118 protein-coding genes (1 of these 118 running past the window's edge) are annotated in these 115343 nt (G+C 41.0%); 23 read left to right on the forward strand and 95 right to left on the reverse strand.

Features of this window, described 5'->3' with window-relative positions; genetic code table 11:
• Nucleotides 1–495: 495 nt before the first annotated feature.
• The gene (locus tag J2Y03_RS18065) at nt 496–900 is read right to left on the reverse strand and encodes a carboxymuconolactone decarboxylase family protein (RefSeq protein WP_310196400.1); all 405 of its coding nucleotides are present in this window, start codon (nt 898–900) and stop codon (nt 496–498) included.
• Nucleotides 901–1002: 102 nt separating this feature from the next.
• On the reverse strand, nt 1003–1893 hold the full coding sequence (locus tag J2Y03_RS18070) for a LysR family transcriptional regulator (RefSeq protein WP_310196403.1): 891 nt from the start codon (nt 1891–1893) through the stop codon (nt 1003–1005).
• Between the two features lie 365 nt (nt 1894–2258).
• On the opposite strand from J2Y03_RS18070, the gene J2Y03_RS18075 reads away from it, so the two are divergent.
• Complete coding sequence (locus J2Y03_RS18075; RefSeq protein WP_310196406.1) at nt 2259–3578, forward strand: GntP family permease; 1320 nt, start codon at nt 2259–2261, stop codon at nt 3576–3578.
• Between the two features lie 127 nt (nt 3579–3705).
• Nucleotides 3706–4554, forward strand: a complete 849-nt coding sequence (locus tag J2Y03_RS18080) for an NAD(P)-dependent oxidoreductase (RefSeq protein ID WP_310196409.1) — start codon at nt 3706–3708, stop codon at nt 4552–4554.
• A 279-nt stretch (nt 4555–4833) separates the two neighbouring features.
• Here the strand turns inward: J2Y03_RS18080 and J2Y03_RS18085 are convergent, their stop codons facing one another.
• The 31 genes from J2Y03_RS18085 to J2Y03_RS18235 form a co-directional block, all read right to left on the reverse strand.
• Nucleotides 4834–5247 (reverse strand): F0F1 ATP synthase subunit epsilon, encoded by a 414-nt coding sequence (locus J2Y03_RS18085; RefSeq protein WP_310196411.1) that lies wholly within the window; start codon nt 5245–5247, stop codon nt 4834–4836.
• Between the two features lie 21 nt (nt 5248–5268).
• The gene (atpD, locus tag J2Y03_RS18090; protein ID WP_310196414.1) at nt 5269–6690 is read right to left on the reverse strand and encodes a F0F1 ATP synthase subunit beta; all 1422 of its coding nucleotides are present in this window, start codon (nt 6688–6690) and stop codon (nt 5269–5271) included.
• 170 nt (nt 6691–6860) lie between these two features.
• Entirely contained in the window at nt 6861–7718 is an 858-nt protein-coding gene (atpG, locus tag J2Y03_RS18095) for an ATP synthase F1 subunit gamma (protein WP_310196417.1), read from the reverse strand.
• 157 nt (nt 7719–7875) lie between these two features.
• Complete coding sequence (gene atpA, locus J2Y03_RS18100; protein ID WP_310196420.1) at nt 7876–9384, reverse strand: F0F1 ATP synthase subunit alpha; 1509 nt, start codon at nt 9382–9384, stop codon at nt 7876–7878.
• A gap of 26 nt (nt 9385–9410) precedes the next feature.
• The gene (locus J2Y03_RS18105) at nt 9411–9947 is read right to left on the reverse strand and encodes a F0F1 ATP synthase subunit delta (protein ID WP_310196422.1); all 537 of its coding nucleotides are present in this window, start codon (nt 9945–9947) and stop codon (nt 9411–9413) included.
• Nucleotides 9944–10471 (reverse strand): F0F1 ATP synthase subunit B, encoded by a 528-nt coding sequence (locus tag J2Y03_RS18110; RefSeq protein ID WP_310196424.1) that lies wholly within the window; start codon nt 10469–10471, stop codon nt 9944–9946. Before J2Y03_RS18110 ends, J2Y03_RS18105 begins: the two co-directional genes overlap by 4 nt.
• Nucleotides 10472–10637: 166 nt before the next feature.
• The gene (gene atpE, locus J2Y03_RS18115) at nt 10638–10850 is read right to left on the reverse strand and encodes a F0F1 ATP synthase subunit C (RefSeq protein WP_059171849.1); all 213 of its coding nucleotides are present in this window, start codon (nt 10848–10850) and stop codon (nt 10638–10640) included.
• Nucleotides 10851–10923: 73 nt separating this feature from the next.
• On the reverse strand, nt 10924–11634 hold the full coding sequence (atpB, locus tag J2Y03_RS18120; RefSeq protein ID WP_310196429.1) for a F0F1 ATP synthase subunit A: 711 nt from the start codon (nt 11632–11634) through the stop codon (nt 10924–10926).
• A gap of 23 nt (nt 11635–11657) precedes the next feature.
• On the reverse strand, nt 11658–12032 hold the full coding sequence (locus J2Y03_RS18125; protein ID WP_132087770.1) for an ATP synthase subunit I: 375 nt from the start codon (nt 12030–12032) through the stop codon (nt 11658–11660).
• A gap of 7 nt (nt 12033–12039) precedes the next feature.
• Nucleotides 12040–12261, reverse strand: coding sequence for an AtpZ/AtpI family protein (locus tag J2Y03_RS18130; RefSeq protein ID WP_310196432.1), 222 nt, complete (start codon nt 12259–12261; stop codon nt 12040–12042).
• A 332-nt stretch (nt 12262–12593) separates the two neighbouring features.
• Nucleotides 12594–14780, reverse strand: coding sequence for a S8 family serine peptidase (locus J2Y03_RS18135; RefSeq protein WP_310196435.1), 2187 nt, complete (start codon nt 14778–14780; stop codon nt 12594–12596).
• A 398-nt stretch (nt 14781–15178) separates the two neighbouring features.
• A complete protein-coding gene (gene upp / locus J2Y03_RS18140; protein WP_310196437.1) occupies nt 15179–15808 on the reverse strand; it encodes a uracil phosphoribosyltransferase in 630 nt (209 codons plus the stop codon).
• Nucleotides 15809–15923: 115 nt separating this feature from the next.
• On the reverse strand, nt 15924–17165 hold the full coding sequence (locus J2Y03_RS18145) for a serine hydroxymethyltransferase (RefSeq protein WP_310196439.1): 1242 nt from the start codon (nt 17163–17165) through the stop codon (nt 15924–15926).
• A 196-nt stretch (nt 17166–17361) separates the two neighbouring features.
• On the reverse strand, nt 17362–17937 hold the full coding sequence (locus J2Y03_RS18150; protein ID WP_310196874.1) for a TIGR01440 family protein: 576 nt from the start codon (nt 17935–17937) through the stop codon (nt 17362–17364).
• A gap of 1 nt (nt 17938) precedes the next feature.
• Nucleotides 17939–18379, reverse strand: a complete 441-nt coding sequence (gene rpiB, locus J2Y03_RS18155; protein WP_132087752.1) for a ribose 5-phosphate isomerase B — start codon at nt 18377–18379, stop codon at nt 17939–17941.
• Between the two features lie 64 nt (nt 18380–18443).
• Nucleotides 18444–18893 (reverse strand): low molecular weight protein arginine phosphatase, encoded by a 450-nt coding sequence (locus J2Y03_RS18160; protein WP_310196443.1) that lies wholly within the window; start codon nt 18891–18893, stop codon nt 18444–18446.
• 83 nt (nt 18894–18976) lie between these two features.
• Nucleotides 18977–19525: a manganese efflux pump MntP family protein gene (locus J2Y03_RS18165; protein ID WP_396954225.1), complete on the reverse strand. Its 549-nt coding sequence runs from the start codon at nt 19523–19525 to the stop codon at nt 18977–18979.
• Between the two features lie 112 nt (nt 19526–19637).
• Complete coding sequence (locus J2Y03_RS18170; RefSeq protein ID WP_310196446.1) at nt 19638–20681, reverse strand: L-threonylcarbamoyladenylate synthase; 1044 nt, start codon at nt 20679–20681, stop codon at nt 19638–19640.
• A 174-nt stretch (nt 20682–20855) separates the two neighbouring features.
• Nucleotides 20856–21302, reverse strand: coding sequence for a GNAT family N-acetyltransferase (locus tag J2Y03_RS18175; protein ID WP_310196448.1), 447 nt, complete (start codon nt 21300–21302; stop codon nt 20856–20858).
• A 226-nt stretch (nt 21303–21528) separates the two neighbouring features.
• Nucleotides 21529–22476 (reverse strand): stage II sporulation protein R, encoded by a 948-nt coding sequence (gene spoIIR, locus J2Y03_RS18180; protein WP_310196450.1) that lies wholly within the window; start codon nt 22474–22476, stop codon nt 21529–21531.
• 109 nt (nt 22477–22585) lie between these two features.
• Entirely contained in the window at nt 22586–22795 is a 210-nt protein-coding gene (locus tag J2Y03_RS18185) for a hypothetical protein (RefSeq protein ID WP_132087734.1), read from the reverse strand.
• 96 nt (nt 22796–22891) lie between these two features.
• Nucleotides 22892–23734 (reverse strand): peptide chain release factor N(5)-glutamine methyltransferase, encoded by an 843-nt coding sequence (gene prmC, locus J2Y03_RS18190; protein WP_310196453.1) that lies wholly within the window; start codon nt 23732–23734, stop codon nt 22892–22894.
• A complete protein-coding gene (prfA, locus tag J2Y03_RS18195; protein ID WP_132087728.1) occupies nt 23727–24800 on the reverse strand; it encodes a peptide chain release factor 1 in 1074 nt (357 codons plus the stop codon). Before prfA ends, prmC begins: the two co-directional genes overlap by 8 nt.
• Nucleotides 24801–24991: 191 nt before the next feature.
• On the reverse strand, nt 24992–25435 hold the full coding sequence (locus J2Y03_RS18200) for a hypothetical protein (RefSeq protein ID WP_310196456.1): 444 nt from the start codon (nt 25433–25435) through the stop codon (nt 24992–24994).
• Between the two features lie 151 nt (nt 25436–25586).
• Nucleotides 25587–26198, reverse strand: coding sequence for a thymidine kinase (locus tag J2Y03_RS18205; RefSeq protein ID WP_132087722.1), 612 nt, complete (start codon nt 26196–26198; stop codon nt 25587–25589).
• Between the two features lie 116 nt (nt 26199–26314).
• A complete protein-coding gene (gene rpmE / locus J2Y03_RS18210) occupies nt 26315–26533 on the reverse strand; it encodes a 50S ribosomal protein L31 (protein ID WP_132087719.1) in 219 nt (72 codons plus the stop codon).
• A gap of 147 nt (nt 26534–26680) precedes the next feature.
• Nucleotides 26681–27946: a transcription termination factor Rho gene (rho, locus tag J2Y03_RS18215; protein WP_132087717.1), complete on the reverse strand. Its 1266-nt coding sequence runs from the start codon at nt 27944–27946 to the stop codon at nt 26681–26683.
• Nucleotides 27947–28216: 270 nt separating this feature from the next.
• Complete coding sequence (glpX, locus tag J2Y03_RS18220) at nt 28217–29179, reverse strand: class II fructose-bisphosphatase (protein ID WP_132087714.1); 963 nt, start codon at nt 29177–29179, stop codon at nt 28217–28219.
• A 79-nt stretch (nt 29180–29258) separates the two neighbouring features.
• Complete coding sequence (locus J2Y03_RS18225; protein ID WP_132087712.1) at nt 29259–30548, reverse strand: UDP-N-acetylglucosamine 1-carboxyvinyltransferase; 1290 nt, start codon at nt 30546–30548, stop codon at nt 29259–29261.
• Between the two features lie 391 nt (nt 30549–30939).
• On the reverse strand, nt 30940–31797 hold the full coding sequence (locus tag J2Y03_RS18230; protein WP_310196464.1) for a class II fructose-bisphosphate aldolase: 858 nt from the start codon (nt 31795–31797) through the stop codon (nt 30940–30942).
• Between the two features lie 223 nt (nt 31798–32020).
• Nucleotides 32021–32392, reverse strand: a complete 372-nt coding sequence (locus J2Y03_RS18235) for a response regulator (protein ID WP_132087706.1) — start codon at nt 32390–32392, stop codon at nt 32021–32023.
• Between the two features lie 165 nt (nt 32393–32557).
• Here J2Y03_RS18235 and J2Y03_RS18240 point away from each other — a divergent pair, with 165 nt between their 5' ends.
• A complete protein-coding gene (locus tag J2Y03_RS18240) occupies nt 32558–33061 on the forward strand; it encodes a DUF2529 domain-containing protein (protein ID WP_310196468.1) in 504 nt (167 codons plus the stop codon).
• Nucleotides 33062–33213: 152 nt separating this feature from the next.
• Here J2Y03_RS18240 and J2Y03_RS18245 read toward each other — a convergent pair whose 3' ends face one another.
• The 10 genes from J2Y03_RS18245 to J2Y03_RS18290 all read right to left on the reverse strand — a co-directional run bounded on the left by J2Y03_RS18245 (nt 33214) and on the right by J2Y03_RS18290 (nt 47351).
• The gene (locus J2Y03_RS18245) at nt 33214–34809 is read right to left on the reverse strand and encodes a CTP synthase (RefSeq protein WP_132087700.1); all 1596 of its coding nucleotides are present in this window, start codon (nt 34807–34809) and stop codon (nt 33214–33216) included.
• Nucleotides 34810–35055: 246 nt separating this feature from the next.
• Nucleotides 35056–35637, reverse strand: coding sequence for a DNA-directed RNA polymerase subunit delta (rpoE, locus tag J2Y03_RS18250; RefSeq protein ID WP_310196472.1), 582 nt, complete (start codon nt 35635–35637; stop codon nt 35056–35058).
• A 129-nt stretch (nt 35638–35766) separates the two neighbouring features.
• Entirely contained in the window at nt 35767–35976 is a 210-nt protein-coding gene (locus J2Y03_RS18255; protein ID WP_310196475.1) for a hypothetical protein, read from the reverse strand.
• Nucleotides 35977–36125: 149 nt separating this feature from the next.
• Nucleotides 36126–39389, reverse strand: a complete 3264-nt coding sequence (gene icmF / locus J2Y03_RS18260) for a fused isobutyryl-CoA mutase/GTPase IcmF (RefSeq protein WP_310196477.1) — start codon at nt 39387–39389, stop codon at nt 36126–36128.
• 200 nt (nt 39390–39589) lie between these two features.
• Nucleotides 39590–40246 (reverse strand): TetR/AcrR family transcriptional regulator, encoded by a 657-nt coding sequence (locus J2Y03_RS18265; RefSeq protein ID WP_132087688.1) that lies wholly within the window; start codon nt 40244–40246, stop codon nt 39590–39592.
• Nucleotides 40247–40280: 34 nt separating this feature from the next.
• Complete coding sequence (locus J2Y03_RS18270) at nt 40281–41420, reverse strand: acyl-CoA dehydrogenase (protein WP_310196481.1); 1140 nt, start codon at nt 41418–41420, stop codon at nt 40281–40283.
• Between the two features lie 262 nt (nt 41421–41682).
• On the reverse strand, nt 41683–42813 hold the full coding sequence (locus J2Y03_RS18275) for an acyl-CoA dehydrogenase (RefSeq protein ID WP_310196484.1): 1131 nt from the start codon (nt 42811–42813) through the stop codon (nt 41683–41685).
• A gap of 15 nt (nt 42814–42828) precedes the next feature.
• The gene (locus J2Y03_RS18280) at nt 42829–43680 is read right to left on the reverse strand and encodes a 3-hydroxybutyryl-CoA dehydrogenase (RefSeq protein WP_310196486.1); all 852 of its coding nucleotides are present in this window, start codon (nt 43678–43680) and stop codon (nt 42829–42831) included.
• 194 nt (nt 43681–43874) lie between these two features.
• A complete protein-coding gene (locus J2Y03_RS18285; RefSeq protein ID WP_310196488.1) occupies nt 43875–45062 on the reverse strand; it encodes an acetyl-CoA C-acetyltransferase in 1188 nt (395 codons plus the stop codon).
• A 189-nt stretch (nt 45063–45251) separates the two neighbouring features.
• Nucleotides 45252–47351: a (Fe-S)-binding protein gene (locus J2Y03_RS18290; protein WP_310196491.1), complete on the reverse strand. Its 2100-nt coding sequence runs from the start codon at nt 47349–47351 to the stop codon at nt 45252–45254.
• 217 nt (nt 47352–47568) lie between these two features.
• On the opposite strand from J2Y03_RS18290, the gene cls reads away from it, so the two are divergent.
• The 3 genes from cls (at nt 47569) to J2Y03_RS18305 (ending at nt 49999) form a co-directional block, all read left to right on the forward strand.
• Nucleotides 47569–48771 (forward strand): cardiolipin synthase, encoded by a 1203-nt coding sequence (cls, locus tag J2Y03_RS18295; RefSeq protein WP_310196496.1) that lies wholly within the window; start codon nt 47569–47571, stop codon nt 48769–48771.
• A gap of 77 nt (nt 48772–48848) precedes the next feature.
• Entirely contained in the window at nt 48849–49805 is a 957-nt protein-coding gene (uvsE, locus tag J2Y03_RS18300; protein WP_310196499.1) for a UV DNA damage repair endonuclease UvsE, read from the forward strand.
• Nucleotides 49806–49870: 65 nt separating this feature from the next.
• Nucleotides 49871–49999 (forward strand): DUF4023 family protein, encoded by a 129-nt coding sequence (locus J2Y03_RS18305; RefSeq protein ID WP_310196502.1) that lies wholly within the window; start codon nt 49871–49873, stop codon nt 49997–49999.
• A gap of 30 nt (nt 50000–50029) precedes the next feature.
• Here the strand turns inward: J2Y03_RS18305 and J2Y03_RS18310 are convergent, their stop codons facing one another.
• The 5 genes from J2Y03_RS18310 to speE form a co-directional block, all read right to left on the reverse strand.
• Nucleotides 50030–50209, reverse strand: a complete 180-nt coding sequence (locus J2Y03_RS18310) for an H-type small acid-soluble spore protein (protein WP_132087660.1) — start codon at nt 50207–50209, stop codon at nt 50030–50032.
• Nucleotides 50210–50381: 172 nt separating this feature from the next.
• Nucleotides 50382–52052, reverse strand: a complete 1671-nt coding sequence (gene argS, locus J2Y03_RS18315; protein WP_310196506.1) for an arginine--tRNA ligase — start codon at nt 52050–52052, stop codon at nt 50382–50384.
• On the reverse strand, nt 52049–52468 hold the full coding sequence (locus tag J2Y03_RS18320; protein WP_310196509.1) for a YwiB family protein: 420 nt from the start codon (nt 52466–52468) through the stop codon (nt 52049–52051). Before J2Y03_RS18320 ends, argS begins: the two co-directional genes overlap by 4 nt.
• A 152-nt stretch (nt 52469–52620) precedes the next feature.
• Nucleotides 52621–53499: an agmatinase gene (gene speB / locus J2Y03_RS18325; RefSeq protein WP_310196511.1), complete on the reverse strand. Its 879-nt coding sequence runs from the start codon at nt 53497–53499 to the stop codon at nt 52621–52623.
• A gap of 395 nt (nt 53500–53894) precedes the next feature.
• A complete protein-coding gene (gene speE / locus J2Y03_RS18330; protein WP_310196513.1) occupies nt 53895–54722 on the reverse strand; it encodes a spermidine synthase in 828 nt (275 codons plus the stop codon).
• Nucleotides 54723–54965: 243 nt separating this feature from the next.
• Between speE and J2Y03_RS18335 the strand changes: the two genes are divergently transcribed.
• Nucleotides 54966–57032, forward strand: a complete 2067-nt coding sequence (locus J2Y03_RS18335) for a transglycosylase domain-containing protein (protein WP_310196516.1) — start codon at nt 54966–54968, stop codon at nt 57030–57032.
• Between the two features lie 129 nt (nt 57033–57161).
• Here the strand turns inward: J2Y03_RS18335 and J2Y03_RS18340 are convergent, their stop codons facing one another.
• Both J2Y03_RS18340 and J2Y03_RS18345 read right to left on the reverse strand, forming a co-directional pair.
• On the reverse strand, nt 57162–57671 hold the full coding sequence (locus tag J2Y03_RS18340) for a YwhD family protein (RefSeq protein WP_310196518.1): 510 nt from the start codon (nt 57669–57671) through the stop codon (nt 57162–57164).
• A gap of 21 nt (nt 57672–57692) precedes the next feature.
• Entirely contained in the window at nt 57693–58289 is a 597-nt protein-coding gene (locus J2Y03_RS18345; protein WP_310196877.1) for a site-2 protease family protein, read from the reverse strand.
• A 173-nt stretch (nt 58290–58462) separates the two neighbouring features.
• Between J2Y03_RS18345 and J2Y03_RS18350 the strand changes: the two genes are divergently transcribed.
• Nucleotides 58463–58648 carry a 2-hydroxymuconate tautomerase gene (locus J2Y03_RS18350; RefSeq protein ID WP_132087642.1) on the forward strand — a complete coding sequence of 62 codons (186 nt, stop codon included), beginning with the start codon at nt 58463–58465 and terminating at the stop codon, nt 58646–58648.
• 19 nt (nt 58649–58667) lie between these two features.
• Here the strand turns inward: J2Y03_RS18350 and J2Y03_RS18355 are convergent, their stop codons facing one another.
• The 3 genes from J2Y03_RS18355 to J2Y03_RS18365 all read right to left on the reverse strand — a co-directional run bounded on the left by J2Y03_RS18355 (nt 58668) and on the right by J2Y03_RS18365 (nt 60836).
• Nucleotides 58668–59177, reverse strand: coding sequence for a YwgA family protein (locus tag J2Y03_RS18355; RefSeq protein WP_310196523.1), 510 nt, complete (start codon nt 59175–59177; stop codon nt 58668–58670).
• A 23-nt stretch (nt 59178–59200) separates the two neighbouring features.
• Entirely contained in the window at nt 59201–60499 is a 1299-nt protein-coding gene (locus J2Y03_RS18360) for an HD domain-containing protein (RefSeq protein ID WP_310196526.1), read from the reverse strand.
• Between the two features lie 115 nt (nt 60500–60614).
• On the reverse strand, nt 60615–60836 hold the full coding sequence (locus J2Y03_RS18365; protein WP_132087633.1) for a YuzB family protein: 222 nt from the start codon (nt 60834–60836) through the stop codon (nt 60615–60617).
• Between the two features lie 262 nt (nt 60837–61098).
• On the opposite strand from J2Y03_RS18365, the gene J2Y03_RS18370 reads away from it, so the two are divergent.
• Entirely contained in the window at nt 61099–61839 is a 741-nt protein-coding gene (locus J2Y03_RS18370) for an RsfA family transcriptional regulator (RefSeq protein ID WP_132087630.1), read from the forward strand.
• A gap of 66 nt (nt 61840–61905) precedes the next feature.
• Here J2Y03_RS18370 and lipL read toward each other — a convergent pair whose 3' ends face one another.
• Both lipL and pta read right to left on the reverse strand, forming a co-directional pair.
• Nucleotides 61906–62736, reverse strand: a complete 831-nt coding sequence (lipL, locus tag J2Y03_RS18375; RefSeq protein WP_310196531.1) for an octanoyl-[GcvH]:protein N-octanoyltransferase — start codon at nt 62734–62736, stop codon at nt 61906–61908.
• Between the two features lie 230 nt (nt 62737–62966).
• The gene (gene pta / locus J2Y03_RS18380; RefSeq protein ID WP_310196533.1) at nt 62967–63938 is read right to left on the reverse strand and encodes a phosphate acetyltransferase; all 972 of its coding nucleotides are present in this window, start codon (nt 63936–63938) and stop codon (nt 62967–62969) included.
• Nucleotides 63939–64173: 235 nt separating this feature from the next.
• Here pta and hemQ point away from each other — a divergent pair, with 235 nt between their 5' ends.
• Both hemQ and gerQ read left to right on the forward strand, forming a co-directional pair.
• The gene (gene hemQ, locus J2Y03_RS18385; protein ID WP_132087621.1) at nt 64174–64917 is read left to right on the forward strand and encodes a hydrogen peroxide-dependent heme synthase; all 744 of its coding nucleotides are present in this window, start codon (nt 64174–64176) and stop codon (nt 64915–64917) included.
• 213 nt (nt 64918–65130) lie between these two features.
• On the forward strand, nt 65131–65592 hold the full coding sequence (gene gerQ, locus J2Y03_RS18390) for a spore coat protein GerQ (protein ID WP_310196537.1): 462 nt from the start codon (nt 65131–65133) through the stop codon (nt 65590–65592).
• 41 nt (nt 65593–65633) lie between these two features.
• Here the strand turns inward: gerQ and J2Y03_RS18395 are convergent, their stop codons facing one another.
• The 14 genes from J2Y03_RS18395 to fdhD all read right to left on the reverse strand — a co-directional run bounded on the left by J2Y03_RS18395 (nt 65634) and on the right by fdhD (nt 78728).
• On the reverse strand, nt 65634–66005 hold the full coding sequence (locus J2Y03_RS18395; RefSeq protein WP_132087615.1) for a DUF423 domain-containing protein: 372 nt from the start codon (nt 66003–66005) through the stop codon (nt 65634–65636).
• A gap of 11 nt (nt 66006–66016) precedes the next feature.
• Nucleotides 66017–66307 carry a YwdI family protein gene (locus J2Y03_RS18400; RefSeq protein ID WP_310196541.1) on the reverse strand — a complete coding sequence of 97 codons (291 nt, stop codon included), beginning with the start codon at nt 66305–66307 and terminating at the stop codon, nt 66017–66019.
• Nucleotides 66308–66553: 246 nt separating this feature from the next.
• Complete coding sequence (locus J2Y03_RS18405) at nt 66554–67573, reverse strand: MoeB/ThiF family adenylyltransferase (protein ID WP_310196544.1); 1020 nt, start codon at nt 67571–67573, stop codon at nt 66554–66556.
• 28 nt (nt 67574–67601) lie between these two features.
• Nucleotides 67602–67835, reverse strand: a complete 234-nt coding sequence (gene moaD / locus J2Y03_RS18410) for a molybdopterin converting factor subunit 1 (protein WP_132087606.1) — start codon at nt 67833–67835, stop codon at nt 67602–67604.
• The gene (locus J2Y03_RS18415) at nt 67828–68292 is read right to left on the reverse strand and encodes a molybdenum cofactor biosynthesis protein MoaE (protein ID WP_132087603.1); all 465 of its coding nucleotides are present in this window, start codon (nt 68290–68292) and stop codon (nt 67828–67830) included. Before J2Y03_RS18415 ends, moaD begins: the two co-directional genes overlap by 8 nt.
• 12 nt (nt 68293–68304) lie before the next feature.
• A complete protein-coding gene (locus J2Y03_RS18420; protein ID WP_310196548.1) occupies nt 68305–70227 on the reverse strand; it encodes a molybdopterin biosynthesis protein in 1923 nt (640 codons plus the stop codon).
• Between the two features lie 13 nt (nt 70228–70240).
• Nucleotides 70241–71473 carry a molybdopterin molybdotransferase MoeA gene (locus J2Y03_RS18425; protein WP_310196551.1) on the reverse strand — a complete coding sequence of 411 codons (1233 nt, stop codon included), beginning with the start codon at nt 71471–71473 and terminating at the stop codon, nt 70241–70243.
• Between the two features lie 25 nt (nt 71474–71498).
• Complete coding sequence (mobA, locus tag J2Y03_RS18430; protein ID WP_310196553.1) at nt 71499–72092, reverse strand: molybdenum cofactor guanylyltransferase; 594 nt, start codon at nt 72090–72092, stop codon at nt 71499–71501.
• A 14-nt stretch (nt 72093–72106) separates the two neighbouring features.
• Entirely contained in the window at nt 72107–72916 is an 810-nt protein-coding gene (locus J2Y03_RS18435) for a formate dehydrogenase accessory protein FdhE (protein WP_463675880.1), read from the reverse strand.
• 136 nt (nt 72917–73052) lie between these two features.
• Nucleotides 73053–73178, reverse strand: coding sequence for a hypothetical protein (locus tag J2Y03_RS18440; protein ID WP_310196556.1), 126 nt, complete (start codon nt 73176–73178; stop codon nt 73053–73055).
• Nucleotides 73179–73345: 167 nt separating this feature from the next.
• On the reverse strand, nt 73346–74083 hold the full coding sequence (locus J2Y03_RS18445; protein WP_310196559.1) for a formate dehydrogenase subunit gamma: 738 nt from the start codon (nt 74081–74083) through the stop codon (nt 73346–73348).
• Nucleotides 74076–74906: a 4Fe-4S dicluster domain-containing protein gene (locus J2Y03_RS18450; RefSeq protein ID WP_310196561.1), complete on the reverse strand. Its 831-nt coding sequence runs from the start codon at nt 74904–74906 to the stop codon at nt 74076–74078. The genes J2Y03_RS18445 and J2Y03_RS18450 overlap by 8 nt, the downstream gene beginning before the upstream one ends.
• A complete protein-coding gene (gene fdnG, locus J2Y03_RS18455) occupies nt 74906–77881 on the reverse strand; it encodes a formate dehydrogenase-N subunit alpha (RefSeq protein ID WP_310196882.1) in 2976 nt (991 codons plus the stop codon). Before fdnG ends, J2Y03_RS18450 begins: the two co-directional genes overlap by 1 nt.
• An 85-nt stretch (nt 77882–77966) precedes the next feature.
• Nucleotides 77967–78728 (reverse strand): formate dehydrogenase accessory sulfurtransferase FdhD, encoded by a 762-nt coding sequence (gene fdhD, locus J2Y03_RS18460; RefSeq protein ID WP_310196564.1) that lies wholly within the window; start codon nt 78726–78728, stop codon nt 77967–77969.
• Between the two features lie 466 nt (nt 78729–79194).
• Here fdhD and pdxK point away from each other — a divergent pair, with 466 nt between their 5' ends.
• From pdxK to bshB2, 3 genes are all read left to right on the forward strand, one after another.
• Nucleotides 79195–80022 carry a pyridoxine/pyridoxal/pyridoxamine kinase gene (gene pdxK, locus J2Y03_RS18465; RefSeq protein WP_310196566.1) on the forward strand — a complete coding sequence of 276 codons (828 nt, stop codon included), beginning with the start codon at nt 79195–79197 and terminating at the stop codon, nt 80020–80022.
• Between the two features lie 153 nt (nt 80023–80175).
• A complete protein-coding gene (locus J2Y03_RS18470) occupies nt 80176–80526 on the forward strand; it encodes a YojF family protein (protein WP_132087571.1) in 351 nt (116 codons plus the stop codon).
• A gap of 19 nt (nt 80527–80545) precedes the next feature.
• Nucleotides 80546–81214 carry a bacillithiol biosynthesis deacetylase BshB2 gene (gene bshB2 / locus J2Y03_RS18475; RefSeq protein WP_310196571.1) on the forward strand — a complete coding sequence of 223 codons (669 nt, stop codon included), beginning with the start codon at nt 80546–80548 and terminating at the stop codon, nt 81212–81214.
• 228 nt (nt 81215–81442) lie between these two features.
• On the opposite strand, the gene J2Y03_RS18480 is transcribed toward bshB2, so the two are convergent.
• Nucleotides 81443–82186, reverse strand: a complete 744-nt coding sequence (locus J2Y03_RS18480; protein WP_132087565.1) for a Crp/Fnr family transcriptional regulator — start codon at nt 82184–82186, stop codon at nt 81443–81445.
• A 246-nt stretch (nt 82187–82432) separates the two neighbouring features.
• Here J2Y03_RS18480 and J2Y03_RS18485 point away from each other — a divergent pair, with 246 nt between their 5' ends.
• The 7 genes from J2Y03_RS18485 (at nt 82433) to J2Y03_RS18515 (ending at nt 89066) form a co-directional block, all read left to right on the forward strand.
• Entirely contained in the window at nt 82433–82876 is a 444-nt protein-coding gene (locus J2Y03_RS18485; protein WP_310196573.1) for a cytochrome C, read from the forward strand.
• Between the two features lie 16 nt (nt 82877–82892).
• Nucleotides 82893–84761, forward strand: coding sequence for a Sec-dependent nitrous-oxide reductase (gene nosZ / locus J2Y03_RS18490; RefSeq protein WP_310196576.1), 1869 nt, complete (start codon nt 82893–82895; stop codon nt 84759–84761).
• Between the two features lie 67 nt (nt 84762–84828).
• Complete coding sequence (locus J2Y03_RS18495; RefSeq protein WP_132087556.1) at nt 84829–85395, forward strand: hypothetical protein; 567 nt, start codon at nt 84829–84831, stop codon at nt 85393–85395.
• Nucleotides 85374–86732: a nitrous oxide reductase family maturation protein NosD gene (gene nosD, locus J2Y03_RS18500; protein ID WP_310196580.1), complete on the forward strand. Its 1359-nt coding sequence runs from the start codon at nt 85374–85376 to the stop codon at nt 86730–86732. The genes J2Y03_RS18495 and nosD overlap by 22 nt, the downstream gene beginning before the upstream one ends.
• Complete coding sequence (locus J2Y03_RS18505) at nt 86696–87493, forward strand: ABC transporter permease (RefSeq protein WP_310196584.1); 798 nt, start codon at nt 86696–86698, stop codon at nt 87491–87493. The genes nosD and J2Y03_RS18505 overlap by 37 nt, the downstream gene beginning before the upstream one ends.
• Complete coding sequence (locus tag J2Y03_RS18510) at nt 87490–88167, forward strand: ABC transporter ATP-binding protein (protein WP_310196587.1); 678 nt, start codon at nt 87490–87492, stop codon at nt 88165–88167. Before J2Y03_RS18505 ends, J2Y03_RS18510 begins: the two co-directional genes overlap by 4 nt.
• Entirely contained in the window at nt 88164–89066 is a 903-nt protein-coding gene (locus tag J2Y03_RS18515) for a FixH family protein (RefSeq protein ID WP_310196590.1), read from the forward strand. The genes J2Y03_RS18510 and J2Y03_RS18515 overlap by 4 nt, the downstream gene beginning before the upstream one ends.
• 91 nt (nt 89067–89157) lie before the next feature.
• On the opposite strand, the gene J2Y03_RS18520 is transcribed toward J2Y03_RS18515, so the two are convergent.
• The 13 genes from J2Y03_RS18520 to J2Y03_RS18580 all read right to left on the reverse strand — a co-directional run bounded on the left by J2Y03_RS18520 (nt 89158) and on the right by J2Y03_RS18580 (nt 101776).
• A complete protein-coding gene (locus J2Y03_RS18520) occupies nt 89158–90288 on the reverse strand; it encodes a Gfo/Idh/MocA family protein (RefSeq protein WP_310196592.1) in 1131 nt (376 codons plus the stop codon).
• 22 nt (nt 90289–90310) lie between these two features.
• Entirely contained in the window at nt 90311–91096 is a 786-nt protein-coding gene (locus J2Y03_RS18525) for a VOC family protein (protein ID WP_310196595.1), read from the reverse strand.
• 208 nt (nt 91097–91304) lie between these two features.
• Nucleotides 91305–91931, reverse strand: a complete 627-nt coding sequence (locus J2Y03_RS18530; protein ID WP_310196598.1) for a YesL family protein — start codon at nt 91929–91931, stop codon at nt 91305–91307.
• Nucleotides 91932–91935: 4 nt separating this feature from the next.
• Entirely contained in the window at nt 91936–92475 is a 540-nt protein-coding gene (locus tag J2Y03_RS18535; protein WP_310196601.1) for a hypothetical protein, read from the reverse strand.
• Between the two features lie 112 nt (nt 92476–92587).
• Nucleotides 92588–93889, reverse strand: coding sequence for an ABC transporter substrate-binding protein (locus tag J2Y03_RS18540; RefSeq protein WP_310196604.1), 1302 nt, complete (start codon nt 93887–93889; stop codon nt 92588–92590).
• A gap of 114 nt (nt 93890–94003) precedes the next feature.
• Nucleotides 94004–94852, reverse strand: a complete 849-nt coding sequence (locus tag J2Y03_RS18545; protein ID WP_310196606.1) for a response regulator transcription factor — start codon at nt 94850–94852, stop codon at nt 94004–94006.
• The gene (locus J2Y03_RS18550; protein ID WP_310196609.1) at nt 94853–96397 is read right to left on the reverse strand and encodes a sensor histidine kinase; all 1545 of its coding nucleotides are present in this window, start codon (nt 96395–96397) and stop codon (nt 94853–94855) included.
• Nucleotides 96398–96708: 311 nt separating this feature from the next.
• Nucleotides 96709–97545 (reverse strand): carbohydrate ABC transporter permease, encoded by an 837-nt coding sequence (locus J2Y03_RS18555; protein WP_396954222.1) that lies wholly within the window; start codon nt 97543–97545, stop codon nt 96709–96711.
• Between the two features lie 2 nt (nt 97546–97547).
• Complete coding sequence (locus tag J2Y03_RS18560; protein ID WP_310196614.1) at nt 97548–98510, reverse strand: carbohydrate ABC transporter permease; 963 nt, start codon at nt 98508–98510, stop codon at nt 97548–97550.
• A gap of 322 nt (nt 98511–98832) precedes the next feature.
• The gene (locus J2Y03_RS18565; protein WP_132087542.1) at nt 98833–99066 is read right to left on the reverse strand and encodes a hypothetical protein; all 234 of its coding nucleotides are present in this window, start codon (nt 99064–99066) and stop codon (nt 98833–98835) included.
• A 22-nt stretch (nt 99067–99088) separates the two neighbouring features.
• Nucleotides 99089–100168, reverse strand: a complete 1080-nt coding sequence (locus tag J2Y03_RS18570; protein ID WP_310196618.1) for a PQQ-dependent sugar dehydrogenase — start codon at nt 100166–100168, stop codon at nt 99089–99091.
• A 15-nt stretch (nt 100169–100183) separates the two neighbouring features.
• Nucleotides 100184–101038, reverse strand: a complete 855-nt coding sequence (locus J2Y03_RS18575) for an HAD family hydrolase (protein ID WP_310196621.1) — start codon at nt 101036–101038, stop codon at nt 100184–100186.
• Nucleotides 101039–101110: 72 nt separating this feature from the next.
• Nucleotides 101111–101776, reverse strand: a complete 666-nt coding sequence (locus J2Y03_RS18580) for a DNA alkylation repair protein (protein WP_310196624.1) — start codon at nt 101774–101776, stop codon at nt 101111–101113.
• A 144-nt stretch (nt 101777–101920) separates the two neighbouring features.
• Between J2Y03_RS18580 and J2Y03_RS18585 the strand changes: the two genes are divergently transcribed.
• Nucleotides 101921–102073: a hypothetical protein gene (locus J2Y03_RS18585; RefSeq protein ID WP_310196629.1), complete on the forward strand. Its 153-nt coding sequence runs from the start codon at nt 101921–101923 to the stop codon at nt 102071–102073.
• Nucleotides 102074–102120: 47 nt separating this feature from the next.
• Here J2Y03_RS18585 and J2Y03_RS18590 read toward each other — a convergent pair whose 3' ends face one another.
• From J2Y03_RS18590 to J2Y03_RS18605, 4 genes are all read right to left on the reverse strand, one after another.
• The gene (locus J2Y03_RS18590) at nt 102121–102324 is read right to left on the reverse strand and encodes a hypothetical protein (protein ID WP_310196632.1); all 204 of its coding nucleotides are present in this window, start codon (nt 102322–102324) and stop codon (nt 102121–102123) included.
• A gap of 131 nt (nt 102325–102455) precedes the next feature.
• On the reverse strand, nt 102456–103568 hold the full coding sequence (locus tag J2Y03_RS18595; RefSeq protein ID WP_310196634.1) for a PRK06851 family protein: 1113 nt from the start codon (nt 103566–103568) through the stop codon (nt 102456–102458).
• An 87-nt stretch (nt 103569–103655) separates the two neighbouring features.
• Nucleotides 103656–104132 (reverse strand): Cys-tRNA(Pro) deacylase, encoded by a 477-nt coding sequence (gene ybaK / locus J2Y03_RS18600; protein ID WP_310196636.1) that lies wholly within the window; start codon nt 104130–104132, stop codon nt 103656–103658.
• A gap of 103 nt (nt 104133–104235) precedes the next feature.
• Nucleotides 104236–104646 (reverse strand): transporter, encoded by a 411-nt coding sequence (locus J2Y03_RS18605; protein ID WP_310196638.1) that lies wholly within the window; start codon nt 104644–104646, stop codon nt 104236–104238.
• Nucleotides 104647–104938: 292 nt separating this feature from the next.
• Here J2Y03_RS18605 and J2Y03_RS18610 point away from each other — a divergent pair, with 292 nt between their 5' ends.
• Nucleotides 104939–106747, forward strand: coding sequence for a TIGR04190 family B12-binding domain/radical SAM domain protein (locus tag J2Y03_RS18610; RefSeq protein WP_310196641.1), 1809 nt, complete (start codon nt 104939–104941; stop codon nt 106745–106747).
• A 43-nt stretch (nt 106748–106790) separates the two neighbouring features.
• Here the strand turns inward: J2Y03_RS18610 and J2Y03_RS18615 are convergent, their stop codons facing one another.
• The 8 genes from J2Y03_RS18615 to J2Y03_RS18650 form a co-directional block, all read right to left on the reverse strand.
• A complete protein-coding gene (locus tag J2Y03_RS18615) occupies nt 106791–107498 on the reverse strand; it encodes an ABC transporter ATP-binding protein (RefSeq protein ID WP_310196643.1) in 708 nt (235 codons plus the stop codon).
• Nucleotides 107499–108278 carry an ABC transporter ATP-binding protein gene (locus J2Y03_RS18620; RefSeq protein ID WP_310196646.1) on the reverse strand — a complete coding sequence of 260 codons (780 nt, stop codon included), beginning with the start codon at nt 108276–108278 and terminating at the stop codon, nt 107499–107501.
• The gene (locus J2Y03_RS18625; protein WP_310196648.1) at nt 108275–109228 is read right to left on the reverse strand and encodes a branched-chain amino acid ABC transporter permease; all 954 of its coding nucleotides are present in this window, start codon (nt 109226–109228) and stop codon (nt 108275–108277) included. The genes J2Y03_RS18620 and J2Y03_RS18625 overlap by 4 nt, the downstream gene beginning before the upstream one ends.
• 13 nt (nt 109229–109241) lie before the next feature.
• Complete coding sequence (locus tag J2Y03_RS18630; protein ID WP_132087509.1) at nt 109242–110120, reverse strand: branched-chain amino acid ABC transporter permease; 879 nt, start codon at nt 110118–110120, stop codon at nt 109242–109244.
• 87 nt (nt 110121–110207) lie between these two features.
• Nucleotides 110208–111383 carry an ABC transporter substrate-binding protein gene (locus tag J2Y03_RS18635; RefSeq protein ID WP_310196650.1) on the reverse strand — a complete coding sequence of 392 codons (1176 nt, stop codon included), beginning with the start codon at nt 111381–111383 and terminating at the stop codon, nt 110208–110210.
• Nucleotides 111384–111653: 270 nt separating this feature from the next.
• Nucleotides 111654–112853: an MFS transporter gene (locus tag J2Y03_RS18640; RefSeq protein WP_310196652.1), complete on the reverse strand. Its 1200-nt coding sequence runs from the start codon at nt 112851–112853 to the stop codon at nt 111654–111656.
• A gap of 46 nt (nt 112854–112899) precedes the next feature.
• Nucleotides 112900–114765 carry an ABC transporter ATP-binding protein gene (locus J2Y03_RS18645; RefSeq protein ID WP_310196654.1) on the reverse strand — a complete coding sequence of 622 codons (1866 nt, stop codon included), beginning with the start codon at nt 114763–114765 and terminating at the stop codon, nt 112900–112902.
• Nucleotides 114765–115343, reverse strand: partial view of an ABC transporter ATP-binding protein gene (locus tag J2Y03_RS18650; protein ID WP_310196657.1) — the end only. It continues 1158 nt past the right edge of the window; 579 of the gene's 1737 nt are visible here — the last part of the coding sequence; its start codon lies off the right edge, out of view — the gene reads right to left on this strand; it ends in the stop codon at nt 114765–114767. The genes J2Y03_RS18645 and J2Y03_RS18650 overlap by 1 nt, the downstream gene beginning before the upstream one ends.

The following is a 115343-nucleotide window of genomic DNA, read 5'->3' on the forward strand; positions in this document are numbered from 1 at the left end:
TTCAGAAAAATCATCTTACCTGCCGATTTCTCCTCTCTACCTGCCAAAATAATTTGTTTACCTGCCTAATTAGCTAGTTTACCTGCTTAAACTCACCCTTCACCTGCCTACAAGTTCCAACGCTCTGTCAGCATAACTGAAAAAGCCAGTCGCAAGACTGGCTCTGGTAATTAAATGGTTATAAATGTTCGTAACGAAGGATAAATCCTTGGACGCAGACAGTTTTTAAAGTACCTTCTTTCAGAAAAATCATCTTACCTGCCGATTTCTCCTCTCTACCTGCCAAAATAATTTGTTTACCTGCCTAATTAGCTAGTTTACCTGCTTAAACTCATCCTTCACCTGCCACAAGTTCCAACGCTCTGTCAGCATCACTGAAAAAGCCAGTCGCAAGACTGGCTCTGGTAATTAAATGGCTATATACGTTCAAAATGAAGAACTTGGGCAGGTGGTCGTTTAAGCCGTGGTAACGGTTTAATTATGCGACTACATTTCTTATTCGTTAACCTTTACATCTCTTTGAGCAAAAACTTTTTTAACAATTTTAAGTGCATTCAAGACACGAGGGAAGCCTGTATAGGGAATCAAGTGCACGATCGTTCCAACAATTTCTTTTGGAGTTAATCCAATTGTAAGTCCCGTGTTGATATGTAATTCCAATTGCGGCTCCGTACCTAGAGTTACAAGAGAAGAGATTGTGACCATCGTTTGTTGTTGTTTAGTCAAGCCTTCTCGTGAATAAATATCTCCAAAAGCAAATTCAACAATATAACTTTCTAAATCAGGTGCTAGATCTTTAAATGTTGCTACAATATCCATGTGTGTTCCAATTTCTTCGTTATCTGTTAACGTATACTCCTTTATAATATCTACACCTTGTTGGTAACGTGTTTTTTCCATGTTATCTCCTCCAAAAATTCATTTGTATTTGACAGGAATAACTTTAACGCAGTATTTATTATTCGTAAAATACATATAAATCATTCAACACATTCCTTTTTTTCATGATTGAAATGGTATTTCAGCTGAAATATACTGGATAAATTCACGAACTGCAGGTGAAGCGTATTTCTTCTTTTTTGAAATAAATCCTAAATTCCAGGGAACGCTTGGATTAACGATGGGAATCGCCTTGATTAAATCTTGATCAACTTTTTCTCCAATGGGTTTTGGGAAAATCGATATCCCTAAGTTTTCGCCAATCATTCCACTAATAAAATCCCACTCAGAACTTTCGTAAGCAATTTCCGGACGAAAACCAGCTCGGAGGCATTCTTGAATAATGATGTCATGAATAGCAAACTCTTGCTTAAATAGAATAAAGGTTTCATTTTGTAACTCTTTCATTTCAACCTTTTCCCTCTGCACTAATGGATGGGACTTATGGACGAAGAGCGACAGTTCATCATAAACAAAGGGAACAACATCAAATTCTTTTTCATCCACCGGCAGCATAACCACACCAAGATCTAATATTCCGTCTCTGACTTCCTGTTTAACCTTTTTTGAATCATCTTCAAAGAGTTTTATTTTAATATCGGGGTACAGATTATTGAATCCTTTAATGATTTTTGGGAAAAATAAAAAACCAATTATTGGCGGTATGCCGATTTTTATTTTTCCTTTTTTTAAGTTCATTAAATCATATAGGTGGATAGATAAATCATTTAGCGATTCCATAATCACTTCCCCTTCCGCCAAAACGATTTCGCCTGCTTCCGTTAAATTAATTTTCTTTGCGGAACGATCAATCAGTTCTACATTTAATTCCTCTTCCAAACTTTTGACTACTTTACTTAGGGTAGACTGTGACAAGTGAAGGGATTTGGAAGCTTTGGTAAAACTTTTGTATTTGGCTACTTCTATAAAGTAAGTAAGGTGACGTATGTCCATGAATGTAATCTCCAATCTATGAAAAATATGCATGGTTTCTATTCCTATTGTTCATTTTACTCATATAAATTTAAGATGTATACTAAGTGTGTCAAATTTGTGAACAAAAATTTAATAAGCTAGGAGTGAAAAAGATAGATCATTTGAAAACAAAGGATACTGTAATGACTGGCGCATCTATGTTTGTTATAGCAGTTAAAACAGACAGGAATTGAAATAATTATTATTATTTATTTCGATTTCGAGATATTTTAATTAAAAACTTTTTAATTAAATATATATTTCCTATTTCTATAACTATTAAATTACAAAATGCTGCAGAAATTACTCTTAAGAACTAGAGAATAAAGGGGAAAAAAGTAGAAATGGATCTATTAGGTTTGCTGGGAATATTGTTAGGTATACTAACAATCATTCTCTTTATTATTAAAAAGTTCAGTATCATCATTGCTGCACCTATAGCGACGATTGTCGTGTTGCTGTTTAACGATGTACCTATACTAGAAACCGTATTCGGTAAAGAAAACTCTTATATGACGGCACTAGCTAGGTTTGTTGCATCAAATTTCGCTATATTCTTATTAGGTTCGATATTAGCGAAATACATGGATAAAAGTGGGGCAACGATTTCAATTGCAAATAAAGTATTGTCGGTGGTTGGAACCAAGAACCCGTACAACGCATTAGTGGCATTATTTATTATTTCTGCCATTCTTACTTACGGTGGTATAAATGTATTCGTTATCATTTTCGCATTAATTCCCATGGCGAAACCGATCTTCAGACAACTTAATATTTCGTGGAAATTAGTGACCATTCCTGTGTTTGGTGGGACTTCAACGTTCACGATGACGATGTTGCCTGGGGCACCTTCCTTACACAATATTGTGCCTTCAACGGCGTTGGGAACCACATTAACGGCTGCGCCGCTTATCGGAATCGTCACATCCGTCGCAGCAATTGTCTTCCTACTCGTATTTATGAAATTCTCGTTGTCCAAAAGCTTGCGTAATAACGAGACATTTAATGCTGATGAGAAGGTTGAAAGTAGTAATGCGGAAACTGCGCGTGAGCTTCCATCATTTATTATCAGTTTACTGCCAATCATCGTGTTATTAGGCATCATATTACTATTTAGTTCTGTAAGTAACATCATAATTGTCGCTTTAATTGTTGCGATATTATTGAGTGCTATATTATTCCGTAAACAATTGCTTTCGCAAAAAGAGGTATTAAATCAAGGTGCTACTGAATCGGTATCATCAACGATCACAACTGCTAGTACGATTGCATTTGGTAGTATTGCAACAAGTGTTCCTGCGTTCAAGGGTGTATTCCAATTGATTCAATCCATTCCTGGACCACCTGTACTCTCATTAATGATTGGTACAGGTCTGATAGGCGGTATTACTGCTTCAGCTGTTGGAGCAATTGGCATTTCTGTTGCGAATTTTGCTCCTATCTATTTAGAAATGGGACTAGATCCGGAAACGGTTCACCGTGCCATCGCAATCGGATCTGGAGCTCTATCCATAGTTCCTTACTCTGGATTCTTGATTATCTTTAACAATTTAACGGGATTAACGATGAAGGACACCTTTAAAAATGGATTTATCAGTATCAGTGTTACCCACTGGATCGCAATGGCCGTTATCGTGATCATGGCCCTCTTAGGTTTAGCTTAACTATCAAACTGTAGGCAAGTTTTCATACTTGTTATGAATGATTCAACTATAACGAAACATTAGGAACTTTATACTAAAGTTTTTTATGTGATAGATTTAATTACTTGAAAAAAAATATAAAACAAAAATGGAGGAATTTATCATGAGTAAAAAAATTGGATTTATCGGATTAGGAACAATGGGCTTCCCAATGGCAGTTAACTTAAAAAAAGCTGGTTTTGAAGTAATCGGTTATGATGCATATAAAGGTGTTTACGAAAAAGCAGCTGCTGCTGGTATTACAATGGTAGAAACGTTAAAAGAAGTGGCTGAACAAGCCGACGAAGCAATTATCTCAATGGTTCGTGACTATGCACAAACAGTAGACGTTATTTTTGGTGAAGGTGGTTTTTTAACTGCCGGGCCTAAAAATAAAACAGTTATTGTTATGAGTACACTTGACCCAGATACAATGAATCAGTTAGGCAAAGAAGTCGAAGAAAAAAGTGATTTAAAATTAATTAGTGCTGCAGTAAGCGGTGGTGCTTCAGGTGCTCAAGCTGGAACATTATCGATTATGACATCAGGTGCCGAGACAATCGTGAAATCTTTTGAGGCCTACTTTGATGCGATTGGATCTAATACATTCTACTATGGTGCAGAACCAGGCAACAGCCAAGTAGCAAAATTAGTTAATAATATGATTCTAGGTGTTAACATGAATACTGTCGCTGAAGGTTTAAAATTAGGTAAACACTATAACTTACCTGAAGAAGAAATATTAAACTTATTAAAAGTGAGTACAGGTGATAGCTGGGTAGTTAGAAACTGGCGTGACGTTTCAGAATGGACAGCAGCAACTGCATTATCTGTTCTATTAAAAGACTTAATCGCAACTTACAACCAAGGGATTAAACATAATGTATCTATGCCATTCAATGCCTTATCATCTACACAATTATTTGACTCTATGGGAAAAGAGAAACCAAAAGCCTAATATTTGAAAAAAGTTACCGCTTAATTGGTTGATAATACAATCTCTCTACTAGGAAAGTGTTCTGTGTTTAACAGAATGCTTTCCTTATTTGCCTATGATAACAAAAATGTCTATTCAAAACAGAATGAGATGATTCACTTGCAAAAATCTCTTCAAATGAATAATAGAGAAATGTAAACATTGTTTAGAAGATACCAGAGATTCTAAGATTTACGTACCTAACACCGCCCGAGCCCCCATACAACAAAAACCCCCACTAAGTGGGGGTTTTTCATATCATTACATTTTACCCTGCGTTACAGCAAGGCGGTTGACGGCACGTTGCAGAGCAAGCTCGGCACGACGAAAGTCGATGTCTTCCACTTTTTGCTCTTTCATACGCTGCTCGGCACGTTCTTTTGCTCGTAGAGCACGTTCCACGTCGATATCTTCTGCTTTTTCAGCGGATTGCGCAAGGATTGTTACTTGGTCAGGACGGACTTCTAGAAAGCCGCCGCTCACAGCAACAAAATCCTGTTCTTTGCTGCCAGGCTTCTTGAGGCGTACAACCCCAATCGCAAGAGGAGCAACCAATGGAATATGTCCAGGTAAAATACCTAATTCACCACTTTGAGCCTTCGTACTAACCATTTCCACTTCTGACTCATACACCGGGCCATTCGGAGTAACAACACTGACTTTTATCGTCTTCATTTTTTACCCTCCTGACAGGCTTTAGGCCTCTACACCCATGCGTTTTGCATTTTCCACTACATCTTCAATACGTCCAACTAAGCGGAATGCGTCTTCTGGAAGGTGATCATACTTACCTTCAAGGAGTTCTTTGAAACCACGAACCGTTTCCTTAACAGGAACATAAGATCCTGGCTGTCCAGTAAACTGTTCAGCAACGTGGAAGTTCTGTGATAAGAAGTTTTGGATACGACGTGCACGAAGTACCGTTAACTTATCATCATCAGAAAGCTCATCCATACCAAGGATTGCAATGATATCCTGTAACTCACGGTAACGTTGTAATGTAGATTGAACCTGGCGCGCTATATTGTAATGCTCTTCGCCAACGATCGCAGGTGACAATGCACGAGAAGTCGAAGCAAGTGGATCCACCGCAGGATAGATACCCATTTCAGATAGCTTACGCTCAAGGTTTGTTGTTGCATCTAAGTGAGCGAATGTCGTAGCCGGAGCCGGATCCGTATAGTCATCGGCTGGTACGTAAATCGCTTGAATTGAAGTAACAGAACCTGTTTTAGTAGAGGTAATCCGTTCTTCTAATTTACCCATTTCAGTAGCAAGAGTTGGCTGGTAACCTACCGCAGAAGGCATACGGCCTAATAGCGCAGATACTTCCGAACCTGCTTGCGTGAAACGGAAAATGTTATCGATAAATAATAATACGTCTTGTCCTTGCTCATCACGGAAATATTCAGCCATCGTCAAACCAGTCAAGGCAACACGCATACGTGCTCCTGGCGGCTCATTCATTTGTCCGAATACCATCGCCGTTTGCTTGATAACGCCTGAATCCGTCATTTCATGATAAAGGTCATTACCTTCACGTGTACGCTCACCAACACCAGCGAATACAGAAATACCGCTGTGCTCTTGTGCGATGTTATTGATCAATTCCTGGATTAAAACCGTTTTACCTACACCAGCACCACCAAACAGTCCAATCTTACCTCCCTTAATATAAGGAGCAAGCAAGTCTACTACTTTAATACCCGTTTCAAGAATTTCTACTTCAGTAGAAAGGTTCTCAAACGTTGGTGCTTCACGGTGAATAGAATCACGGCGTGCAGATGCCGGAATTTCCTCTTTAAGGTCAATTACTTCACCTAATACGTTAAATACACGGCCAAGTGTTTCATTACCCACCGGTACAGAAATAGCTGCTCCTGTATCCACAACATCCATTCCACGTGTAACACCATCAGTGGAAGCCATTGCAATTGTACGAACTGTATCATCGCCTAAATGAAGGGCTACTTCAAGAGTTAAGTTGATATCAACTTCAGATTGGCTTTGCGCTTTATATTCAATTCTTAAAGCATTATAAAACGCAGGAAGTTGGCCGTTTTCAAACTTAACGTCAATAACCGGACCCAAAATCTGAAGAACGCGTCCTTTATTCATCATTTTCCCTCCTTACTTACTTTTTCACAAAGATCCTTTTTTAAAAAGGAACCTAGTGAAGTACACTTTACTAGTCATAGTCCTCAAATAGAGTTGGGAACGACGAACTCATTCCCAAACTCAAACTTTTATCAAGGTCCCTAAATAGGGTTCATTTTTAAAAAATATTATTATTCTAACGCTGATGCACCGCCGACGATTTCGGTTAGTTCTTGTGTAATCGCTGCTTGACGAGCACGGTTGTAGAATAGAGAGTAAGATTTGATTAATTCCTTTGCATTATCAGTTGCATTTCTCATTGCCGTCATTCGAGCAGCATGCTCACTCGCTTTGCTGTCTAATAGAGCGCCATAAATTAAGCTCTCAGCATATTGAGGCAGGAGAACTTCTAAAATTTCTTCTGCAGATGGCTCGAATTCATACGATGTAAGCTTAGCTGAAGTGGAAATGTCCGTTAACGGTAGAAGCTTCTTCTCGGTCACTTCTTGTGCTATCGCACTCTTATAATGCGTGTAATATAAATATAGTTCATCGAAAGTGCCGTCCGAGAACATTCCTACGGTAGCGCTAGTCATGGCTTTAATGCTGTCAAAGCTTGGCTGATCTGAAACTCCGATGATTTCGAAAGCTACATTCATACCGCGCTTGGCAAAAAAGTCACGTGCTACACGACCGATGGCAATAATCGCGAACTCATCATTCGATTTATGACGATCTTGAATTGTCTGAAATACTTTACGAAGGACGTTACTGTTAAACGCACCAGCAAGTCCACGGTCAGATGTCATGACAATATAACCGGTTTTCTTAATAGGACGAGATTGAAGCATTGGGTGAGGTACGCCTTTACTGCCGATGGCAATCGCAGCCGTGACTTCCTGGATTTTTTCCATATAAGGAACAAATGCTTTTGCATTCATTACTCCACGGTTCCATTTAGCGGCGGACGTCATTTCCATTGCTTTCGTAATCTGACTCATCTTTTTCGTTGAATTAATACGAGATTTTATATCGCGTAATGAAGCCATAGGTTCTCACCACCCTCTTACAAAGAATGTTTGATTAGGTTAGTTAGGTTAAGGGGTTAGCAGTAAAGGGTGACAGGCACGCTTTTGTAGTGCCTGTTTCCCTTTACTGCCCTTAACCATCCCTTTTCCTAACCCTTTACAAATTGTCAGACCCTACTTATTCGGAAACTGCGAACGTCTTTTTGAAGGCGTTAATTGCAGCAGCCATATCGTCATCAGAAGGAAGATCTTTCGTCTTCACAATATGGTCTAACAAGTCTTTGCGATTGTGGTCTAACCAATTAAGGTATTCTGATTCAAAACGATTGATATCCTCTAATGGAATATCATCAAGGAAACCGCGTGTTAATGCGTAAAGGATTGCAACTTGCTTCTCAACAGAAAGTGGCTTATGAATATCCTGTTTAAGAACCTCAACTGTACGAGCTCCACGGTTAAGCTTTGCAAGTGTTGCTTTATCAAGGTCAGAACCAAACTGAGCAAATGCTTCTAATTCACGGTATGAAGCAAGGTCAAGACGTAATGTACCTGCTACCTTCTTCATCGCCTTGATTTGCGCGGATCCACCTACACGAGAAACGGAAAGACCTGCGTTGATCGCTGGACGTACACCGGAGAAGAAAAGGTCTGATTGTAAGAAAATTTGTCCATCTGTGATGGAGATAACGTTTGTTGGGATATAAGCAGAAACGTCCCCTGCTTGTGTTTCAATAAATGGCAATGCAGTGATTGAACCAGCACCTAGTGTGTCGTTCAATTTCGCTGCACGCTCAAGAAGTCGTGAGTGCAGATAGAATACATCCCCTGGATATGCTTCACGACCTGGAGGACGACGAAGTAACAGGGAAAGCTCACGGTATGCAGCCGCTTGTTTAGATAAATCATCATATACGATTAATACGTGTTTACCGTTGTACATAAATTCTTCAGCCATTGAAACGCCCGCATAAGGAGCTAAGAATAGCAATGGAGCTGGTTGTGAAGCAGATGCCGTTACAACAATTGTATAGTCTAACGCGCCATACTTACGAAGAGTTTCTACTGCACCACGTACAGTGGATTCCTTTTGACCGATTGCAACATAGATACAAATCATGTTTTGACCTTTTTGGTTGATGATTGTATCGATGGCAACAGATGTTTTACCTGTTTGACGGTCTCCGATAATTAACTCACGCTGACCGCGTCCGATTGGAACAAGCGCGTCAATCGCTTTAATACCTGTTTGCAATGGCTCATGAACGGATTTACGAGCCATAACGCCTGAAGCTACTGCTTCAACAGGGCGCGTTTTTGTTGTATTGATTGGACCCATACCATCAACTGGTTGTCCTAAAGAGTTAACAACACGACCAATTAGTTCCTCACCTACTGGAACCTCCATGATGCGTCCTGTACGACGAACCTCGTCACCTTCTTTAATTCCAGTGAAAGGTCCAAGAATGATGATACCAACGTTATTAGCTTCAAGGTTTTGAGCCATACCCATAACGCCGTTTGAAAATTCAACAAGTTCTCCAGCCATGACATTGTCGAGGCCATGAACACGTGCGATACCGTCACCAACGGAGATAACTGTACCGACATCACTCACTTGAATTTCAGCCTGATAGTTTTCAATTTGCTTTTTTATCAGGGCACTAATTTCTTCAGCTTTGATGCTCATGAGTTTCACCCCTATTCTTACGAATCTTAGCTTAATAGTTTACGTTCTAAACGGTCTAGCTTTCCGCGCAAAGAGCCGTCGTATATACGGTTTCCGATTCTCAAGCTTACGCCGCCGAGCAATTCGGAATCCACGATATTTTCAATTCTAAGTGTCTTCTTACCAACTTTTGCTGCAAATGTCGCAGAGATTGCTTCACGTTCTGCTTCTGAAAGCTCACGCGTGCTGATTACTTGCGCTTCAGCAATTCCAGATTCTTCATTTGCTAATTCAAAGAATTGGTTCGCTACTTCAATGATCTCGTCTTCGCGGTGGCGGTCGATCAAGATCAATAGTGTATTCAGTACATATGAATTAACAGATGTAAAAGCGGCTGATAAAATCTCTTTTTTCTTATCAATGGTAAGCTTAGTAGACTTTAAAACTGCTTTTAAATCGGTATTGTAAACAAAAACTTCCTTCACTACACGAAGTTCTTCTTCTATTACTCCAAGAAGCTGCTGTTCTTTTGCGATTTGAAAAAGAGCCAACGCGTAGCGTTTAGCTACCATGGAGTTGCTCATCGCTGATCTCCTGCCTCTTGAATATAATCGTTAATGAGTTTATCTTGGTCTGCTGCATTCAATTCTTTTTCAATAACTTTAGAAGCAATTAATACAGACAAGGAAGCAACTTGTTCACGAATAGCGGCAACTGCTTTTTCTTTTTGCTGCTCGATTTCAAGCTTGGCAGATTCTTTCATGCGATCAGCTTCAGTACGAGCCACAGCAATGATTTCATCACGCTGAATATCGCCTTGCTTTTTCGCACTTTCAATTAAAACCTGTGCTTCGGAACGAGCTTCTTTTAATAGAGAGCGCTGCTCTTCTAATATTTTCTTTGCTTCAACGCGACTTTGCTCTGCAGCTGAAATTTCACCCGCAACATGCTCTTCACGCTCTTTCATGATGCCCATTAATGGACCCCATGCGAATTTTTTCAGCAATGCCATCAAGACGATAAAGATGAAAAGTTGGAAAATGATATCTCCCCAGTTTACACCAGAATGGGCTGCTGCTGCTCCTAATACAAAACTATTTGTTAACACCCGCGATTCACTCCTTTCAAGGTCTTTACCTTAAAACAACCTTTATATCAGTCGAAATAATTGTCGAAATCAATCGTTTATGACCATAAATGAACATAAACGAATGGCGAAGGTTCTCACGAATGATCTTCGCCATTTACATAAACGCTGCTAGAAGAGCGTTCGATTATTGACCTTGAACCATGAACGCGATAACAACCGCGATGATAGGAATCGCCTCAACTAACGCAACCCCGATGAACATTGTAGTTTGAAGCATACCACGAGCTTCTGGCTGACGAGCGATACCTTCTACTGTTTTTGATACGATAAGACCGTTACCGATACCAGCACCTAGTGCTGCTAAACCAATTGCGATTGCTGCTGCTATAAGACCCATTTGAAAATTTCCTCCTTTAGTGTATGAAAAAATAAATTCTTGTTTTTTGTCCTTTTATAAAGAACGGTTTATCTTAATGGTCGCTGCTCACTTTGTGAGCTAAGTACACCATTGTTAACATACAGAAAATAAATGCTTGGATAGCGCCGACAAAGACTGAGAAGCCTTGCCATGCTAACATTGGAATTACAGCGGCGAGTGTTCCGCCAACGCCGGTTGCTAACCCGGCAGCGAGTAAGCCTAATAATATTTCCCCTGCGTAAATGTTACCGTAAAGTCGGAGACCTAACGTCAGAGTATTCGCAAACTCTTCAATGATTTTAATTGGGAACATAAACCAGAACGGTTGGAAGAATTCCTTTCCGTAGGCTTTCATTCCTCTCATTCTTACGCCATAGAAATGGGATAGTCCCACAACCAAGATGGCCAAAGTCAATGTGACAGCTGGATCGGCAGTTGGTGATTTCCACCAAAGTACTCCGTCCACTACAATTGAGAAAGGAAGTCCCAGCATATTTGCTACAAAGATGTACATGATGATGGTGATTCCGAGTATATGGAACCGTCCGCCATCTTTCCAATCCATCGTACTGTTAATGATGTTCTTAACGAAATCCATAACCCATTCCATGAAATTTTGAATTCCAGTTGGTTTCATGGCCAGTTTACGAGTAGATAGGACGGCAATCAAAAAGACAATCGCACTAGCAACCGTAATCATCAAGATGTTTGCCAGATTAAATTGGAGTCCTAGAAACGTAACTATTGGAGCTTCGTGATGCAACAGTATTCACCTCGCTTCCCCCGCTATTTATGTGAATAGAAATTGTGCGTAAAAAAATCTATCATAATGACAATGTAGGATGTCATTAATCCTATAACCACACTAATGAGATGGAATTGCTCAGGGTATCTCATTGTGATGACAATCGCCAGTGCAGCGGTTGCCATTCGTGAAAAAGAACCAAGTGAACGAACTTGTCTTCCTTCAGTCGCAGCCTGTCCCAATTTGTCGACTTTCCTTGCCATTAACCACAAATTAAAGAGGCTCAAACTTGTCCCAAGAATCAATCCAAGAAAGATTGATTGCTGCGCAGTGAACCCCCAACCAAGCACATAAAAAGACAATAAAAAAAACATCCACTTTCGCTGTCTGACAAACATTGTTTGAAAATCTGGCATGGTTGGTTTAATCTCCTGAATAGAACTTGCGAATTGTAACGAGCATCGTGTAAATACCTGCTGCTAAACCGATAAACAATCCAATTATTAAGAAAATTGGCTCTGTACCCCACTGTTTATCCAGCCATCTGCCTGAAAATATACCGATAAGAATAGATCCAACTAGGGACGCCAGAATGGTGGACATTAGGGCATAAGCTTTAAATGGATTGCGGTTTTCATTACGCATAACTATCGCATCCTCGCCATAAGAGAATACAAAAATCGAGGTATATGTACTAAAGAAAGATATGTAGAAATTCTGAGGATTCTGTCGAAAATATATGAAACCCCTCTCATTTTACATCCTTTGTTAGCATACAATAGCGATTCTGCAATGTCAATGGATTTACGTGAAATAATCCACATACTATTCTGCGTAATTTCTTCCAGTTGGAAGTTTAAGTTAACACTTTTATTGTAGTGTAAACTAGGGTAATTTTCTCACTGTAATTGTGACCATTTTGTGAACAAATCGACATTAGATGGTGCATTTATCAATTATTTATGCACCACCTATTTTTAACGAACGGCTTCCCCAATCACGAGCATTGTTTCAATAAAGTCTTCCTTCCCTGCCTTTTTTGCGAAGACTTTGGCAAGGTAGACTCCATCAGGAGGAAGATTGTCTACTGGTATCACCCTTTTGATTAATCCCTTTTTAACATTGTGATTTGTGTCTAGAAAGCCGACAAAACGGAAATCATCCGGATTAAAAAGGGCAATCCCAAACTCTTCTGCTCCACCTGGCAGGTAGACCTCATACCGATACGTTCCCACTTCGTCGCCATCCTTAAAGTCAAATCCCATTACTCTTGGGTAGTTCGGCTCTTCAAGTACATAGATGTAGGGAATCTGAATCGGATTGGAACCGGCATGAATGGTAAGATAACCATCATGAATTTTTCCCTTCAATTGTGCTGGATCCACTTCCAATTCAATTTTAACATCTTGCGCTTCGCCTGAGTCAAGCGTAAATGCCAGCGGAAAGCGCCATTTTAGTCCATCCGTATTCTTCGGTATCTCAAAGGTATAGCGCACAGGTTTATCACTTAAATTCTCCACATGCAAAAAGGTTTTGTGAACATCGCCTCCGGTTTCATATTTGCCAAATCTCAGGGAACTTGGGGTGACCAGTGAAGTTGCTTTCACCGCTTCTGTGACCTGAATCCTCCCTGCACCCTGCTCATATGTCCGATAGGGTTTCCCATTTTTAACAAGGGGTTTAGCGGTGTTCATCAATGCAGCCTTAATTTGATCCGGCGTCCACTCTGGATGTGCCTGTTTAATGAGGGCGCAGGCTCCTGCCACATGCGGTGCTGCCATACTTGTTCCCTGCATGGATAGATATCCGCCCGGAATCGTCGAGTTGATGGCCACACCAGGTGCAACAATATCAGGCTTTACCTCCCACGTGTCTGTCACCGGTCCCCTCGAACTAAAGTCAGCAAGCAAATCCTTTTCCTGATTGATAGAGACATTTACTAAACGATTGGTTTCTCTTTTTAAAAGCTCTCCCTCTTTCTTTGTGATTGACCCCACCGGGATGTCCATGGGTACTTCAAGATTCCCCATAAAACCGCCGCTCAAATTATTGTAAATGATGACACCCTTGGCTCCAGCCTCACGGGCGTTTTGTGCTTTTTCAGAAAACGTTAATTTACCTCTTTTAATAAGAACGATTTTACCCATCGCATCCTTTAAAGCTTCTTTTGTTCCGAGTCCACCATCTACGATTGAAAGGGAACGGTCAAGGTTCCAATTGCCCGAGCCTTCCAGTGGTTGAATCCGGATTTTATCCCGCATTCCTTCTATTAATAGATACGGGATATCAATTGTCGGTGTTGAAGCCCCAACGGAGATGGCCTTTGAGGCTGTCCCTGGGGAACCAACGGTCCATACATTCGGGCCAGAATTTCCAGAAGCGGCAATCGCGACAATTCCTTTTTCAACCGCTCTGTTTAGGGCAAGGCTGATTGGCAGGTCAGGACCGTTAATATCATTACCAAGGGAAAGGTTCATGATATCCACTTTATCCTTTATTGCCTGCTCAATCGCTGCCAGCACATTCTCGGTTGTTCCACCACCGCCAGGTCCTAGCGCTCGGTAAGCCCGAATCTTTGCCTCCGGTGCAACTCCCTTTAACTTACCATTTGCGGCAATAATACCAGCTACATGGGTCCCATGGACAGTTGTCCTGCCTAATGTTTTCGTTTCCATCGGATCAGCATCATTATCGACAAGGTCACGGCCACCGGCAAAATTTCTTTTTAAATCTGGGTGCGTGTAATCCACACCGGTATCGATGACTCCGACGGTAACCCCTTTACCCGTCAATCGGCGATTTTTTTTATCAAAATAGCCCCGGATTTCGTCGCCGCCAATAATCTTGACACTCTCCTCGGTTTGTACCTTGTATTCATTCACAGGTGAAACGCTGATGATTTCTTTGCTGTTCTGTGCAAGTCTCTCCATCGATTCTGGATTCCCTTCCACTGAAAAGCCATAAATTGCTTCCTGAAAAACATGCCTTAGATGAATGTCCTTATAAGGTTTGATGATTTGTTGAATATCCTGTGGGGATTGCGGATTATCAAGCACCACAATCGCAATCCGTTGTTTTGGAATTGGAGGTGCCTCAAGCGACCTCGCGGATGTTGTTGTTTGGAGGGAGAAAATCAATACGAATAGAAGCGTCCATTTTTTCATGTGAAAAATTCCCCTTTTTTCATATCGTTTTCTTCATGAGGGGAAAGTATGCAGTTTTTTGGAAGAAAGTATTTGGTACCGGGCTTGTGCCGGTGGAGGGAATCTTGTCTTTTGTCCTCAAGGCCCCTTATTGAAGACAAATCTCTCTTCCTCTTCCTGGAGTTTTGTCCTCAAGACCCCCTATTGAGGACAAATCTCTCTTCCTCTTCCTGGAGTTTTGTCCTCAAAACCCCCTATTGAGGACAAATCTCTCTTCCTCTTCCTGGAGTTCTGTCCTCAAGACCCCCTATTGAAGACAAATCTCTCTTCCTCCTTCTGGAGTTTTGTCCTCAAGACCCCCTATAATTTATAAACAAAAAAACTGAGCAGACAAATTGTCTACTCAGCCTATCACAACCTTATTTCGTCCCAAACAACCGATCCCCAGCGTCACCTAACCCTGGCACAATATAACCATGTTCATTCAGCTTTTCATCCAAAGCAGCAATATAAATATCAACGTCTGGGTGTGCAGCCTTAACCGCCTCCACGCCTTCTGGTGCCGCGATTAAACACATAAATTTAATATTTTTCGCGCCGCGCTTTTTCAAGCTATCAATCGCTACATTGGCTGAACCGCCGGTTGCAAGCATTGGATCAACGACGATGAATTCACGCTCTTCCACGTCACTTGGAAGCTTGATATAGTATTCCACTGGCAGTAATGTTTCTGGGTCACGGTATAAACCAATATGTCCAACCTTGGCAGCTGGGATTAATTTCAAGACCCCATCAACCATGCCGATTCCCGCACGCAAGATTGGCACGATCCCGATTTTTTTCCCTGAAAGAACTTTCGACTTTGTCGGGCAGACAGGCGTTTCAATCTCGATATCTTCAAGAGACATATCCCTTGTGATTTCAAATGCCATAAGTGTTGCCACTTCGTCTACCAATTCACGGAATTCTTTCGTTCCTGTATTTTTATCTCGTATGTATGTAAGCTTGTGCTGAATAAGTGGATGGTCGAAAACGTATACTTTTGCCACACTAATCGCCCCTTTTATAAAATTTAACTCCGTCTCATTCTACAGAAAAACGGTATAGAGAGCAAGCCACATCAAAAAGAAATCGACCCACAAAGCGAGTCGATTTCACAAATGCTTAATATTCAGGATAAAGCGTGAATTTACCAGTTAACGCCTCAACACGAGCAGCAGCTTCCTTAAGCTTCGCTTCGTCTTCATGATTTTTCAAGGTAAACGCAATAATTGACGCAATTTCATCCATTTCTTCTAAACCAAAACCACGGCTTGTAACCGCTGCAGTACCGATACGAATACCGCTTGTTACAAAAGGACTTTGTGGATCAAATGGGATGGTATTTTTGTTCACTGTAATCCCCACTTCATCAAGAACCTTTTCCGCAACCTTACCCGTTAAGCCTAGAGTCTGCATATCTAAAAGCAGCAAGTGATTGTCTGTACCACCAGAAACCAACTTAACGCCTTCCTTAGTTAAACCTTTTGCTAAACGCTGTGCATTCGCAATGATCTGACCTGCATATTCCTTAAAGCTATCCTGCAGCACCTCTCCAAAAGCAACAGCTTTTGCAGCGATTACGTGCATAAGTGGTCCGCCTTGAATACCAGGGAAAATGGATTTATCGATTTTCTTGCCAAATTCCTCTTTACATAAAATCATTCCGCCACGAGGTCCACGAAGAGTTTTATGAGTAGTAGTTGTAACAAAATCAGCGTAAGGAACTGGATTCTGGTGAAGTCCAGCTGCCACAAGTCCTGCAATATGAGCCATATCGACCATTAAATAAGCGCCGACTTCATCCGCGATTTCACGGAATTTCGCAAAATCAATTTCACGAGGATACGCACTTGCGCCTGCAACAATCATCTTTGGCTTGTGTTCGCGTGCTTTTGCCAAGACATCATCATAGTTGATACGATGAGTGGTTTCATCAACACCATACTCAACAAAATTATATTGAACACCACTAAAGTTTACTGGACTTCCGTGTGTTAAGTGACCGCCATGTGAAAGGTTCATACCAAGTACTGTGTCGCCTTGTTCAAGGACCGTAAAGTAAACAGCCATGTTTGCCTGTGCCCCTGAGTGTGGCTGTACGTTTACGTACTCCGCACCAAAAATCTCTTTCGCACGATTGCGAGCAAGATCTTCAACAATATCAACATATTCACAACCGCCATAATAGCGGCGACCTGGATAGCCTTCTGCATATTTATTTGTTAACACAGATCCCTGTGCTTCCATTACCGCTTCACTAACAAAGTTTTCTGAGGCTATTAATTCAATTTTGCCGCGCTGGCGTCCTAATTCCTGTTGAATCGCTTCAAATACCCGCTTGTCCTGATTTGACAAATGCTTCATGGTAATCCCCCCTGTATGTAAGAACCTTTATTAACATTTTGAAAATTCCCTCTACATAATAGCACGTTTCTCTCTAAAAGAGAAATGGGATTTTGCAAAATCCGTATTTTTTTAATTTTTTCCAGGTGCAAGGACGAATAAATCCCGCTGTTTCCGAACATTTATATAAAAATATGGATAATAATTCGCCTTTAAATCAACTACAGCTTGAATTCCCCTGTGTTCTCTCATAGACAGCTCTCGCACCGCCAATTAATTTTGGTCGTGTTTTCGCTAACGTTACATGTGCATGTCCAACTTTTTTCTGGGACACTCTGATTGGTACCGCCACATGTTTCAAGTGCATACCAATGAAAGTTTGGCCAATATCAATGCCTGCATCCGCCGTCAAAAATTCAACAACAACCGCGTCCTCTAAATTCTCAAACGCATACGTTGCCATTGCTCCGCCTGCCTTACGAACCGGAACTACAGATACCTCTTCCAACGCCTTAGCATCAGCAACTGCTTTTTCAACGACAAGCGCCCGGTTCAAATGCTCGCAGCATTGAAATGCCAAACTGACACCCGTTTCTTGTGCAAAAATGCTTAACTGACGAAAAATCATTTCCGCCACCTCAGCCGTCCCTGATGTGCCGATTTTCTCACCGACTACCTCACTCGTGCTGCAGCCAACAACCATCAGCTGCCTCGGCTTTAATGAGGCTTGCATTTGAAATTCTGCTAAAATCATTTCAAGCTCTTTTTCCCATTTTTGAATCATTGTCCTCATCCTACTTGTTTTCGTATTCGCTGATTTTCCCAACACGAGTGGCATGACGGCCGCCTTCAAACTCTTCTGTCAGCCAAATTTGCGCAATATCACGTGCAAGTCCTGGACCGATGACACGCTCACCCATTGTGAGAATATTGGTATCATTGTGTGCACGTGTTGCCTTTGCACTAAACGTATCATGAACAAGGGCACAGCGGATTCCCTTAACCTTATTGGCTGCAATACTCATGCCAATTCCTGTTCCACAAATCAAAATCCCTCTATCAAATTCACCGCTTGCCACCTTTTGGGCAACCGGCAGGGCATAATCCGGATAATCTACAGACCCATCACACTCACAACCGAAATCCTGATACTCAATTCCTAAGATGTCCATTAAATTGGCGATTTCCTTACGAATATTGACACCGCCATGATCAGACGCTAACGCTACTTTCATACTAATAACCTCCTGTATTAATCCTCCCTTAATATTGACATACCGATAAAAAAATATAAAGCCCTCAACACTGAGAGCTTTGGATTTTTTCAATTGCTTTAGTAATTAATTTATCCAGCTCATGAAAGGTTTCCTGATAGATATCCAAGCTGCCGCCATAAGGGTCGACGACATCCACATCATAGTGCTCACCTGTAAATTCCTTTAACGTGAACACCTTACTTGATGTTTCAGGATATTGCTGAAGAATGGCATGTTTATGGGAGCCGGTCATCGTTAAAATTAAATCCGCCCATTGAACAGATTCCCGGTCTAGCAAACTAGAGGAATGCTGATGTTCGATATGATTGTCTTCGAGTACCTTTTTGGCGTGAGCAGATGCCTCACTCCCCATTGCCGCATAAATTCCCGCCGACTTCACATCAACGCCGTCTATCTTTTTACTTTTTAAAATCGCTTCTGCCATCGGACTTCTACAAGTATTACCTGTACAAACAAACAAAATGCGCTGCAAGCTGCCAGCCTCCTTTCATTATGTACTATCTTATCATTTCTCCATCCTACTTGAAAAAACCTTCCGTTTTCCGTGAAAGGTTTCTATAATAAAGGATATAGTAATTTTATTCCAAATGCTAACAGGATACTGCCCCCAAGCGCAGTGCTATACGAACCAACCCACCCCTGTGCCTTTTTCCCAATTAGTAATCCAGCCCATGTTAATATCGTTGCCACAACACCAAAGCAAATAATCACCACTATCGTTTTTGCCCCATATATTCCTAACGTAAGCCCGAGTGAAAAACTATCAAGACTGACACTTGTAGCAAAGATAATTAATCCGAATCCAGCCGGTGTCATCACTGACTCCTCGCTTTTTCGCAAGCTTGACCAAATCATTTGCCCCCCGAGCGCAATCAGCAGCAATCCTCCGACAATTGACGCGAACAATCCAAATTTATCAGATAGGAACTTGCCTGCGAGCATACCAACAAGCGGCATCCACACATGAAACAACCCAATCATTATCCCTATTTTAAAAATTTGCCGAAGCCTCAACTTGAACATACCCATTCCGAGGCCAACAGAAAAGGCATCCATCCCTAAAGCAAACGCCATTAATAACAGCGTCACCATTTCCCCAATCATCCCATACACGGTATCTCGACCCCCTCGGACTTGCCCTGCTAAAAACATATGCACGTCCAAAAGGAAATAGAATTCAAAAAAACAGGCCTCCTTATAAAAGAGAACCCGCTGCTTATTCAATAATGATTTTATTACCCGCTGCTTTTTGTAATCGATTCATGATCGCATGACCCACACCGGTAGTCGGGAACATTTCGCTAAAAATAATATCAACCTTTTCTTGGTTAAAGTTTCGTAACGTTTCATAAAGCGCTGTGGCAACAGTTTCAAGCTCAGCCCTTTTTCCACATGCAATCACAACATCCGATTTATAGTACTGCACAGTTTCTTCGGTTGTCAGCACACCCACTCGAAGCCCTTCATTTTGCTTTTCTCCTATTAAACGTTGCAGAAAAGACTTACTTCCATCCACTAAATAGAGCGGTGCGTTTGGAGCATAATGCTGATATTTCATCCCCGGAGCTTTCGGCTTAGAAGCTTCATCGCTCAACGCGGCATCAAGCTGAACCTCACCGACCACAGCCTCAAGCTGCTCCTTTGTAACTCCACCTGGTCGTAAAATAACCGGAATCTCCTCCGTACAATCTACTACTGTTGATTCTACCCCAACACCCGTCGAGCCACCGTCCAGCACACCAGCAATTTTTCCATTTAAATCATCCATCACATGCTGTGCATTCGTCGGGCTTGGCTTCCCGGAGCTGTTTGCACTTGGGGCAGCAATCGGCAGCTGGCATTTTTTCAACAACGCCAATGCCACCGGATGGTCCGGTATCCTAACTGCAACCGAATCTAAGCCCGCCGTCGCTTTATCCGACAGAACTCCATTTTTCTTTTTAAAAATAATCGTCAAGGGTCCCGGCCAGAACCGTTCCATTAGGATCTCAGCTTTTTCAGGAATCTCCTTAACAAATGCGTTAATTTGCTTTTTATCCGCAATGTGGATAATCAGTGGATTATCCATCGGCCTGCCTTTAGCAGCGAAGATTTTTTCCACAGCCACATCACTTTTCGCATTTCCACCCAGTCCATAAACTGTTTCCGTCGGCAGTGCCACCACTTCATCTTCTTGTAAAAAATGAGCGGCATCCACAACCTGTGGATTATTTTCGAGGTTATCCACATATTTATCCACTTTCCAGACTTTTGTATTCATAATTATCCACCTTTATTAGAAGCGCAAATGTTATCGAAATTTGCCGAATTTAGGCTCTTTGTCTCATATTACTTTTGAAAGTATAAAAGAAGGTGGGCATAAACACAACCCTTTATCCACAAATTGTGCATAACTATCTCGAAAAAGTGGATAACTTTTTGAATTAATCCACAATTATAGGGAAAACCTTAAAAATAACGAGTTATCCACACTAAATACCTGCCGAATGTGTTCAAGTGAATAAAGTTCAGCAGGCAATTGGTCCCGACCTACCATCACAAAACCTAGCAATTCAAAAAACGGCAAAGCCACACCTTTATTGGTTGCCAAAAACAAACTTCTCATTCCTTTTTCCTTCGCTAATTGCATCATCTGCGTAATCAGCAGAACAATATCCTTTTCTGCTTGTCCCGGCGAAACGACTAAGGATCGTAATAATCCACATTCCGCCAACGCCTCGATTCCCAGTGTACCCTTTATCGTCCCATCCTCATCCTCTAGCAATAAAAAGTATTCTACCGTTTCCTCAGTGAGGCCCTCTGTCCCAAGGCTCGCTCTCGTTAGGAACTCTCTTAAACTGCCCAAATCCTCTTTATTCGCGCAACGAATAAGTGCTTGCATCCCTACCACCTCTTTTAATTTATACTCTATCTCTATGAAAAAATTAGAGTACTAGAACAAAATCTAGTAAATTTATCGAAAAAACAAATAACCAGCCCCATTTCGGGTCTGGCTGCTTCACTTTTTAGTAGATATCTGCGATAAATCAATTATATCCGCGTTAATTGGAATATATCAGCGATAATCCCAACATATCCGCGTTAATTCAATTAAATCAGCGATGCCCTTATCTAAAAATACTATCAAACATCTCGACGACAAAGAACTTTACTTTAACCGGTTTTTCATCTTCTGAAGTGTAAACCGGGGCTTCTTTTTCCTTCTTTGATACCTTTTTCATTTCAGTTTGCTTTGTATCTTCTGTTTTCTTTTCTGTAACCTTTTCTACTACTTCTTGCTTTTCCTTTTCAACTACTTCTTGCTTATCCTCTTCTACTACTTCTTGCTTTTCCTCTTCTACTTCAACTTGCTCTTCCTCAGTAGCTGCTTCTACATTCTTTTTCCCACTTGAATCTTCTTCTATAATCTTCTTACCTGAAGTAATAACTTCTTCATCTATAACCTTCTTCTTCGTCACATTGCTAACTTTCTCTTCTACTTCCACTTCTCGCTCTTCCTCAATCTCTGCTGCAAGTGCCGTATTACTATCCTCAAAACCATCACTTTGTACCGCTACTCCATTTGAAAAATCTAGGAAGCATAATGGCGGATACAGCACGCACCACCAGTTGGCACCTGTCCCTTCACCCAGTGTAATCAAAATCGCCTGATACTCACCAGCTGGATATAAAAACTCACCATACAATTTAGTAGGAAACTGAACTTTACCAAATTCCACATTTACACTCTGCTTAGACCCCTGCTCAGCCACGACTTTTTCAGCAATGGCTTGAACCTCTGGAAGCTTCGAAGTTAATACCGCTTTTGCTTTTTCCATCGACGTTAACTCCTGAACCCATAACGTGATCTGCTCATTCACTGCGTCACGGACCATCCGTTTAATCTCTTGATCCTGTGCACTATCACTATTTGCTAGAATTCGGAGCCGAATCGCCTCAGCAGGAATCACAATCGAATCCTTCGCTACCGCTTCCGTTTTAGGTATATATAAATTCAATATCGTTCCCAACGATAAAATGATTAAATAAGACCAAACCAATACTTTACTATTCATTCTTCGCACCGTCCCTTCACTATCCTCATTGTGGACAAATGCAAAGAATCTTAAACTATTAAATTTTAAAATAATCTAGTTTATGAATAAAAAAATATGTACCAGATGATTACGGTACATACTTCAATATTCCATGTAAGTAAACGGAGTATTCTCGCCTAACACATTCCCTTAACTTGATTTTCCCTTCACTTTCCAATTCCCCAGCCCATTCTTCAATCGCTTTTTCATCTTCTTTTGTTGCCTTTGGAATCTCGGCTTCAAACAGATTACCGCGACTAGATATGCGCAGCTTTTTAAACAATTCCTCTTTATCCAATTGGGTCATCCCCTTTATCTATATATTCTACATAAAGATGGAATTTTCCTTTGATGCATTTAAAAAAAACCGTCCTAACACGTAGACGGCTTTTCGTTATTCAGTAATTTCTGCAAACACCATCCGGTCCTTGCCATTAATATCATTAATAATTTCTACCTTTACATTCTCAAAAGATTTTTTAAAAAGGTCGGCTACCGCCTCCCCCTGACCGGCCCCAATTTCAAAGCCAACCAGCGCGCTTGGTGCTATCACTTCCGGCAGCTCGTCCATAAAACGGCGGTAAAAATCCAGTCCATCCTCGCCCGCAAACAAAGCCCGGTGCGGTTCATGCTCTGTAACCACTACTGACATGGTTTCGATGTCACTCACAGGAATATATGGCGGGTTAGAGATGACTACATCAAACTTCTGCCCACGAAACGGGTTCAGCAAGTCCCCTTGCACAAATTGGATGTCCGCGTCTAGTTGCTTGGCATTTTCTCTCGCTACTTTCAAAGATTCCTCGGCAATATCAGAGGCATAGAGTGATAACGAAGGCTGCTCAAGCTTTAAGCTAATCGCAATCGCCCCACTGCCCGTGCCGATATCAACAACCTTTAACTCCCGCTTATCGATACGCTTCAATGTTTCGTAAACAAGTTCTTCCGTTTCCGGCCGTGGAATCAGGACCTCTTCATTCACCATAAATGTCCGGCCATAAAACTCCTCAGAACCGATTATGTATTGAACCGGCGTTCCTTTCACATGCTCGTGAACCGCCGCTTCAAATCGACATAATTCTGGCGGTGACAGGCACTCCCTCATATTACCAAACAACTGCGCACGTGACATTCCAGTAATATGCCGAAGCAGGAGTTCACCAGCATGTTCCTCACGATTGGCTTTTTTTAAAAAAGAAGAAGCCCATTGCAGAGCTTCATACATTTTCTTACTCATCTGAACCACTTTCAAGCTTGCTTGTTTGGTCTTCTAACGTTAACGCATCGATGATTTCGTCAAGCTTGCCTTCGATGATTTGATCAAGCTTCTGAAGGGTTAGCCCGATACGGTGATCGGTCACACGATTTTGCGGGAAGTTATAGGTACGGATCCGTTCAGAACGGTCCCCGGTACCAATCGCTGATTTACGGACTGAATCATACTCCGCCTGTGCTTCCTGCTGGAACTTGTCATAAACACGCGCACGTAAAACCTTCATCGCTTTGTCCTTATTCTTGTGCTGCGATTTTTCATCCTGGATGGAAACAACGATTCCAGTTGGAATATGTGTCAAACGCACCGCTGACATCGTCGTGTTAACGGACTGCCCGCCGGCGCCGCTTGAAGCAAACGCGTCAAAACGGATATCTTTATCATGGATTTCGACTTCTAGTTCTTCCGCTTCTGGTAAGCAAACAACAGTAGCAGTTGAAGTGTGAATTCGTCCGCCAGATTCTGTTTCCGGTACACGCTGCACACGGTGAGCACCATTTTCAAATTTCAACTTGGAATAGGCACCTTGACCATTGATCATAAAGCTGATTTCTTTGTAGCCGCCGAGACCAGTTGCGTTGGCATCAATCAGTTCCGTTTTCCAGCCCTGTGCTTCTGCATAGCGGCTGTACATACGGTAAAGTGTACCGGCAAAAAGTGCAGCTTCATCGCCGCCAGCAGCCCCACGGATTTCAAAGATAACGTTTTTGTCATCATTGGGATCCTTCGGAATCATCAGAAACTTCATTCTTTCTTCTAATTCCTCAATTTGCTTTTCTAGCTCATTGACTTCTTCCTTGACCATATCACGCATTTCATTGTCAAGCTTTTCTTCAAGCATTGCCTTGGCATCGTTGAACTGTTCGCGGACATCTTTATATTCACGATACGTTTGTACGGTCTCTTGTATATCAGATTGTTCTTTTGAATATTCACGAAGTTTTTTTGTATCATTAATGATTTGTGGATCGCTCAAAAGCTCATTTAATCTTTCGTAACGATCTTCAACAGATTGAAGACGATCAAACACAGTTACCACCTCTAGTTTTTGTCCATAACATTCTAATTATAGTATAGGTGAAAACCCCCGTCAAAAACAAATTCAGGGGGAAGAATTTTTTTGGTGATTTTTGGGTGTGGTCGTCGTTTGGGGTTAGGCACATAAGCAAACCTACTGACCCTAAACAAAACTAAAAAAACATGCCCTGAAGTCAGAGCATGTTATCGTTCTCTTATATCAATCGTGTATCGTGGCAGAGCACTCTGAAGCTTTTTGTGAAGGCGGTCAATGGCTTTGTCACGTTGAGCTCCATTTAATTGACTTCTTCTATCCACTTTTACCGTCATCTGATCTCCTGCGTTATTGATCCAGATTGAATCCGATCTAAAATCATCCGTTCCATTGACAATATCTCTGGCGATGTCAATATCCCTGCCCGTATTGTTTCTATTTGAGGCATCGTTCTGGCTGGTTCCCCTTAGATTAAGGAAATTTGGATTTTGGTCAGACATCGGACCCATGTGCCGGTTCACTCTGTTGGACATAAAATTTGGGTTTACATTGTCTTTACGTATATCGTAGGCAGTATTGGTAGTGTCATTTCCCTTCATACATCCCGTTAACATAAGAACAGCAAATAACGAACCAAATAACCACTTTTTCATAACTGGCACCTCCTACAACTATCATTCCCGCACTTCAACTGAATCCTTCAAGTCAAATCCTGCCAACAACCAAAACAGCAAAAAACCTGAGAAGTTCGACCTCCCAGGCTGTTCTTGTATAAATAATTGTATAAATACTTGTATAAAGGCTCTATTCTGTATAAACGGTGACAGGCACCCGAGATGCTGTTTTAGGTACTTCATGATGGTGACGGCATCTTGGCTCGTATGCTTCTGAAGCGCCGACTAAGATGACTGGATCGTGATACGATGCCGGTCTTCCGTCAATTAAGCGCTGCGTCCGGCTTGATGGCGATCCGCACACACTGCAAACTGCCTGAAGTTTTGTTACGGTTTCAGCTATGGCCATCAATGCCGGCATTTGTCCGAAAGGCTCGCCGCGGAAATCCATATCTAGTCCTGCCACAACCACACGATGACCGCTGTCAGCCAGCTGTTGGACAACTCTAACAATTCCTTCATCAAAAAATTGAACCTCATCGATGGCGATGATATCGATATCCGCCTCTACATGGTGTAAAATCTCAATCGAATGGGAAATGGGCTTCGCATGAAAAGAGGTGCCATTATGGGAAACGACAGATTGTTCGCTATAGCGATTGTCTATTTTCGGTTTGAAAACAACTATTTTTTGTTTAGCAAATTGTGCCCGTCTAACACGACGAATCAATTCCTCTGATTTTCCTGAAAACATACTCCCGCAGATAACCTCAACCCATCCGAGTTGCTTCATTAAATACATAAATCGGCGTCTCCTTCCTATGTACGAACCCTATTACATCTATATTTTTAAAATTCAACTTGTTTTATTCAATTAAAAAACAGGCAAGTAAGTTTCTGCTTGCCTGTTTTGAAAAATTATTCTCTAGCGTTTAGGTCTTTAAGACCGTATTTTTTGTTGAAACGGTCTACACGTCCGCCTGCTTCAGCGAATTTTTGACGACCAGTATAGAATGGATGACATTCAGAACATGTTTCAACGCGAATTTCATTTTTAACTGAACCAGTTTCAAAAGTATTTCCGCATGCACAAGTCACCTGTACCATTTTATAATTTGGATGAATTCCTGCTTTCATTCTTTTCATCTCCTTCCGCCCTGAATCCTTCGAAACAGAGTTATATAAATGCCAGTCTTAAGGACAAGCACCAAATACTAAAAATACACTGTTCACATTATAACAAGGTGAACCTATTTTGGCAAGTTGGGATTTTATGGTTTTATACTAAGATCTTCTACCCTTTAATTCTTCCCCAATCTGTGCGAAAAACTCTTCGTTGGATTTGGTTTGTTTTAATTTTTTCAAGAAGCGCTCGGCAAAGTCTGGTGAATCGGACATGGATTTTCTGATTGCCCATAGCTTGTCCAGATGATCCTTTGGAAGCAGCAGCTCTTCTTTCCGTGTACCAGAGCGGCGAATATCAAGCGCAGGGAAAATACGGCGTTCTGCAAGCTGACGATCCAAATGCAGTTCCATATTACCTGTCCCTTTAAATTCCTCATAAATGACATCATCCATCCGTGAACCTGTATCGACTAATGCCGTAGCGAGGATGGTTAAGCTTCCGCCTTCTTCAATGTTTCGGGCTGCCCCAAAGAAACGCTTCGGACGGTGGAATGCCGCTGGGTCAATACCACCAGAAAGAGTTCTGCCGCTTGGCGGGATAACAAGGTTATACGCACGCGCCAAACGTGTGATACTGTCCATCAAAATGACGACATCACGTTTATGCTCCACTAAACGCATCGCACGATCAAGCACAAGCTCAGCGACTTTAATATGGTTCTCAGGTACCTCATCAAACGTCGAGCTGACAACATCACCGGCTACAGAGCGCTCAATGTCGGTTACTTCTTCCGGTCGCTCATCGATTAAGAGCACGATTAATTCCACATCAGGGTGATTGGTGGTAATGCTGTTGGCAATTTCCTTTAACAGCATCGTTTTCCCTGCCTTTGGAGGCGCGACAATTAAGCCCCTTTGTCCAAATCCAACTGGAGCAACTACATCCATAATTCGTGTTGAAATATGTTTTGGAGTGGTTTCGAGTTTCATATGTCTATCTGGATAGAGAGGAGTTAATGCTGGGAAGTGAACGCGTTCTTTTGCTGATTCTGGGTCTTCACCGTTAACTGCTTCTACATGTAAAAGTCCGTAATAACGTTCATTTTCTTTTGGAGGTCGAACCTTACCGGAAACTTTATCCCCATTTCTTAAATCGAAACGACGGATTTGCGATGCAGAAATATAAATATCTTCCGAACTTGGTGAGTAGTTGATTGGTCGTAAAAATCCGAATCCTTCAGATTGAATGATTTCAAGTACGCCTTCCATAAAAAAATAACCTTGCTGCTCAGCACGTGATTTTAATATGGCAAAAATAAGTTCTTTTTTCGATAATTTGCTGTAGTAGGTTACCTTAAATTCACGCGCAAGCTCATAAAGCTCCTTAAGCTTCATGTTTTCTAAACTAGATATTGTTAAGTCCATAGTACACCACACTTTAAAATTTTTACTCTACTTCCGTCACATGAGTTACATTCGTATAATAGAGGATTTCTGAATTTCAATAAAGAGGAAATAGTAGAATTGAATAGAATAGCAGAATATAGTATATGTTAAAACACTATCTATTTTACCCATAGTCATAAATATTAATCAACTGGAAATTTTCTATTTGTGGGAGATGATAGATTTTTCATGGAGATAAGAGACTAGAATCGATACCCTAGTCTCTTACTAAGTGTTTACTATAAAAATTTATCTAATCACTAAATTTGGTTTCTTTTTCAAACTGTGACGGCCTTCAACAAATCGAACCGTTCCAGATTTGGCACGCATAACGATGGAGTGAGTTGATCCATAAGAACCTTTAAATTGAACACCGCGGAGCAGTTCGCCGTCGGTTACGCCGGTTGCTGCGAAAATCGCGTCGTCTCCTTTAACAAGGTCTTCCATGCGAAGCACCTTATTAACATCTAATCCCATTTTCACACAGCGCTCTAATTCTGCATCGCTTTGTGGTAACAACTTGCCGATGATTTCACCGCCAAGACATTTTAAGGCAACAGCTGAGATTACGCCTTCCGGTGCACCGCCAGAGCCAAATAGAATATCTACGCCGGTATCATCAAATGCGGTATTGATAGCACCCGCCACATCACCATCATTAATCAATTTAATCCGTGCGCCTGCTTCCCTGAGCTGAGCAATGATATGCTCATGGCGTGAACGGTTTAAAACAGTAGCCACTACATCCCCGATATCCTTATTTTTCGCCTTCGCGACTGCTTTTAGGTTATCGAGAACAGAAGCATTGATATCGATAAGCCCTACTGCTTCAGGACCTACAGCGATTTTTTCCATGTACATATCTGGAGCATGCAGCAAATTACCATTATCCGCAATGGCAAGAACTGCTAAAGCGTTCCAGCCGCCGGCTGCTAAAATATTGGTTCCTTCAAGCGGATCTACGGCCACATCTACTCGTGGTCCGAAGCCTGTCCCAAGTTTTTCGCCAATATACAGCATAGGTGCCTCATCCATCTCGCCTTCACCAATCACAACGGTTCCCTTCATCGGAATCGTGTCAAACACATCACGCATTGCTGATGTGGCAGCTCCGTCTGCTTCATCTTTTTTCCCGCGTCCCATCCAGCGTGCAGAAGCAAGTGCAGCAGCCTCTGTTACGCGAACAAGCTCCATTGATAGACTTCTCTCCATATTCTAACTCCCCCAATTTTCATTTATACCTTTAATAATATTATTAGTATAACAGATTCAAGGAATTAGTATAGCTTATTTACGTATTTTTTAACTGTTCGACTTCTTCTTTTGATAATGCTTCACGCCAAACCGTTGCACCTAAGCCATTTAGTTTTTCAACAAGCTGGCTATAACCCCGATCAATATGCTCGAGACCTGTCACTTCGGTAATTCCCTCTGCCATAAGCCCGGCAATGAAGAGCGCGGCTCCAGCTCTTAGGTCACTTGCCTTCACCTTTGCACCTTGAAGATTTAGAGGTCCACTAATAATGGCTGAGCGGCCTTCAACTTTAATATTAGCATTCATTCTTCTTAATTCATCAATATGTTTAAAACGGGCACCATATATTGTATCAGTTACAACACTAGATCCCGCTGCTTTTGTTAACAACGTAGTAAACGGCTGCTGCAGGTCGGTTGGGAAGCCCGGATAAACAAGTGTTTTAATATCAACGGACTTCAGTTTTTCTGAACTGCTGACAAACACCTGGTCATCGCTGGTTTCGATTTTAACACCCATTTCGCGGAGCTTGGCAATCAGCGATTCTAAGTGCTGTGGAATGACATTATCGATTAAAACACCATCGCCCACTGCTGCACCTAAAATCATATAAGTACCGGCTTCAATTCGATCAGGAATAATCGTATGACGACAGCCATGAAGACTATCGACTCCATCAATCCGAATAACATCTGTTCCTGCACCTTTAATTTTTGCACCCATGTTCGTTAGCAGGGTAGCTACATCGATGATTTCCGGTTCTTTTGCGGCATTTTCAATAACCGTCCTACCCTTTGCCCGCACTGCTGCTAACATGATATTAATCGTTGCCCCAACGCTTACAACATCAAGGTAAATTCGCGCACCACGCAGCTCGTCCGCACGCAAATAAATGGCTCCCTGCTCATTGGTTATCTGGGCACCAAGTGCTTCAAATCCCTTAATATGCTGATCAATTGGCCGTGGCCCAAGATGACATCCACCCGGTAAACCGATGACGGCCTTTTTAAATCGACCAAGCATCGCCCCCATGAGATAGTAAGATGCGCGAAGCATCTTCACTTTTCCATTTGGCAATGGCATCGAAATCATCGACGATGGGTCAACCGTCATATCAAAATCATCCGAAAGCTCAACTTTACCGCCAATTTCTTCGAGCAGGTCCTTTAATATCTCTACATCTGAAATATCCGGCAGCCCTTCTATTGTTACCGGTGAATCTGCTAAAATGGTTGCTGGTATCAACGCAACTGCACTGTTTTTTGCGCCACTTATTCTAACGGTTCCCTTAAGCGGATATCCGCCCGCAATTTTAAGTTTTTCCATGTTCGACTCCCTTCTACGCCATTGGGATGGATTGTTACCTTTTCATTTATTCTAGTATAAACCATTTACTTCCAATAGCAAATTACATAATCCGACAAATTGTCTATCATCTAGTTTACACCAATATATTATTTTCATGTATCATTATCAAAAAAAGTTTGAAAAAATGGGAAATTTAGACGATACGGCCTTCCCAATTCTTTAAGAAAGCTTTAATACCTTTGTCTATTAATGGGTGGCGGAACAATCTGATTGATATTTCGCAACTTTCAAAATTCTTCCTACAATTTTTAACCGCCCACTCTGAAAAGGGGCGGTTAAAAAATTTCTATCAATGCACTAAACATTGGATAGTTTTTATAAAAGTTAAAAATATAGTTCTAGCCGCAGATTACGCTCTGCCTGATGAACCGAATTCGCGCATTTTACCGATTACAGTTGCTTTGATAGCGTCGCGAGCTGGTCCTAGGTATTTACGTGGATCGTATTCATCTGGTTTCGCAGCCAATGTTTCACGAACCGCTTTTGCAGATGCAATTTGGTTTTCAGTGTTAACGTTAATTTTCGCTGTTCCAAGTGAAACTGATTGTTGGATATCCTTTAATGGAATTCCAGTTCCGCCGTGAAGTACAAGCGGCAGACCAGTAATCTTGCCGATTTCTTCCATCTCTTTGAAACCAAGGTTTGGTTCACCTTTGTAAGGACCATGAACAGATCCTAATGCTGGAGCAAGACAGTCAATACCTGTACGCTTAACAAGCTCTTCACACTCTTTTGGATCCGCGTAAATAACGCCTTCAGCAACAACGTCATCTTCTTGTCCGCCAACTGTTCCTAATTCAGCTTCAACCGAAACACCTTTAGAATGAGCGTATTCTACTACTTTTAAAGTAGTTTCAATGTTTTCTTCAAATGGATGATGAGAAGCGTCAATCATAACTGATGTAAAGCCAGCATCAATTGCTTCTTTACATTTTTCAAAGCTTGAACCGTGGTCCAAGTGGATCGCAACAGGTACAGTGATTTTGTAATCTTCTAATAAACCTTCTACCATTTTCACAATTGTTTTGAAGCCACCCATATAACGAGCTGCTCCTTCAGAAACACCAAGAATAACTGGTGATTTTTCAGCTTCAGCTGCTTGTAAAATAGCTTGGGTAAATTCTAGGTTATTAATGTTAAATTGCCCAACAGCGTAGCCTTCCGCTTTCGCTTTAATTAGCATTTCTTTCATTGAAACTAAAGGCATTTTATTTCCTCCTTGGTATAGGTCTTTATCTCCTCGTATAAGAGCTTTCCTCTTTAAGGATTTCCTACCATTTTACTGATTATGTATTCCCCGAGAAAGATAATTGTTAGAAAAAGTTCATATGTATCATATCAAACAAGTTCATAAAATACCATCATTCAGACACTAGTTTTTGAAACTGTCACAATGAAAGCGGAACCACTGTACTATTGCTAAAAAGTGATTAATTCGCTTTTTCTGGAATGTGTTTCCTAACTGCCGCACGTATATCATCAATATCAAATGGCTTTGCAAAATGAGTAATCGCACCAAGATTCTTGGCTTCTTGTATCATATCCAGCTCCCCATAAGCCGTCATAATAATAACGCGAATATCAGGATCAATGACTTTCATTCTTTTTAAAATTTCAATACCATCCATACCAGGTATTTTCATATCTAATAGGACGAGATCTGGGTCATGCTTCGTAACAATATCAAGTGCCTGTATTCCATTTGCTGCCTGAAAGGTTTGATACCCTTCTTTTGAGAATACCTCATTTAATAAAATCCGAATCCCAAATTGATCGTCAACAATTAAAATTTTCTCCTTCATAACTCCACCTCTTCCATCCTATTTAATTATCTAAAGATTCCTATTTCTTCCACGTAGATATCTTCGACATTTTTCTTAAAAACCCTCTTATTATTTAAAGGTAATTAATGGTAATTGTCTTTTATTTTCAAAACGCTATAATAACCTTGTGAAGGAGGGGTTGGATTGTTAAAAATGTTTACCACCCAAGTGACCGGACTATTCAAAAGAATCGCAGATAAAGAAGAGTTTTCCTTTGAGGACGGTGCCCGCCTGCTAGCTCAAGGGCAGAATATTTATCTTTATGGCTTACGAGAAATGAAGGCTGTTGAGTTCGAGGCTTTAGAAGGTGCCGAACCATTAAAAGGGGCAAAAGTGTTAACCAATGCTGAAGAATTGACCAGTGCTGACAGGGTACTGTTGTTCACACGGACTTCCGCTGATCAAGAGGCGATTAAATGGGCATTGAAACTTCAGGAAAAAGACATCCCATTTGTCGCTGTATCGACAGAGGTTCCAGATGGAAGGCTAGCGGAACTGGCGGAAGTTCATCTTAATTTACAGCTGACCAAGGGTTTGTTGCCAGATGATTTCGGAAATCGGTACGGATATCCGTCTTCGATGGCAGCTTTGTACGTATATTATGGATTGAAATTTACGATTGATGAGATTTTTGCAGAATATGCGTGATGTTTTGCGGCCTAGATTTGGCCGTTTTTTTGTTTTGGACTTTTTTCTTAGGGTTTTGGACTTTTTTACAACCGATTTGGACATTTAGACATTATCTGGAAATCAAACACATAAAAAAGCCAGCCCTCATCAAAGAGAACTGGCCTAGTATCTTATTTTTGTAATGTAGCTTTAATAAAGTCACGGAAAAGCGGCTGCGGACGGTTTGGTCTTGAAACAAATTCCGGATGGAATTGTGACGCAACAAACCATGGGTGGTCTGTAAGCTCAATGATTTCCACTAGACGGCCATCTGGGCTTGTCCCGGAGAACACAAATCCGGCATCTTCCATTTCTTGACGGTAGTGATTGTTAAACTCGTAACGGTGACGGTGACGCTCATACACCACTTCATCCTCATAGGCAGCGTACGCTTTTGTTCCCTCAACCACCCGGCATGGATATAAACCAAGTCTTAACGTTCCACCTAAGTCCTCTACATCCTTTTGCTCAGGAAGTAAATCAATAATTGGGTGCTTGGTTTCAGGCGCAAACTCTGCAGAATGCGCATCCTGATAACCGAGAACATGGCGTGCATATTCAATCGTTGCCAGCTGCATGCCTAAGCAAATGCCAAGGAAAGGCTTTTTCGCTTCACGCGCATAACGGGTTGCTTGGATTTTCCCTTCAATCCCACGGTCACCAAAGCCGCCAGGAACAAGGATTCCATCCACATCATGCAAAAGCTCCCCAACATTCTCAAGCGTAACATGTTCGGCATTAATCCACTTAATTTCGACATCTGCATCAAACGCATAGCCTGCATGCTTCATGGCCTCAACAACAGAAATATAGGCATCCTGAAGCTCAACATACTTCCCAACAAGCCCGATCCGTGTTTTACCAGAAAGATTTTGAACCTTCTCAACAAGTGCAATCCATTCTGTCATTTCTGGCTCTGGTACCGTTAACTTCAAGTGATTACACACGATTTCGTCCATGTGCTGTTCTTGAAGGGCTAACGGAATCGAATAAAGGGTATCGGCGTCGCGACATTCAATCACTGCTTTCGCGTCGATATCACAGAACAAAGCAATTTTATCCTTCATATCCTGTGAAACCGGTAGTTCGGTACGAACGACGATGATATTTGGCTGAATACCAAGACTGCGAAGCTCTTTAACACTATGCTGTGTTGGCTTAGTCTTCATTTCACCGGCTGCTTTAATGTAAGGGATTAACGTACAGTGGATATACATGACATTCGAGCCGCCAATATCACTCTTAATTTGACGGATTGCTTCAAGGAATGGAAGTGACTCGATATCCCCTACAGTTCCGCCGATTTCAGTTATAACCACATCAGCATTTGTTTCATTGCCCGCGCGGAAAACACGTTCTTTAATTTCATTGGTAATGTGCGGGATTACCTGAACCGTTCCGCCTAAATAATCGCCTCGGCGTTCCTTGCGCAAAACAGTGGAATAGATTTTCCCAGTCGTCACGTTACTGTATTTATTTAAGTTAATATCGATAAAGCGTTCGTAGTGTCCTAAGTCCAAATCCGTTTCGGCACCATCACCGGTCACGAACACTTCACCATGCTGGTATGGACTCATGGTTCCAGGGTCCACGTTAATGTATGGATCAAATTTTTGAATCGTGACATTCAATCCACGGTTTTTTAACAAACGGCCTAAAGAGGCTGCGGTAATACCTTTTCCTAACGATGAAACCACACCGCCAGTTACAAAAATATACTTCGTCATAAAATAATCCTCCTCTAATTCAGTTTGTGCAATCTTCGTGCTGTTTAAGGCTTCTTTTATAAAAAATTTTATATGTAAAGAAGTCTCGGCTGAAGCGCCGAAAGAGCTTGTATCATGGACTGACAAAATAAAAAAGCACCCCACATACGTAAATCGTAAGGGAGCGCTTTATAAGCTAATGATGATCCGTTCCTTTTTTAAGGAGCCCAAAAAAGATTTTACAAGTGCAGGATTAAAAAGTCAAGCCTATATTAGCTCGTCGTCTTCGTCCTCTACTTCATCAAGATCTTCGTCTTCTTCCTCGAGGTCTTCGTCTAGGTCTTCTTCAGCATCAAGTTCTAATTCATCATCATCAATGACATCATCGTCATCGTCTAACTCATCAACATCGTCGAGGTCATCAAGAAGATCATCATCATCCTCATCGAGAAGGTCATCTTCATCGACAAAGTCATCCAACTCATCTTCAAAGTCTTCATCAATTTCATCGACATCATCAAAGTCATCATCGACTTTCTTTTTCGCCTTTTTCTTCTTAGGTTTAATAACAGTGACGACTTCTTCTTCCTGTGTATCAATTGGATACCAAACGCGAAGTCCCCAACGGTTATCCCCTAAGGATAGAAAACGACCATCAATATTTATGTCTGTATAGAATTGTGCAATTCTGGAATTAATTTGTTTCTCTGTGATTTCTGTAGCTGCAGCAATTTCTTTAATTAAATCGTGGAAGGAAATTGGCTGTTTGCTGCCTTTTAGAAATTCATACGCCATCTCAATGAGGGATAACTCTTTTAATTGCTCTTTTGAGTAACCTTGTAAACTCAATATCGGCACTTCCTTTCTCTATTTAACACTCTATGTAATGAGTGATAACGGGCAAAAACTTTAGCACCTGCGTACTAGGATTTTGACATATTCTTCATTATAAACAATATTCTCCCGTTTATGCTAGTTCTATCTATTGTTTTGCTTGATTTTTTCCCGATTAGGCTGGGTATCATCCGCTTTTTTCTCTTTTTTTAGCATTTTCAGCTCTCTCATTGCCAGCACTAAGAAAAAAATAGCCAGCACGAGAAAGGAAATTGCCCCTAATTGGTGTTGATAGAGATAGTATAACGGCCAGGCTAAAATAATTAAAATCAAAAACATAGAATTCTTCTTCATCCGTCAACACCCGCCCCGGGATCCAATGATGTTCGCCCATCTATTATATAAGAAAAATAGGTAAGATTAGTACTTAGTCAAAAAAATAATTTTCACAACAAAAACAATGGCTTAAAAGCAGCTGCTTTTTAAGCCATTGAACCAGATTTCTACATATTCCTGCGGTATTGCCCGCCTACTTCATATAATGCCCTGGTAATTTGACCCAGGCTGGCTACTTTTACGGTTTCCATTAATGCTGCAAAAATGTTTTCGTTGTTAACCGCTGCCGCCTTTAATCGTTCTAATGCTTTGCTAGTCTGTGCTGCATGTGCCTGTTGAAAAGCACGTAAATTAGTAATTTGCAATTCCTTTTCTTCGTATGAAGCCCTTGCCAGCTCCATGCTGTCGATGTCTTCTGCAGAAGGAGGATTCGGATTTAAATACGTATTCACCCCGATGATTGGCAGCTCACCAGTATGCTTCTTCATTTCATAGTACATTGATTCGTCTTGAATTTTCCCGCGTTGATACTGAGTTTCCATCGAACCAAGCACACCGCCGCGGTCATTTAATCGTTCAAATTCCTGCAGAACCGCTACCTCTACAAGGTCGGTCAGTTCTTCCGCAATAAATGAACCTTGGAGTGGGTTTTCATTTTTCGTTAATCCATGCTCTTTTGTAATAATCATTTGAATCGCCATCGCGCGGCGAACCGATTCTTCTGTCGGCGTCGTAATCGCCTCATCATACGCATTGGTATGAAGCGAATTACAGTTATCCTGCAAAGCCATCAATGCCTGCAGCGTGGTCCGAATATCATTAAAGTCGATTTCCTGAGCGTGCAGAGAACGACCTGAAGTTTGAACATGGTACTTCAGCTTTTGACTGCGCTCACTCGCACCATATTTATCACGCATCACCGTTGCCCAAATCCGACGGGCCACCCGGCCAATAACGGTATATTCCGGATCCAAACCATTCGAGAAGAAGAACGACAGGTTTGGCGCAAAATCATCAATCTTCATTCCGCGGCTTAAATAATACTCAACATAGGTAAAGCCGTTTGAAAGCGTAAAAGCCAGCTGTGAAATCGGGTTCGCCCCTGCTTCAGCAATATGGTAGCCAGAAATCGAAACGGAATAATAGTTACGCACCTGCTGGTCGATAAAATATTGCTGGATATCGCCCATCATCCTTAGTGCAAATTCTGTTGAAAAAATACATGTGTTTTGGCCTTGGTCTTCTTTTAAAATATCCGCCTGCACGGTACCGCGCACGGTTTTTAACGTAAAAGCCTTCACTTGAGCAAATTCCTCTACGGTTAACACGCGGCCAAGCTCAGCTTCTTTTTTCTTCACCTGCTGATCAATCGCCGTATTCATGAACATCGCTAAAATAATCGGGGCCGGACCATTAATCGTCATGGAAACTGATGTCGATGGATGACAAAGATCAAAGCCGTCATAAAGCTTTTTCATATCATCAAGCGTACAAATATTGACACCGCTTTCGCCGACCTTCCCAAAAATGTCAGGACGATGATCCGGGTCCTCTCCATACAATGTCACCGAGTCAAATGCGGTACTTAGCCGTTTTGCATCATCATCCTTGGATAAATAGTGGAAGCGGCGGTTTGTTCGTTCCGGCGTTCCTTCCCCAGCAAACTGGCGCTTCGGATCCTCCCCTTCGCGCTTGAACGGGAATACCCCAGCAGTGTATGGGAAAGACCCCGGTACATTCTCACGATAAACCCAGCGCAGGATTTCACCATAATCCTTGTATTCAGGCAATGACACCTTGGGAATATCAAGCCCTGAAAGGCTCTTTGTTTTTAAAACGGTAATAATTTCTTTGTCGCGGATTCTCGTAACAAATTTGTCTGCCTTATAAGCAGCCTTTGTTTTTTCCCAGCCATCGAGAATTTTCTTCGACTCTGGTGTTAATTTCTCTTCTGTTGCTTTTTTAATCGCTTCTAAAGAAACAACTACTTCCTCGTTTGCTTCTGTCTCTTTAACTGCCGCAATTGCTCCTTCAAGCTGGAACAATTTCCGGGAAATATTCGCCTGCTCCTCAGCCTTTGCATGATAGCGGCGTACGGTTTCCGATATTTCCCGAAGGTAATAACGGCGGTCAGTTGGGATGATAACATTTTGTTTTTCCACTAACGCTGATTTAGAAAAAGAAGTCACCCAATCTGTACTCATTTTTTCATTAATTTTTTCAATTAACGCCGCAAATAAAGCATTGGTACCAGGATCATGAAACTGGCTCGCAATGGTACCGTAAACAGGCATGTCACTTGTGTCTTTTTCAAACAGCATATGACTGCGCTGATATTGCTTTTGCACCTGTCTTCGTGCATCCTCAGAGCCCTTACGCTCAAATTTATTAATAACAATTAGGTCAGCAAAGTCAATCATATCAATTTTTTCAAGCTGTGAAGGTGCCCCGAACTCACTTGTCATCACGTAAAGGGAAACATCACATATCTCTGTAATCTCTGCATCCCCCTGACCAATTCCACTCGTTTCCACGATTACAAGGTCAAATCCCGCTGCTTTTACCACCTGTACAGCATCCTTTATTGCCAGCGATAGCTCCGATTTGGAAGATCTCGTTGCCAGGCTTCGCATATACACATTGTGATGGAAAATCGCATTCATTCGAATTCGGTCACCTAAAAGTGCACCGCCCGTTTTTTGCTTCGTCGGGTCCACCGATAAAATCGCCACTTTTTTATCAGGCAGCTCATTAATAAACCTACGGATCAATTCGTCTGTCAGCGAGCTTTTTCCAGCACCGCCTGTTCCAGTGATTCCGACAACTGGAATCTCCTTTGTTAACGTTTTTACTTTTTCCAGCAGGCTTTCAGCTGCGGCAGCTGCTTCACGGTTGCTATCAACATGAAGCTCAGCAAGGGTAATCAGTTTTGAAATCGCATTGACATCCCCTGCTGGCAGCTTTTCAATGTACGCTGCATGATCAGCAGAAACCGTTGGAAAGTCGCACTCCTCGAGCATTCGATTAATCATGCCTTGAAGCCCCAACGCTCGCCCATCCTCAGGTGAAAAAATCCACGCGATTCCATAATCATGCAGTTCTTTAATCTCACGCGGGATAATAACACCGCCGCCGCCGCCATAGATGCGAATGTTTGGCGCACCCTTTTCCTTCAGCAAATCATACATATATTTAAAATATTCCACATGGCCGCCTTGATACGAAGAAATCGCAATCCCCTGCGCGTCCTCCTGGATCGCTGCATTGACAACCTCTTCGACCGAACGGTTATGTCCAAGGTGAATGACCTCTGCTCCGCTTCCTTGAAGAATTCTTCTCATAATATTAATTGAAGCATCATGACCATCAAACAAACTCGACGCTGTCACAAAACGAATATGGTGCTTCGGCTGATAAACCTCTGTACTCATATGTCTCCCCCTTTTTTTAAGGCTCTTTTCTTTAACTTTGTTGCTTATTGGAACAAAATTTAATAAGAAAAGAGCCTGCAAACTAAATTCAAAAGCGCAAAAAAACTATTTTCACGTTAAAATCGGCTTTAAGATTTTAACAACAATTTTTTTAAAAAACAGCCTTTTTAAAAAATGAACCTAGAATCCATTCCCAACATTTATTTCATTATGGAACCTTTCTCCTGCACCTGACTTATTCCATTAATCCCTGAAAACAATAGCTCAGTCTGCAATTCAATATATTCATCCAATGTATACAGCTTTTGCAATGACCAACGGCGGAAGCTCCACATTTGCCCCTCAACAATAATCGTATGAGAAAGGATTTTGATTTGTTTTTTAGTTACGTTCAATTCACCATTTTCCACACAAAGTGTAATCAGTTTTTCGAACATTGCCGCCATTTCATTTTCCTTATTTAACACATATGGGAGGGCATCCTTGGTAAGCGATTTGGCCTCTTGATACATAACCAAGATTTCCTCCTGCAATTCATCAATAACCCGAAAATAATTAGCAATCCCCAGCTTCAGGCTTCCGAGCGTGCCTTGTTTATGCTCAAGATCCTGCTGCAGCCGTTCGCTCACATGTTCATAAATGCTATCACAAACCAAGTAGAGAACATCTTCCTTCGTCCGAATGTACTCGTATAAGGTCCCAATGCTGAAGCCCGCAGCCTTGGCAATTTCCCTTGTGGTTGTCCGGTGAAACCCCTTTTCTTTAAAAAGTGATACCGCCCCTTTGATCATCTGATCTCGTCTTCTTTGTACAAGGCGCTCATCTTTAACCGAAGCCTGCACTTCACGCTTTTTCATCCCTTTTTACCGCCCTTTGTTCAAAGTCAAACGATTATTTTGTAATCATTCGAGAGATTACGAGACGTTGAATCTCCTGTGTTCCCTCATAGATTTGGGTAATTTTTGCGTCGCGCATAAATCTCTCCACTGGATAATCCTTTGTATAGCCGTAGCCGCCAAATACCTGTACTGCTTCAGTTGTCACCTTCATGGCAGTGTCGCCAGCAAATAATTTTGACATCGCTGATTCTTTGCCGTACGGCAGACCTTGTGACTCCAGCCATGCCGCTTGATAGGTTAATAATCTTGCTGCTTCAATATTTGTCGCCATATCCGCAAGCTTAAAGCCAATACCCTGGTTCGCTGCAATCGGCTTACCAAACTGTTGACGTTCCTTCGCATAGTCGACCGCAGCGTCAAGCGCACCCTGGGCAATTCCAACTGCCTGCGCCGCGATACCATTGCGTCCGCCATCCAGCGTCATCATGGCAATTTTAAAGCCATCGCCTTCTTCGCCAAGTCTATTGGTGACAGGCACCTTACAGTCTTCAAAAATAATTTCCGTTGTTGGCGATGAACGAATGCCGAGCTTCTTTTCTTTTTTTCCAACGGAGAAGCCTGGGAAGTCACTTTCAACGATGAATGCCGTCGTTCCTTTTTGCTTGCTGGAAGGATCTGTTAACGCAAACACGACATAAATATCAGCTACCCCGCCGTTCGTAATGAAAATTTTTGAACCATTGAGGATGTAATGATCACCGTCACGTCTTGCTGTTGTTCTCATAGCGCCAGCATCTGAGCCGCTTCCTGGTTCAGTTAAGCCGTATCCTCCGATTTTACTGCCTTCTGCCATTGGACGAAGATATTGTTGTTTTTGCTCTTCGGAACCAAACTTGTAAATCGGCCATCCGGCTAAGGAAGTATGTGCAGAAAGGGTTACACCTGTTGACGCGCAAACGCGGGACAGCTCTTCAATAGCAATACAATACGCTAAGTAATCGCTGCCAATTCCGCCGTACTCCTCCGGCCACGGAATTCCTGTTAATCCAAGCTCCGCCATTTTGTCAAAAATCTCACGGTCAAAACGCTCCTCTTCGTCACGCTCAGCCGCCGTCGGTGCTACCTCATTTCTAGCAAAATCACGAACCATTTTCCGTATCATTTCATGCTCTTCAGATAAGCGAAAGTTCATTTTATTCGTCCTCCTTAAGGTCAATTCTCTTTTATAACGGTCCCGTTTTTTCGAAAACTGTACAGGTTCTTCGCAAAACCGTACAGCTTTTACAAAAAACCATACAGCTTTTACAAAAAACCGTACAGCTTTTACAAAAAACCATACAGGTTCTACAATTAGTCCAGATATCTACATAAATCAGTCCGATATCTACACAAAACTTGCTTATATCTATACAATTCCGAGTTATATTTACTCAATTCCCCAGGATATCCACAAATCAAAGATATTTACTAATCACAATCCGCTGAATCTCGCTGGTTCCCTCATAAATCTCAGTCACTTTTGCGTCACGGAAGTAGCGTTCGACTGGGTAATCTTCTGTATAGCCATAACCGCCAAACACCTGAATTGCTTCTGTCGCGGTTTCAACCGCTGTTCTCGATGCAAATAATTTTGCAATTGAAGCTTCCAACCCGCACTTCATTCCCTGTGCGCGTAAATCTGCAGCCCGATAGAGTAGTAGTCTAGCAGCTTCCACATTCGTAGCCATATCCGCAAGCTTAAAGCCAATTCCTTGCTGGGCTGCAATGGGCTTACCGAACTGCGCACGCCCTTTCGCATATTCAACCGCCGCACTTAATGCTGCTTCCGCTATCCCTAGCGCTTGTGCAGCAATTCCGATTCGCCCAACATCCAGGTTGGCCATCGCAATTTTAAAGCCTTCGCCCTCTTGACCCAACAGATTTTCCACAGGTACACGCATATCTTCAAAGGAAAGCTGTACGGTTCTTGAGCCATGGAGTCCCATTTTATGCTCATCCTTGCCAATCACGAGGCCTGGCGAATTTTTTTCCACAATAAACGCCGAGATTCCTTTACTGCCTAATTCAGGGTTGGTTGATGCAAATACGATGTAAACATCGGCTTCTCCGCCATTAGTAATAAACATCTTCGAGCCATTGATGACATAATGGTCATCCTTTCTTACTGCGCGGGATTTCATGCTTTTTGCATCTGATCCTGAGCCCGCCTCCGTTAAGCAAAACGCCGCCAAATACTCACCTGACGCCAGTTTCGGCAAAAATCGCTGCTTCTGTTCTTCCGAACCAAAATACATGATTGGATTAGTCCCAACCGAGGTATGGACAGAAAGGATAACGCCGACGGTTGCACTTACCCTAGAAAGCTCATTAATCGCGATGATGTAAGAGACAAAATCCATCTCGGCACCGCCGTATTCTTGCGGAACAGGAATCCCCATCAAACCAAGCTCACCCATTTTCCGAAGAATCTCCCGAGGAAATTCCCCCTGCTCCATACGCTCTACAAATGGGGCAATCTCACTGTTCGCAAAATCGCGAACCATCTTTCGCATCATTTCTTGCTCTTCTGAAAATCTAAGATTCATTGTTTCATCTCCCAACTATTCGTAGGAATAGAAGCCTCGACCTGATTTCTTGCCAAGCCAGCCAGCTTTAACGTACTTGCGCAGCAGCGGACATGGACGGTACTTGGTATCACCAAAGCCTTCATGCAGGGTTTCCATAATATATAGGCATGTATCGAGACCGATAAAATCAGCCAGCGTCAGAGGTCCCATCGGGTGGTTCATCCCCAGCTTCATGACTTCATCGATTGCTTCCTTCGTTGCCACTCCCTCATACAAGGTATAAATCGCTTCATTGATCATCGGCATCAAAATTCGATTCGCAACAAATCCAGGGAAGTCATTGACTTCAACTGGAACCTTGCTTAATGTTTTTGTCATATCTTCAATCACCTGATAAACCTCATCAGCAGTTGCCAATCCGCGAATGATTTCGACGAGCTTCATGACAGGTACCGGGTTCATAAAGTGCATCCCGATTACCTTTTCCGGGCGTTTGGTGGCTGCCGCGATTTCCGTAATTGGCAGCGAACTAGTATTGCTGGCTAAAATCACATGATCCGGCGTGATTTCATCCAACTGCGCAAAGATTTTCGTTTTAATATCCATATTTTCAACGGCCGCTTCAATGACGAGGTCGACCGCACGGGCATCATGTAAGTCGGAGGAAGCAGTAATCTGGTTTAGGACTTCCTGCTTTTGCTCTTCCGTCATTCGGCCTTTATCCACATGACGAGATAAATTTTTGCCGATAACACTCAAACCGCGTTCCACAAATTCCGGTTTTAAATCGTTAAGATACACCGTGTAGCCAGCCTGGGCACAAACCTGTGCAATCCCAGAACCCATTTGACCGGCTCCAATAACCATTATCTTTTCAACCTTCATGTTTCCCCTCCAATTGAGACTTGAAATGCATTCAAGCCCCCTTTTTTAGTTAGTTATTTTGATATATTTGAGTTTTGGACTTTTTTCAGCGTGTTTTGGACAATTCTTATGCCCTTTTGGACTTTTTTCTTGTGGTTATGGACTTTTTTCAAACCCTTTTGATGATTAGACAATATCTGGAAACCAGAAACCCCTTAACCCCTAGGCACCTCAATCATAACCGCATCACCTTGGCCGCCGCCGCTGCAAATCGCAGCAATCCCAATTCCGCCGCCACGACGCTTCAATTCATGCATTAACGTGATAATAATCCGAGCACCACTTGCTCCAATTGGGTGACCCAATGCAACCGCACCGCCGTTGACATTGAGCTTTTCTAGATCAAGTCCGGCAATTTGACTGCTCGCCAATGCTACTGCCGCAAAGGCTTCATTAATTTCAAATAAGTCAATTTCATCGACCGTCTTTCCGGTCTTTTTCAATAAACTGTTGATGACGAGTCCTGGTGTTTGTGGAAAATCCTTTGCAGGAACGGCTACGGCTGCATGACCCAAGATTACAGCTTCCGGCTTCCGGCCCTCGCGTAAGGCTCTTTCTTCACTCATAATAACGAGTGCCGCTGCACCGTCATTGACCCCTGGCGCATTTCCTGCTGTAATCGTTCCGTCAAAGTTAAAAACGGGTGCTAATTTTGAAAGTCTTTCAATGGAGGTGTCTTTTCGTGGTGCTTCATCATGCCGTGCCACTACCGGTGCCCCTTTACGCTGCGGTACGGTGACAGGCACGATTTCTTCTGCAAAAATTCCTTTTTCAATGGCAGCAACTGCCCGTTGATGACTTCTTAACGCCCACTCATCCTGAGCTTCGCGGCTGATTTCCATTTCTTTTGCTGTAGAGTTTCCGTATGTTCCCATATGAGCGCCTGTGAAACTGCAGCTTAAGCCGTCATGAATCATTAAATCCTTCACGGACGAATCGCCCATTTTCAGGCCCCAGCGAGCTTTCGGCAGAATATATGGGGCATTACTCATTGATTCCATGCCGCCTGCAACAATCAACTCTTCATCGCCTGCACGGATAATTTGATCGCCTAGCGTAACACTCCGCATTCCAGACGCACAAACTTTATTGACCGTTTCTGTCTTCACTTCCCAAGGAAGTTCTGCCTCTCTTGCTGCTTGGCGTGATGGAATTTGTCCCTGGCCGCCTTGTAAAACTGTCCCTAGAATTACTTCCTGCACATCTTCCGGATTTACTCCCGCTCGAAGAATCGCTTCTTTAACCGCAATACCACCAAGTTGTGCAGCAGTTAAGCTGCTAAGTGTCCCGCCAAACTTTCCAAACGGTGTTCGAACCCCGCTTAAAATAACTGTTCTTCCCATTTAAAACACTCTCCCCATAACTATTGACTGAACGCTCGCTCGAAAAAGAACTAAAAAAATTTAACTAAATGAAAACGTTTTCCAACCCACTATCTATTTTACATAAAAAAAGGCAAAAGTTGAATTGTTTTACACAAAATTCCTAAAATTTTATGAATTCAGTTAACATTCAACTTCTGCCTCAAACTTCTAAGCTACATTTCCGCAAACTGCTTTTTCCAAAAGCTCAGCAACATCATAAGTAGAAATCTTTTCTTCTACTTCTTTTGCCTTTGTACCATCTGATAACATCGTTAAGCAGTATGGACATCCGGAACTGATGACCGAAGGATTAACGGCAAGGGCCTGCTCGGTTCTGGATACGTTAATGCGGTGTCCGGTTTCTTCCTCCATCCACATCAAGCCGCCGCCTGCGCCACAGCACATTCCGGTCTCTCTGTTTCTTTCCATTTCCACGAGCTGTACTCCTGGAATGGATTTCAAAATCTCCCTTGGCGGATCATACACGTCGTTATACCGTCCAAGGTAGCACGAATCATGGAAGGTAATTTTTTCATTGACTGCATGCTTCGCTACGAGTTTCCCGTCACGAACAAGCTCATATAGAACTTCTGTATGATGATAAACTTCTGCCTCTAATCCAAAGTCAGGGTATTCATTTTTGAAAATATTGTAAGCATGCGGGTCAATCGTGACAATTTTCTTAACTTCAGCCTTTTCAAACTCCTCGATATTCTTCGCAGCTAGCTCTTGGAACAAGAACTCATTGCCGAGACGGCGCGGTGTGTCCCCTGAGTTTTTTTCTTTATTGCCAAGAATCGCAAACTTCACGCCAGCTTCATTTAGAAGCTTTGCAAAGGATAGAGCGATCTTCTGGCTGCGGTTATCATAGGATCCCATCGAACCAACCCAGAATAAGTATTCGAACTCTTCACCTTTTTTGTTCATTTCTTTTACAGTTGGGATTTCAACATCCTCGCGAACTTCACGCCAGCTTTCACGTTCTTTTCTATTTAATCCCCATGGATTACCTTGACGTTCGATGTTGGTCATCGCGCGCTGTGCGTCTGCGTCTAGCTTTCCTTCTGTTAAAACAAGATAACGACGAAGGTCGATGATTTTATCCACATGTTCGTTCATAACTGGACATTGGTCTTCACAGTTTCGGCAGGTTGTACAAGCCCAGATTTCTTCTTCGGTAATGACCTCACCAATTAAACTTGGATTATAAGCAAGCGTAGCTGCCGTTTCTTGGGCACCTTGGCCACTCGCAGCAAGTGCGATTTGGTTGCCAGTTGTGTTTCCAAACGCGAAGGTCGGCACCCACGGCTGTTTCGAGGTAACGGCCGCACCATGATTCGTTAGATGGTCACGCATTTTTACAATTAAGTCCATCGGTGACAGCATTTTGCCTGTACCAGTTGCCGGACACATATTCGTACAGCGTCCACATTCCACACAAGCATAAAAATCAATCATCTGGTGCTGCGTAAAATCTTCAATTTTTCCAACCCCGAAGGATTCCTGTGACTCGTCCTCAAAATCGACCTTCTTCAATTTCCCTGGTTTTTCTAAACGGTTAAAATATACGTTTGCCGGTCCGGCAAGTAAGTGCGCGTGTTTTGATTGCGGCACATACACTAAGAAGGTTAATAAGAATAATAAGTGCACCCACCAAGCAACATAAAAAATTACAATTGAAGCGGTTTCACCAATTCCTGAAAAAATAAGTGCAATTAACGACGCAATTGGCTCTGTCCAAGTGGCTTCGTGACCGTGCCAGATGATGCCCATACCGTTTCCTACTAGAACTGACAGCATTAACCCGCCAATAAAAATCAACACAAGCCCTGATTTAAAATTGCGTTTTAAACGGACAAGTTTTTCAACATAGCGTCGGTAAAATGCCCAAATGACAGCAACTAAGATCATCAGTGTGACAATTTCTTGGAAAAAGGTAAACCCTGCATAAAGTGGTCCCAAAGGCAAATGAGAGCCCGGTACTAGTCCCTTCCAAATAAAATCAATCGCCCCAAATTGAACAAGGATAAAGCCATAAAAGAACATCACGTGCATGATTCCACTTTTTTTGTCCTTTAATAACTTCTTCTGGCCAAACACATTGACCCAGATTTTTTGCATTCGTTCTTTGACATTGTTGTCAAACTCAACCTTTTTCCCCAGCTTAATGAATTCAATCCTCGTTTTTACTACGTAAACGAACAGACTGATACCGTAAGCGGTTACAGCCAGGAATGCAATGAGGTTTACCCATAATAGCCCATTCATCCTTTAACGCCCCCTTTGTTTTGTACATGTCCCAATTGATTGTTTTACGCAGAAAATTTCAAAACAATAAAATTTTCTGAATACTATTACCATCATTATATAATGAATGAGCATTCAGTCAAATGGTTTTCTCAAAATTTATTTGAACTTTATTCAAATTCATACTATAGACTCTGTTTGGTAAACCTAACAGAAATGATTGGAGGAACGATTTTTAATGAATTTCCCATACATAGTAATCGCTCTTATACTTCTTATCATTGTCTGGTTTTATCTCGATTTTACCTTAGGCAGAAAAAAGCACCGAGCGCTTTTTCAAAAACGAGAAACCCCTATTCTTTATGGAAACTTTGAGTTATTCCCACATGGAAAAGAACTGTTTGCTGATTACCTTCATGAGTTAAAAATGGCACGGCACCATATTCACATTCTTTTTTATATCGTGAGAGACGACCAATTTAGCCAACAGTTTTTCAATATTTTAAAAACAAAAGCACAAGAGGGAGTCGAAGTTAGACTGCTTGTCGACCGGATTGGCAGTTATAAGGTGAAAAAGCCTGCAATAAACGAATTGCGTGAGACGGGCGTTCAATTTGCCTTTAGCAACCGGATTAAGTTTCCCTTTCTCTTCTATTCCTCCCAGGTGCGAAACCACCGCAAGATTTCGATTATTGATGGGAAAATTGGTTATCTAGGCGGATTTAATGTTGGCAAAGAATATATTGATCAAGACCCAAAGCTCAGTCCATGGCGTGATTATCATTTAAAAATCACCGGAGAGAGTGTGCCGTTTTTACAACGTGAGTTTTTAATTGATTGGAATGAATACGCATCTGCAAATGTGGAAGTAGATTCTGTATATGTTCCCGTGCAGCTAAAAGGAAGTGTTCCTCATCAATTTGTGCCGACTGAGGCTGGCTTTCTCGAAGAAAAGTATCTCCATTTTATTCAAAACGCAAAAAAGTCAATCATCATTGGCACGCCGTATTTTATTCCAAGTAAAAAACTCATCAATGAACTTATTCTCTCAGCAAAGCGCGGCATTAAGATTACCATCGTCGTTCCCTATATTACAGATCATATGCTTGTACAAGAGGCCTCTTATCGCTATTTACGTTTGATGTTGAAAGAAGGCGCACAGGTTTTTCAGTATAGGAATGGTTTTTATCATGCAAAATCAATCATCATTGACGATCAGTTATGTGATATCGGAACAGCTAATTTTGATAAACGAAGCATATTTTTAAATAAAGAAATTAACTGCTATTTTTATGACCTAGATTTTGTTCAGCGTTTTAAAGATATTTTAAGAAAAGACATTCTTGATTCAAAACCGTTGACGTTGGCAGACCTCAATAAGCCTAATTTTTTCGGATCGGTAAAGGAAGGCATTGCCGGTGCTCTGTCATTCTTTTTATAAGGCTGTTTTCTTATTATATTTTGTCCAAAAGGCGACAAAGGTTAAGAAAAGAGCCCTTATAGCAAGGAGTTATCCTAATGAAAATTCGTTTCGGCTATGTTTCGACGGCCATTACATTGTGGGACGCCTCTCCGTCGAAGACACTTACGTTTACACGATACCAGCAGTTAACAGATAAAGAGCGTAAAACTAAATTACTTGAACTTACAAAACTCAATCTTTCCCATACGCTTCGAATGTTTTATTTCAATCTTGCCCACGAGATTGAATTGTACCGATTATCTAGTTCCATCGTACCCTTGGCCACCCATCCAGAGGTGTTTTGGGATTTTGTCACACCTTTTAAGAAACAGTGGAAAGAGATTGGCACGTTAATAAAAAAGCACAATTTGCGGGTAAGCTTTCATCCGAATCAATACACATTATTTACTTCTCCACAAGAAAAAATTACCAATAATGCCGTCATCGATATGGAATACCATTATCGGATGTTTGAAGCCATGGGTGTAGAGGATAGAGGCATGATGAATATCCATATTGGTGGTGCCTATGGGGATAAGAGTGAAACGATTGTCCGGTTCCATGAAAATTTAAAGAGGCTTCCAAGCCATATTAAAAAGGCGATGACCTTGGAGAATGATGACAAAACCTATAATGCTGAGGAGACATTGATTGCTTGTGAAAAAGAGACCATTCCCTTTGTGTTTGATTATCATCATCACATGGCAAACCTTTGCGAACCACCATTGGAGGAGTTGCTGCCAAGGATTTTTCAAACCTGGGATCATGTAAACCTTTTACCCAAAATCCACATATCCTCTCCAAAGGCTGAAAAGGAATTCCGTTCACATGCTGATTATGTTGACCTAGAATTTATCATGCCGATGCTGAAAATGCTGAAAGAAATCGGACAGAATGTTGATTTCATGATTGAGGCCAAGGCAAAAGACCAGGCAACCTTGAGATTAGTCGAGGAAATTAGCAAGGTGCGCGGTTTTAAACGAATTAGCGGCGCTGCCATTGAGGTGAAATAACCCGTGCATTTTTTCAAGTGGGAATGGTTAAAGTAACAACAGATTCACACAAGGAGGGATTGTCGATGGAAAGCACTAGCCAATTCGTACAAAAATTAGCCGAAAACCAAAAGAAGCAGGAAAAAAATAGAAAGCCTGGCAACAACGATCCGGAGAACAAATTACCAAATAAGCAGCACTCTCAAGGTGTTTAAAGAAAAGAGTCTCCCTTTACAGGAGACTCTTTACTCTTCAATTAGATTTAACACCGGTACTTCCCGTTCATTTTCCGGATCTGACTTCGCATAAATCCTTGCCATCTTCGTGTTATCATCCACATGCTGAATAATCACAGGATTTCCTTCATATGTAACATTAATCGGTTCCATAGACTCTGCAATTTCCTTCGCTCTACCCACATTCATACTGACCACTCCTCGTCATAAAAAGTACCTACATAATATTTGCCAAAAAACGGATAAATATTCAGTGATGTATATTCGGTGCCTGTCACCAAGGTGACACCTAAAAGGTGTTCACCAACCGCGGACACTGAAACACTAAAAATGGCCCCCATTAAGGGAGCCATAAACTAATTTACATTTTTTCAGGAGCGGAAACACCAATCAACGCGAGGGCGTTGCGGAGTGTGATTTGAACGGTTTTGATTAACGCAAGGCGCGCCTTAGTGCGCTCTGGCTGCTCGCTGTCGAGCACTTTTTCCGCATTGTAAAAGCTGTGAAATGTTGACGCCAGTTCCATGATATAGTTCGTAACGCGGTGCGGGACACGCTTCAACGCCGCCTCGCCAACCGCTTGCGGGAATTCCCCAAGCTTTTTCAATAACTCAATCTCTTTTTCCGCTCTAATCAATGAAAAGTCAGCATTCTGGTCAGCTGTTAATCCCTGCTCCTCACCTGTGCGCAGGATACTGCAAATCCTTGCGTGTGCATATTGAGCATAATACACAGGGTTTTCATTCGATTCCGATACCGCTAAATCCAAGTCAAAGTCCATATGTGTATCTGAACTTCTCATTGCAAAGAAGTAACGAGTGGCGTCGAGGCCAACCTCATCGACCAAATCACGCATGGTCACGGCTTTACCGGTACGCTTACTCATCTTCATCTTCTCACCGTCTTTGTACAGATGTACAAGCTGAATGATTTCCACCTCGAGGGCGTCACGACCATACCCTAATGACTGAATCGCCGCCTTCATCCGCGGGATATAACCGTGATGGTCCGCACCCCAAATATTGATCAGCTTTTCAAAGCCGCGGTCCAGCTTGTCTTTATGATACGCGATATCTGGTGTCAAATACGTATATGACCCATCCTGCTTAATGAGCACGCGGTTCTTATCATCACCAAAATCGGTTGAACGAAGCCAGGTTGCGCCTTCTTCCTCATAAATATAGCCGCTGTCACGAAGCACTTTTAACGCCTCATCGATTTTGCCATTTTTATAAAGGGATGTTTCAGAGTACCAAACATCAAAGCTAACACGGAAATCTTCCAGGTCCTTTTGCAATTTCGCCATTTCAACTTTCAAGCCATAGTCACGGAAAAACTCAAACCGCTCCTGCTCAGCCACATTCACATATTTATCGCCAAACTCTTCAGCCAACGTCTTCCCAATCCCGATGATATCTGCACCATGGTAGCCATCCTCAGGCATAGGCTTATCCTGACCTAACGCCTGAAAATAGCGTGCCTCAACGGACTTGGCAAGATTATTAATTTGATTTCCGGCATCATTAATATAATATTCACGGGAAACATCATAGCCCGCCTTTGCTAAAATATTGCAAAGCGAATCGCCGACTGCAGCACCACGTGCATGACCAAGGTGCAGGTCACCCGTTGGATTGGCTGAAACAAACTCTACTTGAACCTTTTGCTTGCCGCCAACATTTGTTTCCCCATACTTTTCCCCTGCATCCAGTACCGTCGGAATCAAATCCGTCAAGTAAGCATTATTCATATAAAAATTGATAAACCCTGGGCCCGCCAATTCAATTTTTTCAATCGAGGCTTTGGAACGATCAAAATTCTCAATAAGTGCCTCTGCAATCATTCGCGGAGCCTTCTTCGCTACACGCGCTAGCTGCATCGCCATGTTAGTTGAATAATCGCCGTGCGCCTTTTCCTTTGGTATTTCTAAAATCACATCAGGAATCTGCTCTTCTGTGGCAAGATTTGCCTTCACAACCGCCGCCCGAATTTCCTCTTTTAATCTACTTTGAACCTGCTCAACTATGTTCATTCCTTTTCCTCCTGAAACGCTATTTCTAACTCATATGTATTCGTAGGAGCACCCTCCATTGAAAAATCATAAAGAACACTGAAATGCCCTTTACCATTTTCATAGGAATAGTCGATCCTTTTTGCCATTGTCTCTGTTGCAAACTGACCAAACGGCATTTCATAACTGCCATTCAACTTTCGATTTACTTCAAACGGCAAGCGCATTTTCACGGCACCACCACGTAAAATCAGGGCTTCATCTGCGGCCATTTTCACAATCGTCCGGACACTTCCCTCTTCCATCGCTTCTTCATAGCGAAGATAAGCCGCATTACCTTTTTCAAAGTATGTACCAAATACCATCAATTCAAAAGTCTCATCTTGATCAATTGTCGTTTTCACGTTGATTTTTACCGGTAATTCAGGGATTGACAAACGAAACGCACACCCTTTTTTTAAAATGAACCTAATGCAGGTCCTTGGAATTTTTCTAGTTTGCCGATTAAGGCACGCTTTCTATTATACCTATAGTATGTCTACAATTCAAAAAATGCCTGCCCCAAAATAAGGACAGGCAACAAAAAAATTTATTTATTCACCCAGCCTAGCAGCATTTCACGAATCAACTTGCTGGCCGTGTTAGCCGTTTGTTCCGATGGATCATAAATAGGCGCCACTTCAACAAGGTCACAGCCCACAACGTTCACGCCAGATTGGGCAATTTCATGAATAGAGGCAAGCAGCTCTCTTGAAGTAATTCCACCTGCATCAACCGTACCAGTACCTGGTGCATGTGCAGGGTCCAAAACATCAATATCAATTGTGACATAAACAGGACGTCCGTCAAGCTCAGGAAGCACCTCTTTTAACGGCTGGTGGACTTCAAACTTGGAAATATGCATGCCATTCTCTTTCGCCCATTGAAATTCTTCCTTCATTCCAGAGCGGATACCAAATGAATACACGTTTTTCGGCCCGATATGTTCAGCAATTTTGCGAATCGGAGTGGAGTGCGATAATGGTTCGCCTTCATAGTTCTCTCTAAGATCCGTATGGGCATCCATATGAATGATCGCTAAATCAGGATATTTCTTATAAACCGCCTTCATTACCGGCCAAGATACTAAATGTTCTCCGCCCATACCAAATGGAAACTTTCCAGCAGCAAGGATATGGTCGACAAACTCCTCAATCAAATCAAGACTTCTTTGTGCATTTCCGAATGGAAGCGGTATATCACCGGCATCGAAGTATTTTACATCCACATCCAGCTCCCGGTCAAGATAGGCACTATATTCCTCTAAACCTACTGAAACCTCACGAATCCGAGACGGTCCAAAACGCGAACCCGGGCGAAAACTAACTGTCCAGTCCATTGGCATCCCGTAAAGAACAACCTGACTCTCTTCAAAATTCGGGTGACTCTTTATAAACACATTACCAGAATAACTCTCATCAAAACGCATCAAACTTTCCCTCACTTCTATGTATTAACTCAAATTAACTGCTTTTGAGTGACCGTAAAGTCGTTTTGTCTTCTGCTTCGGTCACTCCAGGTACCCTGCATTGACCGTAAACTCTTTTTCAAACCCACTTCGGTCACTCCAGGTACCCTGCATTGACCGTAAACTCTTTTTCAAACCCATTTCGGTCACTCCAGGCACCCTGCATTGACCGTAAACCCTTTTTCAAACCCATTTCGGTCACTCCAGATATCCTGCATTGACCGTAAACTCTTTTTCAAACCCATTTCGGTCACTCCAGATACCCTGCATTGACCGTAAACCCTTTTTCAAACCCATTTCGGTCACTAACTGTCCACCTGAGGTGGACAGTGTCCACGGGCGGTGACAGGCACCGCCTATTTGACTAAATCCCCAACAAACTTCGGCAGTACGAAGGCTGCTTTGTGCAGTTCTTTTGTGTAGTATTTGGTGTCGATCTCGTGGAAGCGGTCTTCGCTTACTTCTAGTGGGTCGTATTTTTTGGATCCGATGGTGAATGCCCAAAGGCCGCTTGGGTATGTAGGAATGTTCGCCACATATAGACGGGTAATTGGGAAGATTTCTCTAACATCACGCTGCACATGACGGATTAAATCTGCCTTAAACCATGGATTATCAGACTGCGCTACAAAGATACCATCTTCCTTTAACGCCTTTGAAATCCCTGCGTAGAATCCTTTTGTAAATAAGTTTACTGCCGGACCGACTGGCTCTGTGGAATCAACCATAATGACGTCATACAGATTTTCACTTTTGGCAATATGCATGAACCCGTCGTCTACCTGAACGTCGACACGTGGGTCATCAAGCTTGCCAGCAATTTCAGGTAAAAACTTTTTAGAGTACTCAATTACTTTTCCATCAATATCTACAAGCGTTGCTTTTTTTACGCTTGGGTGCTTCAAGACTTCACGAATGACACCGCCATCGCCGCCACCGACAACTAAAACGTTTTCTGGGTTTGGATGGGTGAACAATGGAACGTGTGCCACCATTTCGTGGTAAACAAATTCGTCCTTAACAGATGTCATCACCATGTCATCTAAAAGAAGCATATTGCCCCATTCTTCTGTTTCCACCATATCAAGCTTTTGAAATTCCGTTTGTTCCGTATGTAAAGTTTTATTTATTTTCATGGTGATTCCAAAGTTTTCGGTTTGTTTCTCTGTGAACCAAATAGACATCTTCATCTTCCTCCCGGATTCTTTTTTAAAAAAAGCCCTGTTAACCATGAATTCATTCCATTTTTATAGTACCCAAACTATTGAATTACAAACATAAAGAAAAGTCTAGCAAAATCTATCAAAACCCTAGAAAAATTTTCTATTGATAGTTTAAAAATCGATTTTTGTTTCAATACTGTTACTATGGGATTTTTCCGCAAAAAATCTGAGTGGAATTTATTTTTGGTGAAGGAGGGTATTGCTGTGGAATTGATGACTAATCATGGGTTTCGAAAAACAATAAAATACTTGCGTGCGTTTATTATCATTAGTTTGATAGGCTTAGGCTGTATGCTGATTGTTTTTCTTGGAATTCTTGGTTATGCCAAAATTCTTGGAGCACCGCCGCTCGCTGTTCCACAATCCACTTTATTCTTTGCAGGTGACGGAACACTGATTGGTGAGAGCAATAGCGGTCAAAAGCGATATTGGGTTCCCCTAGAAGAAATCTCACCAGATTTAATCAATGCAACCATCTCAATTGAAGATAAAAATTTTTATGAACATAATGGCTTTGACTATAAACGAATTGCTGGTGCCATCCTTGCTGATGTTAAAGCAATGGCGAAAGTCCAGGGCGCTAGTACGATTACCCAGCAATACGCCCGGAATCTTTTCTTGGAGCACGATAAAACATGGGCACGGAAATTGCATGAGGCTTTGTATGCAATCCGTATCGAGATGAATTATTCGAAAGAGGAAATTCTTGAAGGCTATTTAAACACGATTTACTATGGTAATGGTGCTTATGGTGTTCAGGCAGCCAGCCAATTTTATTATGGGAAAAATGCTTCTGAATTATCACTTGCTGAAAGCTCAATGTTAGCGGGTGTTCCAAAAGGACCTGGGATTTACTCACCGCTGGCGTCATTGGAAAATGCCACAAAGCGTCAAGTGATTATTTTAAATTCAATGGTTGAAAACGACTATATTAAAAAAGAGATCGCCCAAAAGGCTAAGGGAACTGAGCTTACTTTTATTGGCAAGCATCCACATAAGCGTGTCGAGGCAGCTCCTTACTTTCAGGATGCTGTTAAAAATGCATTAAAAAATCAACTCAAATTAGATGAGCGAACCATCGCACTTGGTGGTCTACGAGTTTATACAACACTCGACCTAAAGCAGCAGCAAGCCGCTGAAAAACAAATCCAAGAAACCATTGCAAGTGATTCAGATATTCAGGTCGGTCTGATCGCCATGGATCCGAAAAATGGTCATGTCAAAGCCATGGTTGGCGGCCGTGATTATGAAACAAGTCCGTTTAACCGGGCCGTTCAAGCCGTCAGGCAGCCTGGCTCAACAATCAAACCGCTCCTATACTATGCAGCGCTAAGTCAAGGATTCACACCATCCTCCACGATGAGAAGTGAAAAAACAACCTTCAAATTTGACGATGGCGGGGAATATTCACCACATAACTTTAATAATAAGTATGCAGACGGTGAAATTACCCTTGCCCAGGCGCTTGCTGTGTCTGATAATATTTACGCTGTCAAAACGCACCTTTTTATGGGTGCAGAAACGTTAATTAATACGGTGAAAAAGTTTGGGATATCAACGAAAATGGATCAGGTTCCGTCACTGGCCCTAGGCACCTCAGGGGTCCGAGTCATCGAAATGGCGAATGCCTACAGCCAATTTGCCAATGGTGGGAAAAAGGTTACTCCAACACTGATTACAAAAGTAGAAGACTATAATGGAAATGTTATTTTTGAAGGTACGCACGAGGAAGAGAGGGTGTTAGACCCAGCGAAAGCCTTTGTCATGACGCAAATGATGACCGGAATGTTTGATTCTAAGCTGAATGGCTATGCAAAAGTAACCGGTAACTCCCTCCTCGATGATATCACTCGTCCTTATGCAGGAAAATCCGGTTCAACGGAAACGGACAGTTGGATGATTGGCTTTACTCCACAGCTCGTTACTGCGGTTTGGGCAGGTCATGATGTTGGTAAGCCGATTACCCTCACGGCTGAAAAAAGCTATGCAAAAAATATCTGGGCAAAGTTTATGGAGGAATCCTTAAAGGGTAAGCCCGTAAAGGGATTTACCCCTCCGAAAGAGGGAGTCAAAGGCGTTTACGTCAATCCTGAAAACGGCAGGCTTGCTTCAAAGGATTGCCCTGTGCGCCGGTTTACTTATTTTGTAACCGGCACCGAGCCGACTGAATACTGTACCGATCATTTAGAACACAAAGATAACAAGCCTGCGAAAAAGAAACAGGAGACAAAGGACCCTTGGTATAAGAAGATATTTAATTGGGGAGCGTAGCTGAAATCATTAGAAAAGCTCCGGAGAATGTTCTCCGGAGCTTTTCTGTGTCCTAGTCTTACAGTGTTTACACACTGCATATAATTTTACACCTTATTTTTTAAAAATGCTATTGAAAAAAATTTAATTTTATTCAACAGCTAAGCCTTTTTTCAGCTCTTCAGCTGAATTATTCCACATGTCTTGATTGTGATTTTGGAGAAAGTCAGACAAGATTTTTTTCGATTTATCGTCCATATCGTCGACGATGATATGCCGCTTTAACGATTTATCCATTCTGTTGACATGCACAGGAAGTGATTTGTAGCCGCGGCGGATTTCCCGGTCTACTGTCATTTCACAGGCAGTCACACCCGCATAATAGGGACCCTCTTGTTTCCGATCGACCGTTACCCACACGAGCCAATAAGGTTTCGCGTTTGGAACCTCTTCCTTCGTCTTAAGAAATTTAATTCCCTTCTCAATCACACTGCGGGCATGCATAGCTCCGACATCAATGACCGCGTCGCCGGCGTCAACATCAATAATAACAGGAGAAACATTATCAAGACTCAAGGCACCTTTGCCAAAGCCCTTATGCCCATCAGTTGGGTCAGGTTTTATAATATTAAAGCCAAGTTTTTTCTTATTTTCTTCCATAAAAACTCGTAACCTCCTACTTTAAAAAAACAATTGATAAAAGAAATTATCGATTCCTTGCCACAGTCCAGGGAGAATGAATTGGAAAATCGGATCGATGGTGTACTGGTCAAGAGGAGTAATAACAATAATTATAAAAATTAAAACTCCATATTGTTCATATTGTGTCATTTTTGCACGAATATCGTTTGGTGCCAAATCCTCTAAAATCCGATAGCCGTCTAATGGGGGGAACGGCAATAAATTAAATACAAACAGCACCAGATTGAGCCAGTTAAAGATGTCGAGAAAATCATAAAAGCCTTGAAAATTTGCTGCCAGCCCTGTTCGTGCTAATCCATATCCAGCCAAGAAACCAATAAGCGCCAATACCAAATTACTCAGCGGACCTGCTACAGAAACCAATACACCGGCAAGGCGCGGTTTTTTAAAGTAAAAACGATTCACTGGTACGGGGCGAGCCCAGCCAAATCCAGCAATAAAAATTAAAATGGTACCGAATGGATCGAGGTGCTTTAGCGGATTTAATGTCAAACGCCCCTGCTTTTGTGCGGTACTATCCCCGAATTTATAGGCAACAAAGGCATGGGCAAATTCATGAAACGTGAACGCAATCATCAACGTAATCGCAACATAGGGAATGTCCCTTAGTGAATAGGCAAGAAATCCTTCTAGTCCTTCCAAATTCGTTTCCCCTTCTCCTCTTTTTTTCTATAAGTATACCTTAAACTGGATATAAAATGAAAATGTTTGCTAAACTATCTTTGTAGTTATCAAAGGAGGAATAAATCATGCCATATGTTACAGTAAAAATGCTGCCAGGCCGTACAGATGACCAAAAAAGAGCGCTTGTTGAAAAAGTGACGGACGCTGTCAGCGAAACAACCGGAGCCCCTAAAGAAGCCGTTGTCGTTTTCATTGAAGAAATGAAAAAAGAGCATTACGGTGTTGCCGGCGTTAGAGCCAGCGACAAGTAAAAGAAAAGCTAAGCCCGATTTACTGGAGCTTAGCTTTTTCTTTTAGCGATTCAATATAGGTATAAGCGAGGTCAATTTCTTCCTCCGTGTATTTCTGGCTGCTTTTTAAGGTAAATACTTTTTCAGATACTTCTTCTTTGGAAAGATTATCAAAATATAAAACAGTCGAAACAAGCTCGAGGAATCTAGCATTCTGTTCGTTCATGTCCTCGAGGCAATCTTGTAAAAATGGCATTTCCACTTCGTTTAAGCCTAAAAACTCTTTTCCTGTATCTGTCAGGGTATAGCGATATTGAAAGTAACCGCCTTTTTTCTCTTTGGTTTCATTGAGAAAGCCCATATTGCAAAGCTCTTCGACCCGCAATGTTAGCTCCTCTGAATAAGGACCATAAAAATGAAACTGGAACCGTTCATGGAATGGAAATTCCACCTTTTTTGCAATATATATCATCTTTTGCAGCTTTTTTCTCCCGACGATTTCTCCGGATACTAATACAGCCTGCATCAGCTTGGCATGATCTTTTAACACTCTCGTCAGCTCCTACTCACTGGTTATATCTCTAATAGGGTACGTATTTGTTCTTTAATAGTCTTTTCCGAGGTTTCATCTTCTAAGAAATCGACTGGATAATACAGCTTATGGTCGGTTCTCCGCTTACCAGAGATTGCGTCGACAATCTCAGACTCTCGAGAAAGCTCCTTTATTTCCCCATTTTTCATCAGTAAATGAATCGGCAAACGTTCCTCTTCTTCACCTGGACGATAAAAATCGTATGGTAAATCGGAGGATGAATCGACCACTAAATAATAGTCAGGATCAATTCCTGCTTTTTCAAAGAGACGCGTCAGTTCAGCGAGCTTTTTATATTCCTTTGCAGGATCAAATTCGGCATATTTAAAAAGATTCCGGTTCACAAATCGCCGGCACAGGTCGCTTAAAATCACATCGTCTTCATCCTGCCAGATTTGAAAATAATACAAAATAATCGATTCATCTAACTTTAAATAATCTTCTAACGTCACCTGATCCTTAAAGAAAGAATAAAAGTGGATCGGGTCATTTTTAAAAGAATAGTTGTTTTCATACAGCTGCTTGGCGCGGTGGAGGATTTTAGTCAAAATAACCTCGGCACTGCGGGACACAGGATGGAAATATACCTGCCAATACATTTGGTAGCGGCTCATAATATAATCTTCAACCGCGTGCATACCGCTCTTCTTGATCACCACTTGGTCTTCCTTCGGCCTCATGACGCGAAGAATTCGCTCCATGTCGAATTGACCATAGCTCACCCCGGTAAAATAAGCATCCCTCTGCAAATAATCCATCCGATCGGCATCAATTTGGCTGGAAATTAAGCTGACGACCAGCTTTTTGGCAGATGTTTTCGCGATTACTTCAGCCACTTGGTGCGGAAAATCAGGACTAACCTTTTTCAAAACAGCGTTAACCTCAGTATTTCCTAACACGATTGCCTGAGTGAAATTTTCATGATCGAAATCAAACACTTTTTCAAACGAATGGGAAAATGGGCCATGCCCCAAATCGTGGAGAAGTGCGGCACATAGGGTTAGGAGGCGATCATCGTTATTCCATTCCGGTCTGCCTGCAAACACATCATCGATGATGCGGCGGACAATTTCATATACTCCGAGAGAATGGTTAAAGCGGCTGTGCTCAGCACCATGAAAGGTTAAAAAGGTGGTTCCGAGCTGTTTGATACGGCGTAAACGTTGAAACTCTTTTGTTCCTACCAGATCCCAGATTACCCGATCACGCACATGAACATAGCGGTGAACAGGATCTTTAAATACTTTTTCCTCACTCAGTTTTTCCGCCGAATATCGCATTGCTTTCCCTCTTCCTCTAAACTTTCTTCTATTATATCCCAATTTCCAGCAATTTTCCGCAGGATTTTTCGACAATATATGAAAAGAAAAATCACCTAAGGCTTGTCGTAGGTGATCATTTTAACTTCTTATTAATTTTCTCCATTAATTCCTCTTCGGTTAGGGCAGCTAGCGGACGATTATTAACAAAGGCAAATGTTTTTTTTCGGCCAGGTCCACAATAAGATTGGCAGCCAATTTTGACTTCAGCATCGGGGTCCAATTCTTTCAAACGAGGGATTAATGTCTTTAGATTCACGGCCTGACAATCATCACAAACACGGAATTCATTTGACATTACTTCCACCCTTTCTTTGCTATCTATTACTATTATTTTATCCAATATCGTTACAATTTAACTCCTTAGGTATTTTACAATTTCTTATCTCCCATTGCAAGTTGCAATCTTTAGCAATCCTTGTAACTCTTTCAGTTAAAAAAACTATTATCCTTGCAACATTTTGGTATAAAGCTTGAAAAACTTGTCCAAGATAAGACTAGAACTTTTAAAAACTCGTCACGAGTTCATTGTCATTATTTATATAGGGAGCTGAAAAGATATGAAAGTTCGGCAAGATGCCTGGACAGATGAAGATGATTTATTGTTAGCTGAAACCGTCCTTCGCCATGTACGTGAGGGCAGTACCCAGCTAAACGCTTTTGAAGAGGTAGGAGACAAGCTAAATCGGACTTCTGCAGCCTGTGGTTTCAGATGGAATGCCGTTGTGCGCCATCGCTATGAAAAAGCGTTGCAACTAGCAAAAAAACAGCGTAAACAAAGATCAAGAGTGTTAGGGAAAGATCAAGGAGGAAAGAAAAAGTTACTCTATAATCCTCCAGTACCGGCTACTGATGATTTTGAAACACTATCAGCGCCTATGGAAGTGCAAATGGAAGCTTCCTATGAAATGCCAGATTTATCAACAGAGGCAGCAGCAGAAACGTATGTTTTGCCAAGCGCACCAACATACAGACCAGTAACACCAGCGTCAGGATTGTCACTAGATAACGTCATTGATTACTTACAAAACTTTAATCATGCGAATCTGCAAAATGAAGCATTAAAAAGTGAGAATGAAAGATTGAAGCGCGAAATAGCTGAGTTACGCAGGCAAAATGAAGAAATGTCTACAAAAATTGCGGGCCTCGAGCAAAATACCGAAACCATCCAAGAAGATTACGAGACACTCATGAAAATCATGAACCGCGCGCGCAAACTGGTATTATTTGAGGAAGAAGAAAGACCTGCGACTAAATTTAAAATGGACCGTAATGGGAACCTAGAAAAAGTTGCAGAATAGTATTACTCGGGAGAAGAACAATATCCTCTTTAAAAGAGCCGTAAATCCATTGAGGTTTACGGCTTTTTACATTTCATTCAGTTTTTCATTTCGTTCGATGATTCTCTGATAATAGCCGGGGAGGAGGTCTAGTTCGAGCTCATTCAGCTGTCCAGCGTAGAGGTGGCCACTGTTGGTTTTCAATTGGTTCAACAGCCTAAGCATGACATCCGAAATCGTTAGGGGCGTGTCCAAAAGCTCAGACAGTGAAGCCATCACATCGGGTACAATTTCTGGATAGGTGAATTTTGTCTCCTGCTTGTTCTTGGCAATCTCATAAAATTGCTGGATTAACGACGCTCGAGCACTGCCGCTGCCATTGACACAAAGATAGATTTGTACAGCCACCCCTTTTTTAAGGCGGCGCTGCGAAATACCCGCGAATTTTTTCCCATCAATACTAAGGTCATAGCTCCCTGGGCAGTAAGATCCGACGATTTCCCTTGCTTCAATCGGCTTATTGTATTCCACAAACATGTTTTGAATGAGCTGCCACATCGTATCATACCCACGGTTGATATCTATTCCTTTTTCCTTTTCTGGTAAAATTAACGAGATATTTAACACCCCTGCGTCGAGTACCACGGCTAAACCGCCTGAGTTCCTTACAATAGACTGATAGCCCTGCGTGCTAAGGAATTGCCTTCCTTCCCTTAAGAATGGCAGTTTGGTATCTTGGATCCCTAATACAATCGTATTGTGGTGGACCCATGTTCTGGCGGTTGCCGGTGCCTGTCCAGAACCAACTGAGGCACACAACGTATCATCGGTGCCGAATGACTGTAAGGCAGGAAAATGGCTGCCAAGTGAAGACTGGTCAATAATCCGCCATTCCGGCTGTTGAAGTAAACCTTCCATAGTGTTTATCTCCTCAAATTGAATAGTAAGTTCATTTTAGCAAAAAGAATCCATTTAAAATAGTTCCTGATACTGCGGTATTTTTCCAATAAATTTCTAATTATCCAAAACAGGCTAAAAAATGTCCAAACGAACTTATAAAATGTCCAAATTCACCCCGAAATTGTCCAAAACCATAAAACTGATATAAAAAAGCCAGCCCACAACCTTGGACTGACCTCAATAACCTCTTATATTCCCTGCGCCGCAGTGATTAATGCAAGCTTATAGACATCTTCTTCATTACAGCCGCGGGATAGGTCGTTAACTGGTCGGTTTAATCCTTGTAGAATCGGACCAACCGCTTCAAAGCCGCCTAACCGCTGAGCAATCTTATAGCCGATGTTCCCAGCTTCAAGGCTTGGGAAGATAAACACGCTCGCATTCCCTTGAAGGGGTGAATCTGGTGCCTTACTTTTTGCCACAGAAGGTACAAACGCTGCGTCAAATTGGAACTCGCCATCAATCACTAAAGAAGGGTCACGACGCTTAGCTTCTGCAACTGCTCCAGCCACTCGATCGGTTTCTTCTGATTTTGCTGAGCCTTTTGTTGAAAAGCTCAACATCGCAATCCGTGGTTCAATATCAAACATATTCGCTGTTTTTGCACTTTCCACCGCAATTTCGGCTAAGTCATTGCTATCAGGGGAAATATTAATTGCACAATCAGCAAACACATATTTCTCATCCTCACGAACCATGATGAAAACTCCAGATGTTTTCTTAACGCCTGCTTTTGTCTTAATGATTTGTAGTGCCGGGCGAACTGTGTCCGCTGTTGAGTGAGCCGCACCACTCACCAAGCCGTCTGATTTATTTAAGTACACCAGCATGGTGCCAAAATAATTCTCATCTAATAAAATTTTACGTGCGTCTTCTTCTGTTGCTTTCCCTTTACGGCGCTCAACAAATGCTGCAACAAGCTCGTCCATTGCAGCATAGTTTGCTGGATCATAGATTTCTGCTGCGTCTAAGGAAACACCAAGCTCCTGAGCTTTTGCTTGTACTTGTTCAATGTTCCCTATTAAGATGGGGGTCAATCGCTTTTCTTCCGCAAGCCTGCTGGCTGCTCTTACAATCCGTTCGTCCAGACCTTCAGGAAAAACGATTCTCATATCCCGACCAGATAATTTTTGTTTTAAGCCTTCAAATAAATCAGCCACATTAAATCCTCCCTAATTAAATCTACCTATTTTAGCATACTTTACCTGTTGAAAAATTCAACTTAGGTAGCGTTTTCACTACAAATGTTATTCTATTCAAAAAACTTCACACATCCTTTACTATGTACCACTTTTTTTTAAAATATCCATGAAGGTTTATTCGAGCGTCGGTTGGTCAAACTATGATATAGTAAAGATTGTAAATAATAAGAATGATTATTTAGGAGTGATTATAATGAGTGAAGCAGCAATTACGCTTGATGGCTGGTATTGCCTGCATGATTTCCGTACGGTTGATTGGACAACTTGGAAGATGCTCTCAAGTGATGAACGCCAGTCAGCGATTCACGAGTTTTTAAGTCTAGTGGAAAAGTGGAATCATACACAGGAACGAAACGAAGGCAGCCACGCTTTATATACAGTTGTTGGTCAAAAGGCTGATTTTATGATGATGATTTTACGTCCAACTATGGAAGAACTAAACGAAATTGAAACAGAGTTTAATAAAACTAAATTAGCAGAGTTCACGATTCCTGCTCATTCCTATGTTTCTGTTGTGGAATTAAGTAACTACTTGCCTGCTGGTGAGGATCCATACCAAAATCCACAAATTCTTGCTCGTCTTTATCCAAAATTACCCAAAACGAAGCATGTTTGTTTCTATCCTATGGACAAGAAACGTCAAGGCAGCGATAACTGGTATATGCTGCCGATGGAAGAGCGACGCAATTTGATGCGCAGCCATGGAATGATCGGACGTACATACGCAGGGAAAGTGAAACAAATTATCACAGGTTCAGTCGGCTTTGACGACTACGAATGGGGCGTAACGCTTTTTGCAGAAGATGTTCTTCAATTCAAAAAGCTAGTCTATGAAATGCGTTTTGATGAAGTAAGTGCACGCTACGGTGAATTTGGTGCCTTCTTTGTTGGCAACCTGTTAGAAGAAGAAAGAGTATCAAGATTCTTGCATGTTTAATCGCAAAGTTCTCAGCTCCTGCTGAGGACTTTTTTTGTTGTTTTCCTTTGTCATAATTACCCTTGATACCTCATACAAATAAAACAGCGAATCTTAAGTTTTAGCTCCGTATCATCTCACAAACGGGATTGTTCCAATTGTCACCATTTAGGGGTTTAAGGAGTATGAATAGACTGTTGGGCCACGGGTCCAGTCATTTTAGGAGGGGAAAAGATGAATCAATATTATAATCAACAAGGGTATCAAGCTTATCCTGTAAGACAGCAGGGAGCCAATCAATATCAAGGTCAGAGTCAAGGATTTTTTCCTGGCGGGCAGCAACAATTTCCACAGTATCCGCCAGCAGGTGCACCACAAACACCTCCTGGAACAGTACAGCCACAGGGAATGCTGCCAATAGAGCAGTCGTACATCGAAAATATTTTACGCTTAAATAAAGGGAAACTAGCCACGGTATATGCAACCTTTGAGGGTAACAGTCAATGGAATGCAAAGAAGTTTGTTGGTCTTATTGAAGCCGCAGGCCGGGATCATCTCATTTTAAGTGATCCACAAACAGGTCAGCGCACCCTCATCCCAATGGTAGCTTTCGATTATGCTACTTTCGATGAGGAACTAGAATATGAATATCCATTTGGCGCTTCACCTGGTTTAAGTACTTTCCCGCCAAGATAATTATGAAAAGGCATTGGAATCGATCCAATGCCTTTTTACTGTTACAAATCTTTAACTGTACCGATGATCATTAGAACCCATCCTGCTAGGAAGCAGACGCCTCCAATCGGAGTGATTGCCCCTAATATCCCAATCTTGGTTAAGCTTAAGATATACAAGCTGCCGCTGAAAAAGATGATTCCAATAAACATGAGCCAGCCTGACCAAGTAAAGTATGAACTGGCGGCAACTTTTCCAAGGAGGATTCCGATTACCAACAGCCCTGTTGCATGGAACATTTGATACTGAACTCCCGTTTTCCAAATATCTAAGTAATAAGGATCTAGCCTATCCTTAAGTCCATGGGCTCCAAAGGCTCCTAGCGCGACAGCTATAAAAGCGTTAATCGCACCAATAATAATAAAGGTTTTCATATTTTTCCCCCTTAAAAATCAAACAGTGAATCTCCGTTTGCTTCGTCTTCCATTTCTAGTTTTTTTGGCTGATTTAATGATACTGGCTGTCGAAAGGATGGCTGTGCTATCACAGGCTGCTGGTATGCAGGTGTAATGGCTGGTGTTGCAACGTGTAGGTTCTGCTTTTCATCTAGTATCAACTCGCATAATATTTTAATAGAGTAGACTTTTTCCCGCAAGTTTTCTTGCTTCGTACTATTTTTCGCCAGTTTTAATTCTTCTTCGATTTTCCTTAATAATTTATCTACTGAAATATTCACGATTTATAAACTCCTCTAGTTCAACTTCTATCCCATCATACCAAATTCTATAACTATTTAAAAATTCGACATCCTTCTAAATGTTTCACGTGAAACATGTCGATTTTTGAATATAACTGTATCTGCCCGGAAAATAATTTTTCGATTGTTAACTACTGGACTTCATTGCAATCCTTAGACGGGAAATATCTGTTTACTCAAGACAAAAAACCGCCATTCAGATGATTGGCGATTACTGTAAACCTATTATCCTAAAATTCTTTGGTAAATTGATTTTGCATGGGTTAAATCTTTTGTTCCATGGATGAGAGCACGGCCATCATTGAAAATGACCATTCGCTCACTGCCCATTTCTACGGATAAGAGATAAGGGTTCCCTTTTACGGTATATCCTAGTGAACCAAGCTGACCGGCTAGTTTTTCAAGCGAAATAGCTCCTTGAACAGATGGACGAATCTGGACAGTATCTCTGCCGCATAAGACAGTAGTCTTTGTCATGTTTTCCTGGTCTAAGTAAGGATAGGTCCTTTCCTCGCCACAAGATAAACAGCCTGAAAATTTGGCTTTCCCCATTTTTAAACTAGTATATTGGTTTCGCCATAAATCAAAGCTGACAAATGAAGTTCGGACTGCGTCCCAATCTTCCACAAGCATTTTGAGCGCTTCTGCACTTTGATGAGCAATTACCATTTGGACGGTCGGAGAGATAATCCCGCCGGTATCACATGTTAATCCCTGCATCGGGATGGTCCGCAGCAAACAGTTTAAGCAAGGGGTCTTGCCTGGGATAATCGAAAAACTCATCCCATAACTGCCGACACACGCCCCATAAATCCAAGGAATCTTATATTTTTGTGAAACATCATTAATGGTCATCCGCGTTTCAAAATTATCGGTGGCGTCGATAATGATATCGACATCCTTCACCAAATCCTCAAGCATTGATGGAGTGGCATCACCAATAATCGCATTAATTTCAACATCAGAGTTGATAGCCTTTAAGCGTTTTTTAGCTGCAGCCGCCTTCGGAAGCTTCTCAGCCACATCCTCTTCTGTATAAAGCTGCTGGCGTTGAAGATTGCTCGCCTCAACATAGTCACGGTCGACGATGGTAAGCCGTCCAACTCCTGCCCGAGTAAGCACTTCTCCATTACCTGACCCAAGGGCGCCGGCTCCAATCATTAATACATGCTTCGACCGTATTTTATCTTGTCCTTCTTTTCCGATTCCTGGAAAGAGGATCTGCCGTGAATATCGTTCGTCCATCCTGTTTTCCTCTTTTCCAAAAACCATATCAACCGCCGCTTACTGGCGGGATAAAGGCAATTTCATCACCGTCTTGAATCACTTCATCATCCTGTGCAAACTCTTCATTTACAGCCGTCATTACAGTGTCCAATTTCGGGAGATCATAGTTAGTCGCCAATTCAGCCTTTAATTCAGCAATGGTTTTACCCGCAACATCTAACTTCAGAAATTCTTCTCCCACTGCATCACGTAAATGAGCGAAAAACAATACTTTATTCATTTAAATCGCCCTCCTCTGGTTTACCTGTTGGATAAGCGACTGTTTCGAGCTGGTTACCCATCCACTCTTCGCCATCTTCCCAATGTTCTTTTTTCCAAATCGGAACAATTTCTTTAATTCTTTCAATCGCATAGCGGTTCGCTTCATAGGCATCATTACGATGGGGGGTAGAGACAGCAATAACTACTGCAATATCGGTGATATCAAGTCTGCCCACTCGGTGGGTAATCGCTACCTGAGCACCTTCCCAGCGCTCTTCAATTTCCTTGCCAATTTGCTCAAGCTTTTTTACAGCCATCGCTTCATACGCATCATAGATTAAAAAAAGTGTCTTTTTTCCTTTTGTTAATTCACGAACGGTTCCAATAAAGGTTGTAATCGCTCCTGCGTTACGCTGAACGACCTTATCAATAACGGATTGGATATCTATGGGTTCTTTTGAAATTTGAAAATTCATTTTACACCTCTTTTAGCCCAACTCTTTGGCTTGCGCATTTTCAACCACTTCATAGCCGCCGATCTTCTCAACTTGCTGTTTAAAATCTACTGAGTGGATAATTTCTAATAATTGCTTGCCACTTTCACTCTCATAGAAGCTTTTTGTCATCACTAAATCATATTCTTCGTCACCAACGGGAATGAAATCTAGGTCCATGGCTTTTGCTGCTGGATAAATTCCGAGTCCTGCTCCATGGTCATCGCCATTAACTTCCGCTGCCACAGCTAAGTGTGAAAACATTTCTCTGTCGTAGCCGGTGATTTCTTCTGAAGAAATCCCGTTTTCCTCTAAGAGCATATCAAAGAGAATCCTTGTACCTGCCCCTTTTTGGCGGTTGACAAAGTTGGCATTTTTTTTCGCAATGTCGGTAACATTTTCAATACCAAGCGGATTTCCTTTTGGTAAAATCCAGCCTTGCTTTCGTTTTAAAAATGGATAAAGGACCACATCAACACCAGCTAATATTTTCTTTACATATGAGATATTATATTGCTTTGTATTTGGGTCAAGCAAATGAATGCCCGCTACATGGGCCTCTCCTTTTCGAATAGCCATAATTCCAGCCATGCTGCCAACATGCGCAGAGACAATTTTCATGTCAGTGCGGACTCTTTTTAATTGTGATGATAAAAGGTCAATCGTCAAATCATGACTGCCGCAAAACATAATGGCATTTCTAATTTCCTCCAGCGGTCTTAAAAGCTCCACCTCGGCAAACTCACCTTGTTCATAGCCAATTACGTTTGCTGGTACGACAAGAAGGCCATCTGCTCTTACATACGACATGGTTACACCCGCGGCACGCGTCAGCGGATTGGCCACAAACTGTTCATTCACATAGCCGATATTCATTCGTACAAAGTCCTCGGCACCCATACCCGAAACAATTCGGCGGCCGAGCTTGACGGTAACGGTTTGCCGTTTTGGTTCCGGTATTTGTAAATACTTACAAATCAATGGGCGAACAAACCATTCCAATGCTAAATAGGCTGACACCGGATATCCTGGTACGCCTACAACGATTTTCTCGTTTATTTTTCCTAAAATAACCGGTTTACCTGGTCTTGCTGCCACCCCATGGGTAAAGACAGTGCCAATTTCGCCAATGATATGAACGGTATAATCTTTTGAGCCTGCTGATGATCCGGCATTAATAACGATTATATCCGAAGTTTCCGCTGCTTCTAGTAATACATTCTTAATCTTCTCAGGATCATCCTTCACGATGGAATGAAGTTTTGGCTCTCCGCCCCAATCTTTGACAAAATTTGCAAATACCGTCCCGTTAAATTCAATAATGTTCCCAGATAAAAGCTTTGCATCTGCCTCGACAAGCTCATTTCCTGTAGGAATAATCGTGACAATTGGCTTTTTGATAACCGGAATGTGAAGCTGCTGACTGGCTAAAAGTACGCCTAAATCGGCAGGTCTTAGTATATGTCCCTGTGGAAACAGCATTTCCTCCTGAACAATATCCTCCCCGATTGGGCGGATATGCTGCCAAGGTGTCGCCGGCTCAATGATTTCAATCGTTTCTTCATCAATCATATCGACATGTTCTATCATAATGACTGCATTATAGGGAGCAGGAATGGCATTTCCTGTATCCACAATAGAAAAATCTGTACCCAGCTTAAGCTGTAGTGGACTTTGCTCATGAGCGGTATACGTTTTTTCAGCGATAACAGCAATCCCATCCATTGCGGATGCATGGTAATGCGGCATAGACACATTGGCAAAAATCGGCTCAGCTGTAACGCGTCCTAGTGCATCACTTACCGAGATTATGTCTTTTTCAAGGGGCAGCACAAACGCCTCGAGAATTTCTCGTTTCGCTTCCGATCGGGGTTTGTCCTCTAAATATATTTTCCGTTTATACGTTTTGCGGTCCATCTATTCGTCCCCCTCATCGTGTTGCAATCACAGGTACAAAGTCTCCCTGTGAAATCCCCTCTTTTTCCGAAGTTATCTCAACAATTCCATCGCTTTTCACTAATGTCGTTATTAAACCTGACTTTCCGATGATCGGCTCGGCCCACCATTCTCCTTCTTTCTCAAACAGACGAACCCGAATATAATCGGACCGTCCCGGTGCGGATGGAATATTTTTTGTAATCCGTGCAAAAATTCGGTCCGGTTTCTTATCTATTTTTTCACCTTTAAGCTTTCGAAGAATTTTCTCACCAAAAAGCATGAAAATAATCATCGCGGACGCTGGGTGTCCTGGTAAGCCAATAACAGGTTTTCCATTTGCCATCGCAAGAATTGTAGGTTTCCCTGGTTTGATGGAAATGCCGTGAACAAACACACCTGGTGATCCTAAGGACCCGATGACATCTGTGGTGTAGTCCTTTGCTCCAACAGAGCTTCCTCCTGAGAGAATTAAGCAGTCCACTTCATCATATAAGTTTTGCGCCTTTTGCAGAAACTCTTGGTAGTCATCCTTGACGATTCCACCGTAAACAACCTCGATATTCCATTGTTTTGCGAGGCCCGCAATGGTTAAAAAATTAATATCGCGGATTTGACCTTCTAAAAGTTTCTCTGTTTGATAGGGAACAATTTCGTCACCAGATGATAGATAACCGACTTTTAGCTTGCGATAGACAGTAACCGTGCTAATTCCCAGTGAAGCAATCGCCCCTAACTCCTGTGGCCTGAGTAGCGTTCCTTCTGGAAGGAGAACTTCCCCTTCGCGAATGTCCTCACCAGCACGAATAATATTTTCGCCAGGTGCAACTGGCTTATAGGTATTTAAAAGACCATCATGGTCTTCACAATGTTCAATCATGATCACGCTGTCACTTCCTGGTGGAATCATTCCACCTGTCGGGACATAGATTGCTTCAGCCTGACCCACAGGAACAGCAGCCGACTCACCCATTTTCACCTCTCCCACTACCGTAAAAAATCCCGGCATGGAATCCGATGTGCCATAGGTATCCTTTGCTTTAACAGCGTAACCATCAACTGTTGAGCGGTCAAAGCCTGGGACATTTTCCTTTGCGGAGACAGGCACCGCTAGTATATATTGAAGAGCGTCTTCGAGTGAACGTTCTTCCGTATCTTTTATTGCTAGAATCTTTTCCTCTATCATTGCAAAGGTTTCTTCGACTGTTTTGACTTTGAAAAATTGCATTGTGCTTTACATCCTTCCTATCTAATCAGCTTCTGAGCCACTTTTTTGCGTCCTCATATTCATGTGGATGATTCATATTGAAAAAGACACGCTCTATGTCTATGTTACTATAATCTTGCAAATCTTTTTCAGATAAATATAGGACATTTAAATGCTCAAGCAGATATTTTATCGGAAGATGTCCATTTTCAATACATTCTTCAATTTTAGTAACCGTCCTTTTTTGAAAAATACCGCATAAAGTTTGCATTTTTCCACTAATAACAGGTACTAAGGCATCATAATGGTCAATCCTTTCAACAAGGGCAGCAGCAAGTTCTCCTGAAATAAACGGCATATCACACGCTACAATGAAATTCGCATCGTAGTTAGAAGCCATTAATCCTGCATGAAAGCCAGCGAGCGGTCCCTTTCCTTGATAGTGGTCCGACACCATTTTCACTTCCAAGAACTGATAGGATTCCTGATCATTGGTAACGAGTATAATTTCATCAAAATATACCTTAAGAGTATCAACCATTCTTTCTATCGTTGTTTTCTCATTTAGTTTTAAGAGAGCCTTGTTCGTGCCCATTCTACTTGATTTTCCACCTGATAAAATAATAGCCGCAGCTTTCATGAAAAGACACCTTCTTAATTGGTTTGTTTGTTTTCACCTACTGCTTGATAGCCTTGTTCTTGGGCCACAAAATCAAGATGAATCGTAGTTAAATCCAGCATGGCCGCTGACGGCTTGCTAAGATATTGTCTTGTATCTATCACTTTAATATACCCCATACACTTTTCACAAACCTGAATTTGCGAGGATGCATCGCCTTCAATCGTCAAGTACTGAATGGTTTTGTGATCATCATTACCGCAGTGTGCACATTCAACCCGTTTTGCATTCCAATGAGCCAGACAGCGCGGGCATGTCATTACTTTTTTGCCTTCATCCTCAAGAACAGCAAGCCGTACAGGCTCACCACAAACTGGACAGCCCGCTCCTAGAACAGCATGAGAGATTTCGTGCTGAATTTTCTCAGCAGTAAGCTGCAAGTATGGTCGGAGTGCGGTTTCAGCTAGAAATTGCGGAATCCATTCTTCTAGTCCATTTTCTTCAGCAAAACTAGCAAAATAAACACTGTTGAACGAAAATGCTTCGTCAATCCAGCGAATTGCTGTTTCTTCGTTTAATAGTGTCATAACTCCTGCAAGCTTTGTTTCGAGCTCAGGATTGTTTTTGATTAAAAGTGCATTTATCTCCTCTATCCACTGTAAGAATAGTGAAATTTCAAAATCAATAGACGTTAATGCCACAGCAGGCACTCCTGCTGCCATTGCAGATGCATCAAGGTTAGGAATAATAGCTTCTGGATTAATGCTCTCTTTCCAATTCTCTTGAAGAGCGATAATATCCTTCTGCAAATTCTGATATTCTTTTGAAACAACGGATTTTTTCATCGTTGTGCACCTCTTTTTATTTTTATAAAGGCCTGTTTTCGTAATGATTGTTGTTAAAATCTTAAAGCCGATTTTAACGTGGAAATAGCTATTTTGCGCTTTAGAATTTTGTTTGTAGGCTCTTTTCTTATTAAATTTATTCTATTTTCTGCGGAATCTTGGCATAATCATTAAATTTTGTTCCAAAAGTAACAAAGTTTAAGAAAAGAGCCTTATAAAGCAATGGCTGTCCTGTTACAGACAGCCATCTTGGTTTATTCATTCATTCAATGGCTGTGTCTAGCTACAGCGCCTAATGGCTCTGGGTCATAAGCCAATCCGTCAAGAAGGTTAAAGAGCAACCTTCTCGCCGGCTCGTCTTATGCCTGTCGCCCCTGGGAAAAAATGAACTGCTTTTTTCCCTGGTCAAGGCGCTTCCGCTTTTCGGTCCTATGCGCCTTTTTTCTTGTTCTTGTCAGGACTAGTTGGTTTTTTTGGATTGCCATTCGCATCAATCTCAGGGAAGTTACCCTTCGCAACCTCTTCATCATACCAATCTGGATAGTGTTCTTGAGCCCACCATGCAGGTACTTCACCTGTGATAACACCGGAATATCCTGGTTTAGAGTTTTTGTGAATAACAGATAGATAGACATGTCCTACGACTACCGCGATAGCAAGGCCGAAACCAACATTGTGTAGTAAATATGCCCATTGCACTACAGCTTTTGGGAAAATTTGTGGGAACCACATTGGAAATCCTGAGCCAATAATTAAGATTGCCGTGACAATTTGGATGATTGAGTTAATCTTTTCACCAGCGTTAAAGAATGTTTGCCTTACGTGCTTGAAATTGAAACCGAAAAGTTCCTTTACGAATTCAGTAAAGAACTCAAGATCGCGTTTTTTCCAAGTAACAAGTTCTTTCATCCATAGCTTAAAGCCTTTGAAGTCAAAAATCACCCAAATAAACGTTGGTGTTATGAACGTAACTGCGAAGATCCGATGAAGGAGACGTGCTCCCTCTGGTCCGCCAAGAACTGGATACAACCAGTCGAAAAACTCAGTATACATTGGTAAAGCTGTAATATACAGGGCAAAGAACGAAAGCGCATTTACGGCATGTGCCCAAACAAACGCTTTAGAAAAACGTCTTACTTTTACTGTCGACTTTTGAGGTTTACTCATGGTGTTCACCTCCGTCTTCGTTTTTACCGTTTTTCTTCTTACTAATAATCGTATTTGTAATGAAAGCTCCGACAACTGCCATTGTAGTTGCCCCAATCATCATCTTACCAATTGGTTGTGCATAGTCTTTCCAAATAACAGCGGATGTTGGCACTTTTGGATTTTCAGGTAAGCCATAAACAGATGGCTTTTCTGCTAATACATAAACCGTATGTGTACCTCCTACGCCTTGTGGGTTATATACTTGAGCATTTGGATAGCGGTCTTTAATTTGTTTCACGCGCTCTTCTGCTTTCTTGATCATAGCAGCTTTGTCGCCAAACTCCATTGCTCCTGTATGACAGGTTGTAACACAGGCAGGCTGTAAGCCTTCTTCAAGACGATCCGTACACATGGTACATTTGTTAGCTTTTCTGTATTTATCACCATTTTTATCAATATATTCCTTAAGGGAAATGACTTCAAATGGACAGTTATTTACGCAATATCCACAGCCTACACACTTTTCATGGTCAATAACCACTGTACCAAATTCAGTGTAGCTAATGGCATTCTCAGGACAAACCTTTTCACAAGCAGCATCTGTACAATGGAAGCATGCTGAGTGACGGAATAGGTAGTCAAGTTTGCCGGTTGAATTTTCATGCTCGATATATTGTAGTACGTTCCAAGTATCAGCAGTTGTCTTCACATGTGATTGTGCACTGCCAAGGAAATCCTGCGGCTCAGCAGGAAGATCGTTCCAGTTTTTACAAGCAACCATACAGGCACGACAGCCATCACATTTGGTCACATCAACAAATTTTACATATTCAGTGGCCATTAGTCAGCCCTCCTTACGTCACAAAGGAATGCCTTATATTCAGGAATCGTTGTGTTCGCATCCCCGATATGAGGTGTCAGGTGGTTTGCTGTATCCCCAGTTGCAATACCTTTATAACCAAAATGCCATGGCATACCGATTTGGTGAACCTTTTTACCATTAAGGGTATGAGGCTTAAAGCGTTTCGTCACCATTGCGAAAGCTTTTACCTCTCCACGAGCGGAGCTGACAATGATTTTATCTTTGTTTTTAATGCCTTTTTCTTTTGCTAACTCTTCACTAATTTCCACGTACATATGAGGAACCAGTTCAGATAACCATTCTTGGTTACGTGTCATCGTTCCAGACTGCCAGTGCTCACTTACCCGATAGGTTGTAGCAACAATAGGATAGTCTGCCTTAAAGCCGCGCTTATTGAAGTCACCCTCGATTACAACAGCAGCCGGGTTTAATTCTTGACTTGAAAAAGGATTGGACATTGGGCTTTCAAATGGTTCGTAATGTTCAGGGAACGGACCATCATTCAATGTTGGTGCATACAGTAAGCCCACTCCATCTTTGTTCATTATAAATGGATCAGTTCCTGTTGGGTCAGTAGGCGCTTTGGTCGGAACAAAGTCTGGCACGTCATGTCCAACCCATTTCTTTTGAACATCATCCCACCAGATAACAGCTTTATCCTTGCTCCAAGGCTTACCGCTTGGATCTGCTGAAGCACGGTTGTAGATGATACGGCGATTTGCAGGCCATGCAAATGCCCAGTTCAAGTAATTGCTCATGCCTGTATCTTTATTGTCACGGTTTTTTGCACGGTTCTTTCCTTCTTCAGGATAGAAGCCTGAATAGATCCAGTTACCAGAACATGTGGATCCATCATCCTTAAGTGCACCAAAGCCGGCAACCTGTTTACCCGTATTGACGTCATAACCGTTGATTTCTTTACAAACAAGGTCGATATCTGGATGGTGACCTTCACCATAGTTCCAATAAAGAGCATTGATTGGAGCAGCTGCAGGACCAGCTTCATTTTTATATAGACCCTTAATTCTTGTTGCAAGCTCATGGATGATTTCTAAGTCTGCTTTTGATTCACCTAATGGCTTAATTGCCTGCCAGCGGTACTGCATCCAGCGGCCGCTATTCGAAATACTTCCTTCTTTTTCATAAGAAGAACATGCTGGAAGGAAGAATACTTCAGTATTAATCTTGGATGGGTCACTGCCGGCTTCTTTTTGCCAGAAGGCAGAAGTTTCTGTTTCCCAAAGGTCAACAGCTACTAACCACTTCAGATTGCTAAGAGATTCTTTTTCTTTTCCTGCATTCGGACCGCCTACTACGGGGTTTGTTCCGAAAAGAAAAGCTCCTTCTATCGTGCCTTCATACATAGCCTTAAACAAGTTAATATGTGAGTAGTTTTTATTGCCTTTTGGCAGGTATTGATAGCCAAATTCATTGTCTGCCGTTGCATTCGGACCATACCAAGCTTTTAAAAGACTGGCAACAAACTTTGGTTTATTACTTTGATAGCCTGTTTTCGGTGTTTCCTTTGCATTATAGCCCTCAAGTGTGGCATGCTCTGGAATCGCTTTTGGTGCTGCTAGATAGCCCGGGATTGTATCATACAATAAAGCGAAGTCCGTTGATCCTTGTACATTGGACTCGCCGCGCATTGCATTTATTCCTCCGCCAGGAAGTCCGATATTTCCAAGAAGCATTTGAATGATTGCGAAAGCACGAACGTTTTGGGTTCCAACTGTATGCTGAGTTGTTCCCATTGCATACATGATGGTTCCAGATTTACCAACCTGACCAGTGGCACAGAACGTTTCATAAACCTTTAATAAGTCTTCTTTTGGTGTTCCCGTTACTTTTGAAACAGTATCAACATCATAACGTGTGTAGTGTTTTTTCATTAATTGGAACACGGAACGTGGATGCTCTAAAGTTTCATCTTTTACTGAAGTTCCATCTTCATTTGTTTCCCATGCCCATTGTGTTTTATCATAGGCACGTTTTGATTCGTCATAGCCTGAGAATAGACCATCTTCGAAGGTAAAGCTTTCTTTTACGATAAAGCCTGCGTTTGTATAGTTAGCAACATACTCTTTGTGATAAAGATTATTATCAAGGGCATATTTTATCATCCCGCCCATAAACGGAATATCCGTTCCAGAACGAAGAGGTGCATAAACATCGGCCATTGACGACGTTCTTGTGAAACGTGGGTCAACAGAAATAATTTTTCCGCCTTTATCCTTTGCTTTCGTTAACCATCTAAAACTAATTGGATGGTTCTCAGCAGGGTTTGCACCCATAATCAATGCACAATCAGTATACTGCAGATCATTCCAATGGTTAGTCATTGCTCCACGACCAAATGAAGGTGCCAGACCGGCAACCGTAGAACTATGTCATATTCGTGCCTGGTGCTCTAAATAGGTAACACCAAGCCCTCTCATCATTTTTGAGAGCAGGTAACACTCTTCATTATCAAGAGCTGCTCCGCCAAGGCTTGCGATTGCCTCGGTCTTATTTACAGTTAAGCCGTTTTCTGTTGCTACAAATGTTTTATCACGCGTTTCTTTTGCACGTTTGGCAATGGTTTCATACATCCATTCCCAGTCTTTTTCTACCCATTTATCACTGCCTGGCGCACGATAAAGCGGTTTCTTTACACGCTTTTCAGAAGTATATAATTGTCTAATTGTCGTTCCTTTACTACATAGCTTACCTTCGTTAATTGGGTTATCCGGATCCCCTTCCGTATAAACCACTGTGTTGTCCTTGGTATGGACTAAAATTCCACAACCTACGCCGCAAAAGCAGCAAATGGTTGGTGTTACAGTTGATTTGGCAATTTTAAATTCTTTTGTTGCTGCATGGGCTTTTTTTGTATCAAAGCCTAATTCAACAACAGCCAATGTTGCCGCAGTAGCTCCTGACAACTTCAAAAATTGCCGGCGGTTTAAGTTGATTTCAACCATTTTTCTATCTCCTTCCCAGAATTGAATAGAACATCCCTTTTTTATCTAGTTACAGCTTGTTCGGTTATTCCTCCCTTCAATGCATCTCTACAGCGGGTTCTTCCACTAAGTCATTTTGAACTCGGCCTGTTGAGGTGTAAATATTGGCCATTTTCCCTCGTAAATAGCCAATTACCTCGATATTTAAATATTTAGCAAGCTGAACAGCCTGTTTGGTGGCTGCTGTTCGTGAGCCAATAACAGGAAATCCAAATTTCGCTGCTTTGGAGAGCATTTCATATGAAACCCTTCCGGTTGTTAATAGTATCAACCGTTCAGGCTGCAACCCAATTCGTAGTGTGTGGCCAATGATCTTATCGACTGCATTGTGCCTCCCAATGTCTTCCCGGACGGTGATATTGCCTGCTTCATCTACAATACAGGCTCCATGCATTCCGCCAGTTTCCAAGTAAAACGGTGAATTTCGAGCAAATTCACTCTGTTTTTTTAATAAATAACTCAATTTATGACAATATTCAGAAGCCACTTTTTGAAAGTTTTTCACGTCTGTCATCGAGAAAAATGTGACACCGCGGCCACAGCCTGCTGTGTAGTGCTTCTTCTTCGTAAATAACTCTTCTGCATTAAAACCATTCAGAAGTGAGACATGGATGCTGCCCATTTCTTCATTAATGCTGATGGATTCAATCTCACTCGCTTCCTGAATAAAACCTTCAGAAAACAAATAACCATAAGCCCAATCCTCTAAATCGTGTTTAGTCAATTGAAATACAGCAATCTCATACCCATTTAAAATTAAGGTAATGGGATATTCGTCAGGACATCCTTTGCGGTACATTGTTTTCCCTCCTTTTCAGGAAATACATTCTTAGCGTTTTAATTGTATTCATGTTGCCAATCCTTCTCAGCGACATTTATCACAGAAAAATATAGTAATCTATGCCCTTTCAATTTATAACAAATATCGATGCCTTTATTTCGAGACTTTGTCGGACCTCGGACATTTATGTGTCGAAAAATCGAACTTTTTTCAAAAAGAACTGCCTTATTACTATACAAAGATTGTTAAATCACCATTTGTAAGCGATATCAAAAAAAATTATATATCTTTAGTACTATCGTACGATGAGTCCTTTTTCTCGGAAGTAAGATTTATCACATAAAACAATCTAAAGAATATAAAAACGGTCAATTGTCATCTTTCTGACAAAATCATGCCTTTCCAAATTTTCTACTATATTTTCAAGTTTGATTTATAATAGGAATAGAGTTTTTTCACCAATATTTATAGGGGGTTTATACATATGACAATCAAAAAGGTTATGACCATTGCAGGTTCTGATACGAGCGGTGGTGCTGGGATTCAAGCAGATTTAAAAACATTCCAAGAACTAGGTGTGTATGGGATGAATGCACTGACTACCATCGTTACAATGGATCCAAGGGACTGGCATCACAGTGTGTTTCCTATTTCCGTTGAAACACTCAAGCCACAAATTGATACCATCCTTTCTGTAGGAATCGACGCCATGAAAACAGGAATGCTCGGTACGGTTGAAATCATTGAATTAGTGGCAAAGGTGATCGATGAACATAAATTAGAAACTGTCGTGATTGACCCTGTAATGGTTTGCAAGGGGGAGGATGAAGTATTAAATCCAGAAACAACTGATGCCATGCGTGAGCTGTTATTACCGCGTGCACTTGTTGTGACACCGAACCTTTTTGAAGCAGGTCAATTAGCTCAAACGGGTCCGGTTAAAACGTTAGAGCAGATGAAGGAAGCTGCTGTAAAGATTCACGATTTAGGTGCGAAGTATGTTGTCATTAAGGGCGGCAGCAAGCTTTTAACAGAAGAAAAGTCAATTGACCTTTTATACGATGGTAAAGACTTTACTATATTTGAATCAGATAAGATTGAGACGAACTACACTCATGGTGCAGGCTGTACCTTCTCTTCAGCTATTACGGCAGAACTTGCAAAAGGCAGTTCTGTTGTTGAAGCAGTTGAGGTTGCAAAAGACTTCATTTCAGCGGCCATCAGCCAGGGCTTCCGCTTAAATCAATTTGTAGGGCCTACATGGCATGGTGCCTACCGCGGTGCAAAAACTGAATACTGCATAGATTGTTAATCACCAGAAGCCGTTCCCATCGAACGGCTTCTTTATCGTTAATAACAAGGCTTACATTTCGCTTTTTCAATGTGAGTTTAGTATGATAGTTACATTATTAAATAAACTAGTTTATAGATTACATACCTTGCATCGGGAAAGGAGAAAAAAGTTATGGAACCGATTAAGAATTATCAACAGGTTCAAGAAGCGATTAACACATACGCGAATCAGGATGTTTATATTCACCTGGAAACAACGAATGGTGCCTATGCATCTCATCATGATCAAACCTTCTTTTCAGCAGGTGCTTATATTCGAAATGCACTTGTTCGCTACGAACTAGGAAAAATCACTGGAACCGACCCATATCGTGTGGGGTTAAAAATAAACCTTGGCTGGATTTACGCGGAAGGTCTTACTCATTTTGAAATTGATGAGCAAGATCGCTTATTGCTAGCTGGTCATGATAACAAAGGGAAACTCGCCGTTGCCCTCGAAATCAGCCCTACCCCGTTTGAGTAAGTAAAGGAGGAAGCCTTATATGGAAAAAGAACGTCATGTATTAGTCGTCTTTCCACATCCGGATGACGAAGCTTTTGGAGTATCTGGAACGATTGCCACTCATGTACAAAATGGTACTCCTGTTACCTATGCTTGTTTAACATTAGGTGAAATGGGGCGCAACATGGGGAATCCCCCTTTTACCAATCGAGAAAATCTCCCGAAAATCAGAAAAGAAGAGCTTAAAGCAGCGGCTGCTGCATTAGGTATCCAGGAATTACGAATGCTTGGTTACCGTGATAAAACGGTGGAATTTGAAGATGATGAAAAACTGGCAAACGCTATGTTGTCCCTCATAAATGATGTAAATCCATCACTTATCATCACGTTTTATCCGGGCTATTCCGTTCACCCTGACCATGATGCCACAGGTAGCGCGGTCGTAAGGGCAGTAGAAAAGATACCTGCCGCCGCGAGGCCTAAACTGCACTGCGTTGCTTTTTCAAACAATTGCGTGGAAGAGCTCGGTGAGGCAGACATGGTCTATAATATCAGTGCCGTTGCTGACAAAAAGCTGGCTGCGATTCGTGCCCATCGCTCTCAGACAGAGCAAATGTTGGGAGACGTAACGGAAAAGTTAGAGAACCAAGACCCACAAATGATGGTGTGGATCAACAACGAACGATTTTGGACGTATAAATTTGAATAATTAAATTTGCTCTTTTCAATAAAGAGCCAGGTGAAGGACAAATCTCTTGTCGCTTCATCGGGATTTGTCCTTCATAGCCTTGATGAAGGACAAATCCCTGCTGGTTTCATCGAGTTTTGTCCTTCATAACCTTGATGAAGGACAAATCCCTGCTGATTTCATCGAGTTTTGTCCTTCATAGCCCTCAACCAGCAAAAAACCTTCGCCGAAAACATGGGCGAAGGTTTTTTAATAGGCAGAATTCATCAAGGTGCACAGCTTGCACATATCAAGGATGATAATCTTCCTTGATTTCATATCGATGATTCCCTCTTTTTTCAGTTTTGAAAAGACACGGCTTACGCTTTCTCGCGTTGTCCCGACGACCGTCGCAAATTCTTGAATCGTCAAAGGAATTTCAATATTCCACCTTGTGGTCGAGGTATTAAATTTATTTCCTAACCTCTCTAATGACTTAACCGTTTTCGCATAAACATCCAACAACGCAACATCTCTTAAGGTAGAGGTCATTTCGCGGAGGGAGTCACTCATATAACGAATCATTTGGATCGCCAATTCTGGGTACTCATGAAGTCCCTTCTCTAATTCCACTTTATCTAAATAGAAAAGCTGACCATCCTGAAGCATAGTGGCTGTCGCCGGATACAGCTCTGAGGTTTTTGAAAAAAGACAAGCCTCCGCAAATACATCACCCTTTTGCTTCATACAAACAATAATTTCATTTCCGTTTTCATCTTCCTTGGTAAGCTTTACCGCCCCAGAATGGACAAAGAAAACCCCTTTTGCTTTTTCATCTTCATAAATAATCTTTTCACCTTTTTTAAAGGTTAACGTTTGAATCCGCTTTATGATGAGCTGCATGGATGCATTTGATAGATCTTTGAAAATAACTATCTTTCGCAAGAAATCTGCCGTTTGAATGTCTACTATCTTATCTACATACGAATCGTCTAAAAAGTGAATCGGATTCATGCTTGTCCTCCTTTCCTCGTTTTTTTAAAATGCCGTGATTTCACATAGGTTACATCCATTGTAAATAAAATCATCTCATTTTGTAGTGATAATCTTCACAAAACGTTCATCCTTCCAAAAGCTTATTATTCCAACCCCCTTCACAAAACGTTCAAATTTGAGTAAAAAAATGTGCGAAGCATCACATTTCCATCCTTGAATTCATCTTAGGATGAGAGTGTTAATTAGACAGAAGGAGGGGGAAGTATGAATAAGGCAATTATCAGCTTTGCACTTAGCTTAGTAATTGGTTTTGGACTTGGATACTTGGTGTTTGGTGTTATTATGGGGGATTCCGATAAACAGCCTCAAGTCGCTCAAACAGAACCAACACAAGAAACAAGTGAAACAGAAGGCCAAAAAGAAGGAGCAAAAGAGGAAACCGCGACTGTTGATGCCAATAACATCCTTAACAGTAAAGGCTGTCTTGGCTGTCACGCTGTTGATTCTCTTGGTTTAGAAGGCGGAGCAACAGGTCCTGATCTTTCAAAAGCCTTTACAGATGTTGAAGGAAAGCATGGCAAGTCCATTGATGAGTTCTTAAAAGAACCAACTTCAGCGGTTATGTCGAGCGTAATTGGCGGCAGCCCATTAACAGATGAAGAACGCACGCAAGTGTTAGATATGTTGAAACAAGCATCAGAAAAATAATAAGGTGGTGTGACAGATGAAGAAATGGATTCCAATCGCCTCTGGTTTACTAGCAGGCTTTGTAGCAGCAACGATTTCCTTTGCTGATTTTTCAAAAAGTACAAACGACCAGGTTGCTTCTAGTAATACCAAAAGCGATGCTGAAAAAGTTTATGTACCATTCGGTGAAAAAGATGATTACTACCTATTCGCATCAGGCGGCCACTCCGGTCAAATGTTTATCTATGGTGTTCCATCTATGCGTCATATTCGAACTGTACCAGTATTCTCACCAGACTCGGCCACCGGATATGGGTTTGACGAGCATTCTAAAAAGTTATTAGGCGATTACACATGGGGAGATCTTCATCACCCAGCATTCTCAGAAACAAATGGTGACTATGATGGTAAATATATGTTTGCAACGGATGTCGGAAACAGCCGTGCAGCCGCAATGGATTTAGAAACCTTTACCGTAAAAGACATTATTAACGTTCCGAATACTAGCGGCCCACACTGTGCGGCGTTCGTTACGCAGAATACAGAGTATATGTTCCTGCCAACACGTTTCGCAGTTCCAATCGGCTCTGAATACAAATCATTAGACGATTACAGCGAGCAGTACCGCGGTGTAATGTCAGCCGTAACGTTTGATCAAAACAAAGATAAGCTCAATATTGCCTACCAGGTTGCTCTTCCACCATGGTCTTACGATTTATCTGACGCTGGTAAGAAATCCTCTGCGGATTGGGCAGTCATGACAACCTATAATACAGAAGAGGCAACAACAAATCTTGAAATTAACGCTTCACAGGCTGACCGTGACTTCATTGTTCTTTTTAACTGGAAAGAGCTTGAGAAAATGGTAGCAGACGGACAGTATGATGAAGTTACTGGTCAAAAAATGATTTTCCCTGAAAAGCATAAAGGCGGTATCTACCTTGTTCCTGTTGCGAAATCACCACATGGTGTCGACGTAACGCCTGATGGTAAACACTTTATCGCTTCAGGAAAGCTAGCACCATCGATGACCGTATTCTCTTTTGAGAAAGCATTTAAAGCGATTGAAAAACAAGACTTTGCTGGCGAGCGCAATGGTATTCCAATTATCAATTATGATTCTATTATGGAAAGAGAAGTTAACCCTGAAAATGCACTTGGACCGCTTCACACGCAATTTGATGACAAAGGAATGGCTTATACAACGATGTTCATTTCTTCTGAAATCGTGAAATGGGATCCAAAAACAGGCGAAACGTTAGACCGTGTACCTGTACAATATTCTCCTGGACACTCTGTAGCAGCTGAAGGTGATACCGTTTCACCTGATGGAAAATGGCTGATTGCCTTGAACAAAATTGCCAAAGACAGCTATTTATCCGTAGGACCTTCACATCCAGAGTCCATGCAGTTAATCGATATCAGCGGCAAAATGAAGGTGATACAATCTTCACCAGTTAACCCTGAGCCACACTACGCGCAAATCATTAAGGCAGATAAGATTAAAACGATTGAAGTTTATCCGAAGGATGAAAACAATAAACTTGCGACATATAAGCAAGATCAAGCAAGAATCGAACGTAATGGAAACGAAGTTCATGTCTATGGTATTGCTATGCGCTCGAAGTTTATCTTTGACGCAAAAGCAAAACGTCCTGATGTGATTGAAGTCAATCAAGGAGATAAGGTGTTTCTCCACTTAACGAACACAGATTTTGATGAGGATATTACCCACGGATTTGCCATCAACCAATATAACTTAAACATGGAAGTTCAGCCTGGCCAAACCAATACAATCGAATTTACTGCTGATAAAGCAGGAACATTCCCGATGTATTGTACTAACTTCTGCTCTGCATTACACCAAGAAATGACCGGCTACTTCCTTGTAAAGCCAAAGAATTAAAAAGATGGTAAGGGTATCAATTTAAGCGATTGATACCCTTCTCCGTTTAGAAAGGACTTGTTTTACTATGAAGGCAAAAAAATTATCACTTGTTTCGTCTTTACTGATTGCGCTTGCTGCCGTATTAGTTGGACTTTCATTATTTTTCCCATGGTGGCAGATGGTTTTCTTTGCCCCGCAGTATCCAGAAGGACTAAATATAATTGTTTATCCAAATAAGCTTGAAGGCGAAATCGATATTGTTAACGGGTTAAATCACTATATTGGAATGGAAAATTTCAGTGAAGAGAATTTCCCAGAATTAGCTTATCTACCATACTTAGTCATAGGGTTAGCAGTGATAACTCTCTTAACAGCCATCCTGCGCAAAAAGGCTGTACTTTATGGATTAATTGGTCTGTTTATCATTGGCGGTGCGCTTGGAGTTTGGGACCTTACCCGTGCACTTCGTAAATTCGGTACCAACTTGAGCCCGACCGCTCCGATAAAAATTGACCCATTTGTTCCGCCTCTATTAGGACATAACACAGTTGCAAACTTTGTCACCGAAAGTATTCTTGGATACGGTTCGTATTTCCTAATTGCGGCCTTTATTTTATTACTAATTCCGGTATGGAAGGACCGAAGAAGATGAAAAAACTACTGCTCTTTCTATTCGTTTTCTCTATCACTTTGATCATCATCCCTGAGAAAAATGGCGCTGCCGAAAACTTGCAAGCCATGATCGACAGCTTGGAAGAAGGAGCAGTTATAAAGCTCGAAGACAAAACGTATGAAGGCAATATTGTCATCAACAAACCGATGACGATTATTGGTGCTGACAAAACCACTATCAAAGGGGACGGTACGGGCAACGTCATCTCTATCAAAGCAGCGAATGTCACTCTTAAAAAGCTGACCGTTTCACATAGCAGTATGAACCGCAACTCTGCCGAGGAGTATGCAGGCATTAAAATCCATACAAACGGGAATGTTTTGGACCACATCAAAATAACGGATTCCTTTCATGGAATCTATTTAAGTCAGGCACACGAAAATAAAATCAGCAATGTTGTGATCATAGGAATGGGTAAAGGGGAAATTGCCGCACAGGGTAATGGATTTCATGTCTATTATTCAAATGATAACCTCTTGTCCCATAACACCATCGAAGGCACCCGTGATGGAATGTTCTTTGAATACGCGAACAAGAATGAAAGCTATGAAAATAATATTAGTCATACACGGTACGGTCTGCATTACATGTATTCGGATGAGAACACGTTTAAGAAAAATACCTTTACGATGAATACGGGCGGCGCTGCAATCATGAATTCGAACCACCTGCTGCTAGCGGATAATCACTTTATCGTAAACTATGGAAACCAATCGTTTGGATTATTGCTGCTCCAAGCGAATGATAATCAAATAAAAAACAATACCTTTTATATGAACCAACGCGGAATTTACATTGATCAAGCTACAAGGAATACCCTACAAGGCAATAAAATCTCACAAAACCAGATTGGAATTGAGCTGTGGGCTAGTTCCAATGAACAGATTTTCACAGAAAACCTAATCACAGAAAACACTATTCCCGCTGTTACAATAGGTGGAAGCGGAGAAACCAATTTCTGGAGCCAGCACGGCAAAGGAAATGACTGGGGAAGCTCCTTCCCGCTCACCGATTTAAACCAAGACGGCATCGGGGACTTTCCAATAACCTATCGATCATCACTTTATCAACTTATAGAAGACCAAGAACTATCGTATTTATTTTTAAAAAGTCCAGCACTCGCCATCTATGAAAAAATGAATGCGGTATTGGTGGATGAAAAAGTTATGTTCAATGACCCGCATCCGCTAGCTACAGCAAAAGGCAACCATCATTTCATACTTTTCGCAGCCGCAGGGCTGGCCGCGGTGTTGATTTTACTGAAGGGGAGACATTTACTATGCATTACATTTGGAAGGAATGGAAGGAAAACATAAGAGGAAAAGGATTATGGCTTGCATTAAGCATTATTGTTCTGATTTCAGTCAGTATCTTGGTTCGTTCCACTGCCCTTTCATTTGATAAAGGCTTTTATGTCCTCTTACTTAATTTGTTTGATACGATTATTTATTTCATCCCGATCCTTTGCTTGTTCATCGGCGCCTTTTCAATCTTTCAGGAAAAGGAACAAAAGACGCTCATCATGCTGTTAACAAAGAAAGATAGTTATACCAGCTTTTTGCTAAAAAAAAGTCTCGGGCTGTATACGATTGTTCTAGTACCGATACTAGTCTGGTTTTTTCTCTATTTATTGTTCCTTAAGTTTAATTTTCAGCTCGATATGAAGGCCTATTTCATCTTTATTTTAGCAATCGTTACCATGTCACTCGTGTTTCTGCAAATCGGTGCGGCGATTGGCAGCTTTAGTCGTTCGAGAATGCAAATTATTGGCTATACTATTTTTGTCTGGTTTTACTTTTTCTTTTTACACGACTTTATCTTGCTTTCATTTTTATCGGATGTTACCTATGAAAATGTTAAGCTGTTTTCAGCTGGATACTTTTTAAATCCGCTGCAGTCTGTTCGGATGTTCTTAGAAACCGGCATGGGTGTTTATTCCTTTGGTCACATGTCACGGCTGCTTCAAGCCTTCATGTGGACAAAACCGGTATTCTTTCTGCTTGGAAATCTCATATTTTGGCTAATTGCGTCCATCACTACTGCGATAGTGTTTCACCGTAAGGAGGGCTTCGAATGATTACTGTAACAAATCTAAACCAATCCTTCGGGAAAAAGCTGATTCTCGAGTCTATCAATATTGAGATTAACAAACATGAAATCTGCGCACTGGTTGGCCGTAATGGTGCCGGAAAGTCGACATTTATTAACAGCCTGCTTGGACTCCTGCCTGTTAAACAAGGGTCCATCTCCATTAACGGCGTTCAAGTAACAAAGAAAAATCATGATTGGAAAAAGGCGATTGCCTATCTTCCAGAAAAATTTCAGCTTTATCCAATGCTGACTGGTCATGAGAATATCACCTTCTTTGCTGAGGCCGTCGCAAAGACAGTTGACAAGGAACGTATAGAATCTGTCCTAAAATCAGTAAGCTTGTGGGAGGACCGCAATGTTCAGGTGAAGAAATACTCAAAAGGGATGCTGCAGCGTCTTGGCTTAGCGATTACTCTCTATCAGGACTCAAGCATTCTGATTCTCGATGAACCGACAAGCGGGATTGACCCTATGGGGCGTAAGGAAATTTTAGAAGTGTTAAAATCGCTTCATGATAAAACGATCCTTCTCTCCTCTCATCATCTTGATGAAATCAAACAAGTATGTACGCATGTGGCCTATTTAAATAATGGAAAAATGGAGAAATATACTGTAGGAGAATTCCTACAAACACATAATCTCGGAGGGATTGAATCATGAAAAAAGCGATACAGCTAACCGCACTGCTCCTTTTAGCTATACTGTCAGGCTGCAGTGCCGACCCTGAGTATAGTATTGAAGTGACAAAGCCAATCTACCAGCAGCCTGATAAGGAAATACCCTTTGAAATAAAAGTAACGGAAAAGGACAAAGCCGTAACAGGGCTTGACGTTTTCGCTGTATTTTCCATGACCAATATGGACCACGGGACCACTGAAGTGGAACTAACAGAAGGAGAAGATGGTACCTATTCTGGTAATGCCAAACTCCCGATGGAGGGTAAATATGAAATCATCTTTACATTGGATAAAGACGGGAAAAAGACTGATAAGGTAATCACGTACGAAGTTGTAAAACCAGAAGGTGTTGCTTCGATCAATGGAGAATGGATTACTTATGAAGATTTGGAGTTTTACAAGTTTATCAATTATCTTCAGCTAGCCATCAATCGTGAAACCGATCAGAAGCGCTACACAGGTGACCAGCTCAAGGAAGCCTTATCCTACTGGGATTCACAAGAAAAGCTGGTTGAGGATCAAAATCAATTATTAACACAAATCATCCGCCTACGCTCGATGGCCATGCTTGCAAAAGAAAAAGGATACACCGCTGCAGACCCGGAAGTGGAAACAGAAATCAACAAAGTTCGCGAGCAATACAACCAGTTCGAATCCGCAAAAGCCATGATCAATGAATATGGCGAAGAAAAATTTTGGAGCATCGAAAAGCAGCAATACCAACTAATCGTCCTCTCCCAAAAAGTGCAGCAAGACATGGTTGAAAAAGTGAGAAAAGAAAACCAAAAAATGAGCGAACAAGAACTTCTCTTCCAAGCCCAAAAACAATACGAAGAACTCTTAGTATCCCAGGTTAATTCATTAAACATAGTCATTCTTTAAAACAGTGAAATTTACCACAAATATACAAAAAACGCTGCATAACAGCGTTTTTTTGTATATTTGGTGCCTGTCACCAATTATTTAACTTCTCCTACACTACAGCTTTAGAATTCTGAATCTTAGCCTGTAGCTGTTCATAAAATAACTCTTCATTAATTGGAAGGTTCACCCAATTATCTATCCAAGTTGATAATAACATAGCATTGGATAGCATGAGGCTTTTGATTCCTTCTTCTCCCGGGGCAATGAGCTCGGTGCCTTTCGCAATGGCATCCACCCAATTCTGAATGATGCCACCCCAATTATATTCGTTTATCTCGCCTTCAATTGGTACATCTATTTTCTGGCATTCCGGCTGTTGAAAGCCGCTGCCTTTGAAGGTCAGACTAAATTCCGAAGTTGGTACACTCAAGCGCCAAAAAGTTATTTTCTCATCCTCCATGACGACTTTTCCGCGATCTCCGTTGATTTCCAAACGGTTCGTTCCTGGGGCCTCACCTGTTGACGTCACAAAAGTCCCTGTCGCACCATTTTCATATTCCACATAGGCCGTAACGTCATCTTCCACTTCAATATTGTGGTGTTTGCCAAAATGGCAAAAAGCACGCACTCGCTTCGGCATCATCCCGATCACCCATTGCCAAAGGTCAAGCTGGTGGGGATCCTGATTAATCAGTACCCCTCCGCCTTCTCCGCCCCATGTGGCGCGCCAGCCTGCTTGATCATAGTAGCTTTGGGCCCGAAACCAATTTGTAATGATCCAAGTGGTTCTTTTTATCTCACCAAGCTCGCCGGACGCAATCATATCCCGCAGTTTGATGTACAAAGGATTTAAACGTTGATTGAACATCATACTGAACACTTTACCCGATGCCGCAGCGGCTTCGTTCATGAGGCGTACTTCCTTCGTATAAACACCTGCAGGCTTCTCGACTAATACATGTAACCCATGCTTAAATGCTCGGATCGCAAGCTCAGTGTGAAAAGGATGCGGAGTCGCAATCATAACCCCGTCAATGATATTCGAAGCCAAAAATTGATCTACATCTGTAAACAGCCTGACATTCTCACCTAAATTCTCCTTCACCCACTGCTCTTTATCCGGATTGCTGTCACATACTGCCGTCAACTCCGCCCCTGTTATCGCACCATTTGCTATACTTTCGGCATGCCTGCAGCCTATAAATCCAAGTCCAATAATCCCGATTCGCACTTTATTCATTGTACTAATCTCCTCCATTCCTTTATATTTCCTGCAATGGCTTTCGGTCCACTAATTCAATTTTCTCACCATCTGGACCACTGAATTTGGCGGTCAATCCTCCACCGAACGCTGCTGCTTTCGGGTAACCGGGATCAAGTCCAACTCCTTGGCTTTTAAGCTTTTCTGTCATGACATTCACATCATCAACACGAAGAGCAATATGTAAGATGCGATCTCCTTCGGCCTTTGACTCGCCAATATGCATCAATTCTAGATTCTCCATCCCTTTGTGAAGATGTGAGAAGGTGACATCGTAAGCTTCTGCATACTTACGGCTCAAAGGATTCATTGAAATATGCTGAGTATAAAATTGTTCGGACGCTTCTAGGTCGGTGGCTACAATGGATAAATGATCGAATTCGCGGATATCCCCTTCGGTTATGGTAGGAATACGAAATGTACTGTCGCGTTCAATTAGCTCTACTTTAACGCCGCTTGGGTCTGCTAGAAAACCAAGTCTCCCATTTCCGGAAGCCGCATTTCTAGGAGCCTCTATAGTAGTATAGCCAGCTTGAACCAGCCTCTGAAAATCCTCATCAATGTTGTCTGTCATAAAACAAATATGTTCATACCCAAAATTTGCCTCCCGATCTTCTAAACAGATGAGCTCCATCATTCCGTTAGCGATTTGCAAATACGCCATATGAACTCTACCTGGTATGGAATGATCAAATACAACCTTTGCTCCTAACATTTCTTTGTAAAAATTGATTGACTTTTCAGCATCCCGTACAAACATTCCTACATGATTAAGTTCATAGATCATAATTTTTTTCTCTCCCACATTCATATTTTTTGGAAAAATGAATTTCCCAATCTATCTAGGTTTATTTAAATGTAGCTTCCATTCCTATGTTTACTGGCAATCCCTGGGTGGCTAGATACCATTCAAATATTTTCTAACTTTGTTATTGTCCTGTACCGTATAGCGAGTTAAGTTTTTATATCATATAGCTTTATAGATAACTATGACATTAACTACTATGCGAAATAGAGTTGTTCTTTTTGTATAACACCTTTTGAGAACACAAAATATTAAAATAAGCTAGGCTGCTTACTCCAAAAAAAATAAATAATTGGGGAAAAAATAAAAATAACATAATAAGTAATGAAGAATTTATTAGCATTAAAAGTGACTTGATCGGATGGACGATCCCGTATAGTATTGAGTTTTTAACCTTTTCAATGAATCTCATTTCTTGATGAGCATATATAGTAAAAAAATAGATAAATAAAACAAAATAGCCTATCACTAATTGAATCGTGACCATTTTCCCAAGGATAAAAAGAGCATGATTCCCTGACATAAAGAATTTCATATCGATAAAAAGCAATAGCCCTAAAGCAATAAACAAAACATTCACTATTTGACTTCTGATAAATTGTTTTCTATATACATTCCAAAAATAAGGGAAAATACTAATAGACTCATTTTCAATCATAAATTTTCTTAAACTCTTATTGACGGCTAATGTTGCTGGAACCCATCCAAACACGATTCCTCCTAAAAGAGTAAAAATGAACCAAAGAAAATTGAGATACGCTAGCCTCATCATCCACTCCATTAAACGGTACCAAACACTTTCTGTTCTTAGAATCACCTGCTCATTCCCCTTCAACTTCAAAAATATTCTTCATCACTTCCATGCTCATCTCTTTTTGATTACTGAATTCTGGAATAATAGCCGCTAAGGTACCTGACTTATTAAAGTCCATCTTAGAAAATAGACCTGCATCATAAGTTAGTGGAACACCGTAAAAATGGGACTCACCTGTCTCTTGATCTTTTGCTGTAAAGGACAGAAAATCATTTCCCTCACTTGTTTGAGGCGGAATTATTCTGTCTAATGTTAAAAGTCCGTCTTTCCCTATAAGACCTAAAATGTATTCTTGATCCGTTATATAAATGTCACCTGATTTTTGGGATAAATGTACAGCTAACTTTTCTCGAGAAAGAGGATATAGTTCAATATTCACGTCAATCTGTCCATTTAGTTTTTGTGAAAGCTTTTGTTCAAGTGATTCCTCATATACAGGAGGAATATTTGAAAAGAAGAGAATGTTTACTCCCCTAAAATCCTCTTGGCATCCTGATAAAATGAAAAGGAGTATCATCAATAGGAGGGAGAACCTGAGTTTCAGCATGATCATTCCTCCAATACAAATCTTCCCAAAACAATTGAAATTGATCTAATAAAGATTACTAAAGATAGAGGGTTTCCCAAAAACTAGTTTCAGGAAACTCTCTAACCCATTCTTAATTTGTACTCTCTTTAAATACTCTTTTTAATTCTACAAATGCTTTTTCTGGTTCGAGCTCTCCGAAGATAACTTGGTCGGTTACTGTAATATAACTATTTAAGGAAAATTTCCCATACCCCCTAGGCCCACCATTAAATGTCTGCGCGGTTGGGATTGTTTCATTAGTCAATTTCAATTGCATATTTTGAGCTTCCGTAAAGTTTTTACTTAATTTTTCTAAATTTGTTTTATCAACAGGTAATCCTCTCGATGAACCTAAAATTTGTGCTGCTTCTGGATCATGAATAAAGAATTCTATGAATTTCTGAGCTTCTTTTTTATGTTGAGAATGCTCGCTCACAGCCCAAGACATAGAAGGTTTCAAATAGCCGCCTGCTTCCTTATCTTTTGGAGCAGCAACAAGCTCAAATGAACCCGGGGTAACACTGTTAAAACCTGGGAACTCAGCAGCATATGCGTTTTTTATTAAAACAGTTCCATTTAATAATAAATCTCTTGTTGGATCGAATATTTGATCAGATACATTTATTTCTGCAGGTGGAACAACCCCTTGTTTCCTTAGTTCAGTAAAAGTATTTACCCATTCGAGCCATGTTTCTTTATCAATATTAAATGAACCATCTTCATTCGTAATATGCCCTTTACCTTTACTTAGTTGATACATTTCATAAACACCTGAAATTGTGGTCAAGTCTTTAAGAGCATAAACCCCTTCTCCCAACAATGGTTGTACTTCTTTTGCCAATGCAAATAACTCATCCCATGTCCAACCTGCTTGAGGAATTTCTACCTTTAATTTTTCTAATATAGACTTGTTGTAGATCATTCCATGGGCGTTATTTCCGAGAGGAACTACATATAATTTCCCATTCACCTTACCAGCTTCAATTAATGTGTCTTCAACATTATCAAGATTAATCTTACCTGTTAAGTCAGTAAGTTGATTTCTCTCTGCATATTCTCTTAAATAAATGGCCTCCATTTGAATAATATCCGGAGCATTTTTACCTGCAGCTTGTGTTGCTAGCTTATCAAAATAACCATCAAGTCCTGAATACTCCATTTCAAACTTTACATTTGGATTTTTTTTCTCATAAAGTTCAATCGCTTTTAAGGTAGCATCATGCCGTTCCTGCGACCCCCACCAAGCAATGCGAAGTTTTACCTCCGAATTATCAGATGAACTAGCAGCTTCTTCTTTTTTGGCTGTAGTACTTGCACTACACGCAGCTAACCCTACTGATAGAAACATAGCAATGAACAAAACCATCCATTTTCCTAATTTGCCTTTACTCATACAACTACCCCCTTATACCTTTTGTAATGTGGTGCTGTGTCCAATTATATAGCGCTTACATTACGATTAATATAAGAGAAATGCACAATTATTTTTAAAAATTCACAATTTTCATTAACATTTTAACAAATCAGTTGGATTCATACCGGTATATTTCTTAAATAACGAACTAAAATATGGTGTGTTCTTAAAACCTACTTTCTCTGCAATTTCATAGATTAAATACTGGCCTTCTGAAATTAAACACTTCGCCTTTTCCATTCGAACTTTATTAATATACTGATTGAATGATAGTCCTGTCGCTTTTTTGAAAATCTGACTTAAATAATTCCTTGAAATATATAGTTGTTCTGAAAGATCATTGATGGTTATTCTTTCATTGTAATTTTCATTGATATATTGAATCATATATTCCACCGCTTGCTTATGGCGAATATTTACTTTATTGTCCATTTGCTGATCGTCACTTATGGATGATTGATCCTCCATTCCCATCACGATCGATTCCACCTCAGAGTTTGAATAAAGTGATTGATAGTATTCAAGCTTTTGGGCTAAATCTTCTTGATCATTCTGGAAGACTTTTTCTTTTTCTAATTTTGAAATAACAGCAGTTAGAACACTTTCAATGGTTTCGACTGTTGCTGGTTTTGACAAATAATCATCAACTTGTAATCGAAGAGCAGTTCTAGCGTATTCAAAGTCTGAGTATCCGCTTAAAATGATGGCTTTCCCGTTATATCCATTGTCCCTGGCATGCTGCAGCATTTCCATCCCATTCATAATCGGCATATATATATCTGTTAAAACAATATCCGGTTTAGTCTCCGTGATTAATTGCAGTCCTTCTTCCCCATCAGTACCTTCTCCAATACATGTGACACCAATTTTTTCCCAAGGGATCGCTTTTTTCATCACTCGAAGAACTTGTTTATCGTCGTCAATAATAACTGCCTTCCACATTTATACCACCTCATCCATAGCATCATAATCTATTTTTGGTATCTTAATCACCACAGTTGTTCCCTGTCCTTCTTTTCCAAATAATTTTACAGAAGACGATTCTCCAAAATATGCGGCTAGTCTTTCTCGGACATTTTTTATTCCATACCCACCTGACTCTTGGCCTTTCATTGGATGATCTATTTTAATCCCTATTCCATTGTCCTTAATCACAATATGAAAATGGTTATGAACTTCATGAATTTTTATAGTGATATGGCCTTCATCTTTATGATGAAATCCGTGCATAATGCTATTTTCTACAAAAGGCTGTAGAGTGAGTTTAGGCATGTAGTAGTCTAGATAAGCTTCATCAATGTTCATTTCATAAGAAATTTGGCTCCCTAATCGAATTTGTTGGATTTGTAAATAGGATTCTAAATGGTCCATTTCCTGCTTAATAGGTATAAAGCTTTCTCCTTTGGATAACCCAATTCTAAACATTCTTCCCGTCAGCTCAAGAACTTTGCTTATCTTTCCTTGTTCTGCTTCGATAGCCATCCAGTTCAACTGATCAAGCGTGTTATACAAAAAATGTGGATTAATATTGGCCTGTAAAGCCTTTACTTCTGCCTTTCTCTTTTGTTTATACTCTACTTCAAGGTCTTTATAGAGATTCATAATTTTTCGGATTAATTCTTCATAATGACTAAATAATACGCCAAACTCATTTTTATAATCCTTTGGTAAATTTACACCTTTATTAGCGACAGAAAAGTTGTCCATATTTTGTAATAGAAGATTAATAGGTTGGATGAATTTATTGAAAATAAAAAAACTTGCGATAACTGCTATGCCAATTGCTATGATTCCAATCGTAATTAGAATGACAGACAACTCAATACTACTCATAGCCACTTCTTTCCATGGAGTGATTTCTATTAACAGCCATTCATTACTATAAAGCTTTGACCACACAATAAAATTATCTTGTTCATGCGAATAACCATCTGAATTTAAATTAAGATTGGAATCCTTTTCTAGTTCTTCAATCATTTTTAGGTAATCAATTACTTTTGATTCCCCTACATAGGTTACTGGAAGTCCCGCAGAATCAATTAATATCCGGTTTACACTATTCAATTCATCTCTCATGATATTCTGAAAAACGTCTAATTTTAAATTAACAACAATAATAGCTCCAACTCGATCATTTGAAAAATAAGCTTTTCGAGCATAGCTTATGACGGAAGTATTGCCTTGCATAGAATCGATATGATGTTTCTTTAACCAAGCGGAATCTGAATTTTTTAATGGGCTTAACCAATCTGAACTTTTGTACTTTTCGGTGGAATAGTATCGAATAAGCCCTACTTTTTCTTTGAGTGGAGGCTGTTCTAAATAAACATGTATGGAGTCAATAATAGGAATGCTATAAGCAATATCTAGAAATGAATTATTTATTTCTGCTATGGATGTATATTTCCCATATTCACTTTGTTCTCTGTTTATATAATCCTGTAAGTAGTTGTTTACAGACATAGCTAAGGTAACTTCTTCAATCACTGTTTTTTGAATGTCGATTTGTTCATTGATTTCCCTTAAAAGCTTCTGTTGATAGTGTGATGTATTATTCTGCATTTCGTTAATAGTAAATTTGTAACTAACAAAAACCATTAGCACAATAAGAACTGACATGAAAATGGAAAAAATCGTAAAATATACTTTACGTATAGGAAATTGCTTAAATGGATTAAACATCCATGCCCTCCTTCTTTTTATATTTAATATGATTAGAATAACATAAAAATAAAGAGAAAAGACCAATTATTCAGTCTTTTCCCTTTATTTTGATATTTCAATAAAGTAATCTCTTTTTATCCTTTTAATCCAGTTGTTGCAACCCCTTCAACAAGATGGCGTTGAGCAAAAAAGAAGATAATGATGGCAGGAATGATAGATACTAGAGACATAGCAAACAATTGTCCCCAAGGCACAGCGGAATTAGAGTCTACAAACATTTTAAGAGCAAGTCCAACAGTGTATTTATCCACTGAATTGATATATATTAAATGTCCTAAGAAATCATCCCAGTTCCAAAGAAAACAATAAATTCCTACTGTTACTAAAGGAGGCTTCATTAATGGCAGAATGATCCTGAAATAGATACCAAACCAAGAGCATCCGTCCATTTTTGCTGCTTCATCTAATTCTCTTGGAATTCCTCTAATAAATTGTACGAGCAAAAAGATAAAGAAGGTTCCCCCAATGCCGCCTGCTAATGAATGTGGGACGATAAATGGTAAATAGGTATTAATCCAACCAAAAGCATTAAATAAATCATATTGTGGAACCAATGTTACCTGGCTTGGAAGCATTAAGGTAACTAAAACAATCGCGAACCAAAAATTACGTAATGGAAAATCAAGTCGTGCAAAGGCAAATGCAACAAGACTACAAGAGATAAGAGTTGTGAAAAGCACACCAAGTATTAATGCGAAGGTATTGATATAAAAATGAGTGAACGAAAATCCTGCTATCGCAGTCCACCCATCAATAAAATTCGTTAATGTTGGTGAACTAGGAAATATATTGACTGAATTGAGCTCATCATTGGTCTTAAAGGCAGCACCAATCCACCATAGGATTGGATATACCATAATTAAGCTAAGGATGATAAGAAATAAATGTCCCAGCCATTTCTTTTTATTCATGGTCATTTCCCTCCTTCTTGATAAAAGACCCAATACTTAGAAGAGATAAATATTATGGCAGTAAAAACACCAATAATAATGAGCAAGATCCATGCTAATGCAGATGCATATCCCATTTCAAAGCCTGCAAATGCTTTTTCATATAAATACAGAGTAAACATATAAGTAGATTGGATTGGCCCTCCCTTGGTAATAACAAATGCTTGAGTAAAAATTTGGAATCCCTGAATGGTCTGAAGAACAAGATTAAATAAGATAACCGGCGACAGCATTGGCAGGGTAATATTAAAGAACTGCTTTACCTTTGATGCACCGTCAATAGCGGATGCTTCATAAAGTTCAGCTGAAATTTGTTTTAGACCTGCAAGAAAAATAACCATGGAAGAACCAAATTGCCAAACAACCAGGACGATGATCGTACCGAGTGCAGTATCTGGGCTTCCTATCCAGTTCATCCCCGTTAATCCGAATAACGCTAGAACTCCATTTATTAACCCATCTTTTCCAAATATATTCGTCCAGAGAATAGCAACGGCTACGCTCGTGCCAATAAGAGAAGGCAGATAGATCATCGTTCGATAGATGGACAGCCCTTTTATTCTTTGATTGAGAACCATTGCAATTAGTAAAGCAAAAATTAATTTAAGAGGCACCGCAATAACAACAAATATAATCGTAATGGTTAACGATTTATAAAAAAGTTTATCCTCCAAAAAAATGGTTTTGTAGTTCTCTAATCCTACCCAGTTGGGGGCTTCCAGTAATGAGTAATCAGTAAAGGAAAAATAAACCGATTGGATCATAGGGTATAAAGTCAGAAGAAAAAGGCCAATCAACCACGGTGAAAGGAATAAATATCCCGCATAAGGTGTTTCCCATTTTTTTCTTTTTACCCTAAATTTCTTGAATGGTAGTTTTTGTTCTACACTCGCATTATTGATCGCGCTTTCATTAGTTGTTTCCATAGATCCTCCTCCTACTTGTTTTATATTAGTATAGAGGAGACATGCAAGTGATTAAATGATACAGATGCACAAATATTTTTAATTTCCACCTAACTAATCAAATCTTCAACGATTTATCCTCATTTCTTATATAATAATAGAACTAGCATCCTTACACGCAAATCATCCGCCTCCGCTCAATGGCCATGCTCGCTGAAGAAAGGGGCATAGCGCAACCGATGCGGAAATCGAAACATAAATCTACTTCCAAAACGGTGACAGGCACCAAATATGCAAAATATGCTGTTTATGCAGCGCATTTTGCATATTTGGTGCCCTTTGTTTATTCTTCGGGTGTGTTAATGATTTTTAGTGTTTTGAAGCCGAGGTTGATTTTGTAGTTTAGGTTCCAGTTGGCTCCTTGTATTTCGATTTCGTTTTCTTGGAGGGTAAATCTGAGCATGACGTCATTGTCTTCGTCGATGATGACGTAGGAGTTCTTGTTCGTAAATATTTTGTAGCTTGGATGGGCTATTAGCGTCCATCCGTATTGTAATTTATTACTTTTCGTTGTCATGATTACACCAGCCTTTACCCGTTTACTTAAGATTAGTCAGCAGCACTCGATACAATTTATCATCGTTTTCATCAGGATTTCCTCTGCCGTCTGTATTGTTGCTGACAAAATAGAGGTATTCACCATCAATAAAAACATCACGTATTCTCCCTAATCCCGTAATCACTGGATTGGAAATTTCCTTTTCTAAATCAAATTCTCTTACCGCATTCCCTCTCAAGGCTGCTACATACAGCTTTCCATTATGGGTCGCCATTCCGGAAGGTGCCCAGGTATTATCGCCTGATTGAAATAACGGTGTCTCCATTCCTGCTTTCGTTTCTGTCCCCTCAATAACCGGCCACCCATAATTGGCACCTGGCTTGATCACATTTACTTCATCGTGTGCAGATTGGCCATGCTCACTAGCATACAACGTGTTCCCAAGCCACACGAGCCCCTGTGGGTTACGATGTCCATAGCTATAGACATAAGAATTCGCAAATGGATTATCTCCCGGAATACTGCCGTCAAAATTCATTCTTAATATTTTCCCGTTTAAGGACTTCACATCCTGTGCATTTTCAGGCACAGTGGCATCTCCGGTTGTAATATAAAGCTTTCCATCTGGTCCAATCTTCAAACGACCGCCATGATGAAAGGCAGCACTCGGAATACCATCAAGAAGAATCTTCTCCTCCGTCCACTTGTTACCTTCTAAATCCAACACAACCACTCGATTAAACTGTCCCTGTCCATTCTCATACGTATAATAGGCAAAAGCTTTTTGATTGCTAGAAAAGTTAGGATCTAGGACAAAGCCCAGCAGGCCGGCTTCCGCTGCCTTTGCAAGCGGCTTTTTCAATTCTACGGTCTGTCGGTCCATTTTCCCATTATCAATTTTCACGATACTCCCTGTTCGTTCACTAACATAAAAAGTCTGATTCATCTGATTTATCGACCATGGAACACGTAGTTTTTCAGCAACTACTTCAATCTCTGGCAGCAGGACAATTGCCTCGCCCTCTTGCTGGTCTTTCGGCTGCAGATTTTCTTTTTCAAAAAGGGAACAACCTGAAATTAATAACATCATTGTTACTAAAATGGACCATACTTTGACCATTCATCTCTTCCTTTCCTATAAAACTTCCAATATCGCCTTGGCTACTCCGTGTTCATCATTGGTTTCGGTAACTACATCACAGAGAGTTTTAATTTCATAGGCTGCGTTCCCCATTGCCACCGCTCTGCCGACTCTTTCAAGCATCGATACGTCATTAAAACTATCACCCATCGCCATAGTCTCCGCCAATTCAATCCCTTTTGCTTTTACAAATGCTTCGAGAGCAATTCCCTTTTGGGCCTGTCGATTGGTGATTTCTAAATTCTCATGACCTGAACTAGATACAGCCAACTGTGTTAAATCTTCTAATGAGGCTGCTGCTGCTTCCAGCTTTTCTGAATCAAAGTCAAAGGCCAGAAGCTTATAGACCTGGTACTCATCATCATTAAAAAGAAGGTTATAATCTTCAACCTGATGAACTAAACCGTTTCTGACCCGAGCTCCTGCTTTATGTACGACTTCCTCTTGGTTTAAATCCGGATTAGCACTCATCACAATATCAACAAGAATCGAAACTGCTTTTTCAAGATCGACTGTATAGGTGCCCCTGTTTGAATAAACTTCAAAATAAATATCCTTTTCCATTAACCTCTCAGCAGCCATTTTAACAACCTGCTTATCGATTGGTGTAGCAGAAAAAATTTCTCCTTCTTTTGTACGGACTTCTGCACCATTCACACAAATAGCAGGGCAATGCAAATCAGCTTCATCTAGGACATATCGCACCTCCTGATAAGACCTCCCAGTTGCTACAACGACTTCGATACCCTGTGCCTGGGCTTTTAGTATTGCTTCCTTATTTTCTCTACTGACCTGTTGATAGGAATTTAATAAAGTTCCATCCATATCTGTTGCAATACACTTAATCACACTGTCCACCTGTTTTCCTTTTATGATATTGCCATTTTATCACGATTCCACTAGACATTTTCACCATTTTGCTTATGAAAGATACTTGCTTCCTTCTCTTACGCTTAACGGTGCTAATGTGTTTCCTTCGATAAAGCTCTTCACTGACGCTGAATTTGTTTTTGAATACTCCCTTAATGCCCAGCCAATGGCCTTTTGGATAAAAAATTCCTTACTTTCTGCATTTTTTGCTATGTATTGATAAAGGATGGTTTCGCTTGTTTGACCCTTAAATTTTAATTGAAAAAGAATCGCCGTCCTTTTCAGCCACATGTTATCATGTACGGACCACTTGTTTATAGTCTCTTCGATGACTTCCGGGTGCCTCTTGGCTATTTCACCTACTATAGGGGCAATTGAATCGACACTGTCCCACCAAGATTTTGTCGTAATTAAACCTTCGAGAAATGGCATATGTTCTTTTTGAAGATTTTTTATAAACTTCCCTATATACGTAATTGCTGTATATTGATATTCCCTTTCATCCTTTTCCCACAGCGCTAAAACAAATCCCTTGTTAAAAGGCTCTTTTAAAATCTCTGTTTCTTTAAAAAATTGCCTCTCCAGCTCCTTTCTTAACGGTGACTTAATTCCTAAGAAAGGGAAATGGTCTTTCATATATTTTTTCATTGGTTCTGCATTTTCTTCATTTTTTTGTTCTTCATACAATTTTGTTAGTATCTCTAATTCATTCCTCAACCTACTACCTCCCTCAACTTGCTATATTCCTAGCATACCTTAATAAAAATTCGATATGCTTCTTTTTTCCCCTCTATTAAAACGCATAAAGAATAAAACGAATGCCACACTATAGTGTACTAAACAATGAAAGGAGAGGAAGAGATGACGAAAAAGGTTAATAAGGGCAGTAATAACCAAAATTCACCGCAGTCAGGGCATGCTGAAGCTGAATTTGCCAGCGAATTTGTCAGCGGAGATAACAGCAAAGGAAATAAGCGCAATAAAGACCAGCAAAGCAAAACAAATCCTAAATAACAAAAATAAAGTCGGCCCATCCACAAGGACAGCCGACTTTTTTTGATTTATTGAGGGGTCGAAATAGCCGCAGGAGAAGTACGTAAATCTTTATGTTCATCAGTATTGAACTGATCCTGTAATTCTAGGTTTGCTCTTTCTGCTTCTGATTTTGCCCGAATAGGTTCATGAACCTTTCCATCTTCTAATTGCTTATTCATTTCAATATTCGCTTTGATTGTGTCATTTGTTGAATTTAGGTTATTTTTCACGGTCACTAGCTCCTTCTATTAAAAAAATTATAAAACATTATGCATATCTTCCCCTAATCATCACTTAAGTACACATAAAAAAAACTGCCCCCCTATTTAGGACAGTCGTCTGAGTGTAGAGTTCCATATTATTATTGATTGCTTACAATAGCGTTCAATTCTAAATCAATTATTTCGTCCGAAATCCTCGTTTGAATGTGTTCGACAATCGAAAAATTCATGGCAGGAACATATATGGCCTCAAGTTCGTCATGGAGCTCTTTCGCCCTTGCAAGATACGATATGGCTTCCTTCATCTTGCCTTTGTAGCTTTCAGCGATTGGCTTAATCTTATCTTCATAGATTTCGTCTGTTCCTGGTGTAATCAAAAGCTCATACATATCAATGATTTCATCGCCAGCACGGGTTGGGAAATACTCATGTGGAGCCGTACTATCAAAGATGGCAATGCCAATTTCTCTAAAAATCACCATATCGAGGCTGTTAGGGTCGAATCCACAGTGATACACTTCTGTATCAATCCCTCTAGCTTCTGCAGCTGCTGCCAATTTCTTTAGCATCGTTGATTTTCCGGAACCAGGACGCCCTTTAATAAAGTAGCGCTTTTCAATTCCCTCCGTTAAATTAGGAACAAAATCAACGGCTCCTTTTGGTGTCGCAGCACCTAAGAACCGATGACGAATATCTGATTTCTTATTCAACTTTAATTTACCAAAATAGGACTGAATTAACCTGTTGGTAAGCTGGTCTGCTTTTTCAAAATCCATGTTTTCAATATAAATTTTTTCCCAGTCATCATGAACATCTAATGCCTGCTTAAAGGTTGAATATGCTAGATTAAATGAAGCACTAATCCGGTTTGATAACTGTTGAATGTTCTTTTTCTCAACAGCAAGCGCATGTGCGTCCCATGCCTCACCTAGATTAATATATTGTTCAACAGCACCCGGGGCTTTTGGTTCGATTACATGTGGAGCTGTTCCATCCACGACCCCTACTTTTAAGGCGCGAATAATCAAACCATCTATAGAATTGTTATCTGACGAGCAATGTAAGAGCTCGATATCGTACCCTTTTTCAACCCATTCATTACCAATCTTCTTCATTAGCGAGGATTTACCTGTCCCAGGACCACCTTTAAGTATATAAATACGTTCAAGTCCTTGGAGATTTGAATCATACAGGGTATGGAATCCCTTAGCTGTATTGCCGCCTGCAAAATAATTTAATATCTTTCCTGCCACTTGCAAACACTCTCCTTTACGTGACAAAAGCAAAGTTTCGTTTCTCCATATCCTATGCAATGCCGCTATATAGGTGAATGCCTACCTTTATTTTCTTACATCAGCGGTTTCGGCCTTTGTTAGATTACGTAACATTTTCGGATTGATCACGATTTGAAGGCCTATTTTTCCTGCACTGACCACCATATTCTCAAGTACTAAGCAGCTTTCATCTATAAATGTTTTATATTCCTTTTTCATCCCAATCGGTGAACAGCCGCCGCGGATGTACCCCGTCCATTTTAAAATATCCTTAACAGGAATCATCTCCACGTTCTTTTCCCCAGCAGCCTTGGCTGCCTTTTTTAAGTCTAATTCAGCCTCTACTGGTATCACATAGACATAGATACTTTTACTTGCTCCTTGTGCGACCAGCGTCTTATAAACTTCCTTAGGATCTCTGCCTATTTTTCCGGCTACAGACAGCCCATCGATTTTTCCATCCTGATTTTCATATGTAAGTACTTCATAGGCTATCTTTTTAGCATCAAGAATCCGAATAGCATTTGTTTTTACCTTAGCCATTTCCCTCATCCTTTATTATTTTTACAATGATTATAACAATTTTCTCCTTCAAAAAAATAAAAAGGGTCATGAACCATTTGGTTCATGACCCTATGATAAAAATCTACGAGCATCTAAATGAGCGAATTCTTCTTAAGTCAGTTCCATAGTATACCCAGCGGAACCCTCTCCAGCGATATCCGGCAACTGAGTCCCTTCCAACAAACGTTGGGAAAAACCAGAAACTTCTACCATTATTCAGCCAAACAAAGGTAAAGCGGTGAAGGCAGCCTCTAATCGCCCCTGGGTCAACTGCGAATGCAGAAACTTGTTCGTGTGGCGTGTGCGAAGGTGGGGGGGTAGATGGAGCTCCACCATGATGTTGTCCTCCGCCCATAGGCGGGAAACCTTGCTGTCCTCCACCAAATGGCGGGTGCTGGGATCCATGCTGCTGCTCTCCTCCAAATCGAGGCTGCTGGCCTGGTTCTTGAATCGGTGACATTCCGTAATAATTGGGATTACCATCATAATTCACGGACATATTCCTCCTTTAATATGTTTTCCCCTTACTATATGCTGGGAATTTCATTGGGTTAAAGGACGTTTTCCATAACGATTTCCACGGAATCTCCACATTGTTGTCACCCGTTCGTCACTCTAGTAATCCATCATTATAGTAAAATAAAGGTAGTTAGAAAATAATGACAGTTGTGAAATGGCGAAGAATTATCTGATTTATCACTTTGCTACATTTTAATCCAAGTAAAAATGTGAAATACTTCACAATAACTAATATAAACATAATTAAATTGAAAAGGGTGGCCTATATGAAATATGATTTGGTCCTTTTACACGCACCAAGTGTTTATGATTTTAGAAAAAACTCCCTGCTTGCAGGTCCTATTAGCGATGTTGTACCGTCATCACCAGTGTTTGAAATGTATCCAATCGGCTTAACAAGTATTGCTGACTATTTAGAACGGTACGGACTCCGCGTTAAAATTATCAATATTGCGAATCGTATGCTGATGAGTGAAAAATTTGATGTCGAAAAGAAACTTAAAAAAATCAAAACTCGTATGTTTGGAATCGACCTGCACTGGCTGCCACATGCACATGGCAGTATTGAACTAGCAAAAATAGTAAAAAAACTCCACCCTGATACACCGATGCTGTTTGGAGGTCTATCTGCTACCTACTATCATAAAGAGTTGATTGAATATCCATTTATTGATTTCGTTTTACGTGGTGACTCAACTGAAAAGCTTACACTTCTATTAATGAATAAATTAGAGCTCGGAAATACTCACTACGCTGATATTCCAAACTTAACTTGGAAAAAAGGTACGGAGATCGGCTACAATCCACTCACCTATGTACCAAAGGATTTAGATGATATTGATGTTCCAGGTTATCGTTATACCGTCCGCTCTGTATTTAAATACCGTAATTTTCTAGACCCGCTGCCATACAATGGCTGGCTGCAATATCCTAATACAGCTTTACTTACAGCAAGAGGCTGTTCGCAAAACTGCCTCATCTGCGGCGGTTCAAAGGATGCCTATGATCAAAACTGCGGCAGAAGCTCACTTGCACTACGGTCACCTGAAAAGCTTGTCGAAGACATACAATTTATTTCACGCTTCAGCCGGGCACCTATTTTTATCCTTCATGACCTTCGTCAGGGCGGCCGCGAGTATGTAAAAGAATTTTTCAGCCGTCTTAAAGAGCTTAATCTTAAAAATGAAATCGTCTTTGAATTATTCCAATATGCTGGTGAAGAGTTCTTTAAAATGATGAATGAAAGCTGTCCAAAATACAGCATTGAGATTACCCTTGAAACCCATGATGAAAAAATCAGACGCTACAATGGCAAATTTAACTGTACCAATCCCAAAGTAATTGAAACATTGAATTTTGCCTTAAAGCATGGCGCGAAGAAAATCGATTTATTCTTTATGACTGGTATACCTAGTCAAACCTATCAAAGCGCAATGGAAAACATCGATTTCTGTGAAGAAATTCATCTTTCCTGCAATCAAGACCCTAGACTTTTCTACTTTGTAGCGCCGCTTGCACCGTTCCTGGACCCTGCCAGCCCGGCGTTTGAAAATCCAGAGCTCCATGGCTTTAAGAAATTCTGTCATACCCTTGAGGACCACCGCAAGGCGATCATTCAGCCATCATGGAAGCATATGTTGAGCTATGAAACGACAAAAATGACTCGTGATGACATTGTCAACTCAACTTATGATTCTGCTCAAAAGCTAAACGACTTTAAACTCAAGTATGGTCTAATTGACCAAGCTGGCCACGATGAAATTAAAGGCAAGATTGAAAAGTCGCAACAATATATTCAAAAGATTGATTATGTTCTCGCTCTTCCTGAAGAACAACAGCAGGTGGAATTAGCAAAAATCCAAAAAGAAATAGAAGAATTAAATAAATACAGTATTTGTGGGAAGAACGAATTAAAGTGGGAAGTACAAAAGAATTATGCAAACTTCTTCTCGCTAGCATTAGTAGGTATTGAGCAGCTTTATGAAGAGTATTTGATTAAAATTAAACACGCCTTCCAGCCTAAGCTTCGCCATCAATTCAAGCTTGAACCAGAGCAGCAAAAGGTTAAAATGTAACATTCAAAAAGACGTGTGAGCTTCAAACCCACACGTCTTTTTTCTAATGCCCGCCCAAGTAGGCCATTCTAATTTGATCACTCTGATTTAACTCATCGGAAGAACCTGAAAGGACGATTTTTCCAGTCTCAATAACATAGGCACGATCCGCGATCGATAACGCCATGTTGGCGTTTTGTTCCACCAACAGAATGGTCGTACCTGACTTATTGATTTCTTCAATAATCCGGAAGATAGTTTTTACTAACAGGGGAGCAAGGCCCATTGATGGCTCATCTAATAGTAAGAGCTTCGGACGTGCCATCAAGGCTCTGCCCATTGCAAGCATTTGCTGCTCACCGCCTGACAACGTACCAGACAGCTGCTTACGCCGCTCCAACAGACGCGAGAACAGGTTGTAGACCTTTTCAAAGTCCTCCTTAATCCCTTGTTTATCCTTCCGTAAATAAGCCCCTAGTTCAAGATTCTCTTCTACAGACATATTAGCAAAAACACGGCGGCCTTCAGGAACATGAGATAGGCCTTGTTTCACAATGGTTTGAGCTACCTTGCCAGAAATCGATTGTCCTTCAAACAAGATAGAACCGTTCTTTGGTTTAAGTAAACCGGAAATTGTTTTTAATAACGTACTTTTCCCCGCGCCGTTTGCCCCAATCAAGGTAACAATTTCTCCTTCATTAATATCGAGAGAAACGCCTTTTAAGGCATGAATATTCCCATAGTAGACATTGATATCTTCGATTTTTAGCATTTACGAAACCTCCTCTCCAAGATACGCTTCGATGACTTTTGGATTATTTCTGATTTGCTCAGGAGTCCCATCTGCTATCAGTTGACCATGGTCAAGCACGTAAATTCGCTCACACACACCCATAACAAGGAGCATATCATGTTCGATCAAAAGAATAGTTAAATCAAACTTTTTACGAATTAAGGCGATTAAATTCATTAATTCTTCTGTTTCCTGCGGATTCATACCCGCAGCAGGTTCATCCAAAAGCAATAGTTTCGGGTTAGCTGCCAGCGCTCGAGCAATTTCTAGACGGCGCTGCTGCCCGTAAGGCAGGTTCTTCGCAGTTTCGTGCATCACACTATCTAAATTAAAAATCTTTAAAAACTCGATTGCTTTCTCCTCCATATACTTTTCTTCAGAAAAGTGTTTAGGAAGGCGGAAAATCGAACTCATAATCGAATGCTTAGCAAGAGAATGATAGGCAACCTTTACATTATCAAGAACCGACAATTCATTAAACAAACGAATATTTTGAAAGGTCCTGCTAATACCCCTTTTAGTAATCTTATAGGGTGCTAGTCCATTTAGTTTATCACCGTTTAGTTCAATGCTGCCTTCAGTAGGAACATATACACCCGTGAGCAAATTGAAGAAGGTTGTCTTACCGGCACCATTAGGTCCAATCAAACCTACTAATTCGCCTTGGTTTAATTCGAGGTTCACGTCTGAAACAGCCTTTAATCCGCCAAAACGGATACCTGCGTTATTTACTTTAAGCAACGGTGTGTTTGCTGTCATCGCGGGACTCCTCCTTTTACAGACTTTCCAAACTTAAACAATGAGGTTAATTCTCTTGTGCCCATTATTCCTTGTGGGCGGTAAAGCATCATGAGTATCAATACTAAACTATAAATAATCATCCGTAGTTCAGGATAGCTTTGCAGGAAGGTTGAAACAATCGTTAGCAGGATGGCTGAAAGTACCGCCCCTGATAAACTTCCTAAACCGCCAAGAACAACAAAGATTAAGATATCAAAAGATTTTAAGAAACCGAAGTTTGTCGGCTGGATAATGAAAAAGTTGTGTGCATATAAGGCACCAGCCACACCAGCAAAAAACGCCCCAATGACAAAGGCAATGACCTTATAATAAGTAGTATTAATCCCCATGGCGTCAGCAGCAATTTCATTTTCTCTGACAGAAATACAGGCTCGTCCATGTGTGGAATTGGTAAAGTTCCTGATCACAATAACTGTTAGCAGGATACTGCCAAATATCCAAGGCCAAGAGGTGAGCTGGGTAACAGTCATCCCGCTTGCACCGCCAACATATTCAATATTTAAAAAGACAATCCTGACGATTTCACCAAAACCGAGGGTAGCTATCGCTAGATAATCTCCTTTTAATCTTAGTGTAGGAATACCAATAATTAAACCTGCAATCGCAGCGGCAACTCCGCCTGCTAATAGACCAAGTGAGAAGGGAAGTTCTAATTTCATCGTAATAATGGCGGACGCATAAGCACCGACCGCAAGGAAGCCTGCATGTCCAATCGAAAACTGTCCGGTAATTCCAATAATCAAATGTAAGCTTGCAGCTAGAATAATATTAATACCAATAAAATACAGGGTATTCACATAAAAGAAGTTAATAATTTCTCCCGTAATTAAAAATTGCATGACAACACCAAAAACTATAGCTAAAACGATTGATGACCAAAAACCCTTTGCAGTCCTGAGTATATTCATCGCCATAGCCCCCTTACACTTTTTCCCGTACATTTTTGCCGAATAATCCGGCTGGACGGAAAATCAAAATTAAGATTAACACAACGAATGCCACGCCATCACGCCATAGGGAGAACCCTGCAGCACTCACTAGTGACTCAATGACACCTAATAACAAACCGCCAACCATTGCACCTGGAATAATTCCAATACCGCCTAATACAGCGGCAACGAAGGCTTTAAGCCCAGGGATAATTCCCATTAATGGCTCAATTTTTGTATAGTACATACCAAATGCAACACCGGCTGCGCCTGCAAGGGCTGAACCAATTGCAAAGGTAGCTGAGATTGTATTGTTTACGTTAATTCCCATTAGTCTTGCGGCATCCATATCATGAGAAACCGCACGCATTGCTTTTCCAATCTTTGTTTTATGTACAATAAATTGCAAAAGAATCATTAATACAACCGATGTACCTAAAATCAATACTGACTGACTGCTCACTTTAACTCCGAAAAAATCTAAGCTTGTTGCCGGGATAAGGTCACCAGGGTAAGCCTCAGGCTGTGCACCGCGGACATAAATCATTCCATATTCAATCAATAAGGAAACACCGATTGCGGTAATCAATGCCGCAATCCTTGTGGCATTTCGTAATGGTTTATAAGCAATTCTTTCAATCAAAACCCCTAAAATCGCACAAATTGCCATGGAAATAAGCAAGGAAGGGAAAAAACCTAAATCTAATATAGTAATCGAATAAAAACCAATAAATGCACCGACCATGAAAATGTCTCCATGGGCAAAGTTAATTAATTTTACAATTCCGTAAACCATCGTATAACCAAGGGCAATCAACGCATAAATACTGCCTAATGACACCCCGTTCACAAGCTGTTGTAAAAATTCCATGTCTAAGTTCCCCCTAAAATTAGGAAAATATCGTCTAAATGAGAATAGGGAGACACCATTTCTCCCTATTCACTTTTCTCTATAAAATTATGGATTTACTTTCGTATTAAACTCTTGCTTACCGCCTTTGTATTCTAAGATAACGGCCGCTTTGATTGGGTCATGGTTTTTATCAAGTTTCAAATCACCAGATACTAATCCGAGTCCATCTGTTTCTTCAAGAGCCTTTTTAAGTTTCTCAGGGTCGCCGCTTCCAGCACGCTTAATTGCGTCTGCAATAAAGTAAGCGGTGTCGTAGCCTAATGCAGCAAAGGCATCAGGGGATTTACCACCATATTTACCTTCGAACGCTTTTACGAAATCTTGTACTTTTGGATCAGAGTCTCCAGAAGAGTAATGGTTTGTGATAAATGTGTTATTTAATGGATCAGCACCAGCGATATCAATAAGCGTAGGAGAATCCCAGCCATCGCCGCCCATGATAGGAGCATCAATTCCAAGTGCACGAGCTTGCTTGATAATTAAGCCAACTTCTTCATAAAAACCAGGAAGGAATACGAACTCTGGATTCTTTGCTTTAATATTTGTTAAGATCGCATTGAAATCAGTATCCTTTGCTACATATGCCTCTTCAGCAACAATCTTACCGCCATTTCCTTCAAAGGACTTTTGGAAAGATGCTGCAAGACCTTTCGAATAGTCGCTGGAGCTATCAATGATAATTGCAGCATTTTTTACTTTAAGGTCAGATGAAGCAAAATTTGCCGCTACTGTTCCCTGGAAGGGGTCGATGAAGCAAGTACGGAATACAAAGTCATTAAGGACTCCATCTTTGCTTGTAATTGTTGAGTTTGTTCCAGTTGGTGTGATCAATGGAGTTTTGTTTTTCTGCGCAATCTCCACTTGTGCTAATGTATTGGTACTTGTAGCTGCACCAATGATAGCTGATACTTTATCTTGACTGATCAATTTAATGGCACCGTTAGTTGCTTCCGCAGCATCTGATTTGTTATCGAATGTTACTAGCTCAATTTTCTTCCCATCGATACCATCTTTGTTGATTTCTTCAATAGCTAATTTCAAACCTTCTTCAATCGACTGACCGTAAGAGGCTACCCCGCCAGAAAGCTCAAGGTTGGCACCAATTTTAATGGTTTCGTCATCTTTTTCACCGCTTGTACTGGATGCACCACCACAGCCAGCCAAAACACCTGCCGCCAGCATGAACGACACAAAAATACCTGCCAATTTCTTCTTTCTCATGTTTATACCCCCTATTTTCGAACAAAATTCTCCTTTATACATGATGCTCGCACAGAGATGTTTAAAAAAAGATAATATTCTGAAAATATTGTACAAAATAATTTTCATTTCGTCTAGTACTTATATCTCTTATTTTAAAATAATTCTGAAAAATCCATAAATTATGATATCCCTGCTATTTAACTGTTTATTGTACGTTAAAGGATTAAAGGACACTGTGCTAAAAAAGAAACAAGAGGCACCTAATTGGCAGCCTCTCGGTTCTAAATATTATACTAATACTTTATTTTTTGTTTCTTTTCCTAAAAAGATAACCGCAAAAGCAGCGATGAAAATGGATATACAAAAGATAGTAAATATCGTAGAAATAGGAGTATTTTGTGCCACTAGATAACCAACCAATAAAGGTCCTAGGACACCGCCCAATCTGCCAAATGCCGCAGCAGATCCTGAACCCGTTCCACGGATAATAGTAGGATATTGTTCCGGTGTATAGGCATATAATCCGCCCCAGGCACCAAGATTAAAGAAGGATAACAGAATTCCCGATGTGATTAACAGTGCTGTTGATTCTGCATTTCCAAATAGAAGAGCACTGATAGCTGTTCCAATTAGATAGACTGACAAGACAAATTTCCGTCCGAACCTCTCAATACACCAGGCTGCTGTAAAATAACCTGGTAATTGGGCAAGAGTCATAATCAGCACATACCCAAAGCTTTTGATTAAACTGAAACCCTTCAACACCATCACGCTTGGCAGCCATAGAAACATTCCATAGTAGGAAAAAACCACGAAGAACCAAACAATCCATAGCATCGTTGTTCGGCGTCGATACTCACTTGTCCATAGATTTGCGATACTTTGAAAGGCAGAAATCTTTTCTTTCTCTTTAATTGCTTCAAATTTTGGTGAATCGGGTAAACCAACTCGTAAATATAAAGCATATAATGCTGGCGCGGCGCTAATTAACAAGGCGACAGACCAGCCATACCTCGGAATAATAAAATAAGAGATAACTGCAGCAACCAGCCAGCCAGCTGCCCAAAAGCTTTCAAGTAAAACGACAATCTGTCCTCGTTTTTCGGCAGGTACACTTTCAGAAACAAGCGTTGATGCAACCGGAAGCTCGCCGCCAAGACCCATCCCAATAAAGAATCTTAACACCAGAAACATGGTGATTGTTGTAGTGAAGGCTGATAGACCACTTCCAATAGAAAATAATAATAACGTAATGATAAAAACATTTTTCCGACCAATTCTGTCTGACATTAAACCAAAAACTAGTGCCCCTATAGCCATTCCGATTGATTGGACACTTCCAATCCAGCCCATTTGCTGTGCTGATAAATTCCACTCAACACTTAAAGCAGCAATAATGAAAGAAAGCATGCCAACATCCATTGCGTCAAACATCCAACCCGTACCGGAAACCCATAACAATCTCCGGTTTGAAAATTCTTTCTTCATTTTGAACCCCCTTTACTAGTTCCATTATTCCCTAATGGGAAACTGTTTATTTATCGACTGCCATTTCAACATTACTAAATTGATTAAAAAACATGTTATAATACTTTCCTTGCTTGTTCATCAGCTCACTGTGATTTCCTTTTTCCACTATTTCGCCATTATCAATGACCATAATCGTATCTGCATCACGGATGGTATTCAAGCGATGGGCGATGATAAAGCTCGTTCTTCCTTCCATTAAGGAGAGTAGTGCCTCCTGAATATGAAGCTCCGTACGGGTATCAATACTGCTTGTCGCCTCATCTAATATCAGTACGGCGGGCTTTGCCAGTATTACCCTCGCAATGGCAATCAACTGTCGCTGACCCTGACTTAAGTTTCCGCCGTTTTCGGATAGAAGCGTTTCATATTGATTCGGCAACCGTTTTATAAAAGCATCCGCATTCGCCATCCTAGCCGCCTCAACCACTTCTGCATCACTTGCTGAGGGTCTTCCATACATAATATTTTCCTTAATGGTGCCTGAAAACAGATAGGTATCCTGGAGCACAAAGCCAAAACAGCTTCTTAAGCTATCCCGGGTATATTCTCTGATATCATGCCCATCTAATAAAATCCTGCCCTCCGTCACATCATAGAATCTTGTCAATAGATTCACAATGGTCGTTTTCCCTGCTCCCGTTGACCCTACTAACGCGGTACTGCTGCCAATGTCAGCTTCAAAACTCATATTTTTTAAAATAGGTACATCGCCGCGATAGCCAAAGCTGACATTTTCAAAAACAACATGCCCCATTGGCTTATCTAATACCACTGCATTTTTCAAATCTTCTGGTTCCTCTAACTCATCAAGTATCTCGAAAACCCGCTCTGCTCCCGCAACACCTGACTGCAGCATATTAAAAATATTTGCCAGGTCGTTAAGAGGGCGGACAAACTGCCGAGAGTAGGTAATAAAGCTGGCAATCGCACCTACTGTAATCATGCCCTCAACCGCAAGAAAACCACCAGTGACAGCCACAATTGCAAAGCCTAAATTATTGATAACGTTCATAATTGGCATGAGGAAACCTGACCAAATTTGCGCCTTAAGGCCAACCTCACGCAGTTTCTGATTAACATCTTCAAATTCAGATATTGCTTTTTCTTCATGATTAAACGCTTTAACTACCTCAATACCGGAGATTGTTTCCTCAATTTGTCCATTCAATTTTCCGAGCTCGATTTGCTGCGCTTTAAAATATACACTCGTTCTTTTCGCAATTGAGCGAGTTAATAAAAAGACAAGAGGGACCGTGAGTAAGCTTGCCACCGTCAAAATCGGACTCAGTATTAACATCATAATGAAAGAACCGCTAATGACAATAGCACCTGACATTAACTGGGTTGTCGATTGCGAAATTGTACTGCTGACATTATCGATATCGTTTGAAAGTCTGCTCATTAATTCTCCATGTGTCCGCTTGTCAAAAAAGGCAACCGGGAGCTTTTGTAGCTTTACAAAAAGTGCATTGCGCAATCTCTTCACGACCCGCTGCGAGACACCTGCCATCAACCAGCCCTGCAAGAGGGTGAGTGCGGCATCCACGATAAAGGCAGCAACCAAAATCGTGATCATCAGTTCAAGAAAATTAAAATCTACTTTTTTGTTTAATCCAATGGCATCCACAGCTTTTCCTATTAAGAAAGGTGAGAGTAGTGCTAAGGCTGAACTGAAAAAAATAAAGATAAAAACAAGACTAAGCATTTTTCTTTCATTGCCAAAATAATGCCATAACCTCCGTAAGGTTTCCTTAAAGTTCTTCGGTTTAACAATAGGTCCCCCGCGGCGATGACCACCTCCCATCGCCGGCCTTCCCGGAATCGACAGTGGAGGTGGCGTGTTACGTGATTGATCCGATGCTGCTGACATTAGAGCGCAACCTCCTTGCCAATTTGAGATTGATAGATTTCCTGGTAAACCTTACAGTCTCTTAATAATTCCTCGTGTTTACCCATTCCGACGATTTCCCCGTGATCCATGACGACAATATTATCCGCATCCATTATTGAAGTAATCCGCTGGGCAATCAGGAGACAGGTAAGCCCTTGTGCATATTTTTTCAATCCCGCCTTAATTCTCTCCTCAGTAGTAACGTCAACCGCACTAGTGCTATCATCTAGAATCAAAATTTGTGGGTTTTTGATTAATGCCCTTGCAATCGAGAGTCGCTGCTTTTGACCACCTGAAAAATTCACCCCGCCTTGTCCAATTCTTGTTTGATATCCTTCAGGGGAAGCGATAATAAAGTCGTGTGCTCCGGCAATCTTTGCTGCTCTTTCAACTTCTTCTATTGTTGCATCTTCTTTTCCCCATTTAATGTTCTCCTCCACAGTTCCGGTAAAAAGAATCGTCTTCTGCGGGACGAAAGCGATTTTCTCTCTAAGCCGTTTGGGATCAGCAAGGTGAATATCCTCACCATCGACTTTTATGCTTCCAGCACTGACATC

Source organism: Neobacillus niacini, from assembly GCF_031457145.1.
Lineage (GTDB): Bacteria > Bacillota > Bacilli > Bacillales > Cytobacillaceae > Neobacillus > Neobacillus niacini_J.

What these genes read in the sequence shown, in the direction of transcription:
- J2Y03_RS18145 (WP_310196439.1), bottom strand. Translation starts at nt 17,165, where the DNA reads ATGAAGCATTTGTCAAATCAGGACAAGCGGGTATTTGAAGCGATTCAA.
- J2Y03_RS18485 (WP_310196573.1), top strand. Translation starts at nt 82,433, where the DNA reads ATGAATAAGGCAATTATCAGCTTTGCACTTAGCTTAGTAATTGGTTTT.
- J2Y03_RS18245 (WP_132087700.1), bottom strand. Translation starts at nt 34,809, where the DNA reads ATGACGAAGTATATTTTTGTAACTGGCGGTGTGGTTTCATCGTTAGGA.
- J2Y03_RS18615 (WP_310196643.1), bottom strand. Translation starts at nt 107,498, where the DNA reads ATGCTAAAAATCGAAGATATCAATGTCTACTATGGGAATATTCATGCC.
- atpE (WP_059171849.1), bottom strand. Translation starts at nt 10,850, where the DNA reads ATGGGTCTTATAGCAGCAGCAATCGCAATTGGTTTAGCAGCACTAGGT.
- J2Y03_RS18525 (WP_310196595.1), bottom strand. Translation starts at nt 91,096, where the DNA reads ATGATCTATGAACTTAATCATGTAGGAATGTTTGTACGGGATGCTGAA.
- hemQ (WP_132087621.1), top strand. Translation starts at nt 64,174, where the DNA reads ATGAGTGAAGCAGCAATTACGCTTGATGGCTGGTATTGCCTGCATGAT.
- J2Y03_RS18265 (WP_132087688.1), bottom strand. Translation starts at nt 40,246, where the DNA reads ATGAAAAAGCGTGAAGTGCAGGCTTCGGTTAAAGATGAGCGCCTTGTA.
- pdxK (WP_310196566.1), top strand. Translation starts at nt 79,195, where the DNA reads ATGACAATCAAAAAGGTTATGACCATTGCAGGTTCTGATACGAGCGGT.
- J2Y03_RS18585 (WP_310196629.1), top strand. Translation starts at nt 101,921, where the DNA reads ATGACGAAAAAGGTTAATAAGGGCAGTAATAACCAAAATTCACCGCAG.
- J2Y03_RS18440 (WP_310196556.1), bottom strand. Translation starts at nt 73,178, where the DNA reads ATGAATAAACCAAGATGGCTGTCTGTAACAGGACAGCCATTGCTTTAT.
- J2Y03_RS18285 (WP_310196488.1), bottom strand. Translation starts at nt 45,062, where the DNA reads ATGGGAAGAACAGTTATTTTAAGCGGGGTTCGAACACCGTTTGGAAAG.
- J2Y03_RS18135 (WP_310196435.1), bottom strand. Translation starts at nt 14,780, where the DNA reads ATGAAAAAATGGACGCTTCTATTCGTATTGATTTTCTCCCTCCAAACA.
- J2Y03_RS18280 (WP_310196486.1), bottom strand. Translation starts at nt 43,680, where the DNA reads ATGAAGGTTGAAAAGATAATGGTTATTGGAGCCGGTCAAATGGGTTCT.
- nosZ (WP_310196576.1), top strand. Translation starts at nt 82,893, where the DNA reads ATGAAGAAATGGATTCCAATCGCCTCTGGTTTACTAGCAGGCTTTGTA.
- J2Y03_RS18570 (WP_310196618.1), bottom strand. Translation starts at nt 100,168, where the DNA reads ATGGTCAAAGTATGGTCCATTTTAGTAACAATGATGTTATTAATTTCA.
- J2Y03_RS18630 (WP_132087509.1), bottom strand. Translation starts at nt 110,120, where the DNA reads ATGGAATTTTTACAACAGCTTGTGAACGGGGTGTCATTAGGCAGTATT.
- J2Y03_RS18225 (WP_132087712.1), bottom strand. Translation starts at nt 30,548, where the DNA reads ATGGAAAAACTTAAAATTGCGGGCGGATATCCGCTTAAGGGAACCGTT.
- cls (WP_310196496.1), top strand. Translation starts at nt 47,569, where the DNA reads ATGAATTTCCCATACATAGTAATCGCTCTTATACTTCTTATCATTGTC.
- J2Y03_RS18450 (WP_310196561.1), bottom strand. Translation starts at nt 74,906, where the DNA reads ATGGCCACTGAATATGTAAAATTTGTTGATGTGACCAAATGTGATGGC.
- J2Y03_RS18640 (WP_310196652.1), bottom strand. Translation starts at nt 112,853, where the DNA reads ATGAAGAAAGAATTTTCAAACCGGAGATTGTTATGGGTTTCCGGTACG.
- J2Y03_RS18625 (WP_310196648.1), bottom strand. Translation starts at nt 109,228, where the DNA reads ATGAATATACTCAGGACTGCAAAGGGTTTTTGGTCATCAATCGTTTTA.
- speE (WP_310196513.1), bottom strand. Translation starts at nt 54,722, where the DNA reads ATGTCTATTTGGTTCACAGAGAAACAAACCGAAAACTTTGGAATCACC.
- J2Y03_RS18435 (WP_463675880.1), bottom strand. Translation starts at nt 72,916, where the DNA reads ATGAAAAAATCCGTTGTTTCAAAAGAATATCAGAATTTGCAGAAGGAT.
- J2Y03_RS18515 (WP_310196590.1), top strand. Translation starts at nt 88,164, where the DNA reads ATGAAAAAAGCGATACAGCTAACCGCACTGCTCCTTTTAGCTATACTG.
- atpD (WP_310196414.1), bottom strand. Translation starts at nt 6,690, where the DNA reads ATGAATAAAGGACGCGTTCTTCAGATTTTGGGTCCGGTTATTGACGTT.
- J2Y03_RS18340 (WP_310196518.1), bottom strand. Translation starts at nt 57,671, where the DNA reads ATGGAAGAAAATAAGAAAAAACTTGGCTTTAATATTATAAAACCTGAC.
- J2Y03_RS18085 (WP_310196411.1), bottom strand. Translation starts at nt 5,247, where the DNA reads ATGAAGACGATAAAAGTCAGTGTTGTTACTCCGAATGGCCCGGTGTAT.
- J2Y03_RS18370 (WP_132087630.1), top strand. Translation starts at nt 61,099, where the DNA reads ATGAAAGTTCGGCAAGATGCCTGGACAGATGAAGATGATTTATTGTTA.
- J2Y03_RS18610 (WP_310196641.1), top strand. Translation starts at nt 104,939, where the DNA reads ATGAAATATGATTTGGTCCTTTTACACGCACCAAGTGTTTATGATTTT.
- J2Y03_RS18365 (WP_132087633.1), bottom strand. Translation starts at nt 60,836, where the DNA reads ATGTCAAATGAATTCCGTGTTTGTGATGATTGTCAGGCCGTGAATCTA.
- J2Y03_RS18275 (WP_310196484.1), bottom strand. Translation starts at nt 42,813, where the DNA reads ATGAATCTTAGATTTTCAGAAGAGCAAGAAATGATGCGAAAGATGGTT.
- fdhD (WP_310196564.1), bottom strand. Translation starts at nt 78,728, where the DNA reads ATGTACCGCAAAGGATGTCCTGACGAATATCCCATTACCTTAATTTTA.
- J2Y03_RS18540 (WP_310196604.1), bottom strand. Translation starts at nt 93,889, where the DNA reads ATGAGTAAAGGCAAATTAGGAAAATGGATGGTTTTGTTCATTGCTATG.
- moaD (WP_132087606.1), bottom strand. Translation starts at nt 67,835, where the DNA reads ATGAATAAAGTATTGTTTTTCGCTCATTTACGTGATGCAGTGGGAGAA.
- J2Y03_RS18545 (WP_310196606.1), bottom strand. Translation starts at nt 94,852, where the DNA reads ATGTGGAAGGCAGTTATTATTGACGACGATAAACAAGTTCTTCGAGTG.
- J2Y03_RS18290 (WP_310196491.1), bottom strand. Translation starts at nt 47,351, where the DNA reads ATGAATGGGCTATTATGGGTAAACCTCATTGCATTCCTGGCTGTAACC.
- J2Y03_RS18230 (WP_310196464.1), bottom strand. Translation starts at nt 31,797, where the DNA reads ATGCCTTTAGTTTCAATGAAAGAAATGCTAATTAAAGCGAAAGCGGAA.
- J2Y03_RS18075 (WP_310196406.1), top strand. Translation starts at nt 2,259, where the DNA reads ATGGATCTATTAGGTTTGCTGGGAATATTGTTAGGTATACTAACAATC.
- J2Y03_RS18565 (WP_132087542.1), bottom strand. Translation starts at nt 99,066, where the DNA reads ATGACAACGAAAAGTAATAAATTACAATACGGATGGACGCTAATAGCC.
- J2Y03_RS18620 (WP_310196646.1), bottom strand. Translation starts at nt 108,278, where the DNA reads ATGACAGCAAACACACCGTTGCTTAAAGTAAATAACGCAGGTATCCGT.
- J2Y03_RS18520 (WP_310196592.1), bottom strand. Translation starts at nt 90,288, where the DNA reads ATGAATAAAGTGCGAATCGGGATTATTGGACTTGGATTTATAGGCTGC.
- ybaK (WP_310196636.1), bottom strand. Translation starts at nt 104,132, where the DNA reads ATGGCTAAGGTAAAAACAAATGCTATTCGGATTCTTGATGCTAAAAAG.
- J2Y03_RS18130 (WP_310196432.1), bottom strand. Translation starts at nt 12,261, where the DNA reads ATGCGTAATGAAAACCGCAATCCATTTAAAGCTTATGCCCTAATGTCC.
- J2Y03_RS18345 (WP_310196877.1), bottom strand. Translation starts at nt 58,289, where the DNA reads ATGATTGCGTTCACGTTTCATGAATTTGCCCATGCCTTTGTTGCCTAT.
- J2Y03_RS18350 (WP_132087642.1), top strand. Translation starts at nt 58,463, where the DNA reads ATGCCATATGTTACAGTAAAAATGCTGCCAGGCCGTACAGATGACCAA.
- J2Y03_RS18445 (WP_310196559.1), bottom strand. Translation starts at nt 74,083, where the DNA reads ATGAGTAAACCTCAAAAGTCGACAGTAAAAGTAAGACGTTTTTCTAAA.
- glpX (WP_132087714.1), bottom strand. Translation starts at nt 29,179, where the DNA reads ATGGAGAGAAGTCTATCAATGGAGCTTGTTCGCGTAACAGAGGCTGCT.
- J2Y03_RS18105 (WP_310196422.1), bottom strand. Translation starts at nt 9,947, where the DNA reads ATGAGCAACTCCATGGTAGCTAAACGCTACGCGTTGGCTCTTTTTCAA.
- J2Y03_RS18070 (WP_310196403.1), bottom strand. Translation starts at nt 1,893, where the DNA reads ATGGACATACGTCACCTTACTTACTTTATAGAAGTAGCCAAATACAAA.
- J2Y03_RS18555 (WP_396954222.1), bottom strand. Translation starts at nt 97,545, where the DNA reads ATGAATAAAAAGAAATGGCTGGGACATTTATTTCTTATCATCCTTAGC.
- J2Y03_RS18425 (WP_310196551.1), bottom strand. Translation starts at nt 71,473, where the DNA reads ATGCAATTTTTCAAAGTCAAAACAGTCGAAGAAACCTTTGCAATGATA.
- J2Y03_RS18235 (WP_132087706.1), bottom strand. Translation starts at nt 32,392, where the DNA reads ATGAAGGAGAAAATTTTAATTGTTGACGATCAATTTGGGATTCGGATT.
- argS (WP_310196506.1), bottom strand. Translation starts at nt 52,052, where the DNA reads ATGAACATAGTTGAGCAGGTTCAAAGTAGATTAAAAGAGGAAATTCGG.
- bshB2 (WP_310196571.1), top strand. Translation starts at nt 80,546, where the DNA reads ATGGAAAAAGAACGTCATGTATTAGTCGTCTTTCCACATCCGGATGAC.
- J2Y03_RS18200 (WP_310196456.1), bottom strand. Translation starts at nt 25,435, where the DNA reads ATGAAAAAGTGGTTATTTGGTTCGTTATTTGCTGTTCTTATGTTAACG.
- atpG (WP_310196417.1), bottom strand. Translation starts at nt 7,718, where the DNA reads ATGGCTTCATTACGCGATATAAAATCTCGTATTAATTCAACGAAAAAG.
- J2Y03_RS18305 (WP_310196502.1), top strand. Translation starts at nt 49,871, where the DNA reads ATGGAAAGCACTAGCCAATTCGTACAAAAATTAGCCGAAAACCAAAAG.
- J2Y03_RS18175 (WP_310196448.1), bottom strand. Translation starts at nt 21,302, where the DNA reads ATGCAAGCACTTATTCGTTGCGCGAATAAAGAGGATTTGGGCAGTTTA.
- J2Y03_RS18415 (WP_132087603.1), bottom strand. Translation starts at nt 68,292, where the DNA reads ATGAATTTTCAAATTTCAAAAGAACCCATAGATATCCAATCCGTTATT.
- J2Y03_RS18420 (WP_310196548.1), bottom strand. Translation starts at nt 70,227, where the DNA reads ATGGACCGCAAAACGTATAAACGGAAAATATATTTAGAGGACAAACCC.
- J2Y03_RS18495 (WP_132087556.1), top strand. Translation starts at nt 84,829, where the DNA reads ATGAAGGCAAAAAAATTATCACTTGTTTCGTCTTTACTGATTGCGCTT.
- J2Y03_RS18205 (WP_132087722.1), bottom strand. Translation starts at nt 26,198, where the DNA reads ATGTATTTAATGAAGCAACTCGGATGGGTTGAGGTTATCTGCGGGAGT.
- J2Y03_RS18065 (WP_310196400.1), bottom strand. Translation starts at nt 900, where the DNA reads ATGGAAAAAACACGTTACCAACAAGGTGTAGATATTATAAAGGAGTAT.
- speB (WP_310196511.1), bottom strand. Translation starts at nt 53,499, where the DNA reads ATGCGTTTTGATGAGAGTTATTCTGGTAATGTGTTTATAAAGAGTCAC.
- J2Y03_RS18125 (WP_132087770.1), bottom strand. Translation starts at nt 12,032, where the DNA reads ATGCCAGATTTTCAAACAATGTTTGTCAGACAGCGAAAGTGGATGTTT.
- J2Y03_RS18080 (WP_310196409.1), top strand. Translation starts at nt 3,706, where the DNA reads ATGGAGGAATTTATCATGAGTAAAAAAATTGGATTTATCGGATTAGGA.
- J2Y03_RS18395 (WP_132087615.1), bottom strand. Translation starts at nt 66,005, where the DNA reads ATGAAAACCTTTATTATTATTGGTGCGATTAACGCTTTTATAGCTGTC.
- J2Y03_RS18480 (WP_132087565.1), bottom strand. Translation starts at nt 82,186, where the DNA reads ATGAATCCGATTCACTTTTTAGACGATTCGTATGTAGATAAGATAGTA.
- J2Y03_RS18405 (WP_310196544.1), bottom strand. Translation starts at nt 67,573, where the DNA reads ATGGACGAACGATATTCACGGCAGATCCTCTTTCCAGGAATCGGAAAA.
- J2Y03_RS18510 (WP_310196587.1), top strand. Translation starts at nt 87,490, where the DNA reads ATGATTACTGTAACAAATCTAAACCAATCCTTCGGGAAAAAGCTGATT.
- icmF (WP_310196477.1), bottom strand. Translation starts at nt 39,389, where the DNA reads ATGAGTACAGAGGTTTATCAGCCGAAGCACCATATTCGTTTTGTGACA.
- J2Y03_RS18170 (WP_310196446.1), bottom strand. Translation starts at nt 20,681, where the DNA reads ATGAATACAAAAGTCTGGAAAGTGGATAAATATGTGGATAACCTCGAA.
- prmC (WP_310196453.1), bottom strand. Translation starts at nt 23,734, where the DNA reads ATGAGTAAGAAAATGTATGAAGCTCTGCAATGGGCTTCTTCTTTTTTA.
- J2Y03_RS18535 (WP_310196601.1), bottom strand. Translation starts at nt 92,475, where the DNA reads ATGCTGAAACTCAGGTTCTCCCTCCTATTGATGATACTCCTTTTCATT.
- J2Y03_RS18165 (WP_396954225.1), bottom strand. Translation starts at nt 19,525, where the DNA reads ATGATTGGGGAAATGGTGACGCTGTTATTAATGGCGTTTGCTTTAGGG.
- J2Y03_RS18270 (WP_310196481.1), bottom strand. Translation starts at nt 41,420, where the DNA reads ATGAACTTTCGCTTATCTGAAGAGCATGAAATGATACGGAAAATGGTT.
- J2Y03_RS18360 (WP_310196526.1), bottom strand. Translation starts at nt 60,499, where the DNA reads ATGCGATATTCGGCGGAAAAACTGAGTGAGGAAAAAGTATTTAAAGAT.
- lipL (WP_310196531.1), bottom strand. Translation starts at nt 62,736, where the DNA reads ATGGAAGGTTTACTTCAACAGCCGGAATGGCGGATTATTGACCAGTCT.
- gerQ (WP_310196537.1), top strand. Translation starts at nt 65,131, where the DNA reads ATGAATCAATATTATAATCAACAAGGGTATCAAGCTTATCCTGTAAGA.
- J2Y03_RS18310 (WP_132087660.1), bottom strand. Translation starts at nt 50,209, where the DNA reads ATGAATGTGGGTAGAGCGAAGGAAATTGCAGAGTCTATGGAACCGATT.
- J2Y03_RS18470 (WP_132087571.1), top strand. Translation starts at nt 80,176, where the DNA reads ATGGAACCGATTAAGAATTATCAACAGGTTCAAGAAGCGATTAACACA.
- rpmE (WP_132087719.1), bottom strand. Translation starts at nt 26,533, where the DNA reads ATGAAAGCAGGAATTCATCCAAATTATAAAATGGTACAGGTGACTTGT.
- atpA (WP_310196420.1), bottom strand. Translation starts at nt 9,384, where the DNA reads ATGAGCATCAAAGCTGAAGAAATTAGTGCCCTGATAAAAAAGCAAATT.
- J2Y03_RS18645 (WP_310196654.1), bottom strand. Translation starts at nt 114,765, where the DNA reads ATGTCAGCAGCATCGGATCAATCACGTAACACGCCACCTCCACTGTCG.
- J2Y03_RS18255 (WP_310196475.1), bottom strand. Translation starts at nt 35,976, where the DNA reads ATGAAGAAGAATTCTATGTTTTTGATTTTAATTATTTTAGCCTGGCCG.
- J2Y03_RS18505 (WP_310196584.1), top strand. Translation starts at nt 86,696, where the DNA reads ATGCATTACATTTGGAAGGAATGGAAGGAAAACATAAGAGGAAAAGGA.
- nosD (WP_310196580.1), top strand. Translation starts at nt 85,374, where the DNA reads ATGGAAGGACCGAAGAAGATGAAAAAACTACTGCTCTTTCTATTCGTT.
- J2Y03_RS18560 (WP_310196614.1), bottom strand. Translation starts at nt 98,510, where the DNA reads ATGGAAACAACTAATGAAAGCGCGATCAATAATGCGAGTGTAGAACAA.
- J2Y03_RS18635 (WP_310196650.1), bottom strand. Translation starts at nt 111,383, where the DNA reads ATGAGAAAGAAGAAATTGGCAGGTATTTTTGTGTCGTTCATGCTGGCG.
- rho (WP_132087717.1), bottom strand. Translation starts at nt 27,946, where the DNA reads ATGGACTTAACAATATCTAGTTTAGAAAACATGAAGCTTAAGGAGCTT.
- mobA (WP_310196553.1), bottom strand. Translation starts at nt 72,092, where the DNA reads ATGAAAGCTGCGGCTATTATTTTATCAGGTGGAAAATCAAGTAGAATG.
- rpiB (WP_132087752.1), bottom strand. Translation starts at nt 18,379, where the DNA reads ATGAAAGTAGCGTTAGCGTCTGATCATGGCGGTGTCAATATTCGTAAG.
- spoIIR (WP_310196450.1), bottom strand. Translation starts at nt 22,476, where the DNA reads ATGAATAGTAAAGTATTGGTTTGGTCTTATTTAATCATTTTATCGTTG.
- uvsE (WP_310196499.1), top strand. Translation starts at nt 48,849, where the DNA reads ATGAAAATTCGTTTCGGCTATGTTTCGACGGCCATTACATTGTGGGAC.
- J2Y03_RS18150 (WP_310196874.1), bottom strand. Translation starts at nt 17,937, where the DNA reads ATGAGGACAATGATTCAAAAATGGGAAAAAGAGCTTGAAATGATTTTA.